This is a genomic window from Microvirga soli (genome assembly GCF_016734765.1).
Taxonomy (GTDB): domain Bacteria; phylum Pseudomonadota; class Alphaproteobacteria; order Rhizobiales; family Beijerinckiaceae; genus Microvirga; species Microvirga soli.
The window spans coordinates 1-82,562 of the sequence record NZ_JAERQE010000022.1 but is presented as its reverse complement, the minus strand read 5'-3'; the positions used below and the strand labels follow the sequence as shown (position 1 = coordinate 82,562).

The following is an 82,562-nucleotide window of genomic DNA, read 5'->3' as shown; positions in this document are numbered from 1 at the left end:
CGGCGTCATTCGACACTGGACTATGTCAGCCCGGTTCAGTTTGAAAGGCTAGCCGGATCGCTACAAAACCGCTCTCCTCAAAAGCGAAGCAAATCCAGATGGCGAAGTTGGAAGTGGCTGTGGATCGAAGAATGAGTGGCGAGAAATTGCTGGGCCTGCCCGGCTGACTTGAACCGCCGCATGTGGCGTTCACGCCGTCGGGTGGGTTGGTGCGACACCTCACAGCGATTGTTCAGGTATCGGCTTTGCCGATGTTCCACGCCTGGCAGGATCTCGCGCCTTGCGGCCCCGTAAGATCCGAGTTTGTCGGTCACGATTACCCTCGGCACGTAGCACAGGCCCTTCAACAGCTTGCGAAAGAAGCGCTTGGCAGCCCGCTTGTTGCGCCGGTTGTGGACCAGCACATCGAGCACGTTCCCGTGCTGATCAATGGTTCGCCAGAGATAGTGCAGTTTGCCTCGGATGCGGACAAAGACCTCATCCAAGAACCATATGTCGCCGGGCTGTGGCCGGCGACGCTTGAGGGTCTTGGCATAGATCCGTCCGAAGCGCAGGCTCCATTCGCGGATGGTCTCATAGCTGACCACCACACCTCGCGCCGCAAGGATCAGTTCGACTTCACGCAGGCTGAGGCTGAAGCAGTGGTAGAGCCAAACCGCCTAGTTGATGACTTCGGCCGGAAAACGGAAGCCGCGGTACGGATTGAACATCGTGCTCATGCCTGTGACGCTGCCATAGACCGGAGCCCTAGCCAACCTGACAGTACCAGAAAGACTCATCGGAAGCGTATATTGTCACGGCTGAGTTGATCAATTGAGGTGCAGCCCATAAGCTTCATATCCCGCACGAGCTCTGTGCGCATCAGCTCAAGCGCACGTTCTACTCCTGCCTGACCGGCAGCCGCCAATGGGAAAAGATAATACCGACCGAGACCCACGGCCTTAGCCCCAAGCGAAAGCGCCTTGAGGACGTGACTACCGCGCTGCACCCCCCCATCCATAAGGACGTCGATGCGGTCGCCGACGGCATCAACGACTTCCGCAAGCTGTTCAAAGGCGGTGCGGGAGCCGTCGAGCTGCCGACCGCCATGATTTGAAAGTACAATCCCGCTGCACCCGATCTCGACCGCCCGCTTGGCGTCTTCGACGGACATCACACCCTTGAGGCAGAACTGACCGTTCCATTCTTCGACCATCTGAGCGACATCCTGCCATGACAGCGACGGATCAAGCATGTCGGTAAAGTAGCGGCTGATTGACATGGCGCCACGGCCCATGTCCACATGACCGTCGAGTTGTGGCAGCTTGAACGGCTCGTGCGTTAAATAGTTGAACGCCCAGGCCGGACGGATCGCAAACTGCGTAACCCCCGCGAGATTGAGCTTGAACGGGATCGAAAAGCCGGTGCGCTTGTCACGCTCTCGGTTGCCGCCCGTGATGCTGTCGACGGTCAGCATCATCACCTCGACACCAGCCTTTTTGGCCCGTGTCAGCATCTCCCGGTTAAGGTCGCGATCTCTGTGGAAATAGAACTGATAAGCCTGAGGCGTAGAGCTGATCCGGCGCGCCTCCTCCAGGCTTGTTGTGCCCAGGGAAGACACGCCGAACATCGTACCGAAACGTGCCGCTGCGGCGGCGACGGCTCGTTCGCCCTGGTGATGAAACAGCCGCTGGAGGGCGGTCGGCGAGCAATAAACCGGCAGTGCCAGCTTCTGGCCCATGACTGTCACCGAAAGGTCGACCTCGGTGACACCGCGCAGCACGTTCGGGACGAGGTCACAAGTGTCGAATGCGGCCGTGTTGCGGTGGTAGGTGACTTCGTCATCGGCGCCGCCGTCGATGTAGTTAAAAATCGGACCAGGCAGGCGCTTTTTGGCCAGTTGGCGGAAGTCATGAAAATTGAGGCAATTCTTAAGACGCACGGCGCTCGACCTCTGTTGCTTTGAACGACGACACCATAGCCGCGCCGCAGGAAATCGTAGACTGAAAACTGTCGAGTACCAATTGTTGGTTAGGCGTGGCGAGTTGCGACGAAGGCGCCAAGCATAACCAGGCTCGAAGTTCCTGCTCGGGCGGATTACGGTGCCATGGCCTTATGACAGGCGTCGGGGAGATCAGGCCCGCCGTCGGTAGACTGCCAGATACCCAGGCACGATTGTCTCAAGGGCTTTGGCTTCAACCCCGATATTGGCGAGTGTTGGCTCGGAGCCGCTGACCACTTTGTCAGTCCTCAGCAGCCGGACCTGATCGCGCGTGAGGGGCGCTTTGGGAAACAATTGCAGCAGCCCGCCTAACAGCTCAGCCGCCCAGTATGGCACGGGCACCAGCAGCGGTTGGACGCCGACGGTCGCGCAGACAAACTCCAGCAGCTCTTTGAAGGTGGAAACCCGCGGGCCTCCGAACTCGTAGGTCGTCCCACGGTTGGCTGGGCTCGCCAGAATGGCGGCGAATCCTGCCACCACGTCCGCAACATAGACGGGCTGAAACCTCGTCCGTCCGCCGCCGATCAGCGGCAGCGCCGGTAGCCGGCGCGCCAGCGTGGCAAAGCCGTTGAAGAAGTGATCGTCTGGCCCAAAGACCAGGCTGGGCCGGATGATTGTTGCCTCGGGAAACGCGGCACGCACCGCCGCTTCTCCGGCCGCTTTGGACCGATCCGCCTGGGCTGGTGCCGTGCGGCTGGCCCCAAGCGCCGACACATGGACGAGTTGCCTCACACCCAAGCGTCTGGCGGTGGCCGCAACCCGGTGAGCGCCGTCTTCATGGACGGCCGTGAAGGTTTGCCGGTGCGCCTGCGAGAGAATGCCGACCAGATTGATCACCGTGTCGGCTCCCTGGATCGCCGCCTCGACCGCCGCATCATCGAGAATGTTGGCCGCGACATACTGGATCCGAGCCGGCCTCGGAGGCTCTGCCGTTGTGAGCGGATGGCGCGCCGCGATCCGTACGGACGCTCCCGCCCTGGTGAGACGCTCAACCAGATGCCGTCCGATAAAGCCCGACCCACCGAAGACTGTGACGTGCTGCATCGCTGTCGTCGTGTCCCGCCAAACCCAGCGCAAGTCTGTTAGGCCTCAGGTCTGAGCGACCGAGCCATGCAACCGCTGTTGGTGAGGTTCCTCTGCGACTTCGATACCATATTTTATCTGTTCGAAGGTCAGTTCATAACAGAGTCAATGTGAAAACGCTCACGGGCCACTTCGTGGAGCAATTCTATGCTTTATGAAACTCAGTAGACCGGCTAATCCCCGGCGCAGCCGCATGAACTTGGACAAATAGTTTGCCGCGATCCGCTTGGATTGAGCTCTCACACGGGCTGGACCTGTAAGCGGTGGCCCGGGAGCTCCTTGATCCTGCAAATGACGATCTCGGCAATTCGCATCTCTCCTTATGCACCCATGCTCATCCGCGTGGAACCCCACAGAAGTCAAAGGTGATATCTTCGGACCAGCCGCAGGAAAGTCCTGAGTACCTGTCCCACGGTCCTATCCCTATCACCGACACTCGTTGCCTGTGCAGGATCTGTTGGATGCAGCAGGATCCCTATTGCACGCGGAGAAAGATGTTCGAGCACGGCTGTGAGTAGGGCAGGTGGGGATCTCTCTCATTGCACGGCAGCCGTCTCCGCAGCGTCCCTGCCATCCTGGGCAGGGGGCTCAGGCGCACTTGGCACCAAGGCTGGGCATCCCTGCCTCTCGGCCGCGGTCTTGCGGATCTGCTGCGTCGCGAGCCGCAGCGGCCTGACGCCCGGATGCGCCGCCAAGGTGCGTCAGAAGGTCCGTGGGCAGCGGAAAGATAATGGTCGACGAACGCTCGCTGGCAATATCGTGCAGAGCCGCAAAATAGCGGAGCTGCATCGCCTGTGGCTCAGCCGCAAGCAGTCTCCCCGCCTCCACGAGCTTTTCGGCTGCCTGCTGCTCGCCCTCGGCGTTGATCACCTTCGCTCGCCGCAGGCGCTCCGCCTCCGCCTGCTTGGCGATGGCACGGATCATGTTCTCGTTGAGGTCAATATGCTTGATCTCAACATTCGCCACCTTGATCCCCCAGGCATCCGTCTGCTGGTCGAGGATCTGCTGAATGTCGGCATTGAGCCGGTCGCGCTCGGCCAGCATCTCGTCGAGCTCGTGCTTGCCCAGCACCGAGCGTAGGGTAGTCTGTGCCAGTTGGCTGGTTGCGGCCATGTAGTTCTCGACCTTGATGATGGCCCGTTCGGGATCGACGATGCGGAAGTAGATGACGGCATTGACCTTCACCGAGACATTGTCACGCGAGATCACATCCTGGGGTGGCACGTCCTGCACGAACACCCGCAGATCAACCCGAACCATCTGCTGCACGAAGGGAACAAGGATGATCAGCCCAGGGCCCTTCACCCCTGTGAACCGGCCAAGGGTGAACACGATGCCGCGCTCGTATTCCCGCAGGATCCGGATGGCCGCGGCCAGGAAGGCCACGATGAGCAGCACCAGAACCAGGTAAGCGACATAATCGAAGATCATGGCTGTCCTCCTGGACTCACTGCCAATTCGGGCATGCGCCGCACCTCAAGCATCAGGCCGTCGATCCTGGTGATTGTAACATGCTCGCCCGGCATCAGAGCCTGGGAGGCTTGCGCCTGCCAGCGCTCCCCAAATGCGAGCACGTGCCCCTCTTGGCCCAACCAGTCGAGCACCTCTGCGGGCTGGCCGAGCATGGCTGAAGCGCCGGTGCGGACGGGCTGATGGCGGGTACGCCAGACATAGCCGAGTGTCAGGGACAAGAGGCCGATGCTGGCCAGCATGGCACCCCCAATCACTGTCCAGGAGAGCTGGAATTCCGGCGCATCGGTGTCGATCAGCATCAACGCTCCGAGCAGGAAGGCCACCAACCCTCCTGTTCCAAGCACCACGGTCGGGTTGAACGCCTCCGCGACCAGGAAGGCGAGCCCAAGCAGCATCAGCGCAAGCCCGGTGTAGTCCACCGGCAGCATGTTTAGGGCATACAGGCCGAGGACAAGGCAGATGGCGCCGATCACGCCAGGCGCGACGGCCCCGGGATTGCTGAATTCGAAGATGAGGCCGTAGACGCCGACGATCATCAGGATGAAGGCCACATTCGGGTTCGTGATCACCCCGAGCAGCCGGATGAGCCAACCCGGCTCCTCGGACCTGATCGTGAGATCCTTGGTGGCCAGGCGTTGGCGCTCGCCCTTGACCTCGACTTCACGTCCATCGATGCGGGCGAGGAGATCCTCAGGGCTTGTGGCGAGGAGGTCAATGACGCTCTTGTCCAATGCCGCCAGGGACGAGAGGCTTGCCGCCTCCCGCACAGCCTGTTCCGCCCAGTCCGCATTCCGGTGCCGGAGTTCGGCCAGGCTGCGGATGAAGGCAACCGCATCGTTGGTTACCTTGGCCGTCATGGCATCGCCAGATCCCAGCGACGGCCGATCACCGCCTTCCTTGTCCTTCTCGGGCTCCCGGGGGGCGGGTGCAAGCGGGCTGCCGATCTGCACCGGGGTTGCGGCGCCCAGATTGGTGCCCGGCGCCATGGCGGCCACATGGGTCGCATAGAGGATGTAAGTGCCGGCGCTGGCCGCGTGGGCACCGGCGGGGGCCACGAAGCCAATGACCGGCACGGGCGAGGCCAGCACGTCAGCGATGATCTCGCGCATGCTCGTGGCCAATCCCCCCGGTGTGTTCAGGCGCAGGATCACCGCCTCCACGTGCTGCGGACTGGCGGCGAGAAGGGTATCCTTGACGTACTTGGCGGTCGCGGGCCCGATGGGGCCAGTCACTACGATTGAGGTCACGTACCGATCCGCACCAGATTTGAGCTCGGTCTCCGAAGCGCTCACTGCCGTCGATACCATCAACACGATGACGGTGGCCATCATTCGGGTGACACGCTTCCGGAACACGTACCAGTCTCCGAGACTGAAGGTCTAGGTGCCCCTTTCGTTCATCATAGTACCAAACTGTCTCGCAGGCCATCAAGCTATGCGGAATGACATTCCTCCAAGCTGAGACGTGGTGTGCCTGGTGACGAGGGCGGCGGAGTTCGCCCGCGGCCTGTAGAAGTCCGAGCTGCGGCCAATCGCTACGCGCACCTGCTCCGCCAAGGGCCTGCAGCGGTTTCCCTCGATCATCTCGGCTGTCAGGAACCAAGCGTGAAGGATTGATCTGCGAAGGTCACCGGTCGGTGCTATCATCCCTTTTGGGGCCCTAAACCAGGACGCGCCTTCAGCGCTGACCAGAGTGTCCGAACGCCGTCCAGAGTGGAGGGAGAGACACCATGCGGCCGAAGAACATTCACAGCACTGTCCAAGATCTGCGCCCGACCATCACGGCACCGGTCTTTCCAAGCACCTCGACCGAGTTCATCAACGTCATGGCGCACTACCATCGCGCCGAGATCGCCCGCATGGCGGGCTGGCGCGACCGGATCGACCGCACCACCAACTGGGCCATCACCGTCGTGGCGGCCATGCTGTCGGTCTCGCTCTCCACGCCGACCGCCCACCATGGCGTGCTGCTGTTTGCCATGGTCCTGGTTCTGCTGCTCCTGGTGATCGAGGCGCGCCGCTACCGCTTCTTTGACGTCTACCGCAACCGCGTGCGCCGCATGGAGCGCAACTACTATGCCCAGATCTTTGCTCCTGAGGAGGGCACGACGGATGACTGGATCCACAAGCTGGGGGATGATCTCAGGCGTCCCTTGTTTCTGACCAGCCACAGCCAGGCCATCTCCCGTCGGATGCGGCGCAACTACTGCTGGCTGTTCCTGATCCTGCTGGTTGCCTGGCTGGTGAAGACCACCTTCATCCGAATGCAGGAGAGTGCCGTCGAAACCCGTCTGATCGGCACGGTCGGAGAGTGGGTGCGCAACTCTGCCATCGGCCCGGTGCCGGGCTGGCTCGTGATCCTTGCGGTCACGCTCTTCTATGGTTGGATCCTGACTACCTCGCTACGCCGGCTGAAAGGGGAGGGCGAACTGGCCTTCGGCAATGTCCATGTGTGACAACACCACCTTAACAGAAGCCATTGCCTCTCTGTAACTTCAGGCGGCCGTCTCTGTCCAATCCGGGTGCTTGTCGTCATGCATGACCGGCGGACCCAGCTCGGAAAACCGGAAGAGCCGGAAGGCACGGTCGCCGTTGACGTCCAGCACCCGCAGGTCATCATTATCGCGCGCATCGTTCAGAACGACTTGGAAGTGACCGCCATAGCGGGCCGCCACAAGATCGAGCGGCAGCTCGTAGGCGATGAACTTGCTGACCCCGTGCTCCTTCAGGCCGCGTAACAGGCCAGCGTCGGACAAGGACGGGTACGACGTCAGGATCACAATCGGTCCGCTACCGGCAAACACCATAGCTGCTTTCATCGTGCTTCTCCTTAGCTTGGCAACCCCCTGTCAGGCCCATGCCCGCCTTCTGCCACCCGAGCCAAGCCATCAAGCGCGACCGCTGAAAGATCCGTGCTGGGCCTGGGGATTGAGCCGGGCAAACTCGGCCCCGTTCACATGAACCAGCGTCGCATGGTCTCCACCCTCAAAGTACAGCTCCTGCTGCTGGTCGATGCTGGTGTCGATGATTACATCCAGCCCATAGCAGGCGCCCACCGCCGGAATCGCGCCGAACGCACAGTCGCGGAAGACGCCCGCGGCTTCCGGTTCCGTGGCCAAGTGAATCTCATGCCCGAGCTCCGTCCTGAGGTCGGACAGCCGGAGATGATGTGAGGCAGGGAGAACAGCGAGTTTGTAGCGGCCCCCATCGTTGAGCACGACAGCTTTGGCCAGCCTGTCACCCGGGATGTGACCTGCGTGGGCGGAGCCCAGAGCCGACAGGCTTGGTTCATGCGGCACAAGCTCGTACCGAATCCCGCGCTCGTCCATGTACTTTTGAAGTGTGGGTGCGATCGTCATGACGGGCCTCCAATGGGGCAAGGGGTTCCCTGCGTCACGAGGCATGTCCTGATCGACCGGCGCCGCGTGGCGCGGCTGCTTGGCATCTGCGTAGTATACACCCCTGCTTCGCCGGCGGCAAACGAACTGCTGGTCTGGCGATCTGCGTGACGGACTGGGCACCGCAGCCGAGTGCGCCATCAGCAGCGGAACAGTGGTGTTGGACAGAATGTGGCTGGTCGCCCCGCCGAAAATGAACTGCCGCAGCCGGCTCTGGGTGTAGGCGCCTTTGACGAGCAGATCGCACCCGAGCGACCCAGCCGCTGAGAGAATGGCCTCGCCGGTATGTCCATGTGGGTTCGGGACCGTTCGTGTTTCCACCGGCAGCCCGTTCCGTGCGAGGGTGTGGCTGAGATCCTGGGGGGAGGGGCCCGACACGCCCCAGTCCTCGAAGTCGATCACCACAACCCGCTGCGCCTTGGCCAGCAGGGGCATTGCCAGGGCCACCGTGCGGGCCGTCTCCGTACTCCGGTTCCAGGCAATCACCACGGTCGTGCCGAGAGTGGCAGGCGGGGTCGGAGGCACGAGCAGAACCGGCCGGCCGCTCTCGAACAGCGCCGCTTCGACCGTGGGCGGGCGCGGCTCCTTGGGCTCATCGCTCGGGCGCCGCCGGCAAGGCACTTTTCGTGATGAGCGGCGCTGGTGGGCGGAGCCAACTTTGCGATGTGCTTGTACAATACGGCTGCTGAGGTCTTCCGGCTCAGCAACCAGTCTCTGAGGAGGCACCATGGCTATCGTGCGGCACATTCTGGACAAGAAGGGCCAACTCGTATGGACGATCAGGCCTGATGACACAGTCTTTGCGGCCATCGAAGAAATGGCCCGCAAGGACGTGGGCGCTCTCGTCGTTGTCGAGAACGGTGATCCCATCGGCATATTCACAGAACGCCACTATGCCAGGGACGTGTTCCTGAAAGGCCGATCATCGCCGACAACGGTGGTCAGGGACGTCATGCGAACCGGCTTTGCTTATGTCACGCCGGATCGGACCGTCGAAGAATGCATGGCGATTATGACAGCCGAGCGCGTGAGGCACCTTCCCGTCATGGACGATGGTAATCTGGTTGGGCTGGTCTCAATAGGTGATCTGGTCAAGAGCATGATTGAAGACAGAGAGTTTGTGATCGATCAACTCACAAACTACATCACGGGAACCAGGTGATCCGCGAGGATGAATCGTTCCGTGTCAAGCCTCCAGAGCGGGGCAGGGTAAAGGTTCATGATAGCTCCGTCCGCTTAGGACGTGGTCTGCAAGAGCGCTAAGATCGCTGCTCGGACTTGGGATGGCGCGGCGGCTGCATCGATCCGCTGCCAGGTCATCTCGCCGGAGCCGCACCGGATCTGAGCCGCAAGCACTTGAGCCGTTGCATCCGACGGATCGTTTCGGCGCTCCTCAACCCGGCGCAGAAGGGTTGCTTCCGGTGCGTCGAGCCAGAATCCGCGGAACGGAACGCCTGAGGTCTTGGCCAAGGCTTCGATCGCCTGACGTTCAGCAGCCTGGTCAAAAACAGCATCCGCAACGACAGCAGTGCCCGCTCCGAGAACGTCCGCAGCGTCCCGCCGGAGAGCGGCGTAGACCTTCTGGGAGATATCCGGCCGGTAGGCCGCCCGTGGCAAGCGCACTTCTACAGGTAATCCGAACATGCGCTTGCGAATGCGATCCGTGTTGAGGACGCGAGCTCCAGGTGGCACACCGATGCACGGCGCGACGAGAGAGGCCATCGTCGACTTGCCGGTTCCGCTGAAGCCGCCAAAGGCAACGAGCATCGGGTTGACGCGCTTCAGGAGATCAGCCGCGAGATCGAAATAGGCCCGGGCTTCCGTATGAAAAGGCTCCTGTGCCTCAGGCGATGCATCCTTGGCCTGAGCCGCTGTCACGTGCGCGCGGACGGCGGCCCGGATCGCCATAAAGAAGGGAACCAGCGCCAACCCATCGGCCTCGTCGCATTCGTCAAGGTAGCGGTTGTAAACGAGGTTCGCGAACTCGCGCTGATCTCGATGCCATAAATCCATCAGCAGGAAAGCAAGGTCGTAAAGAACATCGATGGTTGCGAGCGCTTCGTTGAACTCAAGGCAATCGAACAGGGTCGGCATGCCATCGATCAGGAAGATGTTGCGCAGGATGAGATCGCCGTGGCAGCGTCGGACCTTTCCGGCCTCCCGGCGCTGATCCAGACGTTCTGCGTGCCGGCCAAGCGCCTGTCGGAACAGATCCGCGAACTCGCCCGCAGCCTCCGGGCTGACCAGCGATGTATCTCTGAGCCCCCGGTCGTTGATGTCGAGAACGGCCGCGATGCCGGTGGAGCCACCGTGGGTGAAGCTCACTGATGCGCCTTGGTGCAGTTTCGCGACCTGACGAGCCAGCTCTGTCATGATCCGGGGTGTCAGGGTACCCTTCCGAGCCATGGTGTCGAGGAGAGCGTCCTGTGCGAACCGTTGCATCTCAACCACCGCATCGACCAGCAGGCCCGTCCCGCTGAGGCTTAAGCTGCCGTCGCTCTCGCGCGTGACAGTCCGGACGCCACGGTACAGTTGAGGCGCGGTGCGCCGGTTGAGCTCGATCTCGGCCTGGCAGCAGGCGAGCCGTTTCTCCGGCGTCGAGAAGTCGAGGTAGGGGTATTGCACCGCGCGTTTCAGTTTGAACGCGCGATCACCAGCGAGAAAGATCAGGGAGGCATGCGTCGAGATGAGCTCGACCTCTGTGCCCTGCGCGGTGAGACGATCCTTGAAGAAGGCGATCACATCGCTTTGGTCGCCGACGAGCATGACACCATTTTCCCTGAGGTTTCGATGAGGGACCTCCGCCAGGATATGGGGTTTGCTCAGGATGCCAACAACGATAGACTCTGGGGCGCAATGCCAAAGCACCCAGTGACGGTGCCGCTCTTGGCCATGGCCCTGTTCATCCTCGCGGCAGATGTGCAGGACGGAGGTGAGGAGCGTGGCCGCATCTTGATCAAAGCGAATTGTTCAGGTTGCCATGCGGTCGGGCGAGCCGACGTCAGTCCGCTGCCGGATGCACCGCCTCTGCGCGAGGTGCATCAACGCTATCCGGTCGAACACCTTGCCGAGGCGCTCGCTGAAGGCCTCATGACAGGTCACCCGGGCAAGCCTGCGTTCCGGTTTGATGCAAAGGAGGTCGATGATATTATCGAATATCTGAAATCGCTCGAAAAGTGACAAATCCGGGAACTGAGCTTTTGGTGAGGACGGGTAGGGCAGCGAGGGATTGATCGGGCATGAGGAGCCAAGGGGCACGATGATGACCTCTGATGCTGCGTCGTGTCATCGCCTGCTGTGCAGGCCAGATTGCCAGGATCCTGTTCCGGCCTTCGTCTGTGGCCATCGCACTCCTCAGGGGCGGTCCCGGCTGTCGAGGCGTTTACTCCGCCAAGCCTGCTCCAATGACTTGATCATACCTGGAGCGGTGGAACGTTGGCTTTTGACGCCCCAGGAGGAAAGCCATGACACCAGACCTTTGTGAGGCGTTCCGGCGGAACTTCCAGCCCACCCGACGGCGAGAACGTCACATGAAGCGGTTCAAGTCAGTCCGGCATGCCCAGCAGTTTCTCGCCATTCACACTCCGATCCACAACCGCTTCCAGCTCCGCCGTCACCGTCTTTCCGCCAGTGAGTATCGGACTGCGCGTGATCACGCCTTCGCCACCTGGCGCGATGCGACCGGTGTCGCCCTCGTGAGCTGATGTGGACTGGCGTGACGGCTGCGCCCGCGGCAGCTTTGCCCCTTCGGCGCCAAGTTGACAGTACCCTCCCGGGTGAGCCGGAGGCGTGATCGCCACTGCTCCCACGCCTTCAGAATAGCCTTTGCGCGCTCCGCCTCGTCGGGACATCACGACAAGGCAGCCGAACCATTCTCGTTGCACAGGGCGCTCGGCCGGCACCGTCATTCATGCCAGACTGGCTCACCTTTTCCGAATTCCTTGCCTCAGATCAAGGTCGCATCCGCCGCCATCGGACAAACTGGGCATGATGATGCGAAGAGGTGCGAACATGATCGACAGAAGTGAAAGTCCGCTCCCGACCTGGTGGCCCTGGTTCCTGGTGGGCATGGCGACATCCAGCTTCGCCTTGGCCGCCCTCATAGGGTGAGTGGTGATCGCTCTCGCCCCGAAGAACACGGACGCACCCCGGTCCGGTTTTTCGAGCTGCAAAAGGATCCCGCGTTGGCCTCGATGGTCAAGGCCGCTGACTGGATGGCGGGCCTGTAGGGAGGAGCCCAAGCCATGGCTTCATTCCGCCCGCGTCAATCAGCGGGCACTGTTTTGCTTCTCCACCGCGTCACTCTTCTCCCGCGAGTTCTTGATCAGCGGCTTGGGGCGCGGGGTCTGGGCCGTTTATGCAACGAGGAATTTGGAATGGAAGACCACACAGCGAGGCTAAGACCGTCGCATCTCCTGACGCGGGTCCGTGCTGTCCTGGGCACGCTCGATCTGGATTGTCGGTGCCGCGGCAAGCTCGATGCCTCGCTGGAGCGGTTCGAGTCCCTCGAGACCCGGCGGCAGGTCCGCGCCCTGATCCTCGATGCGCGGCACCAGGCCGAGCGCATCGCGGCGCTGCTCGAGCTGGTCGGCGAACTCGACACCGTCACGACGGACGAGGCGGACCTCGGCGTCTTCGACGAGATCGCGTTCCTTTTTGCGGACATCGGTTCCGCGGCGGCGCGCGGGGCCGGGGACATGGCGATGGCCAGGAGTCTTGCCTCCGCCGGGATCGCGTCACCTCATGAGGCAGAGGGTTGAATGTCCGACGATGTCCTTGCGGAAGGCCTGCTCAAGGATCTCGATCGGGAGGCCGCGGCGGAAATGCTGCGGCAGGCGGAGAGGCGAACCGTCTCGGCCGAAGGCGTGCTCTTCACGGCAGGGCAGCCGGCCCGGGCCGTGCACGTCATCGTTTCGGGTGTCGTTCGGCTGGTTCAGGTCACCCCGAGCGGGCCCCGGGTCATCATCAAGTATGTCAGGCCGGGGGAGGTCTTCGGCAGTCCCGCCCTGCTGGACAGGTTCTACCCCACGAGTGCTATTGCCGTCACCGAGTGCGTGGAACTCCAATGGTCGTCGGCAACCATCAAGGCGTTCGTGGACGGATACCCGCAACTGGCGCTCAACGTCATCCGGGACCTTGAGACGCGCCTGCGCGAGATGGAGAGCAGGCTGCGGGATCTCTCGACCGAACCCGTCGAGCAGCGCCTCGCCCGTGCCATCCTCAGGCTCGTGGAAACCTTCGGGCGGCAGACTGCGGAAGGGGTCGAAATTCCGTTCCCGGTCAGCCGCCAGGATCTCGCGGACCTGATCGGGAGCACCCTGCACATGGTGAGCCGGACGCTTCGCGCGTGGGAGGCGCAGCGCCGGATCGGGCGCTACAGGCGTCGGCTGGTCATCGCCGACGTGGAGGCCGTGGCCAGAACCCTGTACCGGGAGGCCTAGCGTGTCAGCGTTCGCCTTTCCCTATCTGCATTGACCAACCGGACCTCGCCGCCGACCTTGCGGAGAACGTTCGCAATCGCGTCCTCCGGCATGAGGCTGAACGACGTGGAGAAGGCGTCGGCAACGGTCGCCGTCGGCATGACGGAGGTCACGCTCCGGTACAGACGGGACGAGGCTCCGGTTCGCGGATCGAGCAGGTGGTTGAAGCGTCCGGCCACGTCGAAGCGAAATCCGTAACTCCCTGACGTGGCGACGGCCCGATCGACGGCCTCAAGCGTATCCCCGACCTGCGCGGGGCGGTCGGGGTCGGCGATGCCAACGCGCCACGGATCCCGCGACGGGTGGGATCCCACCGCCCGCGGTTCGCCCATGTCGACGAGGCTGCTTTCGATGCCGCCCGCGCGCAGGATGTCCACCACCCGGTCGGTCACGTAGCCCTGGGCGATGCCGTTCAGGGTCAATCCCATGCCGCGCCGGGGAAGAACGACCCGGTTGGCGTCGAACACCACCTGGCCGAAACCAACACGCTCCAGGGCAGCCTCGACCGCCGGTGCGGGTGGCCCCTGCGGATCGGCGTCGGGCATCGAGAAGTGATCCCGGTACAGGATCCATAGCGCGTGCACCGTGGGATCGAAGGCGCCCCCGGTCAGCTCCCAGCAGCGGCGGCATTCGGCAAGGAGCGTCACCAGGTCGGCAGGCGGGGCCACGAGCATACCCTGCCGGTTCAACGTCGCGATCGCAGAGTCTTCTTGGTACAGGCTGAACACCTGCTCCAGATGGCGCACCTCGGCGAGCGAGCGTTCGACCAGCCGCTGGGCGACGCTCCTGTCGAGATGGTGCACTTGCAACGTCGCCACCGCGCCCATCGCCTGGCCGCGCCAGGTCACGAGGTGGGCATCGGCTTTTGCCGCGTGGCCGAACGGCACGAGGCTTAGGCCCGCCGCAGCGGCAGAGATCCCGATGAAGCGTCTGCGCGAGAGGTGAGGGGACATGGCTGGCTCCCTAGTGTGCATGACCGTCCTTTGCCGCAGCGGGGGCAGCATGATCGTGATGCTGGCCCTCCGGACTCGGACCTCCTTCGACGGCACCCGTCATCTCGGCCGTGGCACCCAGGACATAGTCCTTGGGCACCTCCGCGAAGGCGACGATGCGTCCGCCGTTCTCGGCCGCGAACTTCTCCGCGGCGCCCCGGTCGGAGAAGGGGACAGCCTCGTCCCCGCCCATGCCGCCCTGCATGCGGCTGCCGATCACGAACGAGGCCTGCTTCGCATCGACCCAGTTCGTGGCCCCGGGCTTGTCCCAGTCCGATGCCTTCGCCATGTCGGAGACGTAGATCGCGCGGATGTCCTTGGGTTCCTCCGGCAGCATGGTGAAGGAGATCGCATCCCGCGCCGACGAGAACCACACCGCCTCCTTCCGGCTCGCCAGGATGATCTGCCCCTTCGGCCCGGTGTGCTCCATCACGTTCATGCCGCAGTAGTGGCCTATGGCCGAGGCCGTCATCTCAAGCGGGGCCGGCGGCGCCTGGGTCGTCTTCTTGTCGTTGCAGCCGGCGAGCGCGAGCGCACCCGCGAAGGCGGCGAGAAGGACGATCTTTCTCATAACTCTCTCCTGGAAAAGGCCAGAGCCGCAAGCGCGAGCGGCACGATGGCCCAGGCGGCGAGCGCGGCGAGGAGGGCGGAGGGGCTCAGGGTGGCGGTCTGCGCCACCCCGGCCATGCCGGAGAACGCGCCGACCCCGGCGGATCCGGTCAGGTTGAACAGGCGGTAGGCGTCGGCGGGGTTGAGCAGAAGCAGGGCGTTGAGCAACCCGCCCGATAGCGTCTGCCCCTGGTCGACCACAAGCATCCCGAGCAGTGCCATGTCGTAGATCAGCACGAACACGAGCCAGATGCCAACGGCAATGCCGCCGGCCGTGCCGCGCTCGCGCACCAGGGCGCTGACGAGGTATCCAACCGCGATGAATGCGGCGCCGAGCAGGATCGAGGAGCCGATCATGGTGGCAAACGCCCACCAGCTCGCAGCGTCGATCTCCGCGCCTGTCGCCGCAAGGGCGCCGGCGGCCGCGCCGTAGCCCAGCAGCGTCGCGAAGGCCAGGATTGACAGGTGCCCGACAAACTTGCCGAGCAGCACCTGCCACCGCCCGACCGGGTAGCTCAGGAGCAGTATCATCGTGCCGCGCTCCATTTCCCCCACGATGGCGTCGTGCGAGATCAGGAGCGCGATCAGCGGCAGGAGAAAGATCGTGAGGCTTGAGAGGCTCACGATCACCACGTCAAGGGCGCGTACGCCCACGGTGCCTGTGGGGGCGCTGCCGAGGAAGGTGAGTGACAGGGCGAGGCCCGCGAGCAGCAGGGTCGTGGCCAGAACCCAGCGGTTGCGCAGGCCCTCCTGGATCTCCTTGCGCGCGACGATCAGGATGTTTCTCATCGTGCGGTCTCCTGCGAACGAAGGAAGTGGGCATAGAGCTCGTCGAGGGTTGGGGGCACCACGTCGAGGTCCTCGACTGGCGCTCCTTCGTCGGTTGCGCGCCGCAGCACCTCGATCTTCCTCTCCGGCGAGGCGTCGATCTCGACCATGTGGCCGTTGACCCGCCGCCATCCCTCCACGGGGCCGAGCCAGTTCGGCACGTTGGCCAGTCCGGCGTCGGTGACCTTGAGCCGGATGCGGGTCGGCAGGCGCGCGATGCGGCGCAGCTCGTCGAGCGTGCCATCGGCGACCTTGATCCCGCGGTTCATGATGACGACGCGCCCGGCGCGCTCCTCGAGCTCAGTCAGGGCGTGCGAGGACAGCAGGACCGTGGCTCCGCGTCCGCGCAGATCCTCAACGATTTCGTAGAAGCTCTGGCGCAAGGCCGGATCGAGTCCGGTGGTCGGCTCGTCGAGCAGGAGCACCCGTGGCTCGCCCAGCAGCGCCTGGGCGAGGCCGAGCCTCTGGCGCATGCCCTTGGAATAGGTGCCGACACGACGGTTGGCCGCATGGGTGAGACCGACCCGCTCGAGGAGCGGAGCGACGGACTTGTCCGTCTCCCGCTTCAGGCGGGCATAGAAAGCGAGCGTCTCGGAACCCGTCAGGGCGGCGTTGAACGACACGTTCTCGGGCAGGTAGCCGAGCCTGCGCCGCGCCTCGAACTGTCCCGCGGCCGGATCGTCGCCGAGCACGGCGATGTTGCCGCTCGACGGGCGAATGAGGCCCAGCATGAGCTTCATCAGGGTCGTCTTGCCGGCGCCATTGTGACCGACGAGCGCCACCGTCTCGCCTTCCGGCAGGCTGAAGGAGACGTCGCGCACTGCCTCGACCTTGCCGAAGCGCTTCACGACGTTCCTGATCTCGACCGTTCCGGTCATGGTCTTGCTCCTACGACGGTCTTCGGGCGCGGGGGCGGCGCCATGAGGGGGTGGCTGTCGACGACGCCGCCCGGCAGCAGGGCCGGGAACTGGGCCTGCGCCCAGCGGATCACCTGCACGGCGGGGCTGTTCATCAGCACCTTGGCCTGCGGCGCGGTCCAGAGCACCTTGTCGACGAGGTCGTTCGGCCGATACGCGCTGTCGCCGAGTCCGTCGCCGTTCAGGTCGAAGGCGGGATTGTCGCTCCAGTAGTTGCCGCGCCCGTCCTTGGACCAGTCGAGATAACGGGTGCTGACATACTTCACCTGGTTGCGGTTTCGGATGAAGGCGTTGCCGACCATTTCGTTGCGCTCGGAGCCGGCGGTGAAGTGGATGCCGATCTCGCAGCCCTCGAACCAGTTGTCGCGGAAGCGGTTCTGGTTGGCGTTGTAGATGAACACGCATTTCGTCGGACCGGGACGGGCATCGGAGCCCTGTGCGACCTCGCCCGCGTCCGGCGTCGGCAGGCCGTGCTCCTTGTCGTCCTTGGCGCGCCCACCTGCGGTGTTCCAGCGTTCGGCAGACTGAATCCTTCCGATGACCGAGTTGCCGGAGATCTGCGAGGCGTTGGCGTAGTTGAACAGGAAGCCGTGGTCGCGGTCGCCGTCGGAGACGTTGCCCGTGATCTTCAGGCGGCTCGAGAACATCATCGCGAAGCCGACCGCGTTGTTGACGGAGACGTTGTCCGTGATCTCGCTGTCGTTGGTGTACATGTAGTGGATCGCGAAGCGGACATCTTGGAAGCGGTTGCCACTGAACACGTTGCGCTTGCTGGTGATGACGTAGATGCCGTCGCGCCCGAAGCGGACGCTGTTGTCGAGCACCTTGGCTCCCGGGGCGTTCCAGACCGAGATGCCGTTGCCGGCCTCGTTCACGCGTCCTTCCCGGATTCCGACGATCGTGTTTCCGCGGGCGACGGAGTCCGCGGCTCCGTGGAGGTAGATGCCGTAGAGGTTGCCCTCGATCCGGTTGGCCTCCACGATGGCGCCGACGGCGGATTGCTCGACGAACACACCCGCGTCCATCCTCTCGAGATTCGTTCCCGATCCGCGGATGGTCAGCCCACGCACGAGGGCCCCCGGAGCGGAGAGCGTGACGACGCTTCCCTTGCCGGAACCGATGAGCGTTGCGCCTTGTTCGCCCTCCACGGTCACCTTGCGGGAGATCCGGATCGGCCCCCGGTGCTCGCCGGCCTTGAGGACGACCACGTCCCCTTCGGCTGCGAGATCCACGATCTCCTGGGGAGACGTGCCCACCGGCACCGCAATCCGGTCCGCATAAGCGAATGATGAGAGACTGGCGGCGAGTGCCGCCGCCAGTCCAAGGCGTACCAGTGTACGAGGTCCCATCATGTCGTCAGGTCGCCTGCGGCTCGACGAACATGCGGCCCTTCATCTCCATGTGCATCGCGTGGCAGAACCAGGAGCAGAAGTACCAGTACACGCCGGGACGGTCGGCCTTGAACGTGACGGATGCCGTGGCCTGCGGTGCCACCTCCATGTTGATGCCGTAGTTGACGATGGCGAAGCCGTGGGTCAGGTCCTCGACCTCGTCGATGTTGGTCACGAACACCGTCACCTCGTCGCCCTGCTTGACCTGGAAGCTCTCCAGGCCGAACGCGGGCGCGGACGAGGTCATGTAGACGCGCACCTTGTTGCCGTCGCGGACCACCTTCGAGTCGGCCTCCAGCGTGATGCCATCGGCCTTGGCCTGCTGCACGGCATCGGCGAAGAACGGGTCATCGCGCTTCCAGGCATTGATCGGGTTGATCTTGGAGCGGTGCACGATGGTGGCGTCGTGCGGCTCGGCGAAGCTCGGGCTGTCGTGCACGAGCACCATCCGGTCGCCCGAGATGTCGATGAGCTGGTCGTTCTCGGGCTTGAGCGGGCCGACGTTGAGGTAGCGGTCCTTCGAGAACTTGTTCAGCGAGATGAGCCACTTGCCGTCCGCGTCCTTGGTCTGGCCCATGGAGGTGTGGTTGTGCCCCGGCTGGTAGTGCACGTCGAGCTTCTGGATCACCGGGTTGACCTTCTCGCCCTTGAACGCGCGCTTGGCCGCGTCGATGTTCCACTTCACCACCTGGCTGTCGAGGAACAGCGTCGTGTAGGCGTTGCCCTTGCCGTCGTAGGCGGTGTGCAACGGCCCAAGGCCGAGTTCCGGCTCCGCCACGATGACGTCGCGTGGCTGGATCTTATCCGCGAACAGGTCGTCGAGCTTGCGCACGTCGAACACCGAGACGGTGGGCGACAGCTTGCCGTTGACCACGAAGTGGATGCCGTCAGGCGCGGTGTTGATGCCGTGCGGGCTATTGGCGACCGGGACGTAGCGGGTGTATGGGGAACCCTTCCTGCCGTCGAGAACGGGCACTCCGCCGATCATCTCGGCCTTGCCGGCCTTCACCGCATCCTCGATGCGCTTGAGGTTGAAGATGACGACCCAGTCCTGTTCCTTGGCCATCATCTCGGCTAGCGTCACGCCTTCCTCCGAGTTGTAGCAGGTGGCGAAGGAGTACTTGCCCTGGTAGTCCGCGTCGGTGTTGTCGAGGTTTCCGTCGACCCTGATCTGCCAGGCGACCTTCATGGTGTCGCCGTCGACCGCCGTGTAGATCGACGAGTACTGCTTCGGGTCGTCCAGGATCTTGCCGTCGTTCGGGATCGGCACGCGGTCCTCGCCGTTGCAGAACACGTAGCCCGTGCGCGGGTACTTCTGCACGCGCAGGCCATGCACCGTGTGCTGGTTGGGGAGCTGGATGATCTTGTCGCACTTCATGACGTCGAGACGGATGCGCGCGACGCGGGTGTTCAGCTTGTCGTTCACGAAGAGGTAGCGGCCGTCGTAGGTGCCGTCCGTGAAGGACAGATGCGGATGGTGCAGGTCGCCGGCGGTGTAGACCCCGCCCTTGTCCTTCAGGTACTCGACGGTCTGGGGCGTCAGTCCCTCGGTGAGGATCTTGCGGCTCTGGTCGGTCTGGCCCCAGCCGGTGGCGCTGTCGCGGTTGAACACGGGAACGCGCATCAGCTCGCGCATGGACGGCAGGCCGACGATGCGGACCTCGCCACTCTGCCCGCTGGAGAAGAACACGTAGTACTCGTCGAGCTCGCCGGGCTTGACCTCGTACTTGCTGGCGACGGCGGGACGCGCCGCCGGGGCCGCTGGAGCCGTCTGCGCCTCGGCCGCCGTGATCAGGCCCGTGCCGCCCAGGGACACGCCGCCGGCGACGCCCGCGGCCCCGGCCGCAGCGGCGGCGGCGGTCGTCCCGAGTAACTGGCGACGGCTGAAGCCGCTTTTCTTTTCCTCTTGTGACACGTGATTCTCCTTGCTCATGAAACGGTTGTCGGAACGTCGGCCGGGGTCGGCTCTACCATGGGCTTTCCGATGACCTTGCCCTTGTGGGTGATGACAGTTTTAGCGGGTCCCTTGCCGCCGTCTTTGATCTGGCTCATGGAAGGCGAAGAAAGTGCCTCGCGCTTCTCGCGCTTGAGCCGCACCTGGATCATGTGCGGGCAGCGCTGGTCGTCGTGGTACAGCTCCTGGCAATGCATGCAGTAGATGCACTCGTTGACGTTGATGAAGCCCTCGGGGTGGATCGACTGCACCGGGCATTCCTTGGCGCAACGCTGGCAGGGCGAGCCGCACTCCGGCCAGCGCTTGAGCCACTCGAACATCCGGATCTTGCCGGGAATGGCGAGCGCCGCGCCGAGCGGGCAGAGATAGCGACAGAAGAAGCGCTCGATGAACAGGCCTGCCGTGAGCAGCGTCAGGGCGTAGATCACGAACGGCCAGTCACGCGCGAACTTGAGGATGATGGCGGTCTTGAACGGCTCGACCTCGGCGAAGACCTCGGCCAGCGCGACGGAGTAGAGGGACAGCCCGAACAGTCCCAGGAAGATGATGTACTTGACCGGCCAGAGGCGCTCATGCAGCCCCCAGGGTACCTTGACCTGCGGCACCTTCAGCCACTGGGCGATGTTGTTGGTCAGTTCCTGAAGGGCGCCGAAGGGGCAGAGCCAGCCGCAGAAGGGGCCGCGGCCCCAGAACAGCAGCGCCGCGGCGACCGCCGCCCACAGGATGAAGATCAGCGGCGCGGCGAGGAAGAACTCCCAGTTGAAGTCGGTGACGAGGGAGTTGGTGAAGGTGAGGACGTTGACCACCGAGAGCTGGGCGTTGGCGTACCAGCCGAGCCAGACCAGCGTGAACGTCAGGTAGGCGCGCCGCACCCAGACATAGACCTTGGGACGGCGGACCAAGGTGTCCTGGAAGAAGAAGATGGCGGTGAGGACCAGAAGCGCGACGGCGGCGATGCCGATGGAGACGGTGTTGGTCTTCCAGATCTTGAGCCAGAGCGCCTCCTCGATTTCCCCCGCCGCGAGCGCATCGGCATCGTTGAGGGACTGCACGGCGGTAGCTGCGGCAACGGGTGGCGCGCTCGCTTGGTCTTGGACTTGGACTTGGGCTTGCGGTTGTGCGGGAGGCTGCTCGATCCGCAGGTACTGGTCCGGCAGCGTGTACTCGATATCGTAGTTCAGGAACGCCTTGTCGCGCGCGCCGACGTTCCTCTGGACGAGGAGTTGCAGTTGCCATGGCCCGGTGAGGTCGAGCTTGAAGTCCTCGGGCACTACGTACAGGGCGATCTCGCGCAGGGCCGGAGCACCCTCCGCCGCGAGATCGCCGAGGCGGGTGTGGTTGCGGTCGCGGAAGCGGGTGCTCTGGCCGTCCTGGAGAAGCTCGATGCGATCAAAGATGCCGCCGCGGACATAGCCGGAGCCCTTGAACGAGTAGGCACCTTCTCCCGCCACCACGATGGCCTGTTGCCCCGGCTTGAGCCTTGTCTTGAGCTGCTCGTACGCCGCGTCGCCGAGCAGGCTGCGCCCGATGGTGGGCACGCTCACCGGGGCGAGGTACAGATCGATGAACGGATCGGTCGGCTCTCCCGTTTCCGGGTTGTTCGCTGCCTCTTGGTTGCCCGCCGTGGCGAAGGCCTCGCTGACCTCGCCGACGGTGAGAGACAGGCGCCGAACCGAGCCGTCGCCGAGGAGGGTCTGCCAGTCGCGGACCTCGCTCTTCGACAGGTCGACCGTCTTCACGGCGGTCGGCGCGGCCGCTGCGGCGGCCGGACTCCCTGCACCGAGGCGGCCGCTGCGGATGAGGCGCACGGCGGACCGTACGACGCTGTCGCCCATCACCAGGACCGTCACGGTGGCACCGCTGACGATGTCGACCTGGGGCGGCCGTTCGGCGCCTGATGAGATCGGCCGCATGTCTTTGCCGATGAGTGCATTCATCGCATCGACGATGCGGCGCTCCGGGATACCGATGAGGACGATGGGCTCCTTGTGGTCGACGAGGTTGATCCCGGTGATGACACCGTTCGGATCGATGCCGACCAGCATGTGGATCGGCTTGCCGGAATAGCCGGTGGCGCTCGTGACGTCGGAGTTGAGGTAGACGTGGCCGAGCAGGCGGTCGCCCTGCTGGACGGGCACGAGCGGCGGATCGCCCTGGGGCGTACCGAAGCGGTCGGCTCCGGGGAAGAAGTCAGCGGGTTGAGCCTTCGGAAGGAATTCCTGCACCCGGCCTGCCGCGAAGGCGTCGCCGATCCAGAGGGCGGCTACTATCCATAGCAAGCTCACCATGCACAGCAGTCGAAAGCCGGCATTGGCAAGGCGTCGGGCGGATGCAGGCGGATGCAGCGTTTCCAACAGGGGACCGTCCAGGCGGATTCTTGTTGTTTCTGAACAGAAGGACCGTAACGACTCCAGGACCGAACTGCTCGGTTGAGGCGCTGCGGTTCTTCTCAGGCCGTCGGCAAGAATGTCGGATGGCCCGAAAGCATCCTGATGAAGGACGGCGGTGGCGCATTGATGTGTGTCAAACCGGACGGACCCAAGTTGCCATATCAACCCTGCGTACCAAATTCCTGCATGACGCGGAGAACGAGATGTCTCTTTTGAGGAACGAGCCCGCCGGGACCGTGGAGTCGATCGAGGAGCTGATGGCCCTCGCTGCCGCCATGGAGGACGAGGCCGCCACGCGCTATGCCGAGATCGCCGAAAGGATGAGGCATGAGGGCGATCCGGCACTGGCGGACGTGTTCGACCGCCTGTCCGCCGGCGAAAGGCATCACCTCGAGAGTGTCCATGACTGGTCGCGGAGGACGAACGGCAAGGGCGTCGATCCGGCGACGATCCGCTGGAACGCCTCGGAGACGTTCGATGACGAGGGCTCCGCGACGGCGCATCCCCGGCTGTTCAATGCCTACCGTGCCCTTTCGATGGCGGTGCGCAACGAGGAGCGCGCCTTCGCCTTCTGGAGCTACGTCGCTGCCCATGCGAAGACGGATGACGTCAGGCAGGCCGCCGAGACCATGGCGCACGAGGAGCTGGGACATGTGGCGATCCTCCGGCGGGAGCGCCGGCAGGCCTTCCATACCGAACGCAGGCGCACGGGTGGAGGCGACGGTGAGGGTGCGACGGATCTCGCCGACCTCGAGCGGCATCTCGCCGACCTTCTCGAGCCTCTCACGCACCAGTCCCCTGAACCGGAACGGACACGGCTGACGGACTTCATCGAGGGAGCGAGGCGCACCGCCCGGGAACTCGACCGTGCATCCGTTCCCCTCAAGGGCGTAGGGGCGGGAGAGAGGCTCCCGGAGGATCCGGTGGTGCTGGCCGAGTTGCTGGCCGAGCGTTACCTCGAGGTCGGAGACCTCGCCGGCGACGAGGCCACGCTGGACCGTATGCAGTCCCTGGCCGGAGACGCCATCTCCCGCCTTGCATGGCTGAGGGACGACCTGCCCGAGCTGCACGGCTAGATGCCGACTTCCGGGCGGCTCACGGCTTCACGGTCAGGGATCCTCCGAGGCTGACCTTCTCGAAGTCGTCGACGAGGACATCCACCGTCGCCTTCCAGGCCCCCGCCAGGGGCAGGACCAGGGAATCCACCTCCCACGCGCAGGACCCCACCTTCCTCGCCTTGCGGACGATGGGCTCGATGCCGGCATCGGGCCGTGCGAGCCGGAGGGTCACTTCCTTCGCGTCGATCGGTTCCGCCTGTCCCGTCGCGACGACGATCCTCGCTCGCGTGGGGCCGACCCTGCCGGGAGACATCGTGACCTGGGCCATGAGCCTGTTCGAGTGCAGGTGAACGCTCGCGGGCCTCGAAGCCTCCGCGGAGGATGCGAGCGCCCTTGGAGGCGGGGTGAACCTCCAGAGTCCGACCAGCGCGAGGATTGCGAGGCAAAGGACGATCTCGGCCTTGACCGAGCGCACCAGCCACTTGGCGCCGGAGCCTTCCGGGGCGGTCATGGCAGGCGTGAGCCAGCGACGGTTCAGGGCGGCCAAGCCGAGCAATGCGCCTGCCAGCAGGGTCTTGGCGACAAGAACCTGGCCATAGGCGGTGCCGATCAGGTTCGCGGTGGACTCCACCTGGATCACGGCCAGGGCAATCCCGGCGAGCGTAATGGCCGCGACCGTAACGAGCGCACCCGTGGAGAAGCGGCGTACGACCGGGAACGCCGCTCCCGGCGCCTTGCGGATGATGATCGCAAGCGGAATGAGGGCCCCGATCCAGTAGGCGATGCCGACGGCATGGACGAAGACTGCGGGACGCGTCAGCCATTGCGGATCCGCTGCGCTGGCATGGCCGCTCAAGGCGAAGGACAGTCCGACCGCGCCCATCCCCGACACGCTTCCTGCCCTTCGCCAGCCATCGGGTCCGTGCATCGAAAGCCATCCAAGGATGAGCGCCGCCGTTCCGGCGGCTGTCGTTTGGCCGTAGGAGGTTCCCCATCCCGCCGCCCACGCGGCCGGAGCTGCCATGTCGGCGAGGGTACCCCCCAAGGCATCGATACCCTGCAAGCCCAGCGATGCAGCGGAAGCGACGATGCCCACCGCAATGGAGGCATGGAGCACGCGATCCACCGCAACCCCCGGCAGGCCGTGGGCGAGCCAGGCACGGAAGAACGCGCCTCCCACTCCGGCGAACAGGCCGAGGTAGAGGGTTACCCGTGCCAGCCAGAGGACGGTGCCGGCGCCCTCTCCCGTTCCTGTCTCGCCGGAGCGGTTGCCGGCCTCGGTCGGTGCGCCGATCGAGAACACGACGGCTCCGCCGATCGGATGGCCGTCGCCGGAATTCACGCGGTAGCTCAGGACGTGGGTGCCCCTCGGCAGGTCCGGCGGCAGGAATATCTCGAGCAACTCGTTGCGGGCGATGGTCCTGAGGCCGGGATGCGACCGGCCTCGTGCATCGGTCAGGCCGATGACCAGGGGCGATACGGGCTCATTGAAGCGCAGGCGCACGGCGGCTGGCCCGTCCTCGACGACGGCGCCGTCCGCGGGATGTGTCTCGACCAGCGCCGCATGGGCGAGGGCTGCATCGCTGCCCCACAGTCCGGCGAGCGCCAGCCAGAGCGTGATGATGATGGCACGCATCATGGATTCGCGGGGTTCCGTGTGACGGGACCCCGCTCCCTTGTCAGTGCGTGGCCTTGGCGGGCATCAACTTCAGCCCCGGGGCGGGGTACTCGTAGTCGTCGGCGCTCTTGCCCTCGGCCGGGATCTCGATCCAACGGTCCGCCTTGCCGCCCCCGCATTCCTGCACGGTCGGGAAGTGGAGCGCGGCGTCCGGCCTGAGGCTGTCGGTCAGGTATGCACGGAAGACGAACTCGTCGTAGTGCTCGTCGAGCAGCCTGCCGGTCCACACGATCTCCCGCACGCCCTCCGACATCGCAGTGCCATAGTAGTCGTAGGTCTTGCCGTATGGAGCCTTGACGGTCTCCATCTCCCAGCCGGCCTTGGGCATCGGCTTGACGTTGATGACGCCGTCCGGGATGCGGACACGCAGCTTCAGGGTCGGTTCGCCCTCGCAGCCGTGGCCGACGCGCAGAACCGCCTTGTAGGTCGACGATACGGGAGCGCTCTGGCTCTCGAGGGTGGTGTGGGCCTGTGCCGCAAAGGCGAGCGAGAGGAATGCGGCGGCGAGCGCCCCGCGGGAATGGATCGTAATCATGGTCTTGTCCTATCTGTAGGAGGGTTGTCGTGTCGTTCCGGTCAGGCCGACGCGGGCGGTGCCCTCGCACCGACGGGATAGGGCGGAGAGGGCCGGATTCCTGCGGACCCCGTGCCGTCCCCGAAGTTCAGGATGGCCGAGACGCGGCGCGGCGGGGTTCGGACGCCGTCCGGCGACGAAGGCAATCCGTGAAGGAAACTCAGGATGCAGCAGGGCTGGGGATGTCCGGCAACCTTCCCCGGTTCGCTCGGGACGCAGCCGCCCGCAGCATCGGAATGGTGCAGGTGGCGCGCCTCGGAATCACGGACGATCCTCGGCTGTGGCTGCGTCCCGAGGGCCATTAGGCCGATATGGACAAACAGGGACAGGGCGGAAGCCAGAGCGGTTGCCTGCCGGATCCAGATGGTCGCTTTCCGAGCCTGCCTCATGGCCCCTGCTACCTCGGTTCGCAGGCAATCGGATCAATGGCGGTCCCGGCCCCAGGGATCCCATTGGACACGGAAGCGACCCGATCCTGCCGCCGGGACAGAACCAGGCTGACGAAGAAGGTCATGAGTGACGCAAGCGTGACGATGCCGCTCCCCTTCCGCCCGGCATCCCAGCCGGCGATGCCGCTTCCGACGCGCAGGGCCACTGACGCATGAAGAAGGAGCAAGGGGCCGTAAAGAAGCAGGGTATAGTGCACCCGGATTTGAGCAAGCGTTGGCAGGATAGTGAGCGCGTGCCCGAACACCATCGACAGGACGAACCCGATCAGGACCGCGTGCAGCGCGATGTCGTACCCGAAGGTGCCCTCAGGCGGGGAGGCGACCAGGACGAGGCCAGCCACGGCCATCCATGCATGCCCTGCGAGCATGCACGCGGCCGTGTAGCGATCCTGCCCCGTTCCGCGTACGTCCTTGCGGGCAGTGTCATGCCGCAGCAGCCAGATGGCGGTGACGAGCAGGGCGATCCCGAACAGGATCGCGCCGTTTCCCGTCGGGAGCCCATTGCGTGCGCCAACGATGAGCAGGCCGACGGCGAACAGGAACAACGCCTCGCCGCCACGCCGCTGCGGCATCGACTGGCTGAGTTCCATGCGTTCGCCGACAACGGTGACGACCAGGAAGGTCATCCACCAGCCCGCCGCATCGGATGCCGCCAAGCCTGCAAGCCAGAGCACGTTTCCGGCGAGCCATGCCAGCGCACCGAACAGGAGGGCGCCCGTGGAAAGGGCGGGCTGCCGGATCGTGGCCAACAGCGATGCCCCTGCCAGCGCCGCCGCGGCCGCCACGTAGGCGCCAGCCCCGTATTCAACCGGAGCGCCTGCGACTAAGGCAAGTGATCCGACACCAGCGAGAGCCGGGGCTGCGTAGGCCCATTGGCGACCGAGGGCGACGGCGCGCTCCAGGCTGATCAGCGTTCCGAACATACCCGAGATCATCAGGGGCCCGTGCACGGTGGCAAGCGATGACCCGTGGGGCAGCGTCCAACCGACCCGCCACAGCGCTCCGCACAGGCCAGCGATCAGGGCAAGGACTCCGAAGGCCAGCAGGACAAGGCGGATCCCCTTGGTTCCCCTTGTGGATCCTTGCGGAACCGAGGCGTCATGCGAGCCCGTGCTGGATGAGGATACGGCGCACATTAGGGACCCTGCGGATTGCATTGACGCGTGACGGCTAACGATAGTGCGACCATGGCCCATCGGATGAAGGTCGTCTTTGACATCGCGCAAACAGGACGCATGTATGTCTGGTATATGGTTTCCGGCTAATTCGCGCGGATCACCACACCTGACCTTGGGCATTTGTCGTCGGTACCGGCGCCTCAATCCTGCGGGATGAGGGGCGTTCCCGACCAGAACCATTTCAGTGGTCGCGTTGCCGCGTACGCGATCAGGGCATCCGCATGCCTCCACTGTCGGCTACCTAGGTACAATTCCTGAGTGGAGCGCTCCCGACGCCCCTGGCAGATTCACTCAAGGGCAAGCCGCATCCTGCCGGAAGAAGCAGGCAAGGCTGCCCATGCCCCATCCACGAGCCTCCTTGAGGTTCGCCGTCGAGTCAGCGTCGTGGCCTGTCCCAGCCTCGTCCTAAGCCGGAACCTCAATGGAGCTTAAGCGTTGTCGGTAACCCGCGATCTACCTCCTGAGCATCTCCGAATGCAATCGGATCCACTGGAGACCGGCACGAAAAAGCGTGAGGCACTCACGTTCCTCGTTCTTGCCGTCCTGATCTGGCCCTTCATTGCCGTTGGTATCGTCTCGGGTTGGGGCTTCCTGGTCTGGATGTACTACCTGTTCACCGGACCGCCCGGTCCGGTCTGACGGGAACCTGGCGATGGCCGAGACCCCGGACCTCAGGCGCCGCAACTTCGTTCTCGGCAGGTATGCCGCCGAACCGCTCGAGCCTGTCGGGCCTCCGGTGGCCGTGATCGGCCAGTCGTGCTTCGCCTTTCGGGGAATTGCCTGCATGAGCTGCCGGGACGCCTGTCCGACAGGTGCCGTGCGCTTTGAGCTTGCCATCGGCGGCGCCCGCCCCAGGATCAATCTTGATGCCTGCACCGGCTGCGGCGACTGCTCCAATGCCTGTCCTGCCGACACCATCCAGATCTCCGCACCGGAGGCCGCTTCATGACCGGCGAATGTCACATCTCCAGCCTCGTCGTTCACAGTCGTCCTGATCGAGTTTCGTCGATTGTCGAAAGCCTTTCCTCGATCGAGGGTGCCGAGGTTCACGGCGGCGCGGAAACGGGCAAGCTGATCGTCACCCTCGAGACGGACACCGAGAGCCAGGTCGTCGAACGGATCAACGCAATTCAGCTTCTCGACGGCGTCCTCGCCACCGCCCTCGTCTTCCATCACTTCGAGCCTGTTCAAGAGCGGGAGTAGATTCATGGACCTCACGCGCCGCACCCTCCTCAAAACCCAGGCCGCAGCCGCCGCCGCCGCCGCAGCCGGCGTTTCCCTTCCCGCCGAGGCCCAGAACATCCTGACGGGCGAGGATCTTCACCTCCAGTGGTCGAAGGCACCTTGCCGCTTCTGCGGCACCGGCTGCGGCGTGATGGTCGGGGTGAAGGACGGCCGCGTCGTCGCCACCCACGGTGACATGCAGGCGGAGGTCAATCGCGGCCTCAACTGCGTGAAGGGCTACTTCCTCTCGAAGATCATGTACGGCAACGACCGCCTCACCCAGCCGCTCATGCGGATGAAAAACGGGCAGTTCGCCAAGGACGGCGAACTCCAGCCCATCTCCTGGGACCGCGCCTTCGACGAGATGGCGAAACAGTGGAAGCGCGTGCTCAAGGAGAACGGACCAGAAGCCGTCGGCATGTTCGGCTCGGGCCAGTGGACCATCTGGGAAGGGTACGCGGCCTCCAAGCTGATGCGCGCCGGCTTCCGCACCAACAACCTCGACCCGAACGCCCGCCATTGTATGGCGTCCGCCGCCGTCACCTTCATCCGCACCTTCGGCATGGACGAGCCGATGGGATGCTACGACGACTTCGAGCATGCCGACGCCTTCGTGCTCTGGGGCTCGAACATGGCCGAGATGCATCCGATCCTCTGGACCCGGATTACGGATCGGCGCCTCAGCCATCCGCACGTGAGGATCGCGACGCTGTCCACCTACGAGCACCGGACGACGGACCTGTCCGACATGGCCTTGATCTTCAAGCCGAACTCGGACCTGGCGATCCTGAACTACATCGCGAACTACATCATCCAGAACGGGGCGGTGAACCGCGAGTTCATCGAGAAGCACTGCAACTTCAGGCTGGCGAACACCGACATCGGCTACGGCCTGCGGCCTGACCACGTGCTTGAGCAGCGGGCGCAGCACGCCAACGATGCCCAGGTATCGAACCCATCGAGCTTCTCGGACTATGCGAAGCTCATGAGCCAGTACACGGTCGAGAAGGCCTCGGAGCTGTCCGGGGTCCCGAAGGAGCGGCTCGAGGCGCTCGCGAAGCTCTATGCCGATCCGAAGGTCAAGGTGATGTCGCTCTGGACCATGGGGTTCAACCAGCACGTCCGCGGCGTCTGGGCCAACCACATGGTCTACAACCTGCACCTGCTCACTGGGAAGATCGCGGAGCCCGGCAACTCGCCCTTCTCGCTCACGGGCCAGCCCTCGGCCTGCGGCACGGCGCGCGAGGTCGGCACCTTCAGCCACCGTTTGCCCGCCGACATGCAGGTGACGAACCCTGAGCATCGCAAGCACGCGGAGGAGATCTGGAAGCTTCCTCACGGCCTCCTGCCCGACAAGGCCGGCTACCACGCCGTGCAGCAGGACCGGATGCTGAAGGACGGCAAGCTCAACGCCTACTGGATTATGTGCAACAACAATCTCCAGACGGCGCCGAACACCAACAACGAGACCTATCCCGGCTACCGCAATCCCGCGAACTTCGTCGTCGTCTCGGATCCCTATCCCACGGTGACTGCCATGGCGGCGGACCTGATCCTGCCGACCGCCATGTGGGTGGAGAAGGAGGGGGCCTACGGCAATGCGGAACGCCGCACCCACTTCTGGCATCAGCTCGTCAACGCACCGGGGGATGCCCGCTCAGACCTCTGGCAGTTGATGGAGTTCTCCAAGCGCTTCACCACGGACGAGGTCTGGCCGGCCGAGATCCTCGACGCCCATCCGGAGTACAAGGGCAAGAGCCTGTTCGACGTGCTCTATGCCAATGGCGAAGTGAACAAGTTCCCGCTGTCGGAGATCAATCCCGCCTACGAGAACCGGGAGTCGAAGGCGTTCGGCTTCTACGTCCAGAAAGGCCTGTTCGAGGAGTATGCCGCCTTCGGCCGCGGCCACGGGCACGACCTCGCCCCGTTCGAGACATACCATCAGGTGAGGGGACTGCGCTGGCCGGTGGTGAACGGGCAGGAAACGCGCTGGCGTTACCGGGAAGGCCATGATCCCTACGTCGAGAAGGGCAGCGGGGTGCAGTTCTACGGCAACCCCGACAAGAAGGCCAACATCATGGGCGCGCCGTATGAGCCGCCCGCCGAATCCCCGGATGCGGAGTACGACCTCTGGCTCGTGACGGGCCGCGTGCTCGAGCATTGGCACTCCGGCTCGATGACCCTGCGCGTTCCCGAACTCTACAAGGCCTTCCCGGGCGCCGTGCTGTTCATGCATCCGGACGACGCCGCCAAGCGCAACCTGCGACGCGGCCAGGAAGTGCGCGTCGTCTCCCGGCGTGGCGAGATCCGCAGCCGGGTCGAGACACGCGGGCGCAACAAGGTGCCACCCGGCCTGGTCTTCGTTCCGTTCTTCGACGCCAGCCAGCTCATCAACAAGGTCACGCTCGACGCGACGGACCCGATCTCGAAACAGACCGACTTCAAGAAGTGCGCCGTCAAGATCGTCTCGGCCGCAACGGCCGATGCAGGGGGGCAGCAATGAGGCGTGGTGTTTTCCTGGGACTGATCAGCATCGTGCCCTGCCTGGCTGCGGGGGCGATCCTTGCTCAGGATGCGCCGCGCCTGCGCGGGCCTGAGCCCTTCACGAGGGAAGTTCCGGCTCCGCCGATGCAGCGACAGGTCACCGATGACGTGCGCGTGGGCCGCAACTATCCCGACCAGCCTCCCGTGATCCCACACTCCATCGAGGGCTATGCCGTCGACCTTAACGCCAACAAGTGCATGTCGTGCCATGCGCGCAAGTTCACCGAGCAGAGCCAAGCCCCGATGATCAGCGTCACGCACTACCAGGACCGTGCCGGCAACACCCTCGGCGGCCTGGCCCCGCGGCGCTACGTGTGCGTCGCCTGTCACGTCCCGCAGACCACCGCAAAGCCTCTCGTCGATAACATCTTCACCGATATGGATGCCATCACGGAGCCTGAACGGCAGCCTGCACGGGGGAGGCACTGATGGCGGCTGGGATCGCGCGGGCTTGGGGCTGGTTCCGGGGAAATCGCTGGGTCAGGACGGCACTGAGCCCGCCCGCCTATCTCAGTCTTGCCTTCCTCACGCTTGGAGGATTTGTGGCAGGTGTCATCTTCTGGGGCGGGTTCAACACCGCGCTCGAATACACCAACACGGAAAAGTTCTGCGTGGGCTGCCATGAAATGCAGGCCAACGTCTTCGAGGAACTCAAGGGCACGATCCACTTCACCAACCGGTCCGGCGTACGGGCGGGATGCCCCGACTGTCACGTCCCCCATGAGTGGACCAACAAGATCGCCCGCAAAATGCAGGCCTCGAAGGAGGTCTGGGGCCACATCTTCGGGTCCATCGACACGCGGGACAAGTTCCTGGCCATGCGCAAGCATCTCGCCGAGCGCGAATGGGAGCGCATGAAGGCCAACGACTCGCTCGAATGCCGCAACTGCCACAGTTCGGAATCCATGGATCTTGTGAAGCAGAACCCGCGCGCGGCGTCGGCACACGAGCGCTTCCTGTTCTCTGGAGAAAAGACCTGTATCGATTGCCACAAGGGCATCGCGCACAAACTACCCGACATGTCGGGCGTCCCGGGATGGCAGTAAACGCATGATAGCCCAGAGGCCACTCATTTTCGCCCTGACCATCGGGGTCGCGCTTTCCGGCGCAAGCCCGGCCGCTTGGGCGCAAGCACAGGGGACATCCAGCGCTCCTGCCCAGACCCGCGCCATCGAGCCGCAGGAGTTCCTGCGGCTGGCCTACAGCTCCGCCACACTCCAGGGCCAGGCCGCCAAGCTGGCAGCCAACCGCGAGACGAGGCCGGAGGTCAGGAACTTCGCGGCCGCGGCCGCCGACTTTCGCCTCGGGCTCCTGCAAAGGATCGAGGCCTTCGCCAAGGAGCGCAGCCTGCCGCTCCCGTCCGTGAAGGAGTTCGAGCACCAGGTCATCATCGAGAACCTCGAGCCTCTCGACTACCTCGCGCTGAGCCGACGCTACGCGGAAATCCAGCTCCAGGCGCTCGGGCAGGAGATCGGGATCTACCGTGCGGCAGCTCGCAGTCCGTCAGCGGAGATCAAGGCGTTCGCCGAGCAGGTCCTTCCCGAGTTGCAGCGGCAGCAGGAAGGCGCGCAGAGGATGTACGAGGCGGTCACGCCTTGAGCGGGATCGCGACGGAGTCCGCCCAAGCCATGTCCTGCGACTCGCCCGATGGCCTGATCCCGATCGAGCAGGCCTGCTCCCGGGCAGCGGCATATGCTTCCGTCATCGAGGAGCATGAGGAGGTTTCCCTGGGCGATGCCATCGGTCGGACATTGGCGTTGCCGGTGATGTCGGTCCTGCCGCTGCCACCGTTCGACCAGTCGGCCATGGACGGCTATGCCCTGACGGCAGGTGACGGGTTGCCATCGGGCACTGCCCTGGGCATCGCAGGGCGCATGGCGGCGGGTGACGAGGAACTGCCCCTGCCGCAGGGAAGTGCCTTGCGCGTTCTCACGGGCGCGAGGATCCCCCATGGTGCCGATGCCGTGGTGATGCAGGAGCATGTCGTCCATGGCGGCGGCAGGATCGTCCTAACCCGGATGGCCAGATCCGGCGACAACATCCGTCGGCGGGGCGAGGACGTTCAGGCTGGGGAGGTGCTGCTCCAGCGGGGCGAGCGCATCGATGCGCGTCACGTCGCCCTGCTCGCCGCACAAGGCTTCGAACGGACCTGCGTACGACGCAAGGTACGGATCGGCGTCCTCTCGACGGGCAACGAACTTCGCTCCCAGGGCGAGCGGCTGTCTGAGGCTTCGTTCTTCGATTCCAACCGCCCGATGATCCTTGCGCTTGCGCGCCAGTCGGGGGCAGACGTCGTGGACGGGGGAATCGTGGGAGACGACCCGCAACTGATTGCCGGAGCCCTCTCTGAGCTTGCCCGCCGCTGCGACCTGATCGTCACGACGGGCGGTGTCTCGGTCGGCGACGAGGACCATTCGATGGTTGCGCTCGTCGGGGCTAGGGGAAGAGGCGAAACCCTCAAGGTCGCGCTCAAGCCCGGCAAGCCTGCCGTGATCGGCTCCATCGGTCCAACGACCTACCTTGGTCTTCCGGGGAACCCGGTGGCTGCCCTCGTGTCGTGGCTGCTCCTCGGAAGTGCCGTATTGGCCGCGTTGGACGGACGCCGGGCACTTCCTCTATCCGTCATGCGTCTTCCGCTGATGCATGCCTTCAACCGACGACCGGGACGAACCGAGTTCGCGCCCGCCCGCATCGTCCAGGTCAACGGCGGCTGGGCGGTCGAGATCCTCGGCCGCGGAGGCTCGGCCCGCCTCAAGCCTATCGGCGCAGCGGACGGACTCGTGCGCATCGAGCCGCTTCATGCTCCGGTGGAGCAGGGAGACGAAGTCATGTTCCATCCGTTCCGGGACGGCTTCTCGGTTTGATGCCCTCGAACGAAGTGGCCCGGGCTTGCGCCCGGGCCAGGATGCGGCCGCTTCTTATCGTTCGTTCTAGTGGCCGCCGGTCGACTGTGCCGATTTCTGCGGGTTGTAGTCCTTGAAGACCGCCTCGTTCTGCGGGCCCTCGACTTGGAGGATGCCGGCCAGTCCGCGCTCGACGCGACTCAGGGCATGGTCGACCAGGATGTAGTTGCCGGGCACCTCGAGCTTGAAGTCGACGACGCTGGCTCCTCCGGGAGGCGTGGTGATTGTCTGGACGTCCTTCAGCGGCGAGCTGAGCGAAGCCATCGGATAGGCCTTGTCGAAGATCTCGCCGATCACGTGGAAGGACGAGGTGTAGTTCGGGCCGCCGACGCCGAAGTAGATCCGCACCATCTCGCCGACGTTCGCCTTGAGCGGGTTCTTCTTCAGGGCGTCGGTGCTGCCGTTGAAGATGAAGTACTCGGGGCGCTCGCTGAGGAGCTTGTCGATGCTCTCCTCGGCATGGCCCTTCGTGCCGTAGGCCTGCTCGGTGTAGATCTCGCCCTGCATGACGTAGAACTCACGGTCGACCTTCGGCAAGCCCTCTTCCGGCTCCACCAGGATCAGTCCGTACATGCCGTTGGCGATGTGCTGGGCGACCGTGGGTGTTGCGCAGTGATAGACGTAGAGGCCGGGGTTGAGCGCCTTGAACTCGAAGCCGCGGGTCTCGCCGGGAGCCGCTTCCGTGGCCTTGGCGCCGCCGCCGGGGCCGGTGACCGCATGGAAGTCGACGTTGTGCATCATGAGGCTGTCGTCGTCGTTCTTCAGCTTGACCTCGACCGTGTCGCCAACCCTCACCCGGACGAAGGGACCCGGAACCTTGTTGTTGAAGGTCCAGTAGTGGTAGGTCGTCCCGTCCGCCAACTGGCCCGTTACCTCTGTGGTGTCCAGGTCGACCTTCACGCGCTGCGGGCCACGCTTGCCGATGGGACCGGGCAAGTCGGTAGGCAGGCGCACCACGTTGATTGGGGCCGCCACGGTGCCGCTGGCATCCGAGTGGCTGTGCACGTGCGGTGTGGCAGCGGCGTACTTGTCGCCGGCATTGGCGGGCAGGGGCTGGGCGAGCAGGGCCGCCGCGCCCAGGGCGAGAACCGCAACGGTCGCAAGCAGCGGCCGGCGTCCCGAGATCTTCAGAGCTTTCATCGTAACCCTCCTTCGTGGGACCGCCTGGCGGATCGGAATTGGTCCGTCATCGGATGCTTAAGCTGTACACTCCTGGGGCAGGGGTAATTTGTTGCAACGCAAATAACGGGACGAATGCAAAGCCTGGCGAATGGCTTTCGGATAAATTGAGCAAGCTCAATGAAGGCGGCGACAAACGGCCGTAGATGTACTCGCAAGCCATCGACCCGACGCACCCGACGTGGACAGCGTCTCCAATGGGAGCCATCGCGATGAGAGACGACCTGAGAGCGCGATACGGGGAGGAGCGGCTTCCCCGCTACACGAGCTACCCGACAGCGCCGCAGTTCTCGGACGCCATACGGCATGAGGCTTACGGGGAGTGGCTCTCCGCCATCCCGGGCGGAACGACGGCATCGCTGTACCTTCACGTGCCCTTCTGCCGCTCCATGTGCTGGTATTGCGGTTGTCACACCACGATCACGCAGCGGGACGCACCCATCGTCGACTATCTGGACGTCCTCCGCCGTGAGATCGGCCTCGCCGCCGACCGCCTGAGCGCTCCACTGCCGGTGGGTCACGTGCACTTCGGTGGAGGCACGCCGACCATCATGGAACCCGCCGAGTTCATCGGCCTGATCGATCTCATGCGGCAGAGGTTCTCCCTTGGTGACGGCGCGGAGATCGCCGTCGAGATCGATCCGCGCACGCTCACCCGCACCATGACCGCCGCCCTGGGCGAGGCGGGCGTGACCCGTGCCAGCCTCGGCGTGCAGAGCTTCGATCCGGTCGTGCAGCGCGCGATCAACCGCATCCAGAGCTTCGAGCAGACGGCGAGGGCCACGACTGGCCTGAGGGAGGCGGGCATCCGCGGGGTCAACTTCGATCTCATCTATGGCCTGCCGCACCAGACGGTCGAGTCCTGCATCGAGACCGTGCGGCAGAGCATCCAACTCCGCCCCGAGCGCTTCTCCGTCTTCGGCTATGCGCATGTCCCGACGTTCAAGAAGCACCAGCGCAGGATCGACGAGTCCGCACTGCCGAACGGCGCTGCCCGCTACGAGCAGGCCGAGGCGATTGCCGGGGCATTGATCCAGGCCGGATACCGCCGGATCGGGCTCGATCATTACGCGCTGCCGGAGGATTCGATGGTGCAGGCCCAGGCCGACGGCGTCCTGCACCGCAACTTCCAGGGTTACACCACCGATCCGAGCGATGTGCTGATCGGCTTCGGCGCTTCCGCCATCGGACGGCTGACGCAGGGCTACGCCCAGAACGAGGTCGTGCTGGGACGCTATGCCGAACGCATCTCGCGAGGAGAGCTGGGGACGGCGAAGGGCTATGCGCTGACTGCGGACGACCGTCTCAGGGCCGACCTGATCGAGCGGGTGATGTGCGACTTCCGGGTCGACGTGCAGGAGGTGTGCAGCCGGCACGGCACCGCTCCGGAGACCATCCTGCAAGCAATTCCCCGGCTTCGAGTGCTGGAGCAGGACGGTATCATCCGTTTCGACGGAAACCTGCTGTCGGTGAACGACGACACGCGTTTCCTGGTCAGGACCGTCGCATCCGCGTTTGACGTCTATCTCGGAGCGTCGGGGCGAACGCACAGCCGCGCCGTGTGAAGGATGTCCCGGAAAAGGTGAAAGGAGCGGCCATCGATCCGGATGGCCGCTCCTTTCGTATCGCGGTGCTGTCTACCTGAGGAGTTGGCGGTAAATGGACGGCAGGGCCGAGGGCAGCCTCGCTATCTCGCCGACGATTGCGTAGCCGCCGCGGCCGAAGAGCGTCGGGAAGTACGACTGCGCTTCCCGGTCCACCGTCACGCCGAAGACGGTGATCCCGGCGCGGCGAGCTTCCATGACGGCGCGGCGGGTGTCCTCGATGCCAAAGCGGCCCTCGTAGTAGTCGACGTCGTTCGGCTTGCCATCGGTCAGCACAAGCAACAGGCGCTGGCGGTTCGGACGCTCCGCCAGTTTGGCCGTTGCATGGCGGATTCCCGCACCGATGCGGGTGTAGTAGCCCGGCTTCAGGGACGCGATGCGCCGCTCGACGGCCTGGCTCATGGGTTCGTCGAAGTCCTTGACAGTCTCCACACGCACCCAGGAACGGCGGCGCGAGGTAAAGGTCAGGATGGAATGGGAGTCGCCGCAGGCGGCCAGTCCGTGTGCCAGCACCAACAGCGCCTCCTTTTCCACGTCGAGCACGCGTCGGTTGTCGATCCATGCATCCGTCGAAAGCGAGACGTCGACCAAGAGCGTCACGGCGAGATCATGAGCCTGACGCCTGCTGGCGAGGTGAACGCGCTCAGAGCCGGATCCCCCCGAAAGCAGGTCGCTGCGGGCGCGCACCAGTGCGTCGATGTCGATTTCCTCACCATCCGGCTGCGCCCGCAGGATCTCATGCTTCGGCCGCAGCGCCTCGAACTGCCGGCGGACACGTCGGATCAGCCGACGGGCCTCGTCGTCAGCCTCCCAGGCCTCACCCTCATCCGAGGCCCGGGCTGCCAGCACGCGACAGTGACCCGGCAGATAGGCCTTGCGGGTGTAGTCCCACTCCGGATAGGTCAGATCCGCCGTCAGGCTCGTGGTGTCCACGGCTTCGGGGGGCAGGTCGAGGTCGAACTTGAGCTTGGTCGCCGGCTTGCCCTTGTGATTGGAGAGCGGAATCTCCTCCATCTCTTCCAAGGCTTTCTCGGCGTTTTCGTCCTCGTCATCGTCCGAGGGCCGGTTGACGTTGACCATCTCCGCCATGGCCAGGATCTTCTCGAAGCGGTTCAGGATGAACGGATCGCTGCGCTGGGCCTGGTCCGCTTCGCGCCGTGCTGCGAAGCGCTTGCGCGTGTCCGATGCGGCAAGGTCGCCCTGTCCCGCAGGCTCATCGCCGTTGCGGTTTGCCGCCCCGGCTGTGCGGGTCCAGGTGTCGCCCCAGAGCGGAACCGGCAGGAACGGCTGATAGCCCGCAGGGGCTTGAAACGGCAAACCGGCGTCGTCAATCATCATGTCCCAAAGGGGAGGCAGCGTCGCGGTGTTGTCGCCCAAAAGCGAGAGGACAATGCTCTCAACCTTGCCTTCGGATGCCGGGAGGGGCCGCTGAGGCCGGGCCTCGCGCATTGCAGCGCAAAGCTCGGTGTAGGTCCTTGTCAGACCGGGGCACTCCGCCAGAACGGTGGCGACCGTCTCCTGCACCCTCCGGAGAACCAGAAGATCCCGGCGCAGCGGATCGGCCTCGTTGATCGTTTCGGTCGGGACATAGGCGAAGTAGGCCGCCAGCCAGAAATAGAGCGAGCGGTTCAGCGCGCTCGAAGGAAAGATCTCGATCTTCGGTGGGAGGAAGAGGGTGGCCGCATTGCGCCCCGGCTGCTCTAGCCGCTCCTCGGCGACGCCGATCCGTTGGAGAAGGTTCAAGCGGTGGGACGAGGCTCGGGACGCGGTGCCGGCCAACTGCACGCCGGCCTCGCCGCCGAGGCCGCGAAAGAAGACCGGGAGGGAGGCGCGGACTTCGTCGAGCGAGACACCAAGCCCGGGATGGTGCGGATAGGTCACCGCGCGTCCGACCAGACGGTGCCAGAACTGGCCGACGGTCTCCTCGAGTTCCAGGAAGTCGAGCATGGCGGGTCTCCAGGTCAGGCGAGCGTCGCGCGGGCGACCTCGAGCAGGGCTTTCTTGACGTCGAGATCGTCGGTGAGCGGCTCGATCATGGTCGCGGTGACTGCCTCCTCCGGATTGACGCCCGCCGCGATCAGGGAGGCGCAGTAGACCAGCAGCCGCGTCGAGACGCCTTCCTCCAGGTCCTGGCCTTTCAGCGCGCGCAGACGGCGGGCCAGCAGGAGAAGGGGACGAACGCGCTCCGCCGACAAACCGCTCTCCGAGACAACGACGGCGATCTCCTGATCGATGGGAAGGAAGTCGAACTCTATGGCGACGAAGCGCTGGCGGGTCGAAGGCTTCAGGGACTTGAGCAGGGTCTGGTAACCAGGGTTGTAGGAGACCACGAGCATGAAGGAGTCCGGCGCCTGCAATTCCTCGCCCGTGCGGTCGAGGGGAAGGATGCGGCGGTCGTCCGTCAGCGGATGGAGCACGACGGTCACGTCCTTGCGCGCCTCCACGATCTCGTCGAGGTAGCAGATGCCGCCCTCGCGCACGGCGCAGGTCAGCGGGCCATCAGCCCAGACCGTGTCGCCGCCCTTGAGAAGGTAACGTCCCGTCAAGTCGGCGGCGGTGAGATCGTCATGGCAGGACACGGTATGCAGCGGCAGGCCGAGGCGGGATGCCATGTACGCCACGAACCGGGTCTTGCCGCAGCCCGTCGGACCCTTCAGGAGCAGCGGCAGGCGCTTGCGCCAGGCGAGCTCGAAGAGGACGCACTCGTTGCCGGCAGGGACGTAGTAGGGAAGTTCGACGGCGAATTGCGGCACGGCGTGGAGAAGGGACTTCATCGATCAATCCTCAAAACATGGTGGGGAGTTCGGGGCAACCACGGGCCGGCCGCCCCGGAGGGCTTACTCGGCAGGCTGGAGACCTTGCGTCAGGCGCGGGGCCTTCTCGCGGCCGGGAACGAACACCGCGTAGACGAACATGATCGCCGAGATCAGCACGAACACGCCGGAGCCGAGGCGGATCCAGTAGAACAGCGCGAGCTGATCCTGGACGTCCATGTACGACTGCCCGAGCACGCGTTGCAGGTGGACCTGGATGACGCCCGCGAAGGTGAGCGCGAAGGTCATCACCGACATCGCCGTGCACATGATCCAGAAGCTAACGATGCACAGCATCTGATTGTACGGAGCGCGGCCAAGGATCTGCGGCATGGCATAGGTCATCACGGCGAGGTTCAGCATCACGTACGCACCGAAGAAGGCGAGGTGGCCATGGGCGGCGGTGACCTGCGTGCCATGGGTGTAGTAGTTCACCGACGATAGGGTGTGCAGGAAGCCCCAGACGCCCGCGCCGAAGAATGCCATCACCGAGCAGCCGATCGACCACAGCAGGGCCGCGCGGTTCGGGTGCTTGCGGCCCGCCTTCCAGGTCATCTGGACGGTGAAGATGACCATGGTGAAGAAGGGTGCGACCTCAAGCGTCGAGAACAGCGAGCCGATCCACTGCCAGTAGCCGGGAGCGCCGATCCAGTAGAAGTGGTGGCCGGTGCCCAGGATGCCGGAGAACAGCGCCATGCCGACGATGACGTAGAGCCACTTCTCGACGACCTCGCGGTCGATGCCGTTGAGCTTGATCATCAGGAAGGCGAGCACGGAGGCCATGATCAGCTCCCACACGCCCTCGACCCACAGGTGCACGACGTACCACCAGTACATCTTGTCCACCGCAAGGTTCGAGGGGTTGTAGAAGGAGAACAGGAAGAAGATCGCCACGCCCCACAGCCCGAAGAGCAGGATGTTGGTCACCACCGTCTTGCGTCCCTTGAGCGCCGTCATGGTGATGTTGAACAGGAACATGAGGCACACGACGACGATGCCGACCTTGATGATGAAGGGCTGCTCCAGGAACTCGCGGCCCTCGTGGATCTTGAACAGGTATCCCACCACCGCGACGCCTGCTGCGCCGAAGAACATCCAGAACTGGATTTTCGCAAGAAGCGGGCTGAAGAGCTCGTTCTCGGTCTCCTCCGGGATCAGGTAGTAGGTCGCGCCCATGAACCCGATCAGCAGCCACACGATCAGCGCGTTGGTGTGGATCATCCTGACGACGTTGAACGGCAGAAGCTCGGACAGGGTATTGGGCAGGACATAGATCGTGCCGGCGAGGACGCCGAACAGGACCTGGGCGATGAACAGGGCCAGCGCTCCGTAGAAATAGAGCAGGGCCACCTTTTGCGTCTGGTATTTCATGATGACGATTCCCCTCTCAGCCGGCTTTGTTGGGTGGCCAGTTCTGGGTCTTGATGCGGTCGGTCCATTCCAGGAAGTCTGCGAGATCGTTGAGTTCCTGGTCGGTCAGGTTGAACTGCGGCATCTGGCGCCGGCCCTCGATCCCGGTGGGCTGTGCGCCCATCCAGGCCTTCAGGGTCTCGCGAGCTCCTGCCGGATCCTCCCTGCCGCCGTAGCGGTCCCAGACGTTGCCGAGCTCGGGGGCGAAGTAGGCGCCTTCGCCGAGGATCGAATGGCAGTTGATGCAGGAGTTCCTCTCCCACACGTGCTTGCCGCGGGCGACGGAGGACGTCAGCGTCGAGACGTCCGTCGATGTGGTGTTCATGTAGTAGTGGCTGTGGGCGGTCAGGCCCACGAAGATGGCGAAGAAGAAGAACGAGCCCCCGTAGAACACGTTTCTTGCCGCCGATTTGGTGAGGACTTCAGCCATCACGCGATCCTTCTTGATCGGGCAGGGAGGTAGGAGGTGCGGTGCGGGCCGCCGTGTCGGAGGTGCCGGGGCGGGCTCCGGGAATGGGCCATCTGAAGGAAACGGGTGAACATGGCTGATGCCTGGCAGTGAAGTCGCTTGCCGCGCGGAGCGGATGGTCGGCAACGTACAGGAGCGGACGGAGCGTTCTTTGCTCTGGCACAAGCTCCGGAGGGGAGTGCCCTCGTCAGCCGTGCAACAGGGGGGCCGCCGCGGCGATCCAGGCCAAGGCGGCAACCAGGATGAGCCACGACGACAGCGCGATCCGCCAGCCGGGCGGAACATCACGGAGCTTGAGGAAGTCCATCAGCATCCACCGTCCCTTGGCGACGGTCGCCGTCAGCACGATGCCGCTGCCGACGAGGCCTCCCGCTCCCGCATGCCCGGCGATCATGCTGAGGATGGTGAGCAGGACGAGCAGGATCCAAGCGCGTGTCGCCCGGCGTGCGGCAATGCAGGTCATGGCGTCATCCGACCAGGTAGACCAGCGGGTACATCACGACCCAGACGAGGTCGACCATGTGCCAGAAGGCCGTGCCGGTCTTCAGGTTCTCCGGGCTGTCGTGCAACACGACTGCCGCGATCATGACGATCCCGAGCACGACGTGGAGAAGGTGGAATCCGGTGATCAGGAAGTAGAGCGTGAAGAACGTGTCGGTCTCCAGGCCGATGCCGGCCTGGACCTTGGCCGCGTATTCCACGACCTTGACGGCGATGAAGACGCAGCCCAGGGCCGCCGCTCCGGCGAGCAGCAGCCGCGCCGACCTCCGGCGTTCGATCATGCGGGCCTCGACGGCCAATGCGGCCAGCCAACCGCTGGTGATCAGGACGATGGTGTTCACGCCGCCGAGGACGGGATCGAGCTGCGCCCGGCCGGCCGCGAAGACGCCGGGCCGAACGGCTCCCGTGACGGCGAACGTCGCAAGAAGAAGTCCGAAGGTGACGACCTCAGTCAGGATGAGCACCCACATCATCGGGTGTCCCGGCAGGTCGGACAGCGCCCCCCAGGGCCTGTCCTCTCGCGCAGCGTCCATCGTTTCCAGCCATTCCGTACTTGCCGACATCGATCCTTACGGCGCCCATCCGACATTCTCGTTGCGCTGCCTCAAACAACGTACTGACGTTCCGGTCCATAGAGGGATGGAAACCCATGAACAGGAGAGAGCAATCATGACGGATGCACAGGTCGGACTGGTGATGGCGACACCGCTCATCGTCATCTTCGCGGTGATGCTTCACAGGATGGGCGTGCTGCGCCTGAGCGGCACCGTCGCGGCGGTGACGATGTCGGTAGCCATCGCGGTCACCCTGTTCCTGACCCAGTAGCGAGGTTCCCGCGGGACTGGCGATGCCTACCGCATTGCGAGAAGGCCCGCGAGGGGGTCGGGTCCGATGAGGAGCGCATGGCCCTGGAGGATGAACCAGGCACAGGCGCCGACTGCGATCAGGGCGGGCAGCCTCTGGGGACGCAGCGATGTCCATGAAGACCGCCACTGCAATAGTGCCGTGAACGGGATTATCGACGTCCCGGCGCTTCGGGCGTGCCAACGGTTGGCGCCCATGCGCCTGCGGGCATTGAGGTCAAGCAGGAAGAAACCCAGGATCGAGAACGCGGCCATCCCGCTGAAAAGGAGGACCACGACGAGGCTTCCGTTCGGCGGGACGTGCGATGCCGCCCAGATCAGGAAACCCCAGAGGACGGGATGGTGCGTGACGGCGACGATCGGGCCGGGCTCCTCGCCGCTCCGCAGCGAGATCGAGAGCGGATTGGGCCACGCGAGACCGGCGATCAGGAGGAACGCGGCGACCGGCATGGCGAGGAAGGGCACATGCCGCTGCCAGGGAGCGGGATCCCAGAGCAGGACCGTCACCGCCGGCTGGGCAGCCAGGGTGAGCCATGCGAGCAGTCCGAGGGACAGGAGCGAGTAGGCGGTGAGGTAGGTCGCTCTTCCCATCAAGCCGATCAGGCGCGACCGAAGGCCGGGGCTGGCCGGTATCAGGTGAGCCGCGAGGAAGACGGCCATGGCAATGTGAAACTCGGTCATGGGCGACGCTTCCGGGTTGTGTCCGGCAAGGGAGAGGTGACGCGGAGCCGCTCGAGGCTCCGCGTTGGGGCTGCTTGCGGGCATGCTGCCTCAGGCCGCTTCGCGGCTGATGCGCACCTTCCATAGATCGGGTCCCTTCGCGACGTAGTCCCAGTCGAAGGCACCCGGACAGTTGACGCCGAACTGGTAGAGGAGGGGCCTCGGGTCATGATCGTTCACGAGCAGGAAGCTCTCTCCCTCGTCCAACTGGTCGAAGGTTCCGAAGATCAGGGAGTGCCGCATCCGCGGCATGATCTGGCGGAGATCGATGACGGTCTCGGTGACGTTGCAACTGCACATCGGCAAGCGTTCCTTGGCAGGCAGCCGGGCAGGTCCCGGCCGCGGTCGGTTGGTGAGGTCCGGGTACCCCTGCGGATCCCGGGCGAGGGTGGCCTCGATGGAGGGTGCATTCCCGAACCGGGTAGGAGCGCTCCCGCGCATCCGCGATGACGGCCCTCCTTCGACGGCCGGGACCCTCGCCCATCAGCGCTTCCGCTTCTTTGCTCCACCTCAAACAATGGCGCCGGCGTGTCCGCTTCCTTCGCCTCGTTGATGCCGCGCAAAGAATGGCAGCGGAAAACCGGCAGGATGGGGCATGTCCAATCGAACCATCGGCGCGGAGGCCATCATGCCCCTTGAACCCACCCAGCTCGTCGACGACATCATGCGGCGCTGGCCCATGACGATCCGGGCCTTCTTGAACCACAGGATGCATTGCGTCGGCTGCCCGATTGCCTGCTTCCACACCGTGGCCGACGCCTGCCGCGAGCATGGCGTCGATCAGGCGGAATTCCTGGCCGACCTGAGGGCCATCATCGCGCAGGGGTCCGTTCCCCCAGCCCGGGACGGGTCCACACCCATTACTGCCCGCTGGCCCACATGAGGTGAGAGGGACTCAGTCCGACGGGCGCTCGGCAAGGATGAACAGCTTGTGCGGGTCGCGGATCGAGATCCTTTGCCGTCCGCTCTCGACGAGGCCCTGGTCCTCCCACGCGCTCAGGATGCGGCTGACCGTGTGCAGCGTGGTTCCCGTCATCTCCGCGACGTCCTGACGTGAGATCGGAAAATCGATCTGGATTCCATCCTCGCCCTTGCGCCCGGCCTGCTTGGCGAGGCGCAGGAGCGCGTGGGCGACGCGCCTCTCGACCTGCTCGGTCGACATCTCGACGACCCGGGTGTGGGCGTCCTGAAGGCGGCTTCCGACGGTCTGGATCGTATTGACGGCGAGCGAAGGATTCTTCGCGACGAGGCGGGGCCAGGCCGCAGACGGCCAAACGAGGGCGAGGCTGTCCACGACCGCGAGGGCCGTGGCCGGGTAAGTGGTGCGCCCCATGGCCATGGCGATCCCGAAGATCTCGCCGGGCGTCACGTAACGGACCACGACCTGCTGCCCGTCGGGTGTGACCTTCATGACCCTCAAGTGCCCATGGAGAAGGATGAAGAAGGAGCGTGCCTCCTCGTCCTGCTGGAAGACGCTCGTCCCCTTCTGGTAGCGGATCGATTGCGCTTCCCGGAGGATGTCGTTGAGATCGTCCGGCTCCACGCCCGCGAACATCGGAAGATCGGCCACGAGCGACTTGTCCAGGTTCGGCATTCTGCGGCTTCCATTTCTCATTCGAGCGTCAGGTCAATGGTATCTCAGGGTGGAGGGAGATCACGCCCCGGCCGTGCGTGGATCTCACGGATCCACCTCAGGCCGACTTGGACGAGGACCATCACCGTAATCGTTGCCCAGCATCACTTACCATGGTGCCGACCCTGCCGAATTGATGCACCTCAAGGCCGCGCATCCTTGTCATGGGAATGGAGCACGCTTCCGGAGGTTTCGACGAAGAACGTCTCCCAGTTTGCGTCAGATCAAACAGGTCCGCCACAAGGAGGCGTATGACTTTTCCTCAAGAGCCGGTGAGGCTCGCAGGTCTCAACCAAGGAGAAGGACCATGAAAAAGGTTGTCGTGCTCGGCGCTCTCGTGGCGGCCCTCGGATTCGCAAGTGCGGCCGGCGCCGCCGAGGTCGAGGTGAAGATGCTCAACAAGGGCACCGAAGGCGTCATGGTGTTCGAGCCCGCGTTCGTGAAGATCAATCCCGGCGACACGGTGAAGTTCGTGGCCGCCGACAAGGGCCACAACGTCGAGACCGTCGATGCCATGGTGCCGGAAGGCGGGCAGAAGTTCGTCGGCAAGGTCAACGAGGAACTGGCCGTCACCTTCGACAAGCCGGGCGTGTACGGCTACAAGTGCAAGCCGCACTACGGCATGGGCATGGTCGGAATGATCGTAGTCGGGGATGCGGCCAACGTGGATCAGGCCAAGGCCGCCACGCACCCCGGCAAGGCCAAGCAGGCCTTCGCCAACCTGTTCGACAAGCTCGCCTCGACGACGACTGCCGCCAAGTAACGGCGTGCCTTGAGGCCCTTGCGCCGCCGCGGCGATCACGCCGCGGCGGCGCCAACATCCTTGCAGCGCCCAATGGCCACCCTCGACATCAGCTTCAAGCCCGAACGGGCCCACCTTCGCAAGCCGAAGCGCGGTGTCATCACGGAGCGGGTCGTTCCCCAGTCCGTTTCCGGCCGCTACCGCCGCCTGAAGTGGATCGCGCTGATCGTCTGCCTGGCCGTCTATTACGTCCTGCCGTTCATCCGATGGTCCCGCGGTCCCGGCCAGCCCAACCAGGCCGTGCTCCTCGACCTCGAGCGTGGACGCCTTCATTTCTTCTTCATCGAGATCTGGCCCCAGGAGGTGTACTACCTCACGGGCGTGCTGGTCTTGGCGACCCTGGTCCTCGTCTGGCTCAACGCCGTCGCGGGCCGCGTCTGGTGCGGCTACTTCTGTCCGCAGACCGTCTGGACCGACTTGTTCCTTCTCGTCGAGCGCTGGATCGAGGGCGACCGCAGGGAGCGCCTGAGAAAGCAAGGGGCGCCGCTCACGCCGAGGCGCATCCTCGAGATCGGGCTCAAGCACGCGACCTGGCTTCTCATCGCCATGCTCACCGGGGGAGCCTTCGTCCTCTACTTCACCGACGCACCGACGCTTCTGGCCGATCTCGCGACCGGCCGCGCCTCCGTGCTCGCCTATGCGTGGGTCGGCATCCTGACCTGCGCCACCTACACCCTGGCCGGCTTTGCCCGTGAACAGGTCTGCACGTGGATGTGCCCGTGGCCGCGTCTCCAGGGCGCGATCTGGGATCCCGAGGCGCTGACCGTCAACTACCGCGACCACCGGGGCGAGCCGCGCGTATCCGCCAAGAAGGCGGCCGAGCTGAGGGCGAAGGGCGAACCCGCCGGGGACTGCGTCGACTGCATGCAGTGCGTGACCGTCTGCCCGATCGGAATCGACATCCGCGAGGGCCCGAACTTCGCCTGCATCAACTGCGGCCTGTGTGTGGATGCCTGCGACACGACGATGGCCAGGCTCGGCCGACCTCGCGGCCTGATCGACTACGTGGCTTGGTCCAACATCGAGCGGGAGCGCCGGAAGGAGTTCGTCCGCAGCCGGGTGATCAGGCCGAAGACCGTCGGCCTCGGTCTGTCCGTCATTGCGCTCATCGGCATCATGGGCGTCGGCCTCTCGACGAGGGGCGACGCCAAGGTCACCGTCATCCACGACCGCAACCCGGTTGCCGTAAAGCTCTCCAACGGACGGACCCGGAACGGCTACGCGGTCCGGGTCTACAACAAGGCTGGCGTCGAACGCTCATTCCGGCTGGAGGTCTCCGGGTTGCATGCCGCAACCGTCGAGACCGTCGGCGAGGACGGCCCGGTGAGGGTCGCCCCTGACACGACCCGCGAATGGCGCGTGCTCGTCACGGCTCCTGCCGACGACAGGCAGCCAATTGCATTCACTGCGACCGACGTCGCATCGGGTCACCCGGTGATGGCGCAGGACGTTTTCATTCCAGTCGAAGGAGGCCGATGATGGCTCCGATCCCACGCCTGCGCGATTACGAGGGACCCGCGCTCCTGTCCTACGGTTTCCGGCCGTTCTTCCTCTTCGGCTCCCTCTATGCCGGGCTCGCGATCCTGGCATGGCTGCCGATGTTCCACGGCGAACTGGAACTGGCGACTGCCTTCGCACCGCGCGACTGGCACATTCACGAGATGCTGTACGGCTATCTCCCGGCCGTGATCACCGGCTTCCTGCTGACGGCGGTCCCGAACTGGACCGGGCGCATGCCGCTCCAGGGGGTGCCTCTGCTTGTCCTGGTCCTGGCATGGGTCGCCGGCCGCATGGCCGTCACCACCTCGGCCTGGATCGGCTGGCAGTCCGCGGCGCTCGTCGACAACGCGTTCCTGCTCCTCGTTGCCGCCGCCATGGCCCGCGAGATCGTCAGGGGAAGGAACTGGCGCAACCTCAAGGTGCTGATCGCGCTGGGGGTTCTCACGATCGGCAACATCGTCTTCCACATCGAGGCCAATGTCCTCGGTGCCGCCGACTACGGCATCCGCTTCGGGATCGCCGCCACCATGATGCTGATCATGCTGATCGGCGGCCGCATCATCCCGAGCTTCACCCGCAACTGGCTCGCACGGGAGAACCCAGGCCGCCTGCCGGCATCGTTCGGTCGCTTCGACGTGGTCTCCATGGCCGCGGCCGGCTGCGCGCTCCTGGCATGGGTCGCCGTACCGGACCTGCCCGTCACCGGCGCAGCCCTGATCATCGCCGGGCTGCTCCAGGCGATGCGGCTTGGCCGCTGGGCAGGCGAGCGTACCTGGAGGGACCGTCTCGTCCTGATCCTGCACGTGGCCTATGGATTCGTGCCGCTCGGCTTCGTGCTGAGCGGCCTGGCATCCCTGGGCCTGATCTCCAGCGGCGCGGGTATCCACGCCTGGACGGGCGGCGCCATGGGTGTGACGACGCTGGCGGTGATGTCCCGGGCGAGCCTTGGCCATACGGGAAGGGCGCTCGTCGCCACGGCCCCCGTCCAGCTTCTCTACGGGTTGATCGTCGCGGCCGCCCTTGCCCGGATCTGCGCGGCAATCCATCCCGCCTGGAGCAGCATGCTGCTGCACGTGGCGGGTGCCGCATGGGCCGCAGCCTTCGTCGGCTTCGCACTGGCGTACTGGAACGTGTTCACCCGCCCGCGGGTAAAGTCCTGAGAGGACTGCAAGGATCCTCAAGCAAGCCGGATCGGATTTCGACATGGCATGCGGTGACGTCGATGCATCCGGCTGCAACCCGGCAGGCCCGCACGTCTTAAAAATATCCGCCAGCAGACCTATATCCCCGGGCAACACAAGCCACGCCCGTACCCGCAGGAAGGCGGGCCGTCGCAAGCTCGACGGTCCAAGGAGCCGAATGTCCGTCAACGCCAGTGACCTCGATCCCAGCACCGCAATATGACCGGAGCGCCTGGTCGGTGCAGGTCGACGAGGATGTCCCCATGAACCATTGGAGGAATGCTTGAGTTGCGGAGCCGGAGGACGAAGGGGCCTCCATGCACATCCGAGGATGGCTGAACTCCTGCTTGACGCCGTCACCGAGGTCGCCCTCGTGGTGCTGGACCCGGACGGACGGATCACGGGCTGGAATGCGGGCGCGGAGCATATCAGCGGCTTTCGCGAGGAGGAGGTTCTCGGGGAGCACTTCTCGATCTTCCATCCTCCGGAGGACATCGCGGGCGGCAAGCCGGTACGGGAGCTTGCCGCCGTGCGCGAGACGGGCCGCTACCAGGAACAGGGCACACGCCTGCGCAACTGGTCCTGACCCAGCAAACTGGTCCATTAGGAGGACAACTTTTTCGGGCATATCTCGCGCTGGTCGTTCTCTTCCTGGGCTCCCTCGCCTATTACTTGGTCGGCGGCATGGTTGTGCTGGCCATCGACGGCACGGTGCTCAACGACCGCTACTCTGTCGGCGCAAGCTATCCAGGCAAGGTGGTGGACGTCTATGTGAACGAAGGAGACCGGGTAGAGGCTGGGACGCCGCTGCTGCGCCTGGAATCTTTTGAGATGGTACAGGAGCTTGCCAACTTCGCCCTGCGGGACAGTGAGCTTTCCATTCGTGAGGGTCAGCTTGGCGGCAAGCTGACGGCCTTCGAGGCGGTTTCCCCCTTGGCACAGCGCACGGCGCGCGAAACCATGGTGACGGCAAGCCAGTTCGACACCGTGATGGGCAAGGGCATCGTGTCGTCGCTCTCCAAGGACGATGCCCTGCGCAACAGCCTGCAGGCCGCCGAACGGGTGGCGCAGATGCAGAGCGAGAAGCTGTCCACCGAGAACGAGCTGAAGCTTCTCCGGCAGTCGCGCGCAATCTTCAGCGAAGCCATCGGCAAGCTCAACGGCATCTATGACGACGGCTATCTGCGGGCCGGCGTGCCGGGCATCGTCGGCGCGAAGGTGCCGATTCCAGGACAGATCATGAAGTTCGGCGACGAGCTGATGCAGATCAACGGCAGCAAATCTTATATTCTCGCCTACCTGCCCGACGATTATCTGTTCGACATCTCGGAGGGCATGGCCGTGAACGTGAAGGGTGGAGCCTTGTCGGCGAAGGGACGGATCGATGCCATCCTGACGGTTGCCGATGCGCTTCCTGCAGAGTTCCAGAACATGTTCCGTCCACGCGACCGCTCGCGACTGGCCCGCATCACGCTCGATGACAAGAACCCTTTCGCCGTCTCGCAGAAGGTCGCGATTTCCGGTTGCGCATTCGGGTATTGCTGGGCGCGGTGACGGGCTTCCGGGCGTTGGCTGAGCGGCTTCCGTCGGTTCAAGCTCTAGGAGTCCTTTCCCCGTTGTCGAGAAGCAATTCTAGCGGATGTTTGAATATCCTCCTGCAACGTCCGGCTTTGGCACACCCAGGACTAAAGAGCTTAATCCGCTTCGGCTCTTAGGAGCTGACCTTCGTTGGATTAGCCAGAAGGTGAAAGGTTGACCTGAAGGGGACCTTTGGGGGGTACGCTCCCGGACTTAAGGCGCTGCTTAACCTGATTTTGGTTGTTGGATTGCCGTTGAGTCACCTCCGGCCTCAGCGGCGCATGTTTCAGAGCGAGATGCCGTAACGGCCTGCGGCCGAGCGGATATGGCTTTGCATTGCCGCTTCGGCCGTGTCGGGATCTTGGCTGGCTATACCCTCCAGAATGGCCTCATGCTCACGCACGGTTTCACTCAGGCGATCGAGCTGCGCCATGGGAAGTCGTTGACTCTCGACGAGCAATTCACGCACTGGCCGGTACATGGCGGCGAGAACAGGGTTGCCGGAGAGTTCAAAGATCAGATCGTGAAACTCCGTGTCGTTGACGGCGAGGCTAATCACGTCGCCTGCCTTGAGAGCTTCATGCATGGAGTTCGTACACCGTCTGAGGCGTTCCTCGGCGGGTTTGTCAATGCGAGCGGCTGCGAGCCTCGCCGCGTAACCTTCCAATCCCAGGCGCGCCTCGTAGACATCGGCGGGCGTGCAGCGGTCGGAGTAGCGCCACAACGGCCTGCGTGCATTGGATTTTGCGACGAATACCCCACTACCTGCCCGCACAGTCAGAAGACCCATCGTTTCGAGCACAGTCAGCGCCTCTCGCACCGACGGCCGGCTTACGCCGAGCTGCTCAGCCAGCTCTCGCTGGGAAGGAAGACGCTGGCCAGCCTTAAGGCCGCCCTTCAGGATCAGGCGCTGGATATGTTCGACAATGCCGCGTGGCACGGGAGTGCGGTTGGCGAGTTCCAATTCCGACAGGTTTACTGGATCACTCGTCATCTGCTGGCCCCACCTCATCCTCATATCGCCTCGGCCCGTGCCTATGAGGCTCATTTTTGATCACCTCAAGGCCATGATTGGCCTTGACCATGCGTCAGGATCGCTGCAGGATCAACCGGTCAGATTGGTAAGACCAGTTTGACCAATCTGACCGGCTTGCACAAGTGTCAAATGAGCTGGCTAGCAGATGGCAGCAGAATATGATCGCCGGCTATGAGCCCGGCGCGCAGGATGGAGGACCAGATGTCAGCGAAATTCACCCGGCGCGGCACATTCGCCGCAACATTAACCGCCGTGTTGGCCATGTCAGCAGGAACAATGGCCTATGCTGCCGACATGAAGGTTGGAGCGAACGTCGGCAACGTTCCATGGGAGTTTCAGAACGAGAAGGGCGAGATCGTGGGTTTCGAGGTTGACGTCGCCAAAGAAGTCGGCAAGCGCCTCAACATGAACGTGTCCTTCGTGAACATTCCGTTCAACGGGCTATTTGCTGCGGTACAATCAGGTCAGGTGGATGCCGCCGTATCCTCGATCACCATCACGAAGAAGCGTCTCGAGTCGGTATCCTTTGCCCAGCCTTATTACGATAGCGACCAATCGCTGGCGGTGCGAGCCAACTCAGGCATTAAAAACCTGGAAGGGATGGCAAGCAAGGTGGCCGCAGTTGATACCGGTTCGACCGGTGACATGTGGTCGACTCAGAACCAGCAGAAGTACAAATTCTCTGATATCCGCCGCTATGAGGGCTTGGCCCCTGCGATGCTCGACCTTGCAGCAGGCCGCATCGACGGCTATGTCAGCGACATCCCGGCCGTACAATACTACATCAAGGATAAGCCGATCTATCAGGTGGTGGAGCGCATCCCGACCGGCGAGCAGTACTCGATGATGTTCGCCAAGAACAGCCCGCTGGCGGAAAAGGTCAACGCCGAGATCACGAAGATGAAGCAGGACGGAACTTTGGCTAAGATCCACGAGCAGTGGTTCGGCGCCAAGGCCGAGCCGAACTCGACGACCATCAAGGTCATGGAGATGCCCAAGCTCTGACGAGCAACTCTCCCCGAGCGTCCGGCACAGGTGCCGGACGCTCGGCATGGCCACGAATGTTGAGGCGCTGTCCATCATGTCCATCTTCGACACCTTCCTGAACTGGAAGGTTTTCGTCCAAACCCTTCCGCTTCTGCTCTCGGGCCTGACCACCACGCTGACCCTGGGAGTGACAGCCATCATCCTGGGCTTCATCGGCGGCTTGGTTCTCGCGCTGCTCCGGCTCTATGCCAGTTCACCCCTGAGGCAGATCGCCGTCGCCTACATCGACATCTTCCGCTCCATCCCGATCCTGGTGCTGCTCGTCGTCATCTACTATGCACTGCCTTTCGTCGGGCTGCGGCTTTCCTCCTTCGGTGCCGCCGCCTCGGCGTTGAGCCTCGTGTCTGCCGCCTATTCCGCTGAGATCTTCCGGGCCGGCATCGAGGCCGTGCCGAAGGGCCAGTTCGAGGCCGCCCGCGCTCTGGGCCTCAGCCCCTGGCGGCTCATGAGCGACGTGGTGCTGCCACAGGCACTGCGGATCGTGATCCCGCCGATCACGTCGAACTCGATCAACGTGATGAAGGACACGGCTCTCGCATCCGTGGTGGCGATGCCCGATCTGCTCAAGCAGGCCACCCAAGCGCAGGCGCTGGCGGCGAACCCGACACCCCTCATTAGTGCGGCCGTCATCTACATCCTGATACTGATGCCGCTCGTGCGCCTTGTCGGGGTTTTCGAAAAGCGACTAGCTGTGAGGGGACGATGATGCGCCCAATCATCGAGATGAAGAACGTCGTCAAGTCGTTCGGACATTTCAAGGCGCTGCATGGCGTCGACCTCCAGGTAAAAGAAGGCGAGATCGTCGTCGTCATCGGTCCGTCCGGCTCGGGCAAGTCAACGCTGATCCGCTGCATAAACCAGCTTGAGGAGCACAACGGCGGTGAGATCATCGTCGACGGAGCGGAGGTCGGCCACGGCCGCAAGAGCACCGTGCTCACCGAGGTGGGCATGGTGTTCCAGAGCTTCAACCTCTTTCCGCATATGTCCGTGCTCCGCAATGTTGCGCTTGGCCCCGTCCGCGTGCGGGGCCTGTCCTGGGCGGAAGCGGAGGAGCGCGCTCAGCGTCTTCTGACCCGTGTCGGGCTCGCGGATCAGGCGGCGAAATACCCGGCGCAACTCTCCGGCGGGCAGCAGCAGCGAGTCGGAATCGCCAGGGCACTCGCCATGGAGCCGAAGGTTTTGCTCTTCGACGAGCCGACCTCGGCGCTTGATCCGGAAATGGTGGGCGAGGTCCTGGACGTGATGCAGCAGCTTGCCAAGACCGGGGTCACCATGGTCGTCGTGACCCACGAGATGGGATTTGCCCGCAAGGTCGCCGACAGGGTGGTGTTCATGGATGGGGGGCGGATCGTCGAGGAGGGGCCTCCCGACGAGATCTTCAACACGCCACGCGATCCACGTCTCAGAAGCTTTCTTCAGGCCGTCTTGTCTCATTAGGCTTACACATCCGTGCAGACCCTGCTTCCCAAACGCCTGACGCCCTCAGCCTTCAGTCCCTTCGGCGAGGTGCTGTTCTTCGATCCAGATCGCAGCCGCTTGGTCAATGATGGACGGGCACTGCGTTTCGACACCGACACCCGCTTCGACCACGCAAGTCCTGATGGCGAGCCCGTGCTTTCGATCTACCGAGCCGAGGGTGGGCCTCTGCCGACGAGACTCGTGACCTTTGAGCGGCACCCGCTGTCGTCTCAGGCGTTCGTAGCACTCTCGGCCGAGTCCTTCCTGATCGTCGTCGCGCCCGAGGACCGAAAAGGGCTGCCTGATCTTGCCCGCGCCGAAGCATTCGTCGGACACCGGGGTGAGGGCGTCAACTACACCCGCAACCTCTGGCACGCTCCGATCGCGGCAATCGGCCCAGGCGGTGATTTTCTCATGTTCATGTGGGAAAGCGGCTCCTCCGTGGACTGCATTGTTCATCCGCTTCCAGAGCCGCTCGTTGTCGGCACATTCCAATCTCCTGCAGAGTAGGTGCATTCATGTCTCTCGATCTTGCCTTCGTTCGCTCCCAATTTCCCGCCCTAGCGGACGGGTTCGCGTATTTCGATAACGCGGGAGGCTCCCTTGTTCTGCGCAATGTCGCTGAGCGCGTTTCGGAATATCTCCTCACCACGAGCGTGCAGACCGGCGCCAGCTATGAGCATTCCCAACGGGCGACGAGCCGACTGATGGAGGCCCGCGCCAAGATCGCGCGGCTACTGGGGGCAGAGCGGGCGGAGGAGATTGTGCTGGGCCCCTCGACTACCGTCCTCGCCCAGTTTCTCAGCCGTGCCATGGAAGGCGGGCTCAAACCCGGCGACGAGATTGTCGTCACGAATTTCGATCACGAGTCGAATATCGGTCCCTGGCGCGCCCTGGAGAAGCGCGGCATCGTCATCAAGGAATGGTCCATCGACCGCGAGAGCTTCGAGATCGACCTGGATGAACTTGATCGCCTCATGACGGAGCGGACCCGGCTCGTGGCGGTGACCCATGCCTCAAATATTCTGGGCACCATCAATCCAATCAAGGAGATCGCACGCCGCGTCCACGAGCGTGGCGCCGAAATCGTCGTCGATGCCGTTGCCTATGCGCCTCATCGGGCCGTGAACGTGAGAGATCTCGATGTCGATTACTACATCTTCAGCTTCTACAAGACCTACGGTCCTCACTTCGCGGTGATGTACGGCAAGTATGAGAAGTTGCTCGAACTCGACGGGCTCTATCACTATTTCTACGGTCGCGAGAAGGTGCCGATGAAACTAGAGCCCGGCAATACCAACTATGAGCTCGCCTGGGGATCGGCTGGCATCGTCGATTACATCGACGCCCTTGGCGGGTCGACGGGGGACCGCGCTGCGATCGATCGTGCATTCGACAAGATCGCGTCGCATGAAACGCTTTTGGGAGAAAAACTTCTTACCTATCTGAGGGACCGCAACGACGTGAGGATCGTCGGGCGCCGCGACAGTGCCACGCAGCACCGCGTGCCGACCGTCGCTTTCAAGGTCGACGGGCGCGACTCGGCGGAAATCGTGCGTTCGACCGAAGCCGACCGGATCGGCATCCGCTTCGGTGATTTCCACTCCCGGCGGCTGATCGAACATTTGGGCCTCGCAGACCGCAATGGCGTAGTGCGCGTTTCCATGGTGCACTACAATACCCCCGAGGAAGTTGATCGGCTTATAGCGAGCCTCGACCGAGCGCTTGCCTGAGGATGGTGGAGATGGAGCTCGATCTTGCAATTCGCGGCGGCACCGTTGTCACGGCCTCCGACACGTTTCGCTGCGACGTTGGCGTCAGGGGCGAACGCATCGTCGTGCTGGGTGAGAGTCTTCGCGCTCCGAGAGAAATCGACGCCACCGGACTGCTCGTGCTCCCAGGAGGCATCGACAGCCATGTTCACATCGCTCAACCTTCCGGGCCCGGAATCGTCATGGCGGACGACTTCGCCTCTGCCACGGCCTCCGCTGCAGCCGGCGGCAACACAACGGTGCTTCCCTTTGCGCTCCAGCAGCGGGGCACGTCCCTGCGCGCCTGTGTCGAAGAGTATCGGCGGAAGGCCGAGAACGAGTGCTATGTCGACACGGCCTTCCACCTGATCATTTCCGATCCGACGCCTGAGGTTCTGGGGCAGGAACTCCCCGCGCTGCTCAAGGATGGCTATACGTCGTTCAAGGTTTTCATGACCTACGATGATCTCGTGCTCAAGGACAACGAACTTCTTGACGTGTTCGAGGTTGCCCGACGGGAGCGAGCCCTCGTAATGGTTCATGCCGAAGGCTATGATGCCATCCGCTACATGACCGAGCGCCTCGAAAGGGCGGGCCGGACTGCACCCTACTACCATGCAGTCTCCCGTCCCGAAATCGTGGAGCGCGAAGCAACCCATAGGGCGATCAGCCATGCGGAGCTTGTCGACGTGCCGATCATGATCGTGCATGTGTCCGGACGCGAGGCCATGGAGCAGATTCGCTGGGCGCAGTCCCGTGGCCTCAAGGTCTACGCCGAGACCTGTCCGCAATACATCACGCTCACCGCCGAGGACTTGCAGGGTCCGGACATGGACATGACTGGTGCAAAGTACGTCTGCTCGCCTCCGCCACGGGATACAGAGAGCCAGGCGGCCATCTGGGAAGGGCTGCGCAGCGGTGTGTTCCAGACGTTCTCGTCGGATCATTGCCCGTTCCGCTATGACAGCCCAGACGGCAAGCTCTACCCGAATGGCAGATCCTCTTTCCGGTGGGTGCCGAACGGCATTCCCGGCGTCGAGACCCGCCTGCCCATCCTGTTCTCGGAAGGTGTTTCTAAGGGCCGTATCTCCCTCAACCGCTTCGTGGAACTGACGGCCACCAATCACGCCAAGATCTACGGCCTCTATCCGCGCAAGGGCTCCATTGGCGTGGGCTTCGACGCGGATATCGTGCTGTGGGATCCGAATCGCCGTGAGATCATCCGCCAAGAGATCCTTCATCATGGGGCCGACTACACGCCGTGGGAAGGATTTGAGGTCACCGGTTGGCCGGTGACAACGCTGCTGCGCGGTCAAATCGTGGCCGAAGGCGGACGCATCGTCGGTGCAAAGGGGGCTGGCCGCATCCTCGCCCGAGACGTATCGGCTTATGCTGCGCCCGCCCAGGGCTGATAGAAGCGAGGCCGCTAGTCTTTCTTGAGATGCGGAAGCACATACGCGGGTGCTGCCGCTCGCAGGCCGGACCAGATGCAGCCCATCGTGATCGCGACAACGATGACGGCAGGGCCTAGAAATGGGTCCCGACCGTTGCGTAGCATACTGACTGCAAAGGGGCACAGGGACGCACCGAGATAGCCTATGCTCTGCGACATGCCCGACAGCATCCCCGTGACCTCCGCTGTCGGAGAGCGCAGCGAGATGAAAAGAAGTGCGAGGCCGAAGAGACCGCCCTGACCGAGGCCAAGGATGAGCGCCCACAGGAGGCGGGATTGGAGCGGCGCATAGAGCAGGCCGAGAAATCCCGTTCCGGTGGCCAGGAGAACCAGCAGGACCAGAAGGCGCGGTGACGCCCGTCGCGTGGCGAGCGAGGGCACGAGCAGCGCAGTGGCGGTCTGCGACAGGATCGAGACGGAAGTGACGATGCCGGCGTCCAGCACATCGAGCCCTCGATCACGCAGCAGCGTCGGCAGCCAGCCGAGCACAATGAAGGCCAGGCCTGCCTGCAGTCCCATGAAGGCCGTGACCGACCAGGCTAGGCGGTCACGCAGGAGAAGCGCGAAACGCGGTAGGGGCGCAGTGCCAACGGAGGAAGGTTCGGCCGCGGCCAGGGCACTCCACATGATGCCGCCGGCCAATGCAAGAAGGCTCCAGCACGCCAGGGCCAGGGTCCAGGAGCGCCACGCCCCTTCGAGAAGCGGCGTCAGTCCCGCAGCGCTGGCTCCGCCGACGCTGAGGATCATCGTGTAAAGACCTGTCATCAAGCCGATCCGCTCGGGAAAACGCCGTCGGATTACCACCGGCAAGAGCACGCCCGCCATGCCTATAGCTGCTCCTGCCACGAGGGTGCCCGTGAACAGGGCGAGACTTGCCGGTACAGCGCGAAGGGCAAGCCCAGCCGCAAGGCATATGAGCAGGATCGCGATCGTCCGTTCGAGGCCAAGCCTGGCGGAGAGGAGCGGTGCGAGCGGACCAAACGCGCCGAAGCAAAGCACAGGCATGGTGGTCAAAACGCCAATCCACACATCGCCGAGTCCAAGGCTCGCCTGAATCTCGGCCAGCATGGTCGCAGCGGATGTGAGGGCAGGGCGAAGGTTGAGCGCCGCCACCATGATGCAGGCCACGACGAAGCCAGCGAGGGCAGACCCGGACCGCATGCTGCTGCGGGGCGTCTGCACCTCGTTCGTCTTCCGCTCGTGTACAGTCAGCATTCCTTGTCCTTCCATCCGCGTGGAAGCGGTTGGCACAATGATCGTGACAATAGTGGACTGGGTAGGAGCCCGCCGCGCTCCGGCTCATCAACCTTCGATCTGGTCGGTTGCCCTCACGTGGCGCCAGAACATCTTCGGCGTTTCGAGCATGTACCGGAAGCCGGTGCGGTCGAGCATGGCCTCGGTCTCGCGCTGAGCCTCGTCGAGGATCTCATCTTCATCGACAAAGACGGCCTCGCGATTTTGCAGGGCAATTCGGCCATCGACGATGACGGTGTCGACATCATTGCCATTAGCGAAATAAATCAGCCGGAAGACAGCCATGTTGAGCGGGTAGAGATGGGGCCGCCTCAGGTCAAGCAGCACCACGTCCGCCTTCTTGCCGACTTCAAGGGAGCCGATATCCTTCTCCATCCCGAGCGCCTTGGCGGCATCAATGGTGCACATCTCCAGCACGCGCCCTGGCGGCAGCCAGGTGGGGTCTTTGAAATACGTCCGGTGGTAGTGCATGCATTGTTGCATGTGCCGGAACATGTCGCCGGAGCGGTCCGGGGCAGTCGCATCGGAACCGAGGCAGACATTGGCGCCGGCCTCCAAGAGTTCGGGAACCGGGCAGCGGCCGAGGATTGAGGCAATCGCGCTTGGGTTGTGAGCGATGTTCGTTCCGGTGTCGGCGACGATCCGGATCTCATCCTCCGTAAGATTAGTGGAATGCGACAAGAGAGCGTTCGGCCCCAGGATGCCGAGCTCATTGGCATAGGCGACGCTGCCTTTGGTATGTCCGTCCTGGGTGAAGACGAGGCCGGCCTCGCGGGCGAGATCCGCGGTCATGCGGGCCTGACGGATGGCTTCCTCAAGGTTCGCCTGCCCAAGCTCTTCGACATGCTCAGCGCGAAGGGTCGGCGTGATGAGCGCGATATTCAGGCGGCCGCCTTCTTTGCCGTGCCAGGTTCTGATGAGGGAGAGACACGTTTCGAACTGCTCTTCGAACGTGACGGACCGCTCGACGGCCTTTCCATCGACGAAACGCGCATAGGTGCGGGGATGAGGTGGGCGGGTCGGCCCGACGGCGACGACAGAACGGGTTCCGACTTCCCGCACGCCTTCACAATGAGCATCACCGTACATGGGCTCATCGGTACGAAGAATCGTATCGCCACCGCCCAGCAGGGAAACTCCCGTGGTCACGCCGAAGCGTAGACGCTCGAGCGCTGCGAGACGCGATTCCGCGCGCCAGAACTCGGGTGTCGAAGCCACCGTATACGCTTGGTGGCAGGCTTCGTACCAAGCGTTGCTATCACCTCCCCCCATGGTTTTGATCAGGCCGTGACCCGCATGGGCATGCCCATCGATCAGGCCGGGCATGACGATCTTACGGCTGGCGTCGATCATCGTGGGCGCCTGATGGGCCTCCAGCACCTCCTCGGTCGTCCCGACTGCGACGATCCGATCCTTTTCGATGGCGACGGCACCGTTCTCGATGACCCTGCGTTGCGGGTCCATCGTCACGACGATGCCGTTGGTGATGATGATGTCGGCCATGCGGTACACTCCGGTCGGTCAGGCGGCTTGGGTTTCGCCGCGAATGCGGTCGAGGGTCGGAACAAGCGACAGCAGTTCCTGCGTGTAGGGATGCTGCGGCTTGTCGAAGAGAGTTTCGGAATCGGCCTGCTCCAGGAGCTGCCCCTGTCTCATCACGGCCACGCGATCGCACATCTGCCGCACCACGGCGAGGTCGTGGCTGATGAGCAGGAGGGTCAGGCCAGTGGCATCGCGCAAATCCTTCAGCAGGTTCAGGATCTGAGCCTGCACCGACACGTCCAGGGACGAGGTCGGCTCATCGCAGACGATCAGCTTGGGTCGCGCCCCGAGCGCCCGCGCGATCGACAGGCGTTGCCTCTGACCGCCCGAGAATGCATGCGGGAAACGCTGGGAGGCATCCGCGTCCAAGCCGACGGCTTCGATCAGACGCGTGACGTCGGTCTCTGCCTCGGCGCGGGAGGTGGCGAGACGGTAGAAGAGGATCGGCTCCGATAGGATCGAACCGATGCGCATCCGGCTGTTGAGAGAGGAATAGGGATCCTGGAAGATCATTTGAATCGCTTGGCGCAGCGGCCCGACCCGGCGGGTCGCGCCTTCGCCAGCGATGCTCTGCCCCCGGTAGAGCACACGGCCCGCACTGGGACGCACCAGCCCTGACACGACGTTGGCGATCGTAGTCTTGCCGCAGCCGGATTCACCGACGAGCCCGAACACTTCGCCGCTTCGGAGGGAGAAGGAGACATCGTCAACCGCGCGGAAGCGATGGCCTGTCGAGCCCGGAAGCCAACCACTGGTGGTGTAATCGACGCACAGGTTCTCGATCGAGAGGATAGGGGTCTCGTCGGCATTGGCCTCAGAGCGCCCGGCCTTCGCGCGCAGTTCCGCACGGGCGCTCTCCGCGCGCCCCTTACCCTCGTCGCCGAGGACTGGGAAGCGGTCGAGGCGCTGGTCGATGCGTGGGACGGCGCCGATCAGCGCCCTGGCATAGGCTGCCTTGGGATGGCGCAAAACCTCTTGCGTCGATCCGGTCTCGACCACCTTGCCCCGATGCATGATGGTGACATGGTCGGCAATCTGGGCGACGACGCCCATATTGTGCGTGACGAGCAGGATGCCGATGCCGCGGCTGTCGGCCAGGTCACGCAGGAGCTTGAGGATCTGCGCCTGCACCGAGACGTCAAGCGCCGTCGTCGGTTCATCCGCGACTACGAGCTTGGGATTGCATGACAAGGCGGCCGCGATCACGACGCGCTGGCGCTGGCCGCCGGACAATTGGTGGGGATACGCCTTGAGGCGTCGCTTCGGCTCGGGGATTCCGACGGATTCGAGGAGTTCCAGTGCGCGCGACCGCGCATCTCCCTTGTCAAGCTTGAGGTGAAAGCGCATCGCCTCCGTGAGTTGGCTCTCTACCGCGAAGAGTGGATTCAGACTCGTCATCGGATCCTGAAAGATGGCTCCGACATCGCGGCCGAGCACGATGCCGGTTGCCGAACCCTTGACAGCATCGAACTTCTTGCCATCGATATGGATGCTGCCGGCGGCAACGCGTCCGGGCTTCTCGAGCAGCCCCATCACCGTGTTGCCGATGGTCGTCTTCCCGGCGCCGGATTCCCCCACCAGCGCATGGATCTCGCCTGGTTGGATGACGAGAGACGCGTTCTCGACGGCGGTGAAGACGCTGCCATTGGCGAGGGGATATTCGACCCGCAGGCCGTCGATAGCGAGAGCGGGAGCGGATTGCGCGTTCATCGTTTCACCCTCAGCTTGGGATTGAAGCGATCGCGGAGCCAGTCGCCGACGATGTTGACGGCTAGCACAAGGATCACAAGGGCAAGAGCCGGGAATAGGGCGATCCACCAGATCCCCGAGAAGACGAACTCGTTGCCGATTCGGATGAGCGTGCCGAGCGAGGGATAGGTGGGGGGCATCCCGACCCCGAGGAAGGACAAGGTCGCCTCGGTGAGCACGGCCGCCGCCAGATTGATGGTGGAAATGACGAGGACAGGGCTCATCACATTCGGCAGGATATGCCGCAGCATGATACGCCAAGGCGGCAGGCCGATAACTTTGGCCGCCCGGACATAATCCTTCGCCGTCTCGACCATGGTGGCGGCGCGAACGGTTCGGGCGTACTGCACCCATTCATGGATGGCGATGGCGCAGATCAGGATGACCGGCGCCCATTCCGCCGTCGCCGCGCCGGGAATGAGCGCCCGCGCGATGCCGCTCACCAGGAGCGCAAGCAAGATCGTAGGAAAGCTCAAGATCACATCGGCGATCCGCATGATCAAGGCATCGACCTTGCCGCCGAAATAGCCGGCAAGCAGGCCCAGAGAGACGCCGAGGGTGGCTGCGAGCAGGACCGCACCGCCGCCGATGGCGATGGAGACGCGCGCACCGTAGAGCATGGCCGAGAGCAGATCGCGGCCTTGGTTGTCCGTGCCGAGAAGAAAGTTCGGATCGCCATCGGCCGTGAAGGCAGGCGGCAGCTCGGCATTGATGAGCTCGAACGACGAGAGGTCCGTTGGGTCGTAAGGCGCGATCCAGGAAGCGAGCAGCGCGCAGGCCACAAGGATCAAAGCCAGGGCTCCAGCGACGATCGCCGAGGGTGGGGCGCCCAGTCGCATGAACAGGCCAGGAGTGGGAGCGAGCGTTTTCATGCGGACCTCGCGCGAAGACGGGGATCAACGACGGCGTAGAGAATGTCGACGACGGTGTTGATGAGGACGAAAAGCAGACCGACGAAGAGCAGATAGGCCGCCATGACGGGAATATCGACGAAGCTCACGGCCTGGATGAAGAGAAGGCCCATGCCCGGCCATTGGAAGACTGTCTCGGTCACGATTGCGAAGGCGATGAGCGAGCCGATCTGGAGGCCCGTGACCGTGATGACCGGCATGAGCGCGTTTCTCAAGGCGAGCCGGAAGTGGATATAGCGGGTCGGCAATCCTCGGGCCTTGGCGAAACGGATGTAATCGCTCGACAGAACATCGATCATCTCGGCTCTCACCAGACGCATGATGAGGGTAAGCTGGTAGAGAGCGAGCGTAATGCCGGGCAGGATGAACGATTTCAGACCGCTGATTGTCAGAAAGCCCGTCGACCACCAGCCGAGATCGACCACTTGGCCGCGTCCGAAGGAGGGCAGCCAGCCGAGAGACACGGCGAAGACGAGAATAAGCACGATGCCCGTCACGAAGGTCGGTGTCGAGATGCCGACGAGAGAGAGGGCTTGCACCAGCCGCGCGGCGACGCCATCCGGCTTAAGCGCACACAGCACACCGAGTGGAATGCCGAGAGCGAGCGACAGGATCGTCGCAACGATCACGAGTTCCAGCGTTGCGGGAAGCCGTTCTGCGATCAGCTCCGTCACGGGACGCTGATTGCGGTAGCTGATGCCGAGATCGCCGCTGAGGGTGCGGGTCAGGAAGCGGCCGTACTGGACCACCAGCGGCTGATCGAGACCGAGGGAGCGCCGGAGTTCCGCCTTCTCCTCTACGGAGGCGTTTTCGCGCGACATGGTCGCTACGGGGTCGCCGACATATCGGAACATCACGAAGGACACGGCCGACACGACGAGCATAACAAGGGCGGCTTGGCCCAGCCGGGAGAGGAGGACTTTGAACATGACCGTTTCCCCGGCGGCTCGCCGCAATCGGACGAGCCGCTCGTCTCCTGCTGCAGGTTTACTTGACGGTGGCGAACCACAGGCGGACGTATTCGTCCGGGAACTGCGGGACCTCGACGCCGTCTCGGACAGCCCAGGCCACGGGCTGCTGATGGAGTGGAATGTAGGCAACTGTATCGCGCGCGACCTTGAGCGCCTCGGCGAGCATGTCGCGGCGCCTGGCTTCATCGAGCTCGACGGCGGCCTTGCGTGTCAGCTCCTCGATCTTGGGATTGCTGTATTTGCCGGCATTGGAGCCGCCATATCCGTCCTTCTGCTCCGTGAGCAGGGATGAGAGCACGCTGAACCCATCCATCGGCGGCAGGGTCGCCCAGCCGACCATGGACACATCGAACTCGCCGCGGTCCTGACGCGGGAAGTATGTCGCCCGGGACTCGGTCTGGAGTTCTGCCTGGATGCCGACCTTCGCCCACATGGATGCAATCGCGACGCAGGTCTGCTCGTCGTTGATGTAGCGATCGTTCGGGCAGTTCAGCTTGGTCTTGAAGCCGTTCGGAAAGCCGGCCTCCGCGAGGAGCTCTTTCGCCTTGCTCTGGTCATAGGCGAGCGGCGTATCGTTGTCCTTTGCGTAGCCGGGCACGGGCGGAGCGACGAGCGTGCCGGTATTGCGCGACTTGTCGCGCATCACGCGTTTCTTGATCGTGTCGAGGTCGATGGCATGCCACATGGCCTGACGCACCTTGACGTCGAGCAGCGGGTTCTTCTGTCCGGGCATCGCTTTTAGCTCGGGACGGAAGTTGAGCGAAAGCATGATCAGGCGTAGAGACGGCTCCTCGATGACCTTGAAGCCTTGGGACGACGAGATGCGCTGGAGATCCTGGAGAGGCGCGGGCGCGATCAGATCCAGCTCGCCCGACAGCAGGGCGGCAACGCGCGTGGCGTCCGACTTCACCGGTTTGAACTCGATGCGGGTGAGGTTGTGCTGGGGCTTGTCCCACCAATCGGGATTGACCACGAAGGTCGTGCCGGCGTCGGGCTTGTAGGATTCAACCTTGAAGGGCCCCGTGCCGATGGCATTGGTCGATGCCGCGGTGGTAACGCCGGTTGCGATATTGCCAGGCTTCAGGGCGCCGTTAACCTCCATCCATTCCTTGTCGAGGATGTAGATGCCGGCGAGATCGTTGAGAAGAAGCGGGTAAGGGCCGTTGGTGACGATATCGACCGTGAAGTCGTCGACCTTTTCTGCCTTGACCACCGTTGCGAGGTTGCCGCGGGCCCGGGCGCCGGGATCGAGAATGCGGCTGATTGAGGCGACTACGTCGTCTGCCGTGAAGGGGTTGCCGTTATGGAACTTCACGTTCCGGCGCAGCTCGAAACGCCAGGTATCGGGCTTCACCGTCTTCCAACTCATCGCCAGCGCAGGCTCCAGCTCAAGAGTCCGGCCGCGACGCACCAGCGGGTCGAAGACATGGTGCAGCATGCTCGTCGTGAAGCTTTCCGTATGCGCATACGGGTCTAGCGTCGTGATGTCGGTAGGCGAGGCCCACCTCAGGGTCTTGGCGTCGGCCGGCATTCCGACAAGGGTACTGGCGGCAACAGTCAGGCTGGCGGCAAGTTTGGCTCTCATCGTGACCTCCACAATCCTTTGGAATGGATTTTTATTGGATACAATAAAAGAAAAAGTTGCATACAAAACTAGGAGCGTCAATTCCGCCTTTGATTGAAATTTCATCTTCTCTGAGCAAAACATAGGCGCTGGAGGGCCGATGCCGGCGCTCAGGGGATAGGTTTCATTGTGAAACGATTGTGTGGCGGACGCTTAGCTAGGCCGTCAGGAAGCGTAGCGGTCCAGAATGGACCGGATATCGCGATGCTTGTCAGAGGTGGAGGATAGGAGAGCTCTGTCCGCTACCGCTTTGAGGTGGTGATCCATCGCGTCAATAGCCGCTTGGCCATCCCCCTGTCGCAGGGCATCGATGATCTGCTGGTGCTCATTTATCGAGCAATCGGAGGAATGAGGCCGGCTATAGAGCGCGAGGATCAGCGAGCTGCGGGAAACCACCTCATCGACATACCGCGCGAGAACCTTGTTGCCCGAAAGGGAGGCTAGGAGAATGTGAAATTCTCCTGCCAGCCGAATGGCGGCGGAGCCGTCATGGATATTGGCTTTAGTTTCCAACTCAACATGCCGTTGGAGGCTCTCCATATCATCTTCGGTGACTTTTTCTGCAAGCCGGGCAATGACTTGGCGTTCCAGGCACATTCGCGTCTCGAAAACGTCCTGTGCCTCCGACAGGCTCGGTTGCGCGATGGTCGCGCCCTTGTTCGGCTGCATATCGACGAGGCCCTCGGCATACAGGCGCGCAAGAACAGTCCTGACGATAGTCCGGCTGACGCCGAACCGATCGCCGATCACATCCTCGGTCAGCTTGTCTCCCGGCATTAAGGCTTGCTCGATGATTGCGCGGCGAAGCCCACCATAAACAAAGTCGCTTCGGCTGCCTGGGGCTGATTTAGGTTTTCTGAGGGGAGGGGTCATCGGTTCTTACGAATGGGTTCGGGCAATGAACTATGTTCCACAAATCAACTGACTCAGGAAGGCGAAACTCGTTGGCATTTCGTATGCATTATTGTATACAAACAAATCGGTACGGCAATATGTTCTGACAATGCTGTTCTGGTTCGGACCCGAAGGGGGAGGATGCTCGTGAACAACTTGGTGATCCGCAATGTGCGTCCGATGGGCGGAGAGACGACTTCTATTGCAATCCGCGACGGGCGGATCGCAAGTTATGGCGAGGATGTCCAGGATAGCCAGGAGAGCCTCGACGGCGGCGGAGCGATCCTGATTCCCGGTCTCGTCGAAGCCCATACGCATATGGACAAGACCCTCCTCGGTATGGGCTGGTACCGCAACGAGGTGGGGCCACGCCTTATCGACAAGATCGAGAACGAGCGAATGCAGCGGCGGGTCCTCGGCATCGATCCCGCCCGCCAATCCGCCTGGCAGACCGTGCTCGCCGCCTCCCTCGGCACGACGCATATCCGGACCCATGTGGATGTGGATACGGAGGTCGGCGTCGCCGGCATTGAGGGCGTTCTGGAAACCCGGGAGCGCTATCGGAACATGGTTGATATCGAGCTCGTCGCCTTCCCGCAGAGCGGCATGCTCATTCGGTCCGGTACCGTCGAACTGATGGAGAGGGCGCTTCAACTCGGCGCCCAGGTCGTCGGCGGGCTCGACCCTGCAGGGATTGATCGCGATCCGAAGGGGCATCTCGATGTCGTCTTCGATCTTGCCGACCGCTATGGCGTCCCGGTCGACATCCATCTCCATGAGCCGGCGGAGCTGGGAGCCTTCTCTATGGAGCTCATCATCGAACGCACAAAGGTTCTGGGCCTTCAGGGCAAGGTGACGATCAGCCATGCGTTCTGCCTGGGCATGACCGATCAGGATTATGTCGCCGCGCTGATCGACGCATTGGCTCAGGCACAGATTCACATTCTCACGACAGCCCCTGCCTCGAGACCGGCCCCTGCCGTCAAGCGGCTCGTTGAGGCAGGCATCGTGGTCGCAGCGGGCACTGACGGCGTGCGCGACACCTGGGGACCCTACAACAATCCCGACATGCTGGAGAGGGCCGTTCTCGTCGGCCTGCGCAATAATCTGCGTCGCGACGATGAGGTCGCTCTGGCGCTCGACACCTGCACCTTTGGCGGTGCGCGGATGATGGGTCTCAATGATTACGGCCTGGATCTCGGCTGCAAGGCGGATCTCGTCCTGCTCGACGGCGAAACCCTGGCGGAGGCCGTCGTAGACCGACGTCCACGCAGAATGGTAGTCAAGGGCGGGAAGGTGATCGCTCGTGATGGCACTGCGTTGGTCGCTGCCCCTTGATCCTCGTCGATGGCCTTAAGCGAACGAGACCCGCGGCTCTGAGAAGTATGAATGTCTCCTTTTGGCAGATCTGAGACCTAAGGCCTTGGTCAGGTTAGAGGCGTAAAGCGGACATCTGAAAGGACGAAGAATTTCCCTTGCTCCGCCTTCCTTCAGAGGCCTGTGGTAGTGTCAATCCACTTACCAAGTAGATCAGCAGCTTCGGTCCTAACTTGAAGGGGCTCCTCAGAACACACAGAGGGCTATTTCGTGAGCCCCCGTATGATTGCGGTCAGCTCAAGGCCTGCTCGCCGGGTTGAGTCGCTGTCGTAATGCTCGTCCCCGACACGCGCGCTGTTGTGTTGCAGTACCCCTTGCGTGAGGCCGCGATGCTCCCCGCCAGTGTACGTCACAGTTGTTCTTACGGCGCGGCGGAACGCATGCGGGCTCAGCCGGACCCCTATCGTGGCTTCGACGGTGTCAGTAATAGCAGCACCAACAGCCGAGTAGGTGAGGGGCACCCCCGTGACTGCGATCCACAACGGGCCTGATATGTCCTCTAATGAGCAGTCCGGACGGGATCGCGTAGCTTCCGCCTCTTCACAATCAGACATGGCAGCCCGTCGGGCCAGCAGAATAGGTCGGTAGGTGGCGAGATATCGCTCCACCAGCGGATTGAGATATTCCGGCACCTGCCGCTCGTCCACTCGGCCGCCCTTTGTGTCCTCAGCCTCAAGGATGATCCACCCGCTACTGTCAACACGGCGGAAGCTGGTTCCCAGAGTCAGCTCGCCAAAGTTCTTGTGGCGGAGAGGGCGAACCGCGAGCAGGGCTACCATCAGCCCATTGTGGGCCAGGCAAGCGCGTTTCACGACGGGACGACTCTAAGAACGGTGTCTCGCTCGGCTCGGGTCTTACCCGCCCTCGAAGCCCTACTAGTGCCCAGCGACCCGTAGTGGCCATCCCGATGCCCCTTGACAGGCTCAATTCTATAATAACTATTCGTATAAATAGAACAAATAGCCGCCCAGAGGTATCCATGCTCAACCGTCGTGATCTGCTGAAACTCTCATCCGTCGCCGTGGGCTCACTGCTCCTCCCTACGGGGCTCCGGCCGGCCTTCGCTGCCGGCGGGGACATAACCATTGGCGCGCCGCTTCCAATGTCGGGGCCCTTCGCTGCCAATGGTAAGTTTGGCTCCATGGGTACCGCAATGCTTGTTGAGGAGGTCGGCAAGGTCTTAGACCGTAAGCTGAGCTATCTCGAGATCGACACGGAAGGAAAACCGGCCACAGCCGTTCGCAAAGTTCAGGAGGCGATGGAGCGCGGAGTAACGCTGTTCTCCGGCGGCATCCTGTCGTCCGAGGCCCTTGCCATGGGCAAGGAAGTCGCGAAAGGGAAAGGGGTCTTCATCACCACAGCAGGCGCCGATGAGATCACCGGCTCGGAGTGCAACAAGAGTACGTTCCGGTGGAGCGTGCCGACGTTTGGCGCCATCGAGCAGACCGTGCGTCCGCTCATCGAGCAGCTTCCCAACGCGAAGCGCTGGTACACGATCACGCCGCAATACGTGTTCGGCGACGGCCTGCTCAACGCCGCGAAAGCGATCTTCAAGGAGAAGGGGATCGAGCATGTCGGCAACAGCTATCACTCCCTCACGGAAAAAGAATTCAGCGGCTATCTGACCAATGCCATGGCGGCCAAGCCCGATGCTCTCCTCATCCTCAACTTTGGCTCCCAGTCGTCCGATACTCTTCGTCAGGCCGTCAGCTTCGGCATGAAGAATCGCATGACGATCCTGCTGGCTTGGGCTTCGGGACTTGAACAGTTTGAAGCCTTAGGCCCTGAGCTGATGGAGGGCGTCTACTTCGGGGCTCAGTACTGGCACGGCATCGACTCGCCGTTTAACCGCGAGCTGGTCGCCAAGGTGCAGACCAAGCACAAGATGAACCCGAATTACGCCTTCGCCAGCGCCTACCTGACCACGAAGATCCTGATCGACGCGGCCGCGAAGGCAGGAAGCGCGGACGGCCCGGCGGTCACCCAGGCAATGGAGGGCATGAAGTATGCTGGCCTCACAGGCGACGAGGAGATCCGCGCGGCGGACCACCAGGTGATCAAGAACTATTACCTGCTGAAGGGGAAGGCCAAGAGTGCCATGAAGGACAAGGACGACTACGCCGACATCATCAGCTTCGGCAAGTCGTTCCAATCTCCGGAGCAAGCCCAGTGCAAGATGGCCTGACCATCGGCGGGGACGGCACGCGGCCGTCCCCTTTTTCTTGCAACTATTGATTGGCTCCAACGTCAGGTGCCCGAGTGATATATCTGTTTCAGCTGGTGAACGGCATCGGCCTGGGAATGCTCTACTTCCTGCTCGCGGTGGGATTGAGCATCATCTTCGGGCTGCTTCATTTCGTGAATTTCGCCCACGGCACATTTTATCTTCTGGGCGCCTATTTCGTTTATGACATGACCGAGCGCGGCCTAAATTTCTGGGCGGCGCTTCTTGTTGCGCCATTCATCGTTGCGGGGCTCGCGGCCCTGACGGAATCTGTACTGCTGCGGCGCATCTATCACTTGCCGCATACGTTCCACATCCTCGTGACCGTCGGACTCGCCCTGATGGTGCAGGAGCTGGTCATCATCCTTTGGGGGCCGGTGGGCGGCAATGTCTCGACTCCGGGCGCGCTCAGTGGCGTGCTTATGCTGGGCGATTTCATTTATCCTCAGTACCGCCTCTTCGTCATCGGGCTGACCCTCGTGCTTGCCATCGGCCTCTGGTGGCTTCTGGAGGGCACGCGGCTCGGCGCAGTGGTGCGCGCAGGCTCGGAATCGACTGACATGGTCTCGTTGCTCGGCATCGACATCCTGCGGGTGAACACGGCCGTCTTCGCCCTCGGCGCGGGCCTCGCGGGCCTCGCCGGAGCCCTCGCGGCACCGATCCGCGGCGTCGAGCCCTTCATGGGTGTCGAGGCTCTCGGCATCGCCTTCGTGGTCGTCGTCATCGGCGGCATGGGCAGCTACACGGGCGCGCTCATCGCAGGGCTTCTGGTGGGGATCGTGCAGAGCATCATGACGACGCTCTGGCCCGAGGGCGCCCGCTTGATGATCTATCTCGGTATGGGGCTCGTCATCCTGACGATGCCGCGCGGCCTGCTCGGCCGGGCATGAGGGCTGCCATCATGAACCGCGCCTCTCTACATTTTCTTCTCGCTGCTCTTGTGGCCATTGCGCTCCCGCTCTTCATGCGGTCTGGCACGCTTGCGTCCGAGGTGCTGATCTTCGCCATGGCGGCGGCCGCATGCAATCTCCTCCTCGGCTATACAGGTCTTTTATCCTTCGGCCAGGGAATCTTCTTCGGACTCGGGAGCTACGCTGCCGGACTGACCTTGCTGCACACCTCAGTCCCGCTCGCTCTGGCGCTCGTGCTCTCGGCGATCACGGGAGCCGTCGTCGCTACGGGAGTCGGCTGGCTCTCGATCCGCCGGCAAGGCGTCTATTTCGTCATGCTGACGCTCGCCTTCTCCCAGTTCTTCTACTTTCTCGCCTACACGTTCAAGGACATCACCGGCGGCGACAACGGCCTGCTCAATATTCCCCGGCCGGCCATCGGACCCTTCTCTCTGGGAGAGTCCTGGACCTACTACGCCTTCGTGGCGGTGCTCTTTCTACTCCTCTTCGCGGCTCTGCAGCGGGTTGCGAGCTCCACGTTTGGGCGTACCCTGCTGGCAGTTCGCGACAACGAGGAACGCGCGCGCGCCATCGGCTTCCCCGTCCGCAACTTCAAGATCACGGCCTTTGCAATCTCCGGCGCGGTGACAGGGCTTGCCGGCGCGCTCCATGCTCTCCTCATCGGCGTCGCGCCTCTGTCGAACATCGATTACCACATGAGCGAGAGCATCCTGATCATGACGATTATCGGCGGCACCGGAAACCTGTTCGCCTCCGTGCTTGGAGCAGGGTTCTACGTGATCGTCTCGGATCTGCTCTCGTCGATCTGGCCGCGCTGGCTTCTCCTTCTCGGCGGGCTCCTCATCGTGGTAGCGCTCTTCATGCAGAAGGGTCTTTGGGGCCTCCTCGAACGGCTGGTCGAGGCCCTGCCCATGGGCCGCAAGTCGTCCATCAACTCCTCCATCGAACCGCCCATCCAGCCGGAATCCGAGGGGAGGGGTATATGAGCACCCAGACTCCGATCCTTGCAGCCGACAAACTCAGCGTCCGATATGGCAGCTTCCTCGCCCTCTCGGACGTCACCCTGTCGATTAAGCCCAACACGATTCATTCCGTGATCGGCCCGAACGGAGCAGGAAAGACCACCCTGTTCCATGCCCTCACCGGCCGCGTGCGAGCATCGAGCGGGCAGATCACTCTCGACGGACGGGACATCACCCATGTGTCCGACGACAAGAGGGTGCCTCTGGGCATCGCGCGCTCCTTCCAAGTGACGAGCCTGTTCCAGAACCTGAACGTTCGCGAGAACCTGCGCCTGGCGGCTCAGGGGCGCAATCCTCTTCAGGCTCTCGCACCCTGGCGTGGAGTCGATCCGCGTGACCACGCGCTCGCCGTCGCGGGCGAAGTGATGGAGCGCCTAGAGCTGACCCATGTGTCGGACAGGGCGGCGGGCGAACTCTCACACGGGCAGCAGCGGCGGCTCGAAGTCGGGATGGCGGTCGCCGCGAAGCCGCGGCTGATCCTACTCGACGAACCGACATCCGGAATGGGCATCGACGACGTAGAGGCGATGAAGGCCCTGATCCGCAATCTGGGCCGCGACCACACGGTGCTCTTCATCGAGCACAACATGGGCATCGTCATGAACATCAGCGACACCGTGACGGTTATGCGTGCGGGGCGCGTGCTGGTAGAGGGGCCACCTGCCGTGGTGCGAGACGATCCGGAAGTGCGGCGCGCCTATCTCGGTAACATGATCACGGGTGATATCGCATGACCACGGCATTGCTCGAGATCGAAAACGTGCATGGCTATTACGGCAAGAGCCATATCCTTCAGGGAGTGAACCTCGAGGTGCGGGCTGGCGAGGTTGTAACGCTGCTCGGCCGGAACGGGGCCGGGAAGACATCGACCCTGAAGAGCATCAGCGGCCTGCTCTCGCCGAGCGACGGACGCGTGCGCTTCGCCGGAACGGACGTCACGGGATGGCGTCCTCACAAAATCGCTCAACGCGGCCTCGCCCTTGTACCCGAAAACCGCGGCATCTTTGGATTGCTCACCGTCGAGGAGAACCTGCGCATCGCGGAGCGGAAGGGCTCACCTTGGTCGCTGAAGGACGTATACAGGATCTTCCCGCGCCTCGAAGAGCGCCGCCGCAACGGAGGCGGCCAGCTCTCTGGCGGCGAGCAGCAGATGTTGTCGATTGCCCGGGCCCTTCTCAATGCGCCGAAGCTACTGATGCTAGACGAGCCCGTCGAAGGACTGGCTCCCGTCATCGTCGATGAGATCGTCGACCAGATCAAGAAGATCCGCGCGACCGGTGTACCGATCCTGCTCGTCGAGCAGAACCTTGCCGTCTGCACCGAACTCGCCGACCGCCATTACATCTTGGAGCTCGGCCGTGTCGTCTACCACGGCACGCATGACGAGTTCGCGGCCGATGAGGCGACGAAGGACCGCTACCTGGGCGTGAAGGCCCACTGACCCCGCGATTTGGTAAAATCAATGATTCCCAATCTTCAGATCAATCCTCAGCGTCTCTGGGACAGTTTGATGGAAACTGCCAGGATCGGCGGAACCGCGAAGGGTGGCGTGTCGCGCCTTACCCTTACGGATGCCGACAGGCAGGTGCGCGACTGGCTGAAAAGTGAATGTGAGAGGCTCGGCTGCACTGTGACCGTCGACGAGGTCGGCAACATGTTCGCCGTTCGCCCCGGCAGGCGCGCCGACCTTCCTCCCATCGCGATTGGCAGCCACCTCGACACGCAGCCCACGGGCGGAAAGTTCGACGGGATTCTCGGGGTGCTTGGCGGCCTGGAGGTGTTCAAGGCCCTTCAGGATTCCGACTATGAGACGAACGCACCTCTCATGCTGGTGAACTGGACCAATGAGGAGGGTTCGCGCTTCGCACCCGCGATGCTCGGGTCCGGCGTCTATGCGGGGGTCTTCGACCGGACCTATGCAGACAGCCGGGAAGATCGTCAGGGCGTCACGTTCGGCGATGCCATCGAGGCGATCGGCTATCGGGGCGCCACCAAGGCCGGATCGGTCACGTTCGGAGCGATGTTCGAACTGCATATTGAGCAGGGCCCCATCCTCGAACAGGAGGAGAAGATCATCGGAGTCGTCGAAGGCGTCCAAGGCATGCGCTGGTACGAGATCTCCGTCACAGGAAGAGAAGCGCATACAGGCTCGACCCCGATGCCCATGCGGCACGACGCCCTCGTGGGGGCGGCACGGCTTATCGATCGGGTTGAGGGCATTGCCCTGGAGCATGCTCCTTCCGCTGTGGGCTCCGTTGGACTGATCGAAGTTCAGCCCAATTCGCGAAACGTCGTGCCGGGTCACGTGTTCTTCACGGTGGATTTCCGCCATCCGCAGGATGACGTCCTCGACATCATGGAGCGCAAGCTCCTGGCCGCGATCGACGAGATGGCCGGCAGGGGAAGCCTCGGTATGGAATTCAAGAAGGTCTGGGAATCGCCCGCCGTCAGGTTCGATACCGATTGCCTGGCTTCCGTGAAAAAGAGCGTGCAGGCAGCTGGGTATCCGGCGCGCGACATGATCTCGGGCGCAGGTCACGATGCGGCCTACATCGCCCGTGTCGCGCCGACCGCCATGATCTTCGTGCCCTGTGCGGGCGGGCTGAGCCACAACGAGGAAGAAAGCACCTCCTTCGAGGAATGCGCTGCCGGGGTGCAGGTGCTCCTCGGCGCTGTTCTCGACTACGACGAGCGCGGGACGGAACGCCTGAGTTGACGCATCTCGAACCAACCGCTCCGGGTTCGTCCGGATGCATGGACTTCATGGCGCTGGCCGGCGCCTTCACAAGGATAGACAGGCATGCGCTTCGTTGTCGCCCGCATGAATCATGAAACCAACACGTTCTCGCCGGTGCCGACGCCGCTTGCATCCTTTGCTCCCCGCTGGGGAGCGGATGCCCTGCAAGCCGGCAGGGGATCGCGCACGGCCATGGGGGCCTTTCTCGCCTCTGCGGAAGAGCGCGGGGCAGAGGTGGCGACGCCGGTCTTCGCCACCGCCAACCCGAGTGGTCCCGTGGCGGACGACGCCTTCGAGGCCATGGCGGCAGCCATTGTCGACGCGGTCCGGAATGGATGTGACGCCGTTCTCCTAGATCTTCACGGGGCGATGGTGACCGAGAGCTTAGAGGATGGAGAGGGCGAGCTCCTCGCCCGCATCCGTACCGTCGCGCCCGACGTGCCGCTCGGCGTCGCCCTCGACCTCCACGGCAATATCACTGAACGAATGGTTGCGAATGCCGACGTGCTCGTCGGCTTCAAGACCTATCCGCATGTGGACATGTACGAAACCGGTGCTCATGCGGTGCGGCTCGTTGGACGCATGCTCGACGAGGGGCTGGCGCCGAAGCGGGCCTGGTGCCATCCGCCACAACTGGCCCATACCTTGAAGATGAACACTGGCGCTCCCGGAGCCATGCAGGATGCAATCAAGGCTGCGAGAGCCGCGGAGGAGAGGCCAGGCGTGCTGGCTGTCAGCGTTTTCGGCGGCTTTCCCATCGCCGACATCGCGGATGCCGGTGTATCGGTGATCACGGTCGCGGAAACGGCCGATCTCGCCGCAGAGGCCGCGCGCGAGATCGGCGGCCTCTTGTGGGAACGCCGAGCCGAGTTCGTGTACCACGAGGAGCCGCTCCACCAGTCGGTCGCCGCGGCGCGCGCCGCCGCCGAAGGAGCGGGGCAAGGCCCCGTGCTGCTGCTCGATCATGGAGACAACTGCATGTCCGGGGGCACCTGCGACACTATGGACGTACTCGACGAGGCGCTGGCGCAGGAGCTCGACGACATCGTCGTTGGTCCAATCTGCGATCCTGAAGCCGTGGCGGCGATGATAGCCGCAGGAGTCGGCGCCCGGATCGACATTGGGATCGGAAACCGCGTGGCGATGCCGCGCATCGGCGTCTCCAAGCGCCCGCTGGAGCTCGCCGGGGTAATTCGCGTTCTGGGCGACGGCGAATATACGATCAGCGGGCCGACCTATACGGGCATGCGCTGCCTCATGGGGCGTGCTGCCGTGCTGGACACCGGCCGGGCGCGGGTACTCGTCACCGAGCAGCCTCACGAGCCTTGGGACCTTGCAGTGTTCACGAGCGTCGGTCTCGACCCCCGTGCGTGCCGCTACCTGATCCTGAAATCCCGCATGTATTGCCGTCCCATGTTCGAGCCCATCGCGAGGGCCGTCGTCGAGTGTGCGAGCCGTGGGGTGACGAGCTCTGACTACGAGTTATTTCATTTCGAAAAGCTCGCCCGCCCGGTATATCCTCTCCAGGAAGATATCCCGTGGAAACCTGAGGCGGTTCGACTATGAGAAGCGACAATGAAGGCGTTCTGGCCCGCGGGCGCGGACGGATGCAGCGCACGAAACTCTCGGATCAGATCGCCGAAGACCTGAGGCGCTGGATCGCACGGGAGGGCCTTAAGCCGGGTGACCGGCTCCCCAACGAGAAGACCCTGATGCAGCATTACGGCTGCGCGAAGGGTACTCTTCGCGAAGCGCTGAAGGCCCTTGAAGTCCAGGGGCTTGTGAAGATGCAGACTGGCCCGAACGGCGGCGCTGAGATTCAACCCGTTTCCATCGACGCGGCCATGCAGCAGTTGCGCAGCTACCTCCATTTCCAAGTGTTGGATTTCGAACAAATCTACGTGCTTCGACGCGGCCTTGAGGTTTCTCTCGCGGAAAGCGTCGTCGGTCGCCTGACGGAGGACCAGTTGCAGAGGCTCGAGACCAATATCGAGCAATGCGTCGAAGCCCGCGACAGCGGCGACCGTGTCACGGGCCGTCGGCTCGAGATTGAATTCCACGACATTCTCTGCGAGAGCTGCGACAATCCTCTGCTCGCCTTCATCTGCCGTTTCCTGAACGGGCTCCTGCGCGATCTCGTCGAGTTCCGCAGCGACCGCTACGACGAGCACGAGGCTTTTGGTCAGCACAACGTGGCGAGCCACCGGGATCTCGTGGCGGCCTTCCGAGTCAAGGATCGCAGTGGCGTCAGCCGGATCATGCGCGAGCACATGTGCTGCGCGGAAAGCTTCATGCAGCGCCTCGATGCATCATTCCGCTCCGATTTGCTGAGCACCGGCTGAGATCGGTCACTTTGCGCAGGCGACTGAGCTGTGCGATGACGCCGTCTCAGTTGCAGTCGTTCAATGTCACCGATCCTTGAGCCGCCATGGACGCGATAGACCAGCGCATCATCAGCATTCTCCGAACCGACGGCCGTATCACGAATGCCGACTTGGCCGAGAAGGTCGGGTTATCTCCGTCGGCGTGCCTGCGTCGTGTTCGGCTTCTTGAGGAGAGCGGAACGATCCGCGGATATTCCGCACTAATCAATGATCGGGCCGCAGCATCGGAAACGGTCGTCATCGTGCAGATCACCCTGGAACGGCAGACGGACGAGTATCTCAGGCGCTTCGAGAAGGCCGCCTGCCAATGTCCTGACATCCGGGAGTGCTATCTCATGACCGGAACGTCGGACTACCTTCTCCGTGTGGCCGTGCCCGACGCGGCGAGCTACGAGCGCATTCACACGGACGTACTATCCTGCCTGCCGGGCGTCGCCCGTATTCAATCGAGTTTCGCGATCCGGGCTGTAATCAAGCCGCCGGATCTTTAATGCTCAATCCGGACACGAGCGGCAGCCACATGGCTGACCTTGGCTTTCCTTGAGGAAGATTGCAGGACGTTATCCATAAGGACAGGAAGTTCGATTGCATCGAATTTTATAAAGCCGTCATCAGGCAAATACGCGAATCCTACGACGCTTCGGCAGGATGTTCAGGACGATTTACGTCACTTTAGGGCATCCTTAGAGGTGCGCGCAGTGCAGCTTTTCCGTTCGATGCCTTTTGCAGTGGCTCATTCTGTCCCGCCGGCGACGGCTTCTGGCCGTTCCGGCACGATCGGCTACGAACTGCTCAACAGCTTAGGTGCCCGCTACTACCGTCAGTACATCCATTCTTGAGGGTTACACACCATGCGCGTTCTCGTTCTCGGCAGCGGCGTCGTCGGCGTCACGTCCGCCTACTATCTCGCCAGGCAAGGTCATGAGGTGACAGTGGTGGACCGCCAGCCCGCCGCCGGCATGGAGACGAGCTTTGCCAATGCAGGACAGGTCTCACCCGGCTACTCCGCTCCGTGGGCGGCTCCGGGCATTCCGATTAAGGCGATGAAGTGGCTGCTGATGAAGCACCGGCCGCTGGTGCTCTGGCCCCGCACCGAGTTGCGCCTTTGGGGCTGGCTCGCCCATATGCTAGCCAACTGCACCGAGGACGCCTACCGACGCAACAAGAGCCGGATGGTCGCTCTCGCCGAATACAGCCGAGACTGCCTGCGCGAGCTACGGCAGGAGACCGGCATCACCTATGACCATCGGGAGCAGGGGCTACTTCAGCTGTTACGCACGCAAAAGCAGCTTGACGGGATCGGGGAGGACACGGCTGTTCTCGATGCCTATGGCGTGCCCTACGAAATCCTTGACCCCACAGGATGTGTCAGTGTCGAACCGGCGCTGGGTCTGGTGAGCGGCAAGGTCGCTGGAGGCCTGCGCCTCCTGGGCGACGAAACCGGGGATGCTCACCTGTTCACGCAGCGGCTGGCTGCCCTTGCGGAGCAGCTGGGAGTCCGGTTCCGATACGGCACATCGGTCCAGAGGCTGCTCACCGACGGCGATCGCATTGCCGGCGTGCAGATCAGCGGCGATGAGGTGCTCACTGCGGATGCCTATGTGGCGGCCATGGGCAGCTTTACGCCCCATCTGGTGAAGCCCTTGGGTATTCACCTGCCGGTGTATCCGGTGAAGGGCTACTCGTTGACCATGCCGATCATTAACCCGGACGCAGCGCCGGTCTCGACCGTGATGGACGAGACCTTCAAGGTCGGGATCACCCGCCTGGGCGACCGGATCCGGGTTGGCGGAACGGCGGAACTGGCCGGCTTCAGCCAGCGCCTACGGGGGCCGCGGCGGGCGACACTTGAGCACTCGGTTACTGACCTCTTTCCGCAGGGCGGCGACGTCAGGCAAGGCAGCTTCTGGACGGGACTGCGGCCGATGACGCCAGACGGCACTCCGGTGGTCGGCCCGACACGATACAAGAACCTATACACGAACACCGGTCATGGCACCCTTGGTTGGACGATGGCCTGCGGCTCCGGGCGTGTGCTCGCCGACCTGATCTCTAACCGGGTTCCGGAGGTTTCTCACAAGTATCTCGCCGCCGATCGTTACAGGGACGAGTGGCGCTTCCAAGCCGCGTAAACCTACCTAACGCCAGCCGCTTCAAGGTTGGACGCCCCTCACAAAGTCAGAAGGTCGGCGGTGTGCAGGCGCTGACGACCTCGCAGGGCACCGGACCGACGCAGCGGAACCGGTGGGGCCGCCAGCTCTCGAAGTAGTACGCATCACCTGGCCCCAGGATTCGCCGCTCGCCCTCGACCGTGACCTCCAGCCTTCCGCTCAGGATGATCCCGCCCTCCTCACCGTGGTGCGTGAGGGGAACCTTGCCGGTATCCGCGCCGGGTTCGTAGCGTTCCTTCAGGATCTGAAGCGCACGACCGAACAGGTTGTTGCCGATTTGGCGGTACGAGATCTTGCCCTTGCCGATCTCGACCAGTTCTTCCCCGCGATAGAAGGCCTGCTTCGGCTTCTCCGGCTCCAGCGCAAAGAACTCCGCCAGTCCGATTGGGATGCCGTCGAGGATGCGCTTCAACGCACCGACCGAGGGATTGGTCTGGTTGGACTCGATCAGCGAAATGGTCGAGTTGGTAATCCCCGCGCGTTTGGCAAGCTCACGCTGGGACAGGTTGTGCAGCCCGCGGACATAGCGGAGTCGTCCGCCCAGATCAAATTCCATCGCAGCCCCGTGCCCCATGTGTTTGAGTTGTTCTGAATAAGACAAACACACTCGTTAGCTCCAAGCAATATCAGTCACTTAGCAGAACAAAGAAAAGGACTTGTTGGGTTCCTTCGATCATGGCCATGCTGCTCTAGCGAAAGGAACCCGGTCATGAACGCTCCCCAGAGACCAAATAGCTTCCAGCTCGACAGCTACTGGATGCCTTTTACGGCTAACCGCCAGTTCAAGGCCTCGCCTCGCCTGCTCACGCGGGCCGAAGGGATGTACTACACGAGCGATGACAACCGTCAGGTCCTCGACGGCACCGCAGGTCTGTGGTGCGTGAACGCCGGTCATGGCCGCCGCGAAATTGCTGACGCAGTGGGCCGGCAACTCTCCACCATGGACTATGCCCCATCCTTCCAGATGGGCCATCCTATTGCCTTCGAGTTCGCGGAACGTCTGGCCGAGATCGCGCCAGGTGGACCGAGCGCAGGCCTCGACCGTGTGTTCTTCACCGGGTCCGGATCGGAATCTGTCGATACGGCACTCAAGATGGCCGTCGCCTATCAGCGTGCGATTGGTCAGGGCACGAGAACACGATTTATTGGACGTGAGCGCGGCTACCATGGGGTCGGCTTCGGGGGCATCACCGTTGGCGGCATTCTGAACAATCGCCGCGTGTTCCCGCAGCTTCCTGGTGCGGATCATCTGCGGCACACCCACGATCCGGCACGCAATGCCTTCGTGAAGGGCCAGCCCGAGCATGGTGCTGAACTTGCCGATGATCTTGAGCGTCTTGTTGCCCTACATGGGGTGGAAACGATTGCAGCCGTTATCGTCGAGCCCGTAGCCGGCTCCACTGGCGTTCTCATTCCGCCTAAGGGCTATCTCGAGCGGCTGCGAGCAATCTGCGACAAGCACGGCATCCTGTTGATCTTCGACGAGGTCATCACGGGCTTCGGCCGTCTTGGCGCACCGTTCGCGGTGGACCACTTCGGCGTCATTCCGGACCTCGTGACGGCAGCGAAAGGGCTGACCAATGGGGCCATTCCGATGGGTGCCGTGTTTGCCAGCCGGAAGGTCCATGACGCGCTGATGCACGGGCCCGAGAACCAGATCGAACTCTTCCACGGCTACACGTACTCCGGTCATCCGGCCGCTTGTGCTGCGGGACTGGCGACCCTCTCGATCTATCGCGAAGAAGGCCTGCTCACCCGGGCGGCGGAGATTGAGACCTACTGGCATGATGCCATCCACAGGCTGAAGGGACTGCCGAACGTCATCGACATTCGCACCATTGGTCTGATTGCGGGCATCGAGTTGGGCAGCCGTGCCGGAACTCCAGGCAGCAGGGCCTATGATGCTTTCGTTGATTGCTTTGAGAGAGGTCTGTTGATCCGTGTCACAGGCGACATCATCGCGCTATCGCCGCCCCTGCTCATCGAGACCTCTCAGATCGACACCATCATTGACACCTTGTCTGATGCCTTAAGGCGGGTCGACTGAATTGCATGTCGGCGAGCCGAACTGATTTCAGCACATAACCAATGGGGCCGTATCCTGATTAGGACGCGGCCCCATTCGTATCTTCTTTGTTGAGGGGGCAGGTTGTGGACCCGTCAAGTAAACGCCCGCCATAGGGAGGGCACGTCTTTGAGCGAAAACCGTGGCTACTTACGCGAAGGCGCCCTCGCGGGCCACGCGGGCGATATCGAAACGGGCAACGCCCAAATCGGCCAACTCATGATCAGAGAGTTCCGACAATTCCCGTACGGTCTGACGGTAGAGCTGGTAGGCGCGGATCTTGGACAAGATGTAGGTAACGAACATGTAATTTCCCCAGCAGGTGGCTGGCCATAGTGACCAACAATCATTGCTCTTGTTGCGACGCAGCATATAGGGGTGCGCAGACGCCTTGAGGAACAGGGATTCCTGAGGGCACTTATGCTTTAGTAGCATATCAACGGGTTCGACAACGATGAACCTGCCAGACTGCAAAATATCGTGGGGCGGTCCTTCGCTCTTGTGTTTTGATGTTGAGCACCGTGGTTATCTGCTCGATGGGATCATCCTGATTGTGCGAGCGCCGCGGTTCAAGTTACGTCAGTATTAGTGAGCAGGACTGTTCATTTAGTAGAGCTAGCAAAAAACAGCAATCTTCTACCTGGCGAACCACTGCCGGCATACGTGCCCTTTATCACCGGACCGAGTGTGCTTGCCCGGTCCAACGCCTCCCGCAGATCGCTCTCCCGCACGGCGACCTTTAGGCTGTGACCAAAACAGCTGGGTGGTGTAGCCTGGAAGCCCAACGTGAGCCTACTTATTGTGGAATGACCTACCCTTGGAGTTCGCGATAGAGTTCACGGGGAACGTGTTGTGGGGCTGGAACAATGAAGGGGCTGAGGGGCGGGACCATCGCAGGTATGATCCTGGCTGCCTGTGCGCCCGCTCAAGCCGCTGACATTAAGGTCATCTCAGAAAAGGAGCTCACGGTTGTTTCGGTCGCGGGCGGACGCAACTTCCGGGACGAGGAAGCCTTCGCAGATACAGTTCTGCGCCTCAAAGACGCTGTGGTGGTGTTCGATAGTGTCGGGGGCAACCTCGTTGCGGGGATAGAGATTGGCAAGGCTATCCGGCTAAAGGGGTTCAACACCCTTGTTTTGGACGACGCGCTGTGTGCCTCCGCCTGTGCGCTGGCCTGGCTGGGCGGCAAGACGCGCTGGGCAGCGCCTCGGGCAAAGATTGCAGTCCACGCCGCCTGGATGTTCAAAAACGGCAAGAAGCAAGAGACGGGTTCCGGAAATGCCCTCGTCGGCGCGTATCTGAACACCCTTGGGCTGACGGACGAGGCCATCGTTTTCATCACCAGCGCGGCCCCGGATGAGGCCGAGTTCCTGAGCTTCCAGAAGGCTGAAGCCCTTGGCATCGCTGTGAAGCAGTTTGGCGCGGGACCCGAGCCCCAGCAGGCCGCAACGAAGGCCGAGCCAGAGCTGTCAAAACCGGTAGTGTCTGCTGAGCCGGATGCCCGTTACTACGATCCCAGTGCACGGACAGTCAAACTTGGATGACAATTGGATTGCGCCCTTTGGAGTGTGCAGTGATCATGCCGCGGGATTGACCGTCTGGCGGGCGTGTTGATCCTCAAACTG

Annotated in this window: 79 protein-coding genes and 2 pseudogenes; 42 read left to right on the top strand and 39 right to left on the bottom strand. The window is 63.4% G+C overall.

Annotated features, from left to right (window positions below; translation table 11 throughout):
* Positions 1-107: 107 nt before the first annotated feature.
* The 5 genes and pseudogenes from JKL45_RS18180 to JKL45_RS18160 form a co-directional block, all read right to left on the bottom strand.
* A pseudogene (locus JKL45_RS18180) lies at positions 108-719 on the bottom strand (IS6 family transposase); the annotation flags it as partial.
* A gap of 56 nt (positions 720-775) precedes the next feature.
* On the bottom strand, positions 776-1,921 hold the full coding sequence (locus JKL45_RS18175; protein ID WP_201862992.1) for an alpha-hydroxy acid oxidase: 1,146 nt from the start codon (positions 1,919-1,921) through the stop codon (positions 776-778).
* Positions 1,922-2,113: 192 nt separating this feature from the next.
* Entirely contained in the window at positions 2,114-3,025 is a 912-nt protein-coding gene (locus JKL45_RS18170) for a complex I NDUFA9 subunit family protein (RefSeq protein ID WP_201862991.1), read from the bottom strand.
* 627 nt (positions 3,026-3,652) lie between these two features.
* Positions 3,653-4,495 (bottom strand): slipin family protein, encoded by an 843-nt coding sequence (locus JKL45_RS18165; RefSeq protein WP_201862990.1) that lies wholly within the window; start codon positions 4,493-4,495, stop codon positions 3,653-3,655.
* A complete protein-coding gene (locus JKL45_RS18160; protein ID WP_246498662.1) occupies positions 4,492-5,844 on the bottom strand; it encodes an NfeD family protein in 1,353 nt (450 codons plus the stop codon). The genes JKL45_RS18165 and JKL45_RS18160 overlap by 4 nt, the downstream gene beginning before the upstream one ends.
* 422 nt (positions 5,845-6,266) lie before the next feature.
* Between JKL45_RS18160 and JKL45_RS18155 the strand changes: the two genes are divergently transcribed.
* Positions 6,267-6,992, top strand: a complete 726-nt coding sequence (locus tag JKL45_RS18155) for a DUF2270 domain-containing protein (protein ID WP_201862989.1) — start codon at positions 6,267-6,269, stop codon at positions 6,990-6,992.
* A 39-nt stretch (positions 6,993-7,031) separates the two neighbouring features.
* On the opposite strand, the gene JKL45_RS18150 is transcribed toward JKL45_RS18155, so the two are convergent.
* Positions 7,032-7,355 (bottom strand): cytosolic protein, encoded by a 324-nt coding sequence (locus tag JKL45_RS18150; RefSeq protein WP_201862988.1) that lies wholly within the window; start codon positions 7,353-7,355, stop codon positions 7,032-7,034.
* Between the two features lie 69 nt (positions 7,356-7,424).
* Positions 7,425-8,555 (bottom strand): YbaK/EbsC family protein, encoded by a 1,131-nt coding sequence (locus JKL45_RS30690; protein ID WP_201862987.1) that lies wholly within the window; start codon positions 8,553-8,555, stop codon positions 7,425-7,427.
* 106 nt (positions 8,556-8,661) lie between these two features.
* On the opposite strand from JKL45_RS30690, the gene JKL45_RS18140 reads away from it, so the two are divergent.
* Complete coding sequence (locus JKL45_RS18140) at positions 8,662-9,096, top strand: CBS domain-containing protein (RefSeq protein WP_201862986.1); 435 nt, start codon at positions 8,662-8,664, stop codon at positions 9,094-9,096.
* Positions 9,097-9,170: 74 nt separating this feature from the next.
* Here JKL45_RS18140 and JKL45_RS18135 read toward each other — a convergent pair whose 3' ends face one another.
* On the bottom strand, positions 9,171-10,559 hold the full coding sequence (locus JKL45_RS18135) for a bifunctional aminoglycoside phosphotransferase/ATP-binding protein (protein ID WP_376771048.1): 1,389 nt from the start codon (positions 10,557-10,559) through the stop codon (positions 9,171-9,173).
* On the opposite strand from JKL45_RS18135, the gene JKL45_RS30000 reads away from it, so the two are divergent.
* The 4 genes from JKL45_RS30000 to JKL45_RS18115 all read left to right on the top strand — a co-directional run bounded on the left by JKL45_RS30000 (position 10,554) and on the right by JKL45_RS18115 (position 13,375).
* The gene (locus JKL45_RS30000; RefSeq protein WP_246498653.1) at positions 10,554-11,114 is read left to right on the top strand and encodes a c-type cytochrome; all 561 of its coding nucleotides are present in this window, start codon (positions 10,554-10,556) and stop codon (positions 11,112-11,114) included. The genes JKL45_RS18135 and JKL45_RS30000 overlap by 6 nt on opposite strands.
* A gap of 284 nt (positions 11,115-11,398) precedes the next feature.
* Entirely contained in the window at positions 11,399-11,638 is a 240-nt protein-coding gene (locus tag JKL45_RS18125; RefSeq protein WP_201862984.1) for a hypothetical protein, read from the top strand.
* Positions 11,639-12,310: 672 nt separating this feature from the next.
* Entirely contained in the window at positions 12,311-12,694 is a 384-nt protein-coding gene (locus JKL45_RS18120) for a hypothetical protein (RefSeq protein WP_201862983.1), read from the top strand.
* Positions 12,695-13,375, top strand: a complete 681-nt coding sequence (locus JKL45_RS18115) for a Crp/Fnr family transcriptional regulator (RefSeq protein WP_201862982.1) — start codon at positions 12,695-12,697, stop codon at positions 13,373-13,375.
* On the opposite strand, the gene JKL45_RS18110 is transcribed toward JKL45_RS18115, so the two are convergent.
* The 7 genes from JKL45_RS18110 to JKL45_RS18080 are packed head-to-tail and all read right to left on the bottom strand — an operon-like array spanning position 13,372 to position 22,393.
* Complete coding sequence (locus JKL45_RS18110; RefSeq protein WP_201862981.1) at positions 13,372-14,367, bottom strand: FAD:protein FMN transferase; 996 nt, start codon at positions 14,365-14,367, stop codon at positions 13,372-13,374. The two genes, JKL45_RS18115 and JKL45_RS18110, sit on opposite strands and share 4 nt — an antisense overlap.
* A gap of 10 nt (positions 14,368-14,377) precedes the next feature.
* Complete coding sequence (locus JKL45_RS18105; protein ID WP_201862980.1) at positions 14,378-14,977, bottom strand: nitrous oxide reductase accessory protein NosL; 600 nt, start codon at positions 14,975-14,977, stop codon at positions 14,378-14,380.
* A complete protein-coding gene (locus JKL45_RS18100) occupies positions 14,974-15,804 on the bottom strand; it encodes a DUF2705 family protein (protein WP_201862979.1) in 831 nt (276 codons plus the stop codon). Before JKL45_RS18100 ends, JKL45_RS18105 begins: the two co-directional genes overlap by 4 nt.
* Positions 15,801-16,721: an ABC transporter ATP-binding protein gene (locus JKL45_RS18095; protein ID WP_201862978.1), complete on the bottom strand. Its 921-nt coding sequence runs from the start codon at positions 16,719-16,721 to the stop codon at positions 15,801-15,803. Before JKL45_RS18095 ends, JKL45_RS18100 begins: the two co-directional genes overlap by 4 nt.
* Positions 16,718-18,112 carry a nitrous oxide reductase family maturation protein NosD gene (locus tag JKL45_RS18090; RefSeq protein WP_201862977.1) on the bottom strand — a complete coding sequence of 465 codons (1,395 nt, stop codon included), beginning with the start codon at positions 18,110-18,112 and terminating at the stop codon, positions 16,718-16,720. The genes JKL45_RS18095 and JKL45_RS18090 overlap by 4 nt, the downstream gene beginning before the upstream one ends.
* Before the next feature lie 4 nt (positions 18,113-18,116).
* Positions 18,117-20,066 carry a TAT-dependent nitrous-oxide reductase gene (gene nosZ / locus JKL45_RS18085; protein WP_201862976.1) on the bottom strand — a complete coding sequence of 650 codons (1,950 nt, stop codon included), beginning with the start codon at positions 20,064-20,066 and terminating at the stop codon, positions 18,117-18,119.
* 14 nt (positions 20,067-20,080) lie between these two features.
* Positions 20,081-22,393: a NosR/NirI family protein gene (locus JKL45_RS18080; protein WP_201862999.1), complete on the bottom strand. Its 2,313-nt coding sequence runs from the start codon at positions 22,391-22,393 to the stop codon at positions 20,081-20,083.
* A gap of 305 nt (positions 22,394-22,698) precedes the next feature.
* Here JKL45_RS18080 and JKL45_RS18075 point away from each other — a divergent pair, with 305 nt between their 5' ends.
* Positions 22,699-23,571 (top strand): ferritin-like domain-containing protein, encoded by an 873-nt coding sequence (locus tag JKL45_RS18075; RefSeq protein WP_201862975.1) that lies wholly within the window; start codon positions 22,699-22,701, stop codon positions 23,569-23,571.
* Positions 23,572-23,590: 19 nt separating this feature from the next.
* Here the strand turns inward: JKL45_RS18075 and JKL45_RS18070 are convergent, their stop codons facing one another.
* The 4 genes from JKL45_RS18070 to JKL45_RS18055 are packed head-to-tail and all read right to left on the bottom strand — an operon-like array spanning position 23,591 to position 27,390.
* The gene (locus JKL45_RS18070; RefSeq protein ID WP_201862974.1) at positions 23,591-25,192 is read right to left on the bottom strand and encodes a copper resistance CopC/CopD family protein; all 1,602 of its coding nucleotides are present in this window, start codon (positions 25,190-25,192) and stop codon (positions 23,591-23,593) included.
* 40 nt (positions 25,193-25,232) lie between these two features.
* Positions 25,233-25,766, bottom strand: a complete 534-nt coding sequence (locus tag JKL45_RS18065; protein WP_201862973.1) for a YcnI family copper-binding membrane protein — start codon at positions 25,764-25,766, stop codon at positions 25,233-25,235.
* A 41-nt stretch (positions 25,767-25,807) separates the two neighbouring features.
* The gene (locus JKL45_RS18060) at positions 25,808-26,194 is read right to left on the bottom strand and encodes a hypothetical protein (RefSeq protein ID WP_201862972.1); all 387 of its coding nucleotides are present in this window, start codon (positions 26,192-26,194) and stop codon (positions 25,808-25,810) included.
* A gap of 8 nt (positions 26,195-26,202) precedes the next feature.
* Positions 26,203-27,390 carry a DUF8744 domain-containing protein gene (locus tag JKL45_RS18055; RefSeq protein ID WP_201862971.1) on the bottom strand — a complete coding sequence of 396 codons (1,188 nt, stop codon included), beginning with the start codon at positions 27,388-27,390 and terminating at the stop codon, positions 26,203-26,205.
* Between the two features lie 516 nt (positions 27,391-27,906).
* Between JKL45_RS18055 and JKL45_RS18050 the strand changes: the two genes are divergently transcribed.
* From JKL45_RS18050 to JKL45_RS18015, 8 genes are read left to right on the top strand one after another with little or no spacing between them, the layout of a single operon-like run.
* Positions 27,907-28,071, top strand: coding sequence for a periplasmic nitrate reductase, NapE protein (locus tag JKL45_RS18050; protein ID WP_201862970.1), 165 nt, complete (start codon positions 27,907-27,909; stop codon positions 28,069-28,071).
* Between the two features lie 13 nt (positions 28,072-28,084).
* Entirely contained in the window at positions 28,085-28,381 is a 297-nt protein-coding gene (locus JKL45_RS18045; protein WP_201862969.1) for a 4Fe-4S binding protein, read from the top strand.
* The gene (locus JKL45_RS18040) at positions 28,378-28,635 is read left to right on the top strand and encodes a chaperone NapD (RefSeq protein WP_201862968.1); all 258 of its coding nucleotides are present in this window, start codon (positions 28,378-28,380) and stop codon (positions 28,633-28,635) included. Before JKL45_RS18045 ends, JKL45_RS18040 begins: the two co-directional genes overlap by 4 nt.
* 4 nt (positions 28,636-28,639) lie before the next feature.
* Positions 28,640-31,159, top strand: a complete 2,520-nt coding sequence (gene napA, locus JKL45_RS18035; protein ID WP_201862967.1) for a periplasmic nitrate reductase subunit alpha — start codon at positions 28,640-28,642, stop codon at positions 31,157-31,159.
* Positions 31,156-31,629 (top strand): nitrate reductase cytochrome c-type subunit, encoded by a 474-nt coding sequence (locus JKL45_RS18030; protein ID WP_201862966.1) that lies wholly within the window; start codon positions 31,156-31,158, stop codon positions 31,627-31,629. Before napA ends, JKL45_RS18030 begins: the two co-directional genes overlap by 4 nt.
* The gene (locus JKL45_RS18025; RefSeq protein WP_201862965.1) at positions 31,629-32,246 is read left to right on the top strand and encodes a NapC/NirT family cytochrome c; all 618 of its coding nucleotides are present in this window, start codon (positions 31,629-31,631) and stop codon (positions 32,244-32,246) included. Before JKL45_RS18030 ends, JKL45_RS18025 begins: the two co-directional genes overlap by 1 nt.
* A 4-nt stretch (positions 32,247-32,250) precedes the next feature.
* The gene (locus JKL45_RS18020; RefSeq protein WP_201862964.1) at positions 32,251-32,799 is read left to right on the top strand and encodes a DUF4142 domain-containing protein; all 549 of its coding nucleotides are present in this window, start codon (positions 32,251-32,253) and stop codon (positions 32,797-32,799) included.
* Complete coding sequence (locus JKL45_RS18015; RefSeq protein WP_246498651.1) at positions 32,796-34,064, top strand: molybdopterin molybdotransferase MoeA; 1,269 nt, start codon at positions 32,796-32,798, stop codon at positions 34,062-34,064. The genes JKL45_RS18020 and JKL45_RS18015 overlap by 4 nt, the downstream gene beginning before the upstream one ends.
* A 66-nt stretch (positions 34,065-34,130) precedes the next feature.
* Here JKL45_RS18015 and nirK read toward each other — a convergent pair whose 3' ends face one another.
* Positions 34,131-35,243 carry a copper-containing nitrite reductase gene (gene nirK / locus JKL45_RS18010; RefSeq protein ID WP_201862963.1) on the bottom strand — a complete coding sequence of 371 codons (1,113 nt, stop codon included), beginning with the start codon at positions 35,241-35,243 and terminating at the stop codon, positions 34,131-34,133.
* A gap of 251 nt (positions 35,244-35,494) precedes the next feature.
* Here nirK and hemN point away from each other — a divergent pair, with 251 nt between their 5' ends.
* Positions 35,495-36,847 (top strand): oxygen-independent coproporphyrinogen III oxidase, encoded by a 1,353-nt coding sequence (gene hemN / locus JKL45_RS18005; RefSeq protein WP_201862962.1) that lies wholly within the window; start codon positions 35,495-35,497, stop codon positions 36,845-36,847.
* Between the two features lie 72 nt (positions 36,848-36,919).
* On the opposite strand, the gene JKL45_RS18000 is transcribed toward hemN, so the two are convergent.
* From JKL45_RS18000 to JKL45_RS17975, 6 genes are all read right to left on the bottom strand, one after another.
* Positions 36,920-38,833 carry a nitric oxide reductase activation protein NorD gene (locus JKL45_RS18000; RefSeq protein WP_201862961.1) on the bottom strand — a complete coding sequence of 638 codons (1,914 nt, stop codon included), beginning with the start codon at positions 38,831-38,833 and terminating at the stop codon, positions 36,920-36,922.
* Between the two features lie 14 nt (positions 38,834-38,847).
* Positions 38,848-39,660 carry a CbbQ/NirQ/NorQ/GpvN family protein gene (locus JKL45_RS17995; RefSeq protein ID WP_201862960.1) on the bottom strand — a complete coding sequence of 271 codons (813 nt, stop codon included), beginning with the start codon at positions 39,658-39,660 and terminating at the stop codon, positions 38,848-38,850.
* A gap of 63 nt (positions 39,661-39,723) precedes the next feature.
* Positions 39,724-41,070, bottom strand: coding sequence for a nitric-oxide reductase large subunit (locus tag JKL45_RS17990; protein ID WP_201862959.1), 1,347 nt, complete (start codon positions 41,068-41,070; stop codon positions 39,724-39,726).
* 16 nt (positions 41,071-41,086) lie between these two features.
* The gene (locus JKL45_RS17985) at positions 41,087-41,539 is read right to left on the bottom strand and encodes a c-type cytochrome (RefSeq protein WP_201862958.1); all 453 of its coding nucleotides are present in this window, start codon (positions 41,537-41,539) and stop codon (positions 41,087-41,089) included.
* Between the two features lie 226 nt (positions 41,540-41,765).
* Positions 41,766-42,041: a cytochrome C oxidase subunit IV family protein gene (locus tag JKL45_RS17980; protein ID WP_201862957.1), complete on the bottom strand. Its 276-nt coding sequence runs from the start codon at positions 42,039-42,041 to the stop codon at positions 41,766-41,768.
* 4 nt (positions 42,042-42,045) lie between these two features.
* On the bottom strand, positions 42,046-42,612 hold the full coding sequence (locus JKL45_RS17975) for a cytochrome c oxidase subunit 3 family protein (RefSeq protein ID WP_246498649.1): 567 nt from the start codon (positions 42,610-42,612) through the stop codon (positions 42,046-42,048).
* Positions 42,613-42,748: 136 nt separating this feature from the next.
* Between JKL45_RS17975 and JKL45_RS17970 the strand changes: the two genes are divergently transcribed.
* Positions 42,749-42,904 carry a hypothetical protein gene (locus JKL45_RS17970; RefSeq protein WP_201862955.1) on the top strand — a complete coding sequence of 52 codons (156 nt, stop codon included), beginning with the start codon at positions 42,749-42,751 and terminating at the stop codon, positions 42,902-42,904.
* 26 nt (positions 42,905-42,930) lie between these two features.
* Here JKL45_RS17970 and JKL45_RS17965 read toward each other — a convergent pair whose 3' ends face one another.
* The gene (locus tag JKL45_RS17965; RefSeq protein WP_201862954.1) at positions 42,931-43,623 is read right to left on the bottom strand and encodes an NnrU family protein; all 693 of its coding nucleotides are present in this window, start codon (positions 43,621-43,623) and stop codon (positions 42,931-42,933) included.
* 90 nt (positions 43,624-43,713) lie between these two features.
* Positions 43,714-44,103 (bottom strand): DUF2249 domain-containing protein, encoded by a 390-nt coding sequence (locus JKL45_RS29995; RefSeq protein WP_246498647.1) that lies wholly within the window; start codon positions 44,101-44,103, stop codon positions 43,714-43,716.
* Positions 44,104-44,290: 187 nt separating this feature from the next.
* Here JKL45_RS29995 and JKL45_RS17955 point away from each other — a divergent pair.
* Positions 44,291-44,467, top strand: a pseudogene (locus tag JKL45_RS17955) (DUF1858 domain-containing protein); the annotation flags it as partial.
* A gap of 90 nt (positions 44,468-44,557) precedes the next feature.
* Here JKL45_RS17955 and JKL45_RS17950 read toward each other — a convergent pair.
* Positions 44,558-45,256, bottom strand: a complete 699-nt coding sequence (locus JKL45_RS17950) for a Crp/Fnr family transcriptional regulator (RefSeq protein WP_201862953.1) — start codon at positions 45,254-45,256, stop codon at positions 44,558-44,560.
* A gap of 346 nt (positions 45,257-45,602) precedes the next feature.
* On the opposite strand from JKL45_RS17950, the gene JKL45_RS17945 reads away from it, so the two are divergent.
* The 5 genes from JKL45_RS17945 (at position 45,603) to JKL45_RS17925 (ending at position 50,332) form a co-directional block, all read left to right on the top strand.
* Positions 45,603-46,058, top strand: coding sequence for a pseudoazurin (locus tag JKL45_RS17945; RefSeq protein ID WP_201862952.1), 456 nt, complete (start codon positions 45,603-45,605; stop codon positions 46,056-46,058).
* A 72-nt stretch (positions 46,059-46,130) separates the two neighbouring features.
* Complete coding sequence (ccoG, locus tag JKL45_RS17940; protein ID WP_201862951.1) at positions 46,131-47,576, top strand: cytochrome c oxidase accessory protein CcoG; 1,446 nt, start codon at positions 46,131-46,133, stop codon at positions 47,574-47,576.
* Positions 47,576-48,757 carry an NnrS family protein gene (locus tag JKL45_RS17935; RefSeq protein WP_201862995.1) on the top strand — a complete coding sequence of 394 codons (1,182 nt, stop codon included), beginning with the start codon at positions 47,576-47,578 and terminating at the stop codon, positions 48,755-48,757. Before ccoG ends, JKL45_RS17935 begins: the two co-directional genes overlap by 1 nt.
* Before the next feature lie 352 nt (positions 48,758-49,109).
* Positions 49,110-49,364: a PAS domain S-box protein gene (locus tag JKL45_RS17930; RefSeq protein ID WP_201862950.1), complete on the top strand. Its 255-nt coding sequence runs from the start codon at positions 49,110-49,112 to the stop codon at positions 49,362-49,364.
* 98 nt (positions 49,365-49,462) lie between these two features.
* Positions 49,463-50,332 carry an HlyD family secretion protein gene (locus tag JKL45_RS17925; protein ID WP_201862949.1) on the top strand — a complete coding sequence of 290 codons (870 nt, stop codon included), beginning with the start codon at positions 49,463-49,465 and terminating at the stop codon, positions 50,330-50,332.
* Positions 50,333-50,642: 310 nt separating this feature from the next.
* Here JKL45_RS17925 and JKL45_RS17920 read toward each other — a convergent pair whose 3' ends face one another.
* A complete protein-coding gene (locus tag JKL45_RS17920; protein ID WP_201862948.1) occupies positions 50,643-51,350 on the bottom strand; it encodes a FadR/GntR family transcriptional regulator in 708 nt (235 codons plus the stop codon).
* A 243-nt stretch (positions 51,351-51,593) separates the two neighbouring features.
* On the opposite strand from JKL45_RS17920, the gene JKL45_RS17915 reads away from it, so the two are divergent.
* The 6 genes from JKL45_RS17915 to hydA all read left to right on the top strand — a co-directional run bounded on the left by JKL45_RS17915 (position 51,594) and on the right by hydA (position 57,060).
* Positions 51,594-52,397 (top strand): transporter substrate-binding domain-containing protein, encoded by an 804-nt coding sequence (locus JKL45_RS17915; RefSeq protein WP_201862947.1) that lies wholly within the window; start codon positions 51,594-51,596, stop codon positions 52,395-52,397.
* Between the two features lie 76 nt (positions 52,398-52,473).
* Positions 52,474-53,145 carry an amino acid ABC transporter permease gene (locus tag JKL45_RS17910; protein WP_190848763.1) on the top strand — a complete coding sequence of 224 codons (672 nt, stop codon included), beginning with the start codon at positions 52,474-52,476 and terminating at the stop codon, positions 53,143-53,145.
* On the top strand, positions 53,145-53,876 hold the full coding sequence (locus JKL45_RS17905; RefSeq protein WP_210345822.1) for an amino acid ABC transporter ATP-binding protein: 732 nt from the start codon (positions 53,145-53,147) through the stop codon (positions 53,874-53,876). The genes JKL45_RS17910 and JKL45_RS17905 overlap by 1 nt, the downstream gene beginning before the upstream one ends.
* A gap of 12 nt (positions 53,877-53,888) precedes the next feature.
* A complete protein-coding gene (locus JKL45_RS17900; protein ID WP_201862946.1) occupies positions 53,889-54,407 on the top strand; it encodes an ureidoglycolate lyase in 519 nt (172 codons plus the stop codon).
* Positions 54,408-54,415: 8 nt separating this feature from the next.
* Positions 54,416-55,630, top strand: a complete 1,215-nt coding sequence (locus JKL45_RS17895) for a cysteine desulfurase-like protein (protein WP_201862945.1) — start codon at positions 54,416-54,418, stop codon at positions 55,628-55,630.
* 11 nt (positions 55,631-55,641) lie between these two features.
* On the top strand, positions 55,642-57,060 hold the full coding sequence (hydA, locus tag JKL45_RS17890; RefSeq protein ID WP_201862944.1) for a dihydropyrimidinase: 1,419 nt from the start codon (positions 55,642-55,644) through the stop codon (positions 57,058-57,060).
* Between the two features lie 14 nt (positions 57,061-57,074).
* Here hydA and JKL45_RS17885 read toward each other — a convergent pair whose 3' ends face one another.
* The 7 genes from JKL45_RS17885 to JKL45_RS17855 all read right to left on the bottom strand — a co-directional run bounded on the left by JKL45_RS17885 (position 57,075) and on the right by JKL45_RS17855 (position 66,025).
* Positions 57,075-58,316, bottom strand: coding sequence for an MFS transporter (locus tag JKL45_RS17885; protein WP_201862943.1), 1,242 nt, complete (start codon positions 58,314-58,316; stop codon positions 57,075-57,077).
* Positions 58,317-58,403: 87 nt separating this feature from the next.
* Positions 58,404-59,858: an amidohydrolase family protein gene (locus tag JKL45_RS17880; protein WP_201862942.1), complete on the bottom strand. Its 1,455-nt coding sequence runs from the start codon at positions 59,856-59,858 to the stop codon at positions 58,404-58,406.
* A gap of 18 nt (positions 59,859-59,876) precedes the next feature.
* Positions 59,877-61,607, bottom strand: a complete 1,731-nt coding sequence (locus JKL45_RS17875) for a dipeptide ABC transporter ATP-binding protein (protein WP_201862941.1) — start codon at positions 61,605-61,607, stop codon at positions 59,877-59,879.
* Positions 61,604-62,518, bottom strand: a complete 915-nt coding sequence (locus JKL45_RS17870) for an ABC transporter permease (RefSeq protein WP_201862940.1) — start codon at positions 62,516-62,518, stop codon at positions 61,604-61,606. The genes JKL45_RS17875 and JKL45_RS17870 overlap by 4 nt, the downstream gene beginning before the upstream one ends.
* Entirely contained in the window at positions 62,515-63,486 is a 972-nt protein-coding gene (locus tag JKL45_RS17865; protein WP_201862939.1) for an ABC transporter permease, read from the bottom strand. Before JKL45_RS17865 ends, JKL45_RS17870 begins: the two co-directional genes overlap by 4 nt.
* Positions 63,487-63,544: 58 nt before the next feature.
* Positions 63,545-65,113: an ABC transporter substrate-binding protein gene (locus JKL45_RS17860; RefSeq protein WP_201862938.1), complete on the bottom strand. Its 1,569-nt coding sequence runs from the start codon at positions 65,111-65,113 to the stop codon at positions 63,545-63,547.
* Between the two features lie 204 nt (positions 65,114-65,317).
* Positions 65,318-66,025 carry a GntR family transcriptional regulator gene (locus JKL45_RS17855; RefSeq protein WP_201862937.1) on the bottom strand — a complete coding sequence of 236 codons (708 nt, stop codon included), beginning with the start codon at positions 66,023-66,025 and terminating at the stop codon, positions 65,318-65,320.
* A 168-nt stretch (positions 66,026-66,193) separates the two neighbouring features.
* On the opposite strand from JKL45_RS17855, the gene JKL45_RS17850 reads away from it, so the two are divergent.
* The 11 genes from JKL45_RS17850 (at position 66,194) to JKL45_RS17800 (ending at position 78,833) form a co-directional block, all read left to right on the top strand.
* A complete protein-coding gene (locus tag JKL45_RS17850) occupies positions 66,194-67,384 on the top strand; it encodes an amidohydrolase family protein (RefSeq protein ID WP_201862936.1) in 1,191 nt (396 codons plus the stop codon).
* A gap of 1,018 nt (positions 67,385-68,402) precedes the next feature.
* A complete protein-coding gene (locus JKL45_RS17845) occupies positions 68,403-69,608 on the top strand; it encodes an ABC transporter substrate-binding protein (RefSeq protein WP_201862935.1) in 1,206 nt (401 codons plus the stop codon).
* 74 nt (positions 69,609-69,682) lie between these two features.
* Positions 69,683-70,537 (top strand): branched-chain amino acid ABC transporter permease, encoded by an 855-nt coding sequence (locus tag JKL45_RS17840; protein ID WP_201862934.1) that lies wholly within the window; start codon positions 69,683-69,685, stop codon positions 70,535-70,537.
* A gap of 11 nt (positions 70,538-70,548) precedes the next feature.
* Positions 70,549-71,544, top strand: a complete 996-nt coding sequence (locus JKL45_RS17835; protein ID WP_201862933.1) for a branched-chain amino acid ABC transporter permease — start codon at positions 70,549-70,551, stop codon at positions 71,542-71,544.
* Positions 71,541-72,314, top strand: a complete 774-nt coding sequence (locus tag JKL45_RS17830) for an ABC transporter ATP-binding protein (protein WP_201862932.1) — start codon at positions 71,541-71,543, stop codon at positions 72,312-72,314. The genes JKL45_RS17835 and JKL45_RS17830 overlap by 4 nt, the downstream gene beginning before the upstream one ends.
* Complete coding sequence (locus JKL45_RS17825) at positions 72,311-73,021, top strand: ABC transporter ATP-binding protein (RefSeq protein ID WP_201862931.1); 711 nt, start codon at positions 72,311-72,313, stop codon at positions 73,019-73,021. The genes JKL45_RS17830 and JKL45_RS17825 overlap by 4 nt, the downstream gene beginning before the upstream one ends.
* Positions 73,022-73,042: 21 nt before the next feature.
* Complete coding sequence (locus JKL45_RS17820; RefSeq protein WP_201862930.1) at positions 73,043-74,296, top strand: Zn-dependent hydrolase; 1,254 nt, start codon at positions 73,043-73,045, stop codon at positions 74,294-74,296.
* 84 nt (positions 74,297-74,380) lie between these two features.
* Complete coding sequence (locus tag JKL45_RS17815; protein ID WP_201862929.1) at positions 74,381-75,883, top strand: M81 family metallopeptidase; 1,503 nt, start codon at positions 74,381-74,383, stop codon at positions 75,881-75,883.
* Positions 75,880-76,659, top strand: coding sequence for a FadR/GntR family transcriptional regulator (locus JKL45_RS17810; RefSeq protein WP_246498629.1), 780 nt, complete (start codon positions 75,880-75,882; stop codon positions 76,657-76,659). The genes JKL45_RS17815 and JKL45_RS17810 overlap by 4 nt, the downstream gene beginning before the upstream one ends.
* A gap of 86 nt (positions 76,660-76,745) precedes the next feature.
* Positions 76,746-77,192, top strand: a complete 447-nt coding sequence (locus tag JKL45_RS17805) for an Lrp/AsnC family transcriptional regulator (protein ID WP_036370174.1) — start codon at positions 76,746-76,748, stop codon at positions 77,190-77,192.
* Positions 77,193-77,552: 360 nt separating this feature from the next.
* Positions 77,553-78,833, top strand: coding sequence for a D-amino acid dehydrogenase (locus JKL45_RS17800; RefSeq protein WP_201862928.1), 1,281 nt, complete (start codon positions 77,553-77,555; stop codon positions 78,831-78,833).
* Positions 78,834-78,879: 46 nt separating this feature from the next.
* Here JKL45_RS17800 and JKL45_RS17795 read toward each other — a convergent pair whose 3' ends face one another.
* Entirely contained in the window at positions 78,880-79,428 is a 549-nt protein-coding gene (locus tag JKL45_RS17795) for a cupin domain-containing protein (RefSeq protein WP_201862927.1), read from the bottom strand.
* Between the two features lie 153 nt (positions 79,429-79,581).
* Here JKL45_RS17795 and aptA point away from each other — a divergent pair, with 153 nt between their 5' ends.
* Positions 79,582-80,919 (top strand): omega-aminotransferase AptA, encoded by a 1,338-nt coding sequence (gene aptA, locus JKL45_RS17790; protein ID WP_201862926.1) that lies wholly within the window; start codon positions 79,582-79,584, stop codon positions 80,917-80,919.
* A 168-nt stretch (positions 80,920-81,087) separates the two neighbouring features.
* On the opposite strand, the gene JKL45_RS17785 is transcribed toward aptA, so the two are convergent.
* Positions 81,088-81,243, bottom strand: coding sequence for a DUF1127 domain-containing protein (locus JKL45_RS17785; RefSeq protein ID WP_201862925.1), 156 nt, complete (start codon positions 81,241-81,243; stop codon positions 81,088-81,090).
* Between the two features lie 593 nt (positions 81,244-81,836).
* Between JKL45_RS17785 and JKL45_RS17780 the strand changes: the two genes are divergently transcribed.
* On the top strand, positions 81,837-82,481 hold the full coding sequence (locus JKL45_RS17780) for a hypothetical protein (protein ID WP_201862924.1): 645 nt from the start codon (positions 81,837-81,839) through the stop codon (positions 82,479-82,481).
* The last annotated feature ends 81 nt before the right edge of the window (positions 82,482-82,562 follow it).

What these genes read in the sequence shown, in the direction of transcription:
- JKL45_RS18065 (WP_201862973.1), bottom strand. Translation starts at nt 25,766, where the DNA reads ATGATTACGATCCATTCCCGCGGGGCGCTCGCCGCCGCATTCCTCTCG.
- JKL45_RS17950 (WP_201862953.1), bottom strand. Translation starts at nt 45,256, where the DNA reads ATGCCGAACCTGGACAAGTCGCTCGTGGCCGATCTTCCGATGTTCGCG.
- JKL45_RS18070 (WP_201862974.1), bottom strand. Translation starts at nt 25,192, where the DNA reads ATGATGCGTGCCATCATCATCACGCTCTGGCTGGCGCTCGCCGGACTG.
- JKL45_RS17980 (WP_201862957.1), bottom strand. Translation starts at nt 42,041, where the DNA reads ATGACCTGCATTGCCGCACGCCGGGCGACACGCGCTTGGATCCTGCTC.
- JKL45_RS18100 (WP_201862979.1), bottom strand. Translation starts at nt 15,804, where the DNA reads ATGAGAAACATCCTGATCGTCGCGCGCAAGGAGATCCAGGAGGGCCTG.
- JKL45_RS18140 (WP_201862986.1), top strand. Translation starts at nt 8,662, where the DNA reads ATGGCTATCGTGCGGCACATTCTGGACAAGAAGGGCCAACTCGTATGG.
- JKL45_RS17810 (WP_246498629.1), top strand. Translation starts at nt 75,880, where the DNA reads ATGAGAAGCGACAATGAAGGCGTTCTGGCCCGCGGGCGCGGACGGATG.
- JKL45_RS18025 (WP_201862965.1), top strand. Translation starts at nt 31,629, where the DNA reads ATGGCGGCTGGGATCGCGCGGGCTTGGGGCTGGTTCCGGGGAAATCGC.
- JKL45_RS18160 (WP_246498662.1), bottom strand. Translation starts at nt 5,844, where the DNA reads ATGGTATCGACGGCAGTGAGCGCTTCGGAGACCGAGCTCAAATCTGGT.
- JKL45_RS18000 (WP_201862961.1), bottom strand. Translation starts at nt 38,833, where the DNA reads ATGCTCGACTTCCTGGAACTCGAGGAGACCGTCGGCCAGTTCTGGCAC.
- JKL45_RS17945 (WP_201862952.1), top strand. Translation starts at nt 45,603, where the DNA reads ATGAAAAAGGTTGTCGTGCTCGGCGCTCTCGTGGCGGCCCTCGGATTC.
- hemN (WP_201862962.1), top strand. Translation starts at nt 35,495, where the DNA reads ATGAGAGACGACCTGAGAGCGCGATACGGGGAGGAGCGGCTTCCCCGC.
- JKL45_RS17975 (WP_246498649.1), bottom strand. Translation starts at nt 42,612, where the DNA reads ATGGACGCTGCGCGAGAGGACAGGCCCTGGGGGGCGCTGTCCGACCTG.
- JKL45_RS18050 (WP_201862970.1), top strand. Translation starts at nt 27,907, where the DNA reads ATGCAATCGGATCCACTGGAGACCGGCACGAAAAAGCGTGAGGCACTC.
- JKL45_RS18030 (WP_201862966.1), top strand. Translation starts at nt 31,156, where the DNA reads ATGAGGCGTGGTGTTTTCCTGGGACTGATCAGCATCGTGCCCTGCCTG.
- aptA (WP_201862926.1), top strand. Translation starts at nt 79,582, where the DNA reads ATGAACGCTCCCCAGAGACCAAATAGCTTCCAGCTCGACAGCTACTGG.
- JKL45_RS17875 (WP_201862941.1), bottom strand. Translation starts at nt 61,607, where the DNA reads ATGAACGCGCAATCCGCTCCCGCTCTCGCTATCGACGGCCTGCGGGTC.
- ccoG (WP_201862951.1), top strand. Translation starts at nt 46,131, where the DNA reads ATGGCCACCCTCGACATCAGCTTCAAGCCCGAACGGGCCCACCTTCGC.
- JKL45_RS17895 (WP_201862945.1), top strand. Translation starts at nt 54,416, where the DNA reads ATGTCTCTCGATCTTGCCTTCGTTCGCTCCCAATTTCCCGCCCTAGCG.
- JKL45_RS18105 (WP_201862980.1), bottom strand. Translation starts at nt 14,977, where the DNA reads ATGAGAAAGATCGTCCTTCTCGCCGCCTTCGCGGGTGCGCTCGCGCTC.
- JKL45_RS17995 (WP_201862960.1), bottom strand. Translation starts at nt 39,660, where the DNA reads ATGAAGTCCCTTCTCCACGCCGTGCCGCAATTCGCCGTCGAACTTCCC.
- JKL45_RS18095 (WP_201862978.1), bottom strand. Translation starts at nt 16,721, where the DNA reads ATGACCGGAACGGTCGAGATCAGGAACGTCGTGAAGCGCTTCGGCAAG.
- JKL45_RS17800 (WP_201862928.1), top strand. Translation starts at nt 77,553, where the DNA reads ATGCGCGTTCTCGTTCTCGGCAGCGGCGTCGTCGGCGTCACGTCCGCC.
- JKL45_RS17825 (WP_201862931.1), top strand. Translation starts at nt 72,311, where the DNA reads ATGACCACGGCATTGCTCGAGATCGAAAACGTGCATGGCTATTACGGC.
- JKL45_RS18020 (WP_201862964.1), top strand. Translation starts at nt 32,251, where the DNA reads ATGATAGCCCAGAGGCCACTCATTTTCGCCCTGACCATCGGGGTCGCG.
- JKL45_RS18055 (WP_201862971.1), bottom strand. Translation starts at nt 27,390, where the DNA reads ATGTGCGCCGTATCCTCATCCAGCACGGGCTCGCATGACGCCTCGGTT.
- JKL45_RS17855 (WP_201862937.1), bottom strand. Translation starts at nt 66,025, where the DNA reads ATGACCCCTCCCCTCAGAAAACCTAAATCAGCCCCAGGCAGCCGAAGC.
- JKL45_RS18090 (WP_201862977.1), bottom strand. Translation starts at nt 18,112, where the DNA reads ATGATGGGACCTCGTACACTGGTACGCCTTGGACTGGCGGCGGCACTC.
- JKL45_RS18165 (WP_201862990.1), bottom strand. Translation starts at nt 4,495, where the DNA reads ATGATCTTCGATTATGTCGCTTACCTGGTTCTGGTGCTGCTCATCGTG.
- JKL45_RS17870 (WP_201862940.1), bottom strand. Translation starts at nt 62,518, where the DNA reads ATGAAAACGCTCGCTCCCACTCCTGGCCTGTTCATGCGACTGGGCGCC.
- JKL45_RS17830 (WP_201862932.1), top strand. Translation starts at nt 71,541, where the DNA reads ATGAGCACCCAGACTCCGATCCTTGCAGCCGACAAACTCAGCGTCCGA.
- JKL45_RS18115 (WP_201862982.1), top strand. Translation starts at nt 12,695, where the DNA reads ATGTCCGACGATGTCCTTGCGGAAGGCCTGCTCAAGGATCTCGATCGG.
- JKL45_RS17935 (WP_201862995.1), top strand. Translation starts at nt 47,576, where the DNA reads ATGGCTCCGATCCCACGCCTGCGCGATTACGAGGGACCCGCGCTCCTG.
- JKL45_RS17815 (WP_201862929.1), top strand. Translation starts at nt 74,381, where the DNA reads ATGCGCTTCGTTGTCGCCCGCATGAATCATGAAACCAACACGTTCTCG.
- JKL45_RS29995 (WP_246498647.1), bottom strand. Translation starts at nt 44,103, where the DNA reads ATGCGCGGGAGCGCTCCTACCCGGTTCGGGAATGCACCCTCCATCGAG.
- JKL45_RS17835 (WP_201862933.1), top strand. Translation starts at nt 70,549, where the DNA reads ATGAACCGCGCCTCTCTACATTTTCTTCTCGCTGCTCTTGTGGCCATT.
- hydA (WP_201862944.1), top strand. Translation starts at nt 55,642, where the DNA reads ATGGAGCTCGATCTTGCAATTCGCGGCGGCACCGTTGTCACGGCCTCC.
- JKL45_RS17965 (WP_201862954.1), bottom strand. Translation starts at nt 43,623, where the DNA reads ATGACCGAGTTTCACATTGCCATGGCCGTCTTCCTCGCGGCTCACCTG.
- JKL45_RS17795 (WP_201862927.1), bottom strand. Translation starts at nt 79,428, where the DNA reads ATGGAATTTGATCTGGGCGGACGACTCCGCTATGTCCGCGGGCTGCAC.
- JKL45_RS17860 (WP_201862938.1), bottom strand. Translation starts at nt 65,113, where the DNA reads ATGAGAGCCAAACTTGCCGCCAGCCTGACTGTTGCCGCCAGTACCCTT.
- JKL45_RS18075 (WP_201862975.1), top strand. Translation starts at nt 22,699, where the DNA reads ATGTCTCTTTTGAGGAACGAGCCCGCCGGGACCGTGGAGTCGATCGAG.
- JKL45_RS17885 (WP_201862943.1), bottom strand. Translation starts at nt 58,316, where the DNA reads ATGCTGACTGTACACGAGCGGAAGACGAACGAGGTGCAGACGCCCCGC.
- JKL45_RS17915 (WP_201862947.1), top strand. Translation starts at nt 51,594, where the DNA reads ATGTCAGCGAAATTCACCCGGCGCGGCACATTCGCCGCAACATTAACC.
- JKL45_RS18120 (WP_201862983.1), top strand. Translation starts at nt 12,311, where the DNA reads ATGGAAGACCACACAGCGAGGCTAAGACCGTCGCATCTCCTGACGCGG.
- JKL45_RS18040 (WP_201862968.1), top strand. Translation starts at nt 28,378, where the DNA reads ATGACCGGCGAATGTCACATCTCCAGCCTCGTCGTTCACAGTCGTCCT.
- JKL45_RS17845 (WP_201862935.1), top strand. Translation starts at nt 68,403, where the DNA reads ATGCTCAACCGTCGTGATCTGCTGAAACTCTCATCCGTCGCCGTGGGC.
- JKL45_RS17785 (WP_201862925.1), bottom strand. Translation starts at nt 81,243, where the DNA reads ATGTTCGTTACCTACATCTTGTCCAAGATCCGCGCCTACCAGCTCTAC.
- JKL45_RS17820 (WP_201862930.1), top strand. Translation starts at nt 73,043, where the DNA reads ATGATTCCCAATCTTCAGATCAATCCTCAGCGTCTCTGGGACAGTTTG.
- JKL45_RS18110 (WP_201862981.1), bottom strand. Translation starts at nt 14,367, where the DNA reads ATGTCCCCTCACCTCTCGCGCAGACGCTTCATCGGGATCTCTGCCGCT.
- JKL45_RS17905 (WP_210345822.1), top strand. Translation starts at nt 53,145, where the DNA reads ATGCGCCCAATCATCGAGATGAAGAACGTCGTCAAGTCGTTCGGACAT.
- JKL45_RS17910 (WP_190848763.1), top strand. Translation starts at nt 52,474, where the DNA reads ATGTCCATCTTCGACACCTTCCTGAACTGGAAGGTTTTCGTCCAAACC.
- JKL45_RS18150 (WP_201862988.1), bottom strand. Translation starts at nt 7,355, where the DNA reads ATGAAAGCAGCTATGGTGTTTGCCGGTAGCGGACCGATTGTGATCCTG.
- JKL45_RS17920 (WP_201862948.1), bottom strand. Translation starts at nt 51,350, where the DNA reads ATGACGAGTGATCCAGTAAACCTGTCGGAATTGGAACTCGCCAACCGC.
- JKL45_RS18125 (WP_201862984.1), top strand. Translation starts at nt 11,399, where the DNA reads ATGACACCAGACCTTTGTGAGGCGTTCCGGCGGAACTTCCAGCCCACC.
- JKL45_RS17805 (WP_036370174.1), top strand. Translation starts at nt 76,746, where the DNA reads ATGGACGCGATAGACCAGCGCATCATCAGCATTCTCCGAACCGACGGC.
- JKL45_RS17990 (WP_201862959.1), bottom strand. Translation starts at nt 41,070, where the DNA reads ATGAAATACCAGACGCAAAAGGTGGCCCTGCTCTATTTCTACGGAGCG.
- JKL45_RS18155 (WP_201862989.1), top strand. Translation starts at nt 6,267, where the DNA reads ATGCGGCCGAAGAACATTCACAGCACTGTCCAAGATCTGCGCCCGACC.
- JKL45_RS18080 (WP_201862999.1), bottom strand. Translation starts at nt 22,393, where the DNA reads ATGGTGAGCTTGCTATGGATAGTAGCCGCCCTCTGGATCGGCGACGCC.
- JKL45_RS17930 (WP_201862950.1), top strand. Translation starts at nt 49,110, where the DNA reads ATGGCTGAACTCCTGCTTGACGCCGTCACCGAGGTCGCCCTCGTGGTG.
- JKL45_RS18060 (WP_201862972.1), bottom strand. Translation starts at nt 26,194, where the DNA reads ATGAGGCAGGCTCGGAAAGCGACCATCTGGATCCGGCAGGCAACCGCT.
- JKL45_RS17925 (WP_201862949.1), top strand. Translation starts at nt 49,463, where the DNA reads ATGGTTGTGCTGGCCATCGACGGCACGGTGCTCAACGACCGCTACTCT.
- JKL45_RS17880 (WP_201862942.1), bottom strand. Translation starts at nt 59,858, where the DNA reads ATGGCCGACATCATCATCACCAACGGCATCGTCGTGACGATGGACCCG.
- nirK (WP_201862963.1), bottom strand. Translation starts at nt 35,243, where the DNA reads ATGAAAGCTCTGAAGATCTCGGGACGCCGGCCGCTGCTTGCGACCGTT.
- JKL45_RS18045 (WP_201862969.1), top strand. Translation starts at nt 28,085, where the DNA reads ATGGCCGAGACCCCGGACCTCAGGCGCCGCAACTTCGTTCTCGGCAGG.
- napA (WP_201862967.1), top strand. Translation starts at nt 28,640, where the DNA reads ATGGACCTCACGCGCCGCACCCTCCTCAAAACCCAGGCCGCAGCCGCC.
- JKL45_RS17985 (WP_201862958.1), bottom strand. Translation starts at nt 41,539, where the DNA reads ATGGCTGAAGTCCTCACCAAATCGGCGGCAAGAAACGTGTTCTACGGG.
- JKL45_RS17970 (WP_201862955.1), top strand. Translation starts at nt 42,749, where the DNA reads ATGACGGATGCACAGGTCGGACTGGTGATGGCGACACCGCTCATCGTC.
- JKL45_RS17865 (WP_201862939.1), bottom strand. Translation starts at nt 63,486, where the DNA reads ATGTTCAAAGTCCTCCTCTCCCGGCTGGGCCAAGCCGCCCTTGTTATG.
- JKL45_RS17780 (WP_201862924.1), top strand. Translation starts at nt 81,837, where the DNA reads ATGATCCTGGCTGCCTGTGCGCCCGCTCAAGCCGCTGACATTAAGGTC.
- JKL45_RS18170 (WP_201862991.1), bottom strand. Translation starts at nt 3,025, where the DNA reads ATGCAGCACGTCACAGTCTTCGGTGGGTCGGGCTTTATCGGACGGCAT.